The following is a 115,343-nucleotide window of genomic DNA, read 5'->3' as shown; positions in this document are numbered from 1 at the left end:
GATGCGCTCGATGACCTGCTCTACGGCGGCTACGGCGCACTGGCAGGGCACCCGTCCGCCACCGTGCACTGGACGCACATCGCACACAGCCGCGCCGCGCTCGGGGTGGCGGCCACCCGCGCCTGGCTGCAGGAAAAGCAGATGCGGCCCGGCATGTTCAATGCCGCGAGAATCGAGGCCCAGCTGGACGCGCTGGTGCGCGGCGCCGGCCAGACCTATTTTGACATCCTCATGGACGTGTTCGCGGCCCACCCCACCCTGCACCTGCGCACGGACTGAGCGGCTGCGCATCGCGCCGGTGCCGCTTGCGCCGGACGCCCTTCGCCCTGCCCGCCCCCTCCCCTACAATGGCCGACCAGGCGGCCTTCCGGGCTGCCCCCGACTGTGATGGACCCCGCGTGACAGAGAAGCAGCCCGAACACACCCCGCTGATGAAGCAAAACGGGTGCAGCGGGATCTTATGCAAGCAAACCCTTGTGCAGCAAGACCTGCCTGCTTGCGTTGGTCGCAACAGAATCTAAATCGCAACATCGCCGCAACGCGCAACCCAAGGCCAGGGCGCGACATTTTGGTGATTGAAATCGATTCCAATCTCCGAGTCCAAGGAGATGAGACAGGAGCAGTAGTAGGATTGGGTTGCCCCATTCACTTGGCCACTAAACAGCTGCCTGATGACGAAATCCATCCAGGTTATTTCTGCATCTAAGTTCGCAACCACTTTCAGCCTCCGACCCGAGCTCCATGCGTGGCTTCTGGGCGCCGGCGCTTCTGCGGCCTCGGGCATACCGACCGGCTACGACATGATCCTGGACTTCAAAGCCAGGCTCTACTGCCAAGAGACCCGGTTCCCTCGCCGCAACGTCGACCCTAGTGATCCACTATGGGTTCAGCGCATTGACGAGTTCTTCTCTCGCACCCCTCTCCTTCCGCCTCCGAACGATCCTACCGAGTATGCGGCGGCGTTCGAGGCTATTTATCCGCAAGAAACCCATCGACGGCAATACATCGATGACGCCATCAGCAAGGGCACGCCCTGTTTTGGGCACCGCATGCTGGCCGGGCTAGTAACGGCGGCAAAGACCCCATGCGTCTTTACGACGAACTTCGACCCGCTTATTGAAGAATCCAGCCTACTGGCAGCATCGCTGATGCCTCCTGGCATCGCAGCCAAGCCGACGGTTGCGACCTTAGACTCTGCCAACCTGGCTACGCGCTGCCTGGATGAGTCTGACTGGCCCCTCATCGCCAAGCTTCATGGTGACTACCGTTCGACGTCCCTTAAGAACACCACGAGCGAACTTGCCTCCCAAGACAATGACCTGCGCCGGGCCATGGTTGAAGCCTGCAAGCGATTCGCTCTTGTCGTCGTCGGCTATAGCGGCCGCGATTCCTCCGTGATGGAGGCGCTTGAGTCCGTCCTCACCTACGAGAACCCATTCCCTAGTGGCCTCTATTGGTGCGCGTCTTCCCGCTCCAAGCTCCTGCCGGCTGTGAATGATCTCTTGGAAAAGGCTGCCTCTGCGGGCGTCAATGTCTTCATCATCGAATCCGCGACGTTCGACGAGTTGGCCGGCGACCTGCTCAATCAAATCAGCCTTCCAGCGCCACTGCTGGACCATGTCCTGTCGTTCCAGCCTGCCCAGCTTGCAGCTCCCATCCCCGTGCGCACGGCGGAAGCTCGGAAGTTCCCCGTGCTGCGCCTCTCCGCATTGCTGGTGGAGAGCCTCCCCACCATGGCCAGAAAAATAACCCTGGGACATCCATCCTCCATCTTTGAAGTGCGGGAAATGCTCAAGACCAGCAAGTGCCGGGCGGCGGTGGCAATGATTGGAAATGAGCTCGCAGCCTTCGGTAAAGACGCAGAAATACTGGCGTCACTGGACACACTGAATCCGACACTCAACGGGCATTGGACGCTGGACCCCATCCGAGACAGCTGGGCGTTAGGACTCACCTATGACGCCCTCCTGCGAGCTTTGGCTCGGCGGCGACCGCTGATTCCCAGACTCAAGCGTTCTGGGCACTCCCTTATGGTTGCCAGCGCGAGAGAGGGCGAAAGGGACGAGCAGCGACATCGCCGCGAAAGCCAACTGTCCAAGCTCAGAGCGGCCTACGGAAGCGAGCTCACGGGGACCAAGTCTGGGCGCAACTACAACGAAGCCATTTCGGTTCGGCTGGAAGAGATTGAGGGACGCTGGTGGTGCGGATTTGACCCCTACACCGCCGTGGAAGTGCCGCGTGATGAGCGGGCTGCTCCTTCAGACGCAGCCGAGAGCGACCCACTGGCTTGGTCGTCGCAGCGCCGGCCAGATCCGACCGCTGACTGGAGAAGAGAGCGGTGGGCCACCAAATACAACAGCGCTTGGGCCAGCATCATCGACGCGTGGGCGAACTTGCTAACCTCTCCACGGGGCATCACCTTTCAAGCGTTCGGAATCGAAGCTCAAGAGGGAGTCGATGCGGCTTTCCGCATTTCACCACTCACCGGCTTCAGTCGTCCTGGACATCACGACAAATACTTTGACCGGAGACAGTGATGGTAGATGTTTCTCGCTCGCAGCTACCGCCGCTGTCCCTGCTCTCGGAACCGGAGCTGGCCTTTTCTCCTGAACAGTCTGGGGGGCGAGATGTCCACCCCCTTCGCGGGCTGGCGCACTACGGCCCCTTCTCGTCCCAGACATTCAGCCAGTTCACGCCCACCGTTCGCATTGCCACAGTGGGCCCAGACAGAGCGTTCAAGACTCGTGGCGCGCTCATGGCATCGCTGAAGCAGCAACATTCGGCCAGCGACAGAAGCGGCTACGCACCAGATTTTCCCGGCTTCGCCAGCGTCTTCGGCGTGGACTTGGCTTCCTCCGACAAGGCGAACCACATCCGTTGGCCGGATTCCATCGACGATCTTCCAGGCTCCGGCACCCTTCAACATCGCCTAGTGGCCGCCTTCGAGGCAGCCCTCTCGCAACTAAGCACAAGGCACGAGCAGTTTGATGTGGTCCTAGTCCATCTGCCAGAGGCGTGGCTTCCTTATACGTCCGGAGACGGATTCGACGCGCACGATGTCCTCAAGGCATTGGGAGCAAAGCACGGCATTCCGACTCAGGTGGTCAACGACCGAACCTTCAGCTTCTCAAACAAGGCGCAGTTGGCATGGAGGCTGTCGATCGCGCTCTATGTCAAAGCCGGCGGCATTCCTTGGAAGCTCGCCCCTCTGGCGGGAGTGCCCGCGGATACCGCCTACATAGGTTTGGCATACGCGCTGAAAAGGGTCAACGACGAAACCCACTTTGTCACCTGCTGCTCGCAGGTGTTCGACATGGATGGCGGCGGCATGCAGTTTGTGGCATTCGAGGCCAAGGATCCGGTCAAGGACGTGCGCGAAGCACGACGGAATCCGTTCTTGTCACGAGAAGACATGCGAGCGGTCATTGCCCGCAGTCTGTCGATCTACCAACAGCGCAATGGAGGCATTCTTCCTCGGCGAATGGTCATCCATAAGAGCAATGCGTTCAAGGAGGACGAAGTTCTAGGTGCTCGCGATGCGTTGACCGCCGTCCCCGAGGTGGAATGCATTGAGATCAGCTCCAGACCGACTTGGCGGGGAGTATGGCTGGTCAAATCCTCCGGCGGCACCGCGCCCACCCAGCCCGCGAGATATCCGGTTCCTCGAGGCACCTTTGTCCCCCGGTCGGGCACGTCCGCTCTTCTTTGGGCCGCTGGCAATGTTCCAGACGTTTCAAGCAAGTCCGACTACTACCAAGGTGGGAAGAGCATTCCCCGACCGCTCCTGCTAACACGTCATTCGGGAAGCGGGCCACTGGAAACGATTGCCCATGAAACGCTGGCGCTGACCAAAATGGACTGGAACAACGACGCGCTCTACGACCCGGTGCCCGTCAGCATTCGCTACTCCCAGAAGCTCGCCAGGACTATCTCCAACGTCCAAGATCTTCCTGGAAACAGCTACCCGTATAGATTGTTCATGTAATCCCATCTAGCGACGCAGGAAAGGAGATCAATGTCATGATCGGCAAGAAGCAGGAAGCCTTCATCGAGAAGCAGTCCGGAGACATCAAAGGCCCCTATCAGGCCAAGTTTGCAGGAACTACCGTAATCCTGGACGACCCGAACGCAGACGTAGACCCCGGTGACTATGTGACGCGGACTCTTCCCGGCGGGAAAACTGAGCGCTCCTACATCTTGAGCGCTCCGTTTTACGACGTAGGGATCGGTGGCTTTGGACCACATTTTCAACTTACGCTTGGAACTCCGCCCGCACACCCAAAGCGAGCGCACACCATCAACATACAAGGTTCCCACTCGATCCAGATCGGGGACCACAACACCCAGAACGTTGTCGGTGCGGTCCAAACGCTCGCGCATGCCATCGAGTCTTCAAGCGGGACGGAAGACCAAAAGGCAGAGGCAAAATCCAGACTGGCCAAGCTACTAGAGCACCCCATCCTTGCAAGCGTGCTGGGCGGCCTCACTGGAGCGGCGATTGGGTAGTCGTCAAGCCCATTTCCCAGACACAAACGGCAACTGAAGAATCCAGCGGGCTACCGGATTTCATTATTGTGAATCCGCGCACATCGCCGGCCCTTGCCGATACGGAAATAGCTGCTTGGATGGAGATCTCTTCCACTACGCCAAGGAGCTTTATGCCATCCCCTCAACTTCGAATCGCGTCCAAGCTTCTCGGCCACCTGCTGTGGCAAGGGCCTACGCGAGAGCTGACGGAGCGCATGGAGGACGTTCAGCACGCCTGGGATGTCGCCGGCGCACTCTTGCAGCTCTCGCGGGATGTAGAGCCATCCGTCGATGACGGGGCAAGCGGCCCTGCCGCTCCCGCCCTCCGGCCTAGCCTAGCTGATCGTCCTAGTATCGCGGTCAGGCGATCTATCGTCGATCGCAGCGCGCTGCCCGTCATGCCAAGCTCTGTGGAGCTATGGCGTGCCAGCCGAATGAACAAGAAGCCGACGCCACCAGAAGCAGGTCAACGCAAGGGTCCTACCTTCCACTGACTTAGCCGGTCCGCTCTCTGGTCAAGGATAGCCCCGCATCTGCGGGGCTTCTTGCGTTTCTCAGCGGCCCAAACGGGGCCGCCGGCCTGGAGCGACTCCCTCAGCAACTGGCTGCGAGGCCCCTTCACCGGATGGCAGCAATCCATCTTCCATGGACCAGTCAACCAACAGTTCCGAACAGCGATGCTCCAGAGCATCTGTCCGCCGCAGCACCTCCGCCTCACATCGCGCCCTGACTTCCTCCGTTGCGCCCGCCCTGAACTGCTTGAGCTCCGTCGCTCGTTTGTCCAATGTCGCCAGCCGACGGCCCCGGCGCGCCTCCCAGTCATGTGCCGACCAATCCCCGGCAGGGCGCGGACAATCGGCATTGAACTGCTCCCATGCCTGCTCGGCCATGTGGAACAAACGCTCCGCCCGCGTCACCGCCGCCACGCGCTTTGCGAAAGCAGTCAAGCCTCGGCGCAGCTGCTGCAGGCGGTCAATCACCGCACGCAGGTGGCCTCTGATCTCCGGCCCATCCACCAGCGACGAGAGCCCGGACACCCAGTGATTGACTACTCGCTCAGTCTTGGGGAGACGCAGGACAGGGCTCAAGGCGAGCACATCGCGCAGCTCCAAGACAGCTTCATCGACCAGCTCCTCCACAGACGCCACAGGCGGCTCGCCGTCCAGCGAGGGACGTGCCCCCAGCCCCAACGCGCTCGCCCGAACACCGGAGACGCCCTCAATCTTTAGGCCCGTCCCCACGCGGTAGGAGGCAGTGGAGCGGCGACGCTCTGAGCTGGCTTGCTCCGCGCTGTGGCCGGACGGCGTGGCAACCGCACGCCCTTCCCGCCTTGCCTGTTTGATGGTGGCCTCAAACTGGGCTTCGCTGTCTTCAGCAATCTGCTCATTGGCCGCCGCGCGGTCGGTGTTCACACCCCTGCGCTCGAGAGCACTGGCATTCTTTCCCACGTGCTGAGTGGGGGGCCGCGTCAGCGCGATGGCCTCGACCAGGTCGCCCCTAAGCATCGCATCTTCTGCTTGCACCTCCAGACGCCGGTGATCAACGCGAGCGTCTATGGCTGCCATGGCCAGATGCGCATTGGTGAGCTCGGCCACGGTCGCCCTCACCCACTCAATCTCTCCGCGCCCGCTTGACCCACCGTCGAGCTCCCGCGTTTTCTCTCCGAGGCCTTCGGGTGTCATGCGCCGGGTTGTGGCCAGGATGTGGGCGTGGTGGTTCAACCCGTCCCGTGTGCCAGGCGAATGGATACTCGCCTGCAGCGCGAATCCATAGCGGCCCACGAGGGCCTCTGCGATCGCAGCGGTCAACTCAGACCGCTGTGACTCGTCAAGCTCGTGTGGCAATGCCAGCTCGAACTCCCGGGCCACGGTGGAGTTCTTACGATTCTCAGCGACCTCGGCCGCTGGCCAGAGCTCGCTGGGCACGAAAGCCCAGTCGGGCGAGCCGTCAGGGGCCAAGCAGATGGTTTCCACCACGCCTCCACGATGACGGTAGTCGTGGCGGCGGCCGGTGAGGTGGTCGACCAGCAGCAAGCCAGCGCGATACGCGGCGGCTGCGACCGATGAGTCGCCGCGTGCGCGGCTGAAGGTTTTGACACGGGAGTGGTAAATGGCCATACAGGCTCCGTTTGGGATTCCCACTCTTTATGCCTCGGCTTTCTGCTTTCGCAAGCGCGCGCGCTTGGGGTCCAAGGGGCGAAGCCCTTTGCGCACGCAATGTCGAAGACATTGCCTAAGTGCGCTCTTGCTTCCCTCTTCTAAGCCCCTTTTTTTCGATCCTTTCGATTTCGAGAGGCTTCAAATCTTAAAGCCGGTGCAAACTTGACGAGCACCGTTTCTTTGGTTGAATCGTAAGCACACAGAGGAGAAAAGCATGGCCGAACCGAATCACTATCACCAAAGAATTCAGCGAGCCACCGAACGGCTGGCTCAGCTCCAAGCCCGCGAACTTTTAGCGAACCAGCGCCAAGCGGTGAGAGCGAAGGAAACGCAGCGCCGCGAAGAAGCCAAGCGACGCTTGCGGGCCGCAGAGATTGTTTTCTTGGCCGGCGCCGGAGCGCTTGAGGATGCTGAGTTGGTCGGCGCGCTGTTGAGCCATATGGAAAGTCGCAATGACCATGATGTCCGCAACCAGGCCCGTTCGCGCGGGACCTTGCGGCTGACGATGGCAGATGCAGAACACCGGAAACTCAGGCACTGACCTGACTCTTCAGCGCTCGCACTTGCTGGCGGTCTCCGAGTTGCAGTCGTCTGAAATTTGAGCTAAAACATGTTTGCCGGTCGCTGAGCGTCGGTGTTGTGCCCGCATGCCATAAGGCTCCGGGTGCCCGAGGTCCACCCAATGGGGGCACGGGAATCTTCTTTGATTCCGGAGCCAACCCATGAGCAACAAACGCCTCAAGACCCTTCGCACCCATGCATTCCACGCCCAACAGGGCCGCTGCTTCTATTGCGGCTTTGTGATGTGGCTCTCTTCCCCTGACGAACTCATTCTACGCTCCCGGGCTTCGCGTGCTTACCAATGCACAGCAGAACATCTGCTTGCCCGACAGGACGGCGGCAAGGATGTGGCTAGCAACGTTGTGGCAGCTTGTCACTTGTGCAATCTACGACGTCATAGGCGTCCCAACCCTGCCCCATCGGCCGAGGTTTACCGGGCTCACGTCAGACGAAGAGTAGCCAAAGGAAAGTGGCATCCTCCAGATCTACGCGTCGCCATGGTAGCGGCGTCGCAGGAACTATTCATCGAGAAGCCCGCATTCCGCCACCAATGACGGCAGCGAGGATCATCCAGAACGCGATTGGCGAACGCAATGGCACGATCTCCTGCCACTTCGCAGAGCAGGAACACTACTTCAAACGACAACCACTGACACTTGGGCTGGATTGACACTGTGAACGTAGCCCAAGATGCCCTCAGCGACCTGCGACGAGCTCGCTCCCGCATAAGCCAGACGGAAACGGTCGATCCTTTCCTTTGAGATGACCAATGAACCATGTGAGAGGTCTACATTGAAAGCAGTGACGGTCGGAGACGGCCCTTCAGTTTTTCCAATGCCCAGTGGCAGACCAGCATCATTTGAGAGCTGCGTGAGCTTCGCTGCTGCATCGGCAAGCAGGGCAGCATCGTTGGACGACAGAACAATGTCATCCATGTAGACACTGACCTTGAGATGCTTGGCGGACGCGCATTGACGGAGAAATCTCCCAACGCGACTTTGGTCCAGAGCCAGGGATGCCAAGATAGGAGACTGGACGTAGCCATACGGCAGCATCGTTTGGACGGTGCCTGGCCTAAAGACCACGCTGTTGCTGGCCATTTGCCGGGCGTCCGCGTAAGAGAAATAGCGCTTCAGGCAGCGTGTAACTCTCGTCTGATTGATCCTTCCGAAGAAGTCATCAAGATCGCACCGAAAGAAGTATTGATTTCCGACGTGCCGCCGAAGAGCAGCCACGTGCCCACCTTGGCGAAGATGGAAGTAGAACGGAGGGCGGGACCAAGCCTTTGCCACGGACGATCGAATCTTCTCGCCGGCAGCCTTTCCTATAGGCGGGGGGACAAACACCCAACGTCCGGGCTTTACCTCAAAGCGATGGTCCCACCTCTTCACGGGTAAACCTCTGATAGTTAGATGCCATGTTCAGGAGCGCTGCCAGGAAGCGGAGAAGTCCACCCCCGAACGACAGCAACCCATGAACTAGGCGGGTCTTACGAAATAGTTTCTTCATAAGATCTCTCCTCTATTCATAGCTCCGGCTTGCCTAGCGCAGGGCGCATGGACACTTAACCAACAGCGACACCGCATAGCGAACAGCGGCACACAGCAAGTCACATCGTGACGAATAGAGGGATAGGCGCATGTGTCCTATCGCCAGAGCGTCGCCAGTATAGTCGTGCACGATCATCCATTGGAAGCCTAGTGAGTAGGACTTTCACCGGCGGCGCTTCGTTTGACGAAGCTCAATATGGACGAAGTTTTAAACTTGCTGCGGCGCCGCATGCGCGCCCTATTCTTTCCGTGCTATAAGCGAAAGCGTGACGGCCGTCACAATGCGAGCCATTCAAATCAGGATGAGGACTATGACGAACAAGGTTGTTTTTGTCGCATTCGCAATCGAAGACGTCGCCATTCGGGACATGCTCAAGGGCCAGTCACTCAACACAAAGACACCCTTTGAATACATCGACATGTCGGTGAAGGAAGCCTACGACGAGGAATGGAAGAAAAAGGTTCGGACCCGAATCCGCCGCTCGGATGGCGTCTTGGTAGTGGTCTCCAAGAACTCCCTAAAATCCAGTGGCCAGAAATGGGAGATTGCCTGTGCCAAGGAAGAAGGCGTCCCCCTGAAGGGCATCTGGGCATACAAGGATGACCGGACAGAGCTGGAAGGGGTCAGCATCATGACCTGGACGTGGGCGAACATCGAGAACTGGATTGATTCGCTGTGACCCGCCGTGCACTCGTGGTGGGCGTGGATTTCTATCAGCACGTCTCCTTGCTGCATGGATGCGTCAACGACTCCTTCGCAGTTAAGGCAATGTTGGATCGCCACACAGACGGCTCACCTAACTTCGGCGTCAAGCACCTGACCGGCACCGGAGCTCATGATCCAGTGCTGCGGGAAGAACTGCGCAGCGCCGTTGAGGAGCTCTTCGCGGGAGAAGGTGAAGTCGCGTTGCTTTACTTCGCTGGACACGGCCACATTGAAGAAACCGGCGGCTACCTCTGCTCTTCGGAGGTTCGGAACGGCCACGACGGCGTTCCCCTGTCTGAGATCATGACCATGGCCAACAACTCCAGGATGGCAAATCGGGTCATCATTCTGGATAGTTGCCACAGCGGGGTGGCGGGTGGCAGTGCGATCAACCAAAAAGTTGCGGAAATCAACGACGGCGTGACGATTCTCACGGCGTCCACTGCGGAGCAATACGCATCTGAAGAAGATGGAGCAGGCGTGTTCACATCGCTTCTCGTTGACGCACTCGGCGGGGCGGCGTCAAACCTGGTCGGGGATGTTACGCCTGGCGGCGTGTATGCCCATGTTGATCAGTCATTAGGCCCTTGGGCGCAGCGCCCGGTCTTTAAGACAAACGTCAAGACCTTCGTATCTCTTCGCAAGGTCCAACCACCACTAGAACTTTCAGACCTCCGTAGGATTTCCGAACTTTTTGGTGCCAAAGGAGCTACCCTCCAGCTCGATCCATCATATGAGCCTGAGCGATCAACGGACTGGAACCGCGATCCTGATGGAATTCCCGCGCCCAATCCAGACAACACGGCGGTGTTTGCGATACTTCAGAAATACAATCGCGTCGGACTGCTGGTTCCAGAGGGAGCGCCGCACATGTGGCATGCCGCCATGGAGTCAAAATCCGTGCGTTTGACTGCGCTGGGCGAACACTACCGCGCACTGGCAGAAAAGGGGCGCATATGAGTTCTGTTGCCCCTGACGAGGTCGAAGGGCTTCTGAACAAGCTCGTGGATGAGCTCGCCTCCATCGAGCATGCCCGGTGGGCCCATTGGCAGGCTTATGTGCATGACCAAGGTGTGAGGCGGGAGGACGGTAGCCTCGTCCTTCCGGCCGAACTGGTGTCACGCTGGGACCGACAGATTGCCACGCCCTACGAGGACCTCTCATCGGACGAACAAGCCGCTGACCGCGACCAAGTGATGAAATATCTTCCGACGATAAAGCGGCGGCTTGCTGGAGGTTGATTAGCATGTGAGGGGCACTACATGCAGAGCCGATGCTTGCTATCTTCATTAGACTTGCGAGAGTGTTACTACCGCCATGGCCCGTATCCGTCCCGTCCGAGTCCTGATGCTTGCCTCGCTTGCAGCCATCTCCCTTGCAGGCTGCGCGGCAAGCAACCGGGTCGCGAGCCCTCCCATTGAAGGCCCTGTGCGTCTGGGAGAAATTGCGGCGGTTGATGGCCCCAGAGTGCGTCCCGACCGCGTCATCGAAGACAGCCGTTGCCCTGCCGACGTTCAATGCATCCAGGCGGGCCGGCTAGTCGTCAGGGCGACAGTGCTCGGTGGCGGCTGGTCCAAGGAGATTGACTTCACGCTGGGCGTCCCGGCCCCTGTAGCTGATGGGACGTTGACTCTTGTCGATGCTAAGCCCGTGCCCATCCGTGGGGAGACAGCCGCGTCCGCGGCCCGCTTCACCTTCGAGTTTCAAGGCGGCCGTTAGGTCTTCCGTCGAATGTGCCAAGGAGTCGGCCCACCAAGGCAGAGCCTAATTTCCATACGGGGGCCGTTGTCAGCGCTGGCGCACAGCCGATCGGCTTGAGCCTATAAGGCGAAGGATCAGAGGTGAGATCGTCCAGTCGAGCGGCGCGCCGCTATGGCGGGCCAGGGCAGCGCCAACTTTAGGGTGGTGCTCGTCCCAAGCCTTCAATACAACCTGGCCCCACTTCAGCGCGCATCCCCCGTATGCACCACTTCCGGATACCCTGACCTCTCCAATACGACGAACGTGGCGACAAGCCATCCGTAGTGGTCGCTCAAGACTCCGGCGATCCCCTCTTCGCTCTCACACTCGACCGTGCACTCGCGCGGCAGCTCTGGACTTTTCCCGTCCGTCTCCCACTCAATACGTCCTACGCGATAGATGCCCACTTGCTTCCGCCCCTCAGGTCCAGGTTGCTTACGTAGACAACAGGCCACAGCGGCAGAGGCCAGCACCGCTGGGGCGCCGGCCTCTGCCGCTGTTCTACTTCTTCGTCTTCTTGCCCCCGAGAATTGCCCCACCTTCAATCACTTGCCGGTCTTATGCTTGTGAGGCTTCAAACCAGGCGTATTTCCGGGGGTGTCCTTGTTGTCCCGTCGGCGCTTATCCGGCTCCCCAGTGGACGGAGCGATCGGCTTCGGGCCAGGTTTAATCGACATAGCTTGACTCCTTCAATGAGAGGGAACAGCCAGACAAAGCTGCTGCGTCACGCCGCCAATGTCAATACAAGCTAACAACCAAAAAATGTCGTTTATGCTGCGTTCATATTATTGTTAGGGAATATCATGCTTATTACCACATCGAATTTTTAAACAGTATGGTTATGACTATGGAACGGCATAACCTTTAAGCAGTGAAACCCTTGCTACAGCTAGGTTTGGCCGGAACAAATAGATCGGATCTCAATACCAAGGAGTGACACTGCGCGACAGGCCCTTGGGTTTGCCTAAGGGAATAAAAAACCGCTCAATTTCGATTGACGTTTTTCCAGCCCGTCGTATCTGTACTTCCATTGTAAACAATGGAAGCAAAGCAGTGACTCAGCCCCCCACCGACCTCCTCAGCAACTTCATCAATTCACCTAGCGGAAGCCTGGTTCTTGACGGCCTCCAGATAGGCAGGGTCAAGTTTGGAAAGATAACCATCTCCGACAGGGAAGGAGCATTCAATGCTCAGGACCTTATCAACACGGTCTTGAACAAGACCGCCCGCATTCGGAGCGGGAAGCACGGCACACGCTACTCCGAGGCGCTGCCACCCGGTAGCCCTGCTCGCCTTTTGGCGGTCGAGATTGGAGATTTCTCGAAGCATCAGCAGCGGCGCAAATTGAAGTCCAACACCATCAAGGACTACGCCCGCACCCTGAACTTGCTGCTGCTGACGTGCGGCGATATACCCGTTTCGCGCATTGACCATACACACGTCGAGCGCTTGTGGGATCTCCTGCGCTGGGCTCCCTCTGCTTTGCTCCAGGATGAAAAGCTTCGCGCGATGACCGTAGACGAGGTGATCGCCCTGGGGCAAGCCAACGGAGTGCAAGGGGTATCAGAGGCCACGCTCAGTAAACACAACCTTTGCCTGAACAACTTCTTCCTGCGCCTGGTGGCCACCCGCGCCATTCCCGGCAATCCTATGGTGGCCATGGGGAAGATCAAAAAGAACTTGGTGATCGACCCTAAACGTGGCAAGAAAGCCGAGCGCTTCTTGGAGGAGTCCGAGCTTCAGAAGATCTTCGAGCCAGAGACGTTCCTCACTTGGGCAAAGAAATGGCCCCACCGCTGGTGGATCCCCATCTTGGCTCTCTACAGCGGCGCGCGTGTCAACGAGCTCGCACAACTCAAGGTCCACGACATCGTCAACGAAGACGGCGTGTGGTGTATCGCCATCCAACTCACGGTGGACGACGACTTGGCGGATAACGAGCACTTCAAAACACGCCAGACGGTCAAAGGTGCTTCGGCCCTACGACGCATCCCAATACACCAAGCGGTCCTGGAAGCTGGATTTATCGACTTCGTCGAAGATATCAAAGCCTGCGGTCACCCTAGGCTGTTCCCAAACTTGTCTGCCGGGACGTGTGACGCCTCGGGTGAGACGAGCGCTAGATACAGCCAAGGCTTGGTGATCCAGTTCAGTGCCTACCTAAAGAAGCTTGGCTTCGGAAAGGGGCTCGGGTTCCACGCCTTTCGTCACACTCTTGCGTCCAAGCTCAAGCATGCTCTCGTCCCCCAAGAAGACATCGCCGCAATCACTGGTCACTCGGAGAACAAGCGCTTCCCTGTCTTGAATCTCTACCAAACAACTGAGAACCCCGAGGTAAGGACGCGCCAAGTGGCCGCGCTGCAGCGATACAGCCCGCCGGTGGTGCTGCCAAAATACGAGCGGGGCCAGTTCAAGAAGCAGCTGGGCAAGGAAGCGAAGTTCTATCCTTGACGGGTGCTAAGCGGGGGACTCGTAGGTATTCTAAGCCGGACGCTGCTGCCACTTTGCTCATATGCGCCAACGGATCGAAGGATGGAAGTCAATCTACGATACAAATGAAAATGCGATTACCAAGGCGCTTTCCAAGCTGGCATGGGAACTTACTGCCTTCACCTGCATCGTCGAGATGGTCCGTCAGGCGCCGTATGAGGGCCAAGGCGAACGTCTCAACGGGATGGTCTGGAAATATTGGTGATGGCTGCGCGTTACCCAAACGCCCCCGTGCGGCCCGATCCCCTCTTCGCCGCGCCAGGGATCAGCACGGGCCCGTCAATGAGGGGAGGCCGTAGACGAACGCTGACCGTCGGCAGACGGCTAGGAAACCTCGTCTGCATGGTCATGACACTCGCGGACCTACGTGAATAGCCGCCTGCCCGCGGCGCATTGACTAATGAGAAAATAGAGCTAGTGTCCGCCATCCCAGCCAGATGGCCGCATCGTGAATATCCCTCGCCTCGATGAAACCAAAGCATATTTCTTGCAATACAACTTAAGAATTCTCCACGAGACACGTGGCTCAAGGCATGGCTGGCTTGTTTCCGGAGCAGATCTCCCACTGGACGGTCGTTGGTTCTCCTCACTGGGTGAACTTTGGCTTGAATGGATGGACTATGCCGCAGAACGACTGCAGATTGAGAAAAAGGTCGAACGCTTCATGGCGGCCTACACGGCCGGTGACGCTGCACGCCGAGCCGAGCTGACCTTGGCCCTGGACAGATCCTCGAAAAGCAGTAGCGAATTGATCGCAGAGATGTTTGCGGGCCTTCCAGCCCCTTCCACTGATCAACTAGGCTCAGACTGGCAACTAGCCTTTGATCAAGTCTGGGAAAGTCGAGACGCAGGGTTCTGTTTCGCGGCTCGAGTTGAGACGGCCTTGAAGAAACTACACGACGGCTTCCGAACCTAGGCATACTTGTGGCTCTCTGCACTGGAGATCCACACGTGTCCCGCCTATCACTCCTCGAAGCCTCCCTTGAGGCCGCACTTGAAACGCTGACCACGCTGTGCAGGGCAAACACCGAGTATGAGGAGACTTTCACGGGAGCCTTCATGGGTGCAATCGCTGCATCGGGCAACTTGCTGCAACAGTTTGGATTTGAGAGCAGATGCAGCCCGATCTGGTGGGGATCTTACAGCAAGCACCGAGGTCCAGATACGAAGCTAACCGAGTCTGGAAGCGGCGCGGATTTTGCCCTGTGCCTTCTGCCGGCAGAAGGCCCTGCGCGCCTGATAATTTTTCAAGCGAAGCGAGCAACCATACCGAAGAAGGATGCCGGGGGCCCAGCGAACTTGTATGCAGATCTCCACCGCTTACCGGAGAATCTAGAGGATGGAACAGAGCGTGATCCACAGATCTTCATGTTGGCGGAGACCGGGAGAAGGCTTTCCGCTCTAAGCAAGCTTGAGCCCTATGTCGCGAGAGAATCAAAAGACGTTCTTAAGGCACTTGAGGAGTCCGGCGCAGACCTCGAGGCTGTCAGCGGGCTGAGTGATCTCAGTTGGATTCACTACCTTATTTACACCAAAGACGAGCCTGTCTGCGTTCCACTTAGCAAGCTGGCTGAATATTACAAAAAGGAACTTGGTCGCTCTCGCTCCATCACAAGGTATAACCTTCCAGGCGATTCAACTAAAACCCTTCCTCTTCTTAAAGGGGGGCTTGACCCTAGCCATGCAGGGTGGTTGACCATCGATGCCGACACTGTCGTCAACGAGCTGCCCAAGCTTGCGCCGCTAATGCCTGTGGTGGTGGGTGATTCAAACGGGACGCATGGACTTCTTCTTCAAGAGAAATATTGCTTCTCCCAGGTGGGGATGCCGTCGTCCATACGGACGCTGGCGTTGCGTGCAGAGATCAGGCAGCTCCGGAAGGCAGCCGCCGCAAATAGTCCCTCGGCTAAGCCAAAGCCTAAGGGCACAGAAACGACTCCAAAATAGCTATTGCTGATGGGCGAGGCACGGCATCTCACGAAGTAGCTCAGCTGCTCGCCGACATAGCTCGACCGTCGACCTCACAATCGGTTCGCGTATTGGTTGGAAGAGTCTTGGCCTTCGCTCCTACTCAGTGGGAATGCCCGTGCGCTCCCACGCCCGCTTCGCCCATCCAAGGACGATTGCGGACACGACGATGACCGGCAGGCCCCACAGGAAGGCAAGGTAGAAGGCTGCAGTAGCGACCTCTCCGTAGACCTTGTGCTCCGCGAACCTCATCCCGAGACCGGCACAGGCAACGACGATCGCCAGCCCCACCCCTGCACCCAAAAGTGCGCCTTTGAAGAACCCTGCCTTGCGGGGGGACGGGATTCGCCCGGTCCTGACGTGCCACGCCCACAGTCGCTGGGCTCGAAGGTGCAGCATCAGGCAGAAGACCAAGAAGCCAAAGATGGCCGCTCCGCCGCCGCAGTAGACCAAGCCCATCAGATGACCGGTCTGAAGGGCGTCGAGCCCTGCTCCCAACAGCAGCAGGCCGATGGGGCCCAAGATGGTGGACGGCAGAATCAAGTTGGCTGGCCCTGTCGGAGCATAGAGCCGAGGATGCGTCGGGTGATGACTCATATCTCTTCCTGTGTTGATTGCAAGGAAACCACGGCCGCTCAGCGGCCGTGTGTGGCGGTGTAGAGCGGCGGCCCTAGCCTGCTGCAGTTCCTTCATCTGTCACTTCGAAGACATCCCAGCTCTCACCAGATGGCCGAAAGCGCATTCGAAGGTTCAAGTGCATTTCCTTGGGCTCAGGCGTTGTGGCCTGGCCCCCGACCGAGCCTTGAGCATCGACAGCGCCCGTCACCCGGCACTCCTGGTCACCGTTCGGCCTCCCTTCGCAGTACAGCTTCAGTCCACTCGCCTCCTTTACCTCCAGACGCCACGACCGCTGCAAGGTCGCCTGTTGTCCTTGGTCGGTGTAGAACCGCTCGACCGCCTTAACCGCGTCTTCCTTGCCGGGACCATGCGCTCCACTGCATGCCGAAAGCAGCAACGGAACGAGGCAAACCGACATCCAGCCCATCTTCTGCGCGCACATCACGAGTCCCCTTCCTTGTTCTTGGTCAGATCGACACCGATCAGTTCATTGCGGTAGCCCACCTGCACCCGCTCCACTTCGACCTCGGCTCGGGGGCCAGCCTGGTCAACCCAAACGCGTCTCACGGAGAAGATGACCAAGTCGTCCTTGGCATCCCTTCCCTGTCGGAAGAGACCCTGGGCCTCGCTCTCGCTCATGCGAATCGGAAGGTGGTATCGCCCTGCGTGCTGCGGCGTCCAGCTTGTCCGCTCGCTTCGAGCGCTGCTCGGCCGGAACCCGTCGCCGGTGACCCCGCTGACCTGGAACCCGTTGATCCAAGGAATGGGGACATAAATGTCCAACGTTCCACGGGCACGGTCATACGTTGGATGCGGGTCAATGTTTGGACGAAGAGCGAACCGTTGAGTGCTGCGGAAGCGCTCTGCTCGAGCATCAAACGCCGGTCCGTATTTGCGCTCGATCGCCTCGGTCTGTTGGGGCGTAATCCCGTTAGGGCCATGCTGCTTCGTATCGATCAGCCATTCCGCATAGAGGCACTGTTCCCGCTCAGACCTGGACAAGCGGTAGCTAGACCGTGTCATCGCGATGAGCTGGGCATCGCACGTCCGTGCCCCACCCGCCCCCGTTGACGCCAGCCCAGCACGGACATGCTGCGCACCGGCCAGGGTGTCCTCGTCTTGATCCCAGTAGGTTCCTGCAGGATCCCGGTAAGGGCTCTTGCTCGCCTGGGCCGACGCCTGGGGCCCGTTTGTAATCGCTCGACCGATCTGCCGAAGGAGATTTCCCCCGTCCTGTGCCTGCACCGCCATGCTTGCGGCCAGAGCGAAAGCGCCCGTGACCGCCGCCCACTGCTTCTTCATGCCCCGCTCCTTTGGGTTGCGACAAACTTACGTGTCGCGTAGAGTCTACCCGTGGCGTAAGGGTTCAGTCATCCTGTCGGCATGCCTGCATTGCATCCGTTCAGTCTGTGAAGCCCGCCACTCCCGCCCCACGGGACGTCGTGGCTGCGCGCCTGCGCCAAGCCCGAGAGATCCGTGGCATGAGTCAGCGCGAGGTAGGAGTGCGGATGGGCCTGGACAAAATCACAGCGTCGGCCCGGATCTCTCGATACGAGTCGGCGTCGATGTCCATAAGTCTTGAAGCCCTGTTCGAGCTGGCTGAGGCCCTCGAAGTCCCGCCGGCCTTCCTGTTGGCCAGCACCCCTGGGATGGCGGACGCTATCTTGGCGCTGGGTGAGCAGTCTCAGAGTAAGCAAGATCAGTTAGCGAAGGTGCTGGTGTCGCTGTCCAAGATGGAGCCCAAGGCTCGGGCGGAGTGGGTCCACAGCCTCCTGCCCCCAAACTCCCAGGATTAGAGGCGCTCGTCGCCATCCTTGGGCTGATTTTTCTACTGAACCCCGTGCTATACAGGCAGCTGGCAAGGAGGCCTAGGGGGGCCTGAATATGGGACTTTATCTGCGCAAGAGCGTGACGGTTGGACCACTACGGTTCAACCTGTCCAAGGGTGGCGTCGGCGTATCGGCTGGCGTCAAGGGACTTCGGGTCGGAACCGGTCCCAGAGGCAACTACGTGCATATGGGAGCCGGCGGCATCTATTACAGGGCCACCATCCCTTCAGCATCCCCACATCTTCGCGCATCAACGCCTACCGGCGCCGGCCGCCCAGTGTTCGGCACCCCACCTGCCATTCCTCCACTGCATCAGCCGCCAAGCATCTCGCACACGCATGGTCCGATGGTGGACATCAATTCGGCAGATGCGACCACGATTGTCGACTCGTCATCCCAGGCATTGCTAGACGAGCTCAATGCAAAGAAACAGAAGTGGCGCCTCTGGCCTGGCATCGCGGCTCTCTCAGTGGTGGTCTTTCTGATAGCCGCAGCCAACCAAGCCCCAAACTGGGCGCTCGTCGTGCTGGCCATCTTGGGCGGTGGAGGCATCGTTGTGACGCATCTGAAGGACCAGCTACGGAAGACCGTGGTTCTCATGTATGAGCTAGACGAGCCGATGGAGCAGGCATTGGAGGCGCTCCATGCCGGGGCAAGCGCGCTTGCGTCCGCCAGCGCCGCTTGGCATGTGGCCTCCCATGCCAGGGTCTTTGATCAGAAATACCACGCCGGAGCCGGGACGGTGGTTGACCGGAAGCTGACGCGATTCATCAAGGCGCCGCCCCCGTTTGTTGAAACCAACATCCAGACGTTCGCGGTCAACGTCGGCGCGCAAACGCTTCACTTTTTCCCAGACCGAGTCTTGATCTACGACTCCAATGGGGTGGGAGCTGTCAGTTACCAAGGACTGCAGGTGTTGGTTTCTTCTAAGCAGTTCGTTGAGCAGGAAGCCGTGCCGAACGATGCGACGGTGATTGGCCGGACTTGGCGCTATGTCAACAAGAATGGCGGGCCTGACAGGCGTTTCAAAGACAACAGGGAGATTCCCGTCTGCCAATACGAGCAAGTCGCCCTGCGTAGCGATACCGGTCTGAATGAATTACTCCAGGTATCACGTCTGGGCGCCGCTGCGGACTTCGCGTCAGCCATAGCACGCCTGTCCCGCATCATGCCCAAAGAGTTGCTCTGAACGAGGCTAGGTCTGAAAAGACTACTTTCAAATCACACCAGCGGCCATTGCGTCCGCCGTTTGCTGAGAGAGATCGTCGACCGCGGCACGCATCGCTTCCTCCAACGATCTACGGCGAGCCATCGCCGCCTGTCGCATCTGCAGGATGGCCAGGCGGCCAGCCGCAAGGTCTGCCTCAATCTGAGCCCTTCGTGCTTGAATCGTCCGATCCAAGTCCGCGACCTGCCGAGGATCAATTGATGAGTTCGGGTTGAATTGGAAACGTGCTTCTTTTTCCTGTCGCCACTTCATCACCCGGTCGCTCAGCGCAGGGCCAAAGCCGGGAACATTCAAGACCGCATTGCGATTGATATCGGCAGCAGTCTCGATGCCAAACGACTCCAACATGGCCTTCTTCGCCGCGCCGACCCCGGGAATGGTCGCCTGCTCGATCTCGAACTGGTCTAAGAACTGCTTCAAAGCACTTTGCCTTCGGTTGTTGAAAAGCGCGTTGTAGCGTCTCTCGCGCTCGGCCTGCAACCCGGCATGCTCATCCTTCAGCGGTCGGAGCTGATTCTGCTTCGCCTGAAGCTGAGAGTCTCCTTGCTCCTGCTTCCATCGAGCTGAGAGGCCGTCGTATTGAGCCTTTGCCTTCTGGTAGCCCGCTGTAAGGGGTGCCAAATCCGAGCGGCCGCGGCTGTTGACCCAGGCGCCGAGCGCCCACCCTAGACCAGCCCACACGGGCGCTAGCACTGCAGACACCGCGATACCCAGCACAGCGATTAGCAGTCCCACCAGCACCCCAGTAGCGTTCCAGAAGGTGCGTCGACTACCCAGTGCCTTCATATGGGGAGCGGGCGGCACGGGCTTCACTTGCGGAATCGCCTGCATCGGCGGCAACGCCGCCATGGTGATCTCTCGCCATACCGCATCCAGGTTGAAAGGACCGGAGGCCAGTCTGGGGATGACCACCGCAGCCCCGCCAAAGAGCGCGATGCCCGCGCGCTCAATCGGACACCAGGGACACTCGGCCAGCCCATTGAAATAGAAGTGGGACGGTCTGGAAGAACACCGCTTGAAATGTTGCTCCAGCTTCGTCAAAGCTTGAACCCAATCTTCTGCCTTGGGCCGCCCTCCCGGCTTGGCCCCCTCAGTGCCGAAGGCCCTTTCCCACAGATCTGAAACCCAAGGCGACGCGGCAGCCGGCGATGCGCTCAGCGGCGGAGGACTCATACGGGTTCGAGCAGTGTCCCTCCCGTAGGCGTAGCGGAACTCGGGGATTGCCTTCTCGATTGGCATGTCCCCCGGCCCACTGTATCGGCCCGCAAAGGGATGCCGACCGTTCATGAGCATCTGAAAAATCAGGACAGCTAGGCCGAAGTTGTCGTGGTTGGCGGTCCGCGTGACTTGTTTGAAGGCCTTTCCGTGGAGCTCGGGCGGCGTAAAGTCTTGGACGCCGACCTCACATAGGAAGGTGCGCCCTTGGTGCGAAATCTGGAAACTGTCTGTATCGATCAGCTTCACCGTGGCATCCGGCGATACCCGAACGCCACCGTGATTGACGTCCCCGACCAAGTGCCCCGCCTGGTGGAGGACCGAGAACGCCCGCGCCGTGTTCAACGCAGCGCGAACGACCAGCCTCCAGTCGGCCTGCGGGAAGTCCGCAAGACGGCTCTTGGGGCTGTAGAGCTTATGAATGTCCTTCGACGTGCGAAGGTTGGCCATGACGAAGCCACAGACCTTGCCATCGGATTGCCGCAGCACGTCAGTGGGCCAGGCCGTGAGCTGATCCAGCGCTGCGGTCCGGACGGCAGCCATGGCCACCAGCTTGTCCGCTCTCTCAGTGCTGATCGCCGCCAAGTAGATCTTGGCCGCCGAGTCTGGCCGCCCCTCAACCTCGAAAACCGTTCCCTCGCCACCTTTGCCCAGCTGCTTTCCCAGCCGGACCGGACCGGATTTGCCAATCAGCACAGGCGATGCCACTTAGGCGTCCTCTGCAGGCGCGTGTGCGTCGGGCAGTTTCGCTAGGCGACTGGCGAGCAGCAGCGTCTTGTCGTCGTCCGTCCGCTCGCAGATCAAGGGCGAGGAAAGATAGGCCTCCAGCTTGGAGGACAACTCCTCGCTGTAGCCCGGCCCATCCAGCGCGCGAACGGGTGCAAATATTTTGTCGAAGAAAGGCGAATGAACGCTCTGTGTCGCTTGGTGAAGCACCAAGGCTTCGATGCCGTCAGTGAATACCGCGACCTCATCCACAGCGCCAGCATTGCAAGAGAACTCCGCATTCAGCACGGCAATTGGGTCAGTGACGAAAACCGTCGTGTTGATGTATTCCCCGTGCTGCGGCCAGAAGACATACGTCCAGTCGTCGCCACGAGGGCGAATGACGATGGCACCGTCGCCCACCTGGAAAAAGCATGCGTGCGTCGGAGAGACAATGGCCGCTACCAGCGTGCAGGCATACTCCCTGACCTCCAATCCGTCGCCTGCGGCCCTGTGGCCAATGCGGGCCGCAACGCCGGCGAGCCAGTTCAAGACCACGTCTCGCGTTAGCTCTCCGACGCCATGCCCGTCCTCAAGGTGATTGCGCACACAGTCTCGAATCTCTGCCGTCGCCAACTTCGCACCTGTTTCTGATTGCGAGGCGCTACCTGCACCATCGGACGCCACCAGGAGCACAGCGCCGTGCTCTGGGAAGAACTCCTGCTCATAGGCGTCCTGGCACTCCGTCCCAAACTTGATGTGGGACGTGCCAATGGAAGAAGCCGCGACGACGCGCCAGTCCTGCAGATCCATTACACGCTGGCCCAGCCGTCCGGGGCAGTGGGATTCACCAAAGGCACATTGTCGCCCGGAGTCGAACGGGACACTGCACCCATGGAGTTGGACAGCCACTTGAAGAGTTCCTTGAACTGGAGCCCCTTAAGGTTCAGCGGCGCACGCGTGGAAATCTGGCTGAGGATTTCCATGTCCGCCCCCTTCACGCCAACTGCGAAGAACTGGAAGTTCTTCGTTGCCTCACCTTCTCGGACCAAGGCTGCGGCGCGTTGCCAGGAGTCAGTCGGCGCTCCATCGGTAATGAGGAACACCCAAGGCCGGTAGTAGGAGACGCCATTGGCCTTGTAGATCTCCTTGCGCTGCCGAACCATCTCCAAACCTTGCTCGATCGCCGCGCCCATCGGGGTATCCCCAGTGCACGACAACACGGGGGGATAGAAGCTGTCTGCGGTGACGAAATCGGTGATGGTCTGGACTGGCCCAAACGTGACAATGGCCACCTCAACTCGCTTGGCAGCGAGCGAGTCCGAGTTAAGCTCTTCCTGGAACTGCAGCAGCCCTGCATTGAGCTCCTCGATCGGCTTACCACCCATCGATCCCGAGGTATCCAACAACAGCAAGCAGGCGCAACGATTCTCGGGGTTCTCGGCAAAATCGCTGGCACCAAAAGGCACCTGTTCAAAATCCTTCATTACGCTGGATCTCCCTGTCCACGGCTTGAAGGAACATCATAGCTCCGCCTTTCAACCCAATCTATGATGGGCCATGGTCACCCACTCTAATTCCTCTTCATTGCCAGCCTGGGCCCCGCAGGGAATCGCAGACTGGGCTCCCTTGGCCGTGTCTGCCGGCATAATCCTCATTATGACGACGGTGCTTATGACCCGTGTCGGTGGCGATGCAAAACCCGTGCCAGACGGGAACGCTAAAGATGGAAGCGTGGAGGGAGCCTCGGCACTGCCGCTGTTGAGTTCGGGAACGCCCGCCCTATCTACCGAGCGTGCAGGCAGCCTTCGTCTGGTGCCCACCGATCGACTGCCGCCGGCAAAGCAGTCGGTCCAGACCGATGCTCAATGCCCTCGCCCTACGCTCCCCAGCCTTTCGGCTCAGGCAAAAGTGGCCATCACGGCGGGCTGGCACGTCAGTGCGGACACCGTGGTCAACGGTTTTCAGTTCGTCCTGGTAGACGCAGGGGTGGAGAAGGGTTCCGCCGGCTGCGCGGCCATTGGAGCCAGCGCCCTGGTGTTCAACGCCCATGGCCTCATCGCCATCGCCTACGACCGAAACGCCAAGCAATCGTCGAGGCTCAGCTCACTTACCGTCCCTCAACCAGGCGTCGTCCGGCTTTTATCTCTGAAGGGGCCTCTAGCGGAGCTGAGTGTCACCGACCAGCAAATCGGCCTTAGGCCTTTGGCCACGAGCAAGCGAAACCGATCGTCGCGGTGATGGCTGGCTTCGCTCACTACTCGCCACAGCAGTGGGAAGCACTCCCTCATTTAGAAGACGGTGCGGGTGCTTTCCTCAGCCGGGGGAAGCCGTGCGTCTAAGTCCCTAGATCGCTGTGCAGAGCGCTCCTGAACCAAGCGCGCGGCAAGCTCGCTCAATGCTTGTTCCATTTGTTGAGCAAAGACATTCCGCTCATCGCTGGTGACCCACGGGAGGCGCAGCGCCTCGTTTAGCGTGGCATCAAAAATGTTTCCAGCTTCCAAGGCGGCGTTGAGCGTTCCCTCAGGGGCAGTCAGGACATGGCCGAGCACGCACCCATCTGCTACCGCCCATTGATGGACGTTCTCCAAGCATTCGTTCACTGTCTCGAGGGCAAGAACTCGGCCGGCCTTCTTCGTCATTCGAGCGACTTGCTCTCGTAAAGATTGAAGCTCGAGCTCCATTTCGAGCTCCCTAGCCCGCTGCCGCACGCGCTCCAGCTCATCCACGAGCCGCCGTTCTTTGACCGTCCTCCCCGTTCGGGCCGACTGCCAATCTTCCAGGTCGACGAATAAATAACGGACGTGCTGGTTGGCTCCGCCTTCGTTGTCCCCTGCCCCTTTTTGAAATGGGGGGCCCAATGGCGGCGTCCGCCTCCGCCACTGCCCGAGCGTGTCCACGTGGATGCCCAGGAATCTAGCCGCTGCCTTGCTGCTCACGGATGGGGTCACGCCGGCTTTCGCACGTTCAAGCTCCCTGTCCAAGGCAGCATCGGCCAGCACGCGGTATTCCTCCTCGCTGCGAACCACCTCAATCATCCAGTGCGGTCCTTCGGTTCCTGGTAGCAAAGATAGTAACGGGTTCGTCGTTCACCTCGTCCAAGCGCACCCGGTCCGTCCCTTTGAGGCGATTCCATACCCTTGGGCTCATGGCGATCATACTTTCCTCGACCCGCGCCATGGCCTCCCGGAGCTTGGACCACTCTTGCTCGGTGTAGCGTTCGGAGACCGCAGCCATGCGGTCCGCCCCGACCCCGGGCGTGTGGTGGTGGAGCAGTTGCGAGACGATCCGGCTTTCGCCAAACAGCAACGATGCGTAGCGGCCGAGGGTTCGCCGAAAGTCGTGCGTGGTCAAGCCAATGTCGACCTCCGCCCTCAAGTCCACGAGCCCGGCATCCCGCCGGACGTTGGCCACGATGCTCTTACTGTCCGAGTAATGGCCTGTCTTGCTGCGATGGGACCTGGCAGGGAACACGAAGACCGACCGTGCCAGCGTGCGCCGCGTCCGCTCGACCTCTTCCTCCAACCTCACCAGCAACTCGTTGCGGGCTCCTTTGGTCTTACCCGCCTTCAGCAGCGCCTCGGCCTCGGCCAGCTTCTTCTGCGCGCTAACTGCATCAACGCGTTCATCGAACCGACGCTGCAGCACCTTCTCGGCGAAGTAAGTGACCGGCAGGTAGCGCTCCTCCCCGCTTTTGGTGTCGAACAAGTAGACCTGCGACCCGGCCCGGCGGGTATAGGGATTGACTTCGTCGAGCCCGGCCAGCGAGACCCAAGAAACCTCAGATTGCCTCAGCTCGCCAGGCGAGCAGCGGTCGAACCACCGAAGCTGCGCTGCCTCGCTGCGGCGAGTCCCCCACAGGAGGGTCAACAGCAGGTAATCCGCTCCCGTAGCGTTCAGCCCGCCCTGCTCGTCCCGGCGCGCCAAGATCACCTTCAGCACCCGAGGAAGCGTCTCGTCGCCCAGCGGGTTCCGCACCTCGGCTCGCTCGTAGTGCCGGCGGAGCTCCTGGGCGTCCCGAAGCATGTCGTCGTCGTGAATGACCTGGAACGGGTTGTAGCGCAGCACGGGCTCGCGCTGCTCCCTTGCAGCTGCCTTCCGCTCCCGCTTGAGCACCAGGTCAATCGCCCGCTTGGCGTCGGTGAACGAATGCTCGGTGGAAGCCCGCCCGGCAGCTTTGACCCGCTGCAGGTATCGACCGCTGATGCCCGAGGCCTCGAGTTGCTGCGTGGAGAGCTCCGCCCAGTCGGGCTGGTCGGCCAAGGCGGTTCGCATCGCCGTCGGGATCCGGTTGGATCGGACCATGGACGACCTCCGCAGGTTCTCGAAGGCTTCATGGATGTCCCGGTCCGTCAGCCGGAGAATGGCTTTGTCGGCCAGCCCAACTTCAGCACGCGCAAACCGAGCCAAACTGTCCTGGACGGCGCGCACGCTGGCCGGTTTGGCCTTCTTGTTTCGGACCTTCTTTTCAAGATCTTCGATGTAGGCGGCGAAGCATTCGGCCAGGGTGACCCCTTTGAGCTCAAGCAGGTGCTCGCTGCGGGCCTCCTGCCGAGACGGGTGCTCCCCGGTTTCCCGAACCACGGCCAGCTTCTGCCGGGCCAGCTCGTAGGCCTGCTCGGGCCCCATGTTGGCCACATTCCCCAGCGAGAACCGCCGAACCCCTGACGGCCCTCGAACCACGACCTCATACGTCGTCCGGGTGGTGCCAACGTAGAAGCCGAAGCCGGTCGGCGCTCCCTGGTTGCCATCCAGGACCCGATAGGGCTTCCCTGCTTCCGCTGCCGGGCGTGGAGAAATGATCGTCCGGGCCTGCGGACCCTCAGCGGGGCCTTTGGCCACGCTCAGTTCGCAGATTTGCCGGTAGGTCAGCTTAAACTTAGTGCCTCGGCGACGCGGGGCAGCCGCCTCCGTCGCAACAACCGTATCCATGGTCGATCCGCTGTGTGTCCGTCGCAACATCAGTTTGATCCCGTTTGAGTGACCGCCGCAACTGCGGCGCAACAAAGAACACCGTTACTTGCCGCCAGTGACCCGGATTGACCACTACATGCCGTAAGGACGCTTCTTGCAAACCACTGATTCCAATCCGAAAACCTCATCTCCGAAGAGCACTGCCGAGCACACCCCCCTGATGAAGCAGTTCTTCGCCGCCAAGTCCGACTACCCGGACCTGCTGCTCTTCTTCCGGATGGGCGACTTCTACGAGCTGTTCTACGACGACGCCCGCAAGGCGGCGCGGCTGCTGGACATCACCCTGACCCAGCGCGGCAGCTCGGGCGGCGCGCCGATCCCGATGGCCGGCGTGCCGGTGCATGCCTACGAAGGCTACCTGGCGCGGCTGGTCGCGCTGGGCGAGTCGGTGGCAATCTGCGAACAGATCGGGGACCCGGCGCTGGCCAAGGGCCTGGTGGAACGCAAGGTGGTGCGCATTGTCACCCCCGGCACCGTCACCGATGAGGCGCTGCTGGACGAGCGCCGCGATACGCTGCTGATGGCGCTCTCGCGGGGGAAGAACGGCTATGGCCTGGCATGGGCCGACCTGGCCGGCGGCCGTTTCCTGGTCAACGAGGTCGATTCGGACGATGCGCTGGAGGCAGAGCTGGCCCGCCTGGAGCCGGCCGAGCTGCTGGTGCCCGATGAAGAGAACTGGCCCGCCTTCCTGCAGTACCGCAATGGCATCCGCCGTCGCGCGCCCTGGCTGTTCGATGCCGACAGCGGCCGCCGGCAGCTGCTGAGTTTCTTCAAGCTGCACGACCTGACCGGCTTCGGCATCGACGACAAGCCACGCGCCACCGCGGCCGCCGGCGCCCTGCTCGGCTATGTCGAAGAAACCCAGAAACAGCGCCTGCCGCACCTGACCGCGATCGCCACCGAAACCGCCAGCGAAGCCATCGCCATGAACGCGGCCACGCGCCGGCATCTGGAACTGGATACGCGCGTCGATGGCGATACCCGCAACACCCTGCTCGGCGTGCTTGATACCACGGTGACGCCGATGGGCGGGCGCCTGCTGCGGCGCTGGCTGCACCGCCCGCTGCGCCTGCGCGAGGTGCTGGTGCATCGCCACGATGCGGTCGCCACGCTGATCGATCGCGGCGCCGAGGGCGATGTGCGCGACGCCTTCCGCGCCCTGGGCGATCTGGAACGCATCCTCACCCGCGTGGCCCTGCGTTCGGCGCGGCCGCGCGATTTCTCCACGCTGCGCGATGGCCTGGGCCTGTTGCCCGAGGTGCGCGCGGTGCTCGCGCCGCTGGATTCGCCGCGTCTGGTCGCGCTGCACGATGCACTGGGCTCGCATGACGAATGCGCCCACCTGCTGGCCAGCGCGATCGCGCCGACGCCGCCGCTGAAGCTCAGCGATGGCGGTGTGATCGCCGAAGGCTACGATGCGGAACTCGACGAGCTGCGTCGTCTCTCCACGCATGCGGACCAGTTCCTGATCGACCTGGAACAACGCGAGCGCATCAGCAGCGGCATCGCCACGCTGAAGGTCGGCTACAACCGCGTGCACGGCTATTACATCGAGATCAGCAAGGGCCAGTCCGAAAAGGCGCCGGTGCATTACACGCGCCGCCAGACGCTGACCAATGCCGAGCGCTACATCACCGAAGAACTGAAGTCGTTCGAAGACAAGGTGCTGTCCGCGCGCGAACGCTCGCTGACCCGCGAGAAATTCCTGTACGAGCAGCTGCTGGACATCCTCGCCAGCGGGCTGGAGCCGCTCAAGCAGTGCGCCGCCGCCCTGAGCGAACTGGACGTGCTGGCCGGCTTCGCCGAACGCGCACAGGCGCTGGACTGGGCGCGCCCGGAACTGGAAACCGCCCCCTGCCTGAAGATCGAACGCGGTCGTCATCCGGTGGTCGAAGCGGTGCGCGAGCAGCCCTTCGAACCGAACGACCTGGACCTGCATCCGGACCGACGCATGCTGGTGATCACCGGCCCGAACATGGGCGGTAAATCCACCTACATGCGCCAGAACGCGCTGATCGTGCTGCTGGCGCACATCGGCAGCTTCGTGCCGGCCCGCCGCGCGGTGATCGGCCCGATCGACCGCATCCTGACCCGCATCGGCGCCGGCGACGATCTGGCCCGCGGGCAGTCGACCTTCATGGTCGAAATGGCCGAGACCAGCTACATCCTGCACCACGCCAGCGCGCAGTCGCTGGTGCTGATGGACGAGATCGGCCGCGGCACCTCGACCTACGACGGCCTGGCCCTGGCCGACGCCGTCGCGCGGCATCTGGCCTACCAGAACCGCTGCTACACGCTGTTCGCCACGCACTACTTCGAGCTGACCGCACTGGCCGACGAACAACACGAAGGCGGCGCCAGCGGCATCGCCAACGTGCACCTGGATGCGGTGGAGCATGGCGACGCCCTGGTGTTCATGCACGCGGTGAAGGACGGTCCGGCCAACCGCAGCTTCGGCCTGCAGGTGGCCGCGCTGGCCGGCCTGCCGAAGTCGACCGTGGCCCAGGCGCGGCGTCGCCTCGCCGAGCTGGAACAGCGCAGCCACGAGACCCAGTCTGCGGTGGTCGCCGCGCAGGCGCTGGATGCACCGCAGCAGTTCGGGCTGTTCAACGCGCCGAACACGGCCGCGCAGGACGCGCTGGCCGCGATCGATCCGGACGAGCTGACCCCGAAGCAGGCACTGGAAGCGCTGTACCGGTTGAAGACGCTGCTCTGACGGAGCCTCCGGGATGGCCACGACCAACGGTCGTGGCCTACCACGGCGGTGTGGTAGTGCCGGCCGCTGGCCGGCTCCACACAAAACCGGTAGCACCCGACCGTTGGTCGGGTGTCCACATACGCCCCACGTGAATTCTTCGCATTCCCGTAGTGAACGCAGCGCTATGCTCGGCCGGTTCCCATCCCTGCCCTGGAGTCCGCCGTGAATACCGAATCGCTTGCCGCGTCCCTCTTCCAGCAGCTGCAGCAGGGCCAAGGCCTGCAGCAGGTGTCCCAGCAGCTCGGCATCGACCAGAACCAGGCCAGCGGCGCGATCGGCGCGGCCCTGCCGCTGCTGCTCGGCGCGATGGGCCGCAATGCGCAGGAACCGCAGGGTGCACAGGCCCTGCTCGGTGCCCTGCAGCGTGACCACGCCCCCGCCAGCAGCGGCGGCTTCGATCTGGGCGGTCTGCTCGGCAGCGTGCTCGGCGGAGGCGGCGGCAATGCCACCAATGGCGCCGGCATCCTCGGCCACGTGTTCGGCGGCAACACCGACCGCGCGACGCAGGGCCTGAGCCAGGCGACGGGATTGGACAGCAGCAAGACCAGCCAGCTGCTCGCGATTCTGGCGCCGATCGTCATGTCCTATCTGGCCCAGCGCTTCGCAAGCGGCGGCAACCCGAGCCAGCTCAGCCAGGCCCTGGGCCAGGAAGCGCAGAGCGCCAACAGCGGCGGCCTGCTGACCTCGGTGCTGGACCAGGACGGCGATGGGCAGCTCGGCGTAGGCGACCTGCTCAAGCTCGGTGGCGGTCTGTTCGGCAAGCGCTGAGGACAGGCGCTGGAAATAGCCTGCGCCTATCGCATTGGTTGATTCATTCGAATGTACTGAATGAACGACAGTGCTTAACGTGTGGGTACGCCTTCACATCGCGGCGCCCCACGGCCGCATGGCCAGGCACCACGTTTCCGACGTCGCCATCGCCTCCCCCGCGCCGGTGGTTTCCACGTTCGCCAGTCCACAGGTAGATACCCATGAAAAGCGAAGCCAAGTGCCCGTTCAACCACGCCCTCGTCGGCGATGCCACCACCAACCGCGACTGGTGGCCCAAACAGCTGCGGGTGGACCTGCTCAACCAGCACTCGACCCGCTCGCATCCGCTGGATGAGACGTTCGACTACGCCCAGGCCTTCAAGGGGCTGGACTACGCCGGCCTCAAAGCCGACCTCAAGGCCTTGATGACCGACTCGCAGGACTGGTGGCCGGCCGACTTCGGCCATTACGGCGGCCTGTTCGTGCGCATGGCCTGGCACAGTGCCGGCACCTATCGCATCGGCGATGGACGTGGTGGCGCCGGCCGCGGCCAGCAGCGCTTCGCTCCGCTCAACAGCTGGCCGGACAACGTCAGCCTGGACAAGGCACGCCGCCTGCTGTGGCCGATCAAGCAGAAGTACGGCCAGGCGATCTCCTGGGCCGACCTGCTGGTGCTGACCGGCAACGTCGCGCTGGAATCGATGGGCTTCAAGACGCTGGGCTTCGCCGGTGGCCGCCCGGATACCTGGGAACCGGACCAGGATGTGTACTGGGGCCGCGAAACCACCTGGCTCGGCGGCGATGTGCGGTACGCGCACGGTTCCGAAGGCGTGGAGGAGGATCACGGCGTACTGGTCTCCGATGATGACGCCGACGGCGACATCCACTCGCGCGACCTCGAGAATCCGCTGGCGGCCGTGCAGATGGGCCTGATCTACGTCAATCCGGAAGGCCCGGACGGCAATCCCGATCCGCTCAAGGCGGCGTTCGACATCCGCGACACCTTCGGCCGCATGGCCATGGATGATGAGGAAACCGTCGCCCTGATCGCCGGTGGGCACAGCTTCGGCAAGACCCACGGGGCCGGCCCGGCCGACAATGTCGATGTCGAACCGGAAGCGGCCGGGCTGGAAAGCCAGGGCCTGGGCTGGGCCAACAGGTTCGGCACCGGCAAGGGCGGCGACACCATCACCAGCGGCCTGGAAGTGACTTGGACGCGCACCCCGGCGCAGTGGAGCCATGACTTCTTCGAGATCCTGTTCGGCCACGAGTGGGAGCTGACCAAGAGCCCGGCCGGTGCGCACCAGTGGGTCGCCAAGGACAGCGAGGCGATCATTCCCGATGCGCACGATCCGTCGAAGAAGCACCGACCGACCATGCTGACCACCGATCTGTCGCTGCGCGTCGATCCGGCGTACGAAAAGATTTCGCGTCGCTTCCTGGCCGACCCGCAGGCCTTCGCCGATGCCTTCGCCCGCGCATGGTTCAAGCTGACCCACCGCGACATGGGCCCGCGTGCACGCTATCTCGGTCCTGAGATCCCTGCCGAAGAATTCGTCTGGCAGGACCCGGTGCCGGCGGCACCGCAGACCACGCTGAGCGCGCAGGACATCGCCACGCTGAAGCAGCAGATCGCCGCGGCCGGCCTGAGCGCGGGCGAGCTGGTCTCCACGGCCTGGGCGTCGGCCTCCACCTTCCGCGGCTCGGACAAGCGTGGCGGCGCCAACGGTGCACGTGTGCGCCTGGCCCCGCAGAAGGACTGGGCGGTCAACCAGCCGCAGCAGCTCGGCAAGGTGCTGGCCGCCCTGGAGAAGATCCAGGCCGGCTTCAAGGGCGACGGCGGCGCGCAGGTCTCGCTGGCCGACCTGATCGTGCTGGCCGGCAATGTGGGTGTCGAACAGGCGGCCAAGGCCGGTGGCCATGAGGTCAGCGTGCCGTTCAACCCCGGCCGCACCGATGCCAGCCAGGCGCAGACCGATGTGGAGTCGTTCGCGGTGCTGGAGCCGTATGCCGACGGGTTCCGCAACTACGTCAAGGGCCGCTACAACGTGCCTGCCGAAGCGCTGCTGATCGACCGTGCGCAGCTGCTCACGCTGACCGCGCCGGAGATGACCGCACTGGTCGGGGGCCTGCGGGTGATCGGTACCAACGTCGGCGGGAGCACGGACGGCGTGTTCACCGATCGCGTCGGCACCTTGAGCAACGACTTCTTCGTCAACCTGCTCGACATGCGCACGCAATGGGTAGCCCAGGGCGATGGCTACAGCGGCCGCGACCGCAGCACGGGCGCGCCGCGCTGGAGCGGCAGCCGGGTGGACCTGGTGTTCGGCTCGAACTCGGTGCTGCGTGCACTGGCCGAGGTGTATGCCAGCGCGGACGGTGAGAAGAAGTTCGTCCGTGACTTCGTGGCCGCCTGGGCGCGGGTGATGGAGCTGGACCGCTACGACCTGCGTTGATTCACCACCGTAGGCACACACAGAGACCGGGCCGCATGGCCCGGTTTTTTCATGCGTGCAGCATGCAGATCACAGCGCGTCCAGATCCCCCAGCGCACGGATCAGCCGACGCGCACGCCTGTCCGGCTTGTGCTCCGGCGGCTGGTACCCGTTTTTCGCCGCGGCGCGCTGCAGGCGCAGTTCCGCCCGGCGTGCCAGTGAGGCCTCGCTCTCGGCATACAACTGCTGCGCCACGGGTGCCGGACCGCGCATTTCGCTGAGCCCAAGCACCTGGATATCGAACACTTCATCGCCACGGCTGATCTGCAGCGCTTCACCCACGCGCACCGCGCGCGAGGATTTCGGGCGTTGCCCGGCCACATCGACCTTGCCCGTTTCCACCGCCTGCTTGGCCAGGCTGCGGGTCCGAAAGAACCGTGCGGCCCACAGCCACACGTCCAGCCGCACGGCGGCCACCGGTGTTGCGTCAGTCATGCTTCCTACCCAGCTCCACGGCATTGGCCGGTTGTCGGTTGAGGGGTTGCGGAGCGTCCGGCGTTCCACGACAACCGGTACCGCCGATCAGCGCCGGCACCCCGGCATCCAGATCGCGGCGCTGGCTGCCGACCTGGCATTCCGGTCGGTCCATCGGGCGCACCTGGGTATCGCCCAGGCGCTCCGAGGTGGAACATGCGGCCAAGGCCCCGACAATCAAGAGCAGCGTCAGGATCGTCCGACCCGGGTTCACGGATGCAGTCATCATCATGCCTCCACAGGCGTCGCGCCCCGCCACGGGGAGATTCCATCTTCCGCGTGCACTCGGCTGCGTGCAATTCCATTCGATGGGTTCCGTCGATGGCACCCGCATATTCAGTTCGGGTTGACTCTTGCGCCCCGGCTGGTCACCATAGACGGGCTATTTTCCCTAACGGAGTAGGAGACCCCTCATGTTTAAGAAGACGATCGCAGTGCTGGCCTTGGTAGGCCTGTCCGCCTCTCCGGTGATGGCTGCCCCGCAGGACGCCCCCGCTGCTGAGCCGGAAACCGCCACCGACGTGGCAGGCGCCGAAGCCTCCGCATACTCGACCACCGCGGTCGTAGCTACCGTGGGCGCCTCCATCGCAGCCGCAGCCGTGCTGTACAGCATCGGCGGCGACAGCTCGAGCGGTGAAAAAGATCCGGGCGGCACCGACGGCGGCCCCGGCGGCCCCGGTGGTCCGGGCGGCACCGGTGGTACCGGCGGCACGGGCGGCACGGGTGGTACCGGCGGCACGGGCGGTTAATCGCTCTTAGTTCCGCACTCAAGCCCTCGCCGGGCCAAGCTTGGCGAGGGTTTTTTATGCCTGCCGTAAAACCTTGATGAAGATGATGATGAAGCCCCTGTGCCTGCCGGCCGCCATCGCGGCGACCCTGCTCCTGTCCGGCTGTATGCTGGCCCCTGGCCAACACCTGCGCCACAGCGACGTTTCGGCGACCCGTTCCAGCGAGGATGGTCGTCTTGAGATGATCCCGATCACGCCGAAGCTCATCGCCATGAACGATGCGTCGCAGGCGGAACAGGTCCTGCCGGCTGCACTGCTGGATTATCAGGCCGAGCCTTATCGCGTCGGCCCCGGCGACATGCTGTACATCACCGTGTGGGACCACCCGGAGCTGACCGTGCCTGCGGGTTCCCAGCAGCAGGGCAACCTTGCCGGGCGACTGGTGCAGGGCGACGGCACCCTCTTCTACCCGTACATCGGCAAAGTCCAGGCGGCCGGCAAGACGCCGGTCGAGCTTCGTGCGGAAATCACCCAGCGCTTGGCCAAGTACATCGAGGCACCGCAGGTGGATACCTCGGTGCTGACCTACGCCAGCCAGCGCGTCTGGATCACCGGCGCTGCCGAGCGTTCGACCTCGGTCCCGCTGACGACGACCCCGCTCACGCTGTCCGATGCGATCAGCCAGGCCGGCCTCAATGCGAGCCAGGCCGATCTCTCCGGCATCCAGCTCAGCCGCGACGGCGTCACCTACTCGATCGACATCGAAACCGTCGCCCGCCAGCATGGTGGCCGACCGATCTACCTGAAGAACGGCGACTCGATCTACGTGCCGTATCTGGATCGAAAAGAGATTTTCGTCGTGGGTGAAGTCACCCAGCCGGGTGCCTTCAGCTTCCGCACCTCCGACATCTCGCTGAACCAGGCGATCGGCCGCGCCCGTGGCCTCACCCAGGCCACCTCCAACGGCAACGCGGTGTATGTCATCCGGGGCTCGAAGGATCTGCAGAAGGCGCCGTCGGTGATCTATCACCTGGAAGCCCGCTCGCCGACCGCCTTCGCCGTGGGCAGCCAGTTCATGCTGCAGCCCGGCGACGTGGTGTTCGTGGGCGCCGCCGGCGTGACGCGCTGGAACCGCTTCGTGAACCAGCTGCTGCCGTTCACCAACATCCTCTACACCGCCGCTCGTACCGAGAGCGAAGTCGGGAACTAACATGGGTCCTATGCAGCATGACGCCACGCGCTCCAGCGCGCGTGGCGGGTTGGGCCGCGCCATGGGCATCGCTGCGCTGGTGGCCCTCGCCGCCATGACCAGCAGCTGCACCACGGTGAGCCGCTCCAGCGCCGACGCGCTGCGGCTGATCTTCGTTCCCAAGCCAAGCGCGACCCCGGCCCAGGTCGCGGCCGTGCGCTTCCCACAGCTGCAGTTGCGCGCACCGGACGTCAATGGCGTCCTCGTGCTCGGCTTCGTCGATGGGGGGCGCCAGGCGTGGATCGCGGGCGGCGACGCGGTCTTCTATCTGCAGCCCAACGGCCTGGTCACCGCGACGTCGGGGATTGGCCGCAGCTATGCCGCGCGCATCACCGGACCGTCGCCGTTCGATGATCTCGGCGCACTGCAGGGCACGGCCCGGGTGCAGCGCCAGTACGACTGGATCCCGTCGTATCAAATGAGCGTACCGGTGACCGGCACGCTCACGAAGGTCGGCACCGAGAAGGTGGTGATCCTGGAGCGACCACTCAGCCTGGCGCGCTACGAAGAAAAGCTCTCCGGACCAGGCTTCCGCGAGACCAACATCTATTGGGTGGATGAGCGCTCCGGGTTCATCTGGAAGAGCCGCCAGTACCTCGCCCCCGGCTATGCCGTGGACATCGAGCAGCTCAAACCCTACCGCCCTGGCCAATGACCATGCTGCGCTACTGCCTGATCCTGTGCTCCACCCTCCCCTTCTTCGTCGCACATGAGGCTGCGGCGCAGCCCGTGACCGACACGGTAGAGGTTACCGTCGAGGGTGCGGTCAATGCGCCGGGGATCAAATCGCTCGCCACAGGCGCGAGGCTCGCGGAAGCGGCCATCGCAGCCACCCCGTCTGATGACGCTTATGTTCTGGGCGCCGCGCTTACGCGCGCCAGCGCCCGAGCCGAGCAGATTCGCCTGAAGGCGGGGCTTCTGTTCGATCTCAACATGATGCAGCGAGACGCAGATCAGCACCTGAGCCTGCGCGCGGCTGCATTGGCAGAGAATCTCACCGACATGCCGGTGACTGGGCGCGTCTGGCAAGCCCTCGAGCCCCGTCTGATGCAGATTCGTCCGTCCGAGAATCCTGTGGCAGCGGCCGGCGACAGCCTGTGGTATCCGTCTCGTCCCTCATCCGTACGCGTTGTTGGCGCCGTGGTGCAGTCCTGTGAGCTCGCGCACGATGCGACCGCGGACGTCACCCGCTATGTCCGCGACTGCACGAGCGACGACACCGCGGACAAGAATGTCGTCTACATCATTCAGCCGGACGGACAGATCCAGATCGCAGGAATCGCCTTGTGGAACCGCTCGGACCTCATGGCAGTGGCCCCTGGAGGGACGGTGTACGTCCCGGTGGCCGAGCGCTCCGTTTCCAGAATCAGTCCCGAATTCAACGCGCAGTTCGCCGAGTTCCTGGCAACGCAGTTGCTGCCCCACGCACGAGTAGCACCCTGATGCACTTCCGCAGCACCCGACCCGCATCCATCGCCATGACGTTGCTGGCGCTCAGCCTCTCGGCCGCGCTTCACGCGCAGGAAGCACCACCACCAACGGCAAGCGATTGGGGCGTAATCGGCCTGCTGCAGACGCCGACTGCACGCATGGCTGAGCAGGGGGACATCGCGTTTACGGCGTCCCACACGTCTCCGTACAGTCGCTACAACGTAACGATGCAGCCGTTTCCCTGGCTTGAGGGCGCCTTCCGCTATATGTCCGTCGCGAATCGACGCTACGGCTCGGAGTGGTTGAGCGGCGACCAGAATTACAAAGACAAGTCGATCGACTTCAAGCTGAGACTGTGGGAGGAAACCCGCTGGACTCCTCAGCTGGCTTTCGGCATGCGGGATGTCGGCGGCACAGGGTTGTTCTCGAGCGAGTACCTGGTCGCCAGCAAGAACGTAGGTCCCATCGACGCAAGCCTCGGCATCGCGACGGGCTACATCGGCAACCGAGGCGATTTCGCCAATCCCCTTCGCCACGTGGACGATCGTTTCGAATCACGAGGTGGAACGGGGAGCTGGGGCAGCTTCAGCACCAGTGCGATGTTCCGGGGACCGGTCGGAATCTTTGGTGGCATCAGCTATCAGACTCCTTGGGAGCCTTTGCTGCTGAAGGTTGAGTACGATGGCAACGACTACAAGCGTGAGCCGCAGCGGAACAACCAGCGACAGGATTCCCCCATCAACGTGGCCGCGGTCTACACCGCGACCAAGAACATCCAGCTTGCCTTGGGGCTCGAAAGAGGCAATACCGCGCTTTTCGCGATCACCTTCCGCGGAAACCCGGCCCATACGCCGCCGATGCCGAAGATCTTCGACCCTGCACCTGAACCACTGACGGGCCCACGCGCGACCACGCCTGCTCCAGACGCGCTGCAGCCCTCGGCTCAAGAGGAGGCCGCAGTCGACTGGGACGACGTCGCGCGCAGACTGCGCGTGAATGCCGGCTTCCGTGTCAATGACATTTCGAGGGCAGGCAAGGAGCTCATTGTCACCGGTCAGCAGGCGCGCTACTACTACCAGGCGCAGGGGATCGGCCGGTCCGCGCGCATACTTCACAATTCGACGCCCGAGACGATCGAGTGGTTCACATTCGTGGATGAACGTCTGGGGATGAAGGTCGCACAGGCGTCTGTCGAGCGTGACACCTTCGTCGACCGAATTCAGAACCGCGCGTCGACCGAAGACTTGCGCTTGGCGACAGAGCTGAGCGCCCCCGTCGACCGCAACAGCGAACTGCTCTACAAGGCCCCGTTCCAGCGTTTTGGCGGCGGGTTCAATATCGGATACGGCCAGAATCTTGGTGGCCCGGATGGATTCATCCTCTACCAGGTTTCGGCGAACTACTCCGCCAGCTACTTCCTGGCCAGGAACTTCTGGGCTACCGGAACCGTCCGCGCGAACGTCATCAACAACTATGACAAGTTCAAGTACGACGCTCCCAGCCGCCTGCAGCGGGTACGCACTGATCTTCGCCAGTACATGACCGAATCAGATGTGACCATGCCGAATCTCCAGCTCACCGCCAGTGCGAAGCTTGGGAATGATCTGTATGGCATGGCGTACGCTGGCTATCTCGAATGGATGTACGCCGGCGTCGGCGGAGAGGTCCTCTACCGGCCGATGGGCGAACGCTGGGCAATCGGCACCAACATCAACTGGGTGCGCCAACGTGACTATGACCAGGGCTTTGGCCTGCGCGACTACAGCGTCGCGACCGGCCACACCACGCTCTACTATGCGTTTGGCCGAGACGAACGGGTACTTGCCTCGGTGAGCGCCGGTCGTTACCTTGCCGGCGACTGGGGCGCCACGTTCGACGTAGCCCGCATCTTCGACAACGGCGTGACCATGGGCGCCTACTTCACCAAAACGAATGTTTCATCTCGCGAATTCGGCGAAGGCAGCTTCGACAAGGGCATCTACTTCTCCATCCCGTTCGACTCCGTTCTGCCGCGATCCACGCGGGGCAGCGCCAATATTCTGTGGCAGCCCCTGACTCGTGATGGTGGGGCGATGCTCGGCCGGAAGTACGCCCTTTATCCCGCGACCAGCGAACGAAACAGCTGGTTCCTCCAGCGAAACTTCGACAAGATCGCGGACTGACGACACCGTCCGATTGATCCGGCGTGGCCTGCATGCAGGCCATCGCCCTTCATCAACGCAAAGCCATCGTCAGGCCCGGCAGCGTGTCCCACCGGGACGCATCAGAATGCCGGATCTGAATGCCAACGCCAGGCGCTCTCGATGATGGTGGGGAGGCTCCTCCATTCGGGTCGCCACCCAAGCACCGTGGAAGCGGCGACGCTCGATGCAACCAGAATTGCAGGGTCACCCTCTCGGCGAGGCATCACGTTGAAGGGGATTTTCCTTCCCGCGACGTCCCCGGCGGCCGCGATGACCTCCAGAACCGAGAATCCGTTGCCGTTTCCAAGGTTGAATCGGTGCGCGCCGGCATTGGATTCAAGGAAAGAGTAGGCAAGCAGATGCGCGGACGCCAGGTCTTCAACATGCACATAGTCCCTGATGCAGGTTCCATCCGGCGTTTCGTAATCGGTCCCGAACACGCTCAGCGCTTCACCACCGGCCAGTACTGACTTCAGAATATTCGGGATCAAATGGGTTTCACATCGATGGGCCTCGCCAATCGAGCCATCAGATGAGGCGCCCGCGGCATTGAAGTACCGCAGCGACACGGATCGCACCCCATAGGCATGCGCTGCGTCGGACAGTACCTGCTCGACCATCATCTTGGTGTGCCCGTAGGGATTGATCGGCATCAGCGGATGCGATTCGTCTACCAGCGATGTCACGGGTCGTCCGAAAACAGCGGCCGTCGACGAAAAGACGATCTTGTCGACACCGTGCCGCTGCATTGCGGACAGCAGCGAAAGGGTTACAGCGACATTGTTGTAGTAGTAGTCGTACGGGTTTGCCACAGATTCCGCAACCAACGATCTCGCGCAGAAGTGGAACACCGCATCGAATCGGGCTTCCGAAAACACGGCATCCAACGCAGCGCTGTCCGAAAGATTTGCCTCTACCAGCCGGCCCCACTTCACGGCCTCACGGTGCCCGGTGGACAGGTCGTCCAGCACCACCACTTCGTGACCCTCCTGGCGCAGGAGCCGAGCCATGTGGCTGCCGATGTACCCAGCGCCACCACAAACAAGCATACGAGCCATCAATTCACCCCCAAAGACTGAACGTGCTGCTCATTGGAGGGAGCGGACGGGTTGCCGACGCCGCGCTGCACAGCACGAAATGCAGAAATGATGATGAAGGGATAGAAGGGACTCAGATGCCTGAGGTAACTCCCATAATCGGGCTCGAAAATGCACTGGATCGAGACGAAGGCGACGACTGCAACCAGGCTGAACTCATACAACACGTCCCGCCCAGCCGACCGCGTTGCTGTATACGACCTGGCACGCTTGCCGACGACACGCGCTATCCACGAAAGCATGATGAAGACGAACCCGTGATAGATCGTGAACATAAGAGCCAGCGGAACGGGGATGATCAGCGTCACCAGCGTGATCACCAGATTGAAATACGTATTGACCGGACTTCCCTGACCGAGCCATGGCTGAATCATGGTCTTGGCGTCTTCCACACCTTGATCCAGTCGGCGCTCGTTGACGTCGTTCCTGAGCGAATCGACATCAATGCCCAAGCCATAGCTGAGGATCATGGTGATGCAGAAGAGCGACGCCATGGTCGCTATCAAGAGCACCTTGATACTGCGGGTCTTCGCGAAAATGAAGTACAGAAGAAGGAACTGGATGGCAAACAGAACCCAGTAGGTTCGGAAGACCAGCCCGTACAGGACGACCAGGACGAACCATGACGCGATCGCGCTCCTTACGCCGAAGCGCAGGGCAAGGAAGAACGCGATGGTGGGCAGGAACGCAATGAACTCCTTGCTGAGGAACGGCACATACGTAATGGCCAGGAAGGACAGAAAGACTACGATGACTGCGTCCGCGATGTCGATCGTGGACCTGCCGAGCCGATTGAGACAGGCCGCCATGGTCATGACCACGAGAAAGCTGGAGACAACGATGAACCACTGCGTAGTTACGTCCACACCAAGCAGAGAATAGAAATAAGCGGTGCTGGCGTAGGATGCGCCGGGAACGAAGAAGGGTACGCTTCCGATCATGGAATCAATGGTCAGCGCATCGTAGAAGAACTTCGCCGGCATCAATTCCTGCTTGAAGATGGAAAGAACCAGGAGAAACGCAGCAACCGATGCCCAGAAGTACAAGGAAACCGCGTTCCGGACGGGTCCGGGCTGGCCAAACCTAAGTCGGACCATGTCAGATCACTCCTCTTTCCGACGCGCGTGGGGCGGCCCGCGTCAATGACCGGTACACGTCCAACGTCGCAGTTGACATGATCATCGCGGTGAACTCAGCTGACACCAGGCGTTTTGCGGCCCCACCCATGCCTGCCCAGTCCCTGGCGTGCGTCTCAAGAAGAGCGCGTGCCAGCTGCGCGGCGTCGTCCATCGGGAACAACCGACCATTGACGTGGTCATCGACAATCTCTGTCAAGGCAGGAATGTTGCTCGCCAGAACAGGGACACCGCGGCTCATGGCTTCCAGCGGAACCATGGCAAAGCCTTCCCAACGACTGGGCATGACCAGCACATCCGCCTTGGCATAGAAGTCGTCCAGCCGCGAGGGACTGACCCATCCGACGTAGGTGATGTTATCGCGGCTCTGCTTTTCGAATCCGCCGTACACGCTGTCACCGACCGCCGTAAGGTGGACAGAGGAACCCTCGATCCGCCTCATCGCGTCCAGGAGGACGTCAAAGCCCTTCTGGCGGTCGAACCTGCCCACGAAGAGGACATTCAACTTCGGCGCAGATGAGGGGCGGCGGTCGAGTTCAGTCAACGCAGGCGCAACGACCCCGTTACGGACGACGCGAAGCTTGGCGGGCGGGAATCCTGTGGCCAGCGCTGCATCACGCTCATGAAAACTCACGCAAATGATGGCATCGCAGAAGTGTGACAGCGCACGCTCCACGCTTGCATAGATTGCGGCCTTCTTCGCAGAAACACCCATAAGGAATGAGAAGGCGTGCGGGCAGTAGACGACCTTGAAGCGAATGAAGGGGCGCAGTGGCAGCAGCACCAGACGGCCGATAGCCCCGGCAAAACTGCTGTGCAGATGAACGATGTCCGGGCGCAGGCTGAGGACGCTCCGGAACAATGCCAATGCAAAGCTGAGGCAGCCGAGCACGCCGCGGCCGCGGGAAGTGAAGGTCTCTATCGCCGAGCCCGGAACATCCGAGAGCTCCCCGCGCTGCCCACTGGGGACCAGGATAGTCAGCTGGACGGCCGCATCCTGCGCCTGGATGCCTGCGTACAACAACCGGATGACAGTCGCGACACCGCCCTTGACTGTTTCTGCCGCATGAAGGACTTTCATTCCGAACCCACCTTTCTTGTCCTTCTATAAACTGAAATAGACCAGCGCGCCAATCTTCCGAGCACCTGGAAGTTCATCCCTGCCTTGCCTGCCAGCGCGAGCATTCCCCCTACCGGACCGAGAGGAAACTCAACGCCACCGTGGCGCTCAAGCAGGATCGTACGCGCCTTCGATGCCTCCCCGGCATGCCCCCCCAGGATCAGCTTTATGTAGCGCGTCGAAAGGTCGCGCCGGATTTCGTGCCGGAGGGCCGGCGGCAAGGCCCCGCTCTTCTCGTGCTGAACCGCTAGCAGGAACTCATCACGACCAACCTGTCCCGCGCGATGCAGATGCAGGGCTGCATGTTTGTAGAGCAGCTGCTCCTCGGCCTTGCGCGCATTGAAGCTGGCACCATCGGCCAGCACGCGCCGATCATAGAGAAAGCGGTTCAGGAAGTAGCCTCGGCCAACTGAGAGCATCCGCAACCAAAGGTCCCAATCCTGGCTGAACTTGAATCGAGCGTCATAGCCGCCGACGGCGCGGAATGCGTCCATACGGAACATCACCGAGCCGTGCGTGAACGGGGGCGAGTCCATGAAATCCAGATCCCGGAGCTCGCCTTCGGTAAACACCTGAGTGTCGATCACGCGGCCTGTCCTGGCGTCAAGGTTGCGGCTCGCGGTACCGCAGAACACAAGTCCCGGGTCAGAAACAAGCTGCTCCAGCTGCGCTTTCAAACGCTCTGGATGGCAGATGTCCCCGCTCCCGCAGATGGCGACGAACTCAGAGTCCGCCGCCTGCAGCAGATCAACGACCGATTGAGTAAAGCCCTTGTTCTTCTGGACCATGATCTCAACAGAACCAGCGTACTTCGACAGCCTCTCGGCTGTGTCATCGGTCGAACCGTCATCAACGACCACAATCCGAGTACCTGGAACGCTCGCAGCGATCATCGACTGAACTGTGACATCCAGCTCGGCCGCGCGGTTGTAGAAGAAGGTTGCGAAGGTAATCGTGTGTTTCGGCACGGGGCAGGAATCCGGATTGGGCGCGATCATATCTCTTGGATGAGTCCGTCGTTCGTCACGTAGCGCGCCTCTACCGCCATGGAATAGCCTGTCTCGGACGCGACCGCGCTTTTGATCATTCTGATCAGGCTGAGCACGTCCTCGGACGTTGCATCCCCGCGATTGATGATGAAGTTCGCATGGTCAGGGGACACGTAGGCGCCGCCAACGCTTGTTCCCTTGAAGCCCGCACGCTCGATGACCTTTCCAGGTGGCCCGTACTGCTCGTACATGGAGGGATCGCTGACAAAGACCGAGCCACAGTTCGGCAGCTTCTGGGGGAACTTCCTGCGCCTGTCGCGGAGTATCCGCAGCATCTCCCGACGAATCGTAGCCCTGTCCAGCGTGGCATCGAGTTGAAGCTTCACGTTGCTGACAATCAGTCCGTTGGTCTGGAACGCAGAGCGGCGGTAGGCGAAGTGGCATTCGTCCTTGGTCATGGAGACGATCGAACCGTCGGGAGCAACGGCCTGCACGCGGGTGATGACCTCGCCGATGCCTCGACGCATGCTCCCGCCGTTCATGCAGACGAGGCCTCCGATGGTTCCCGGGATTCCGCAGGTGTGTTCAAGACCGGAAAGCCCATGTGCCATGGAAAGCCTTGCCACACCTGGGACCCAGGCTCCCGCCTCAGCGTCGATGCTCGTCTCGTCCACACGGACCGAGGAGAAGGAAGACCCCAGCTGGATGACCGGCGCCCGTATCCCGCTATCCGAGAAGAGCAGGTTCGACGTACCGGCAATCACAACGGAGCGCTGCCCACTCTCGTGAAGCCAGCAGCGCACGGCGGCCAGCTCATCGACGTTCCTGGGCCTGACCACAACGTCCGCGCTGCCACCGATGCGCCAACGGCTGATCCGCTGCAGGGAAACATCAGTCTCGACGCCCCCTGGAACGAGCCGCTCGAGATCGAGAGCAACGCTGCTCATGATCAACCCTCAACTACCGTTGCACCCAGAGACCTGAGCTTGTCTGCGAAGTCGACATAACCCCGAGAAATCTGCCAGGCGTCGGTGATCACCGTCTCGCCCTCTGCAGCAAGACCGCAGAGTGCAAGCGCGGCACCGGCGCGAAGGTCAAGTGCACGAACCTCAGCACCGCGAAGACCGCCGCCTTTACCGTCGATGCGCAGCATGTCGCCGTCGACGGAGAAATTCAGGCCCATTTTCCCCATCTCCTCCGCGTAGGCATAGCGGCCCGGGAAGCGAAGGTCGACGATCTTGGATTCACCGCGCGCCTTGGCAGCCCAGGCGGCGAGAATCGGCTGGACGTCCGAGTTGATACCCGGATGCGGACCAGTGCTGATCTCAATGGGATAGCAGGCTCCACCACGAACGATCAGTGAATCCTCGCCCTGATAGAGCTTTGCGCCGGCTGCACGAAGATGGGCAAGCACCACCTCGAGATCGGCGTAAGGGAATTTGGCGATCTCGATATCACCGCCCGTGATCACTGCAGCCGCCAGCCAGGTAACGGCCTCCATGTTGTCCGCGATGACGCTGTGCTCGCACCCACCAAGGGCGTCGACGCCCTTGATCTCAATATGCTCCTGTCCGAAGACGGTGATCTGCGCGCCCATCTTTCGAAGCATGGCGATCAGGTCAAGGATTTCCGGACGGATATGCGGGTTCCAGACGCGGGTAGTGCCCCGAGCCAGAGTGCCCGCGATGATCGCGTTCTCGGTTGCACCGGTCGAGCGCATGGGCAGGTGGATATCGGCACCCACCAGGCCGCCAGGGGCTTCGGCACGCAGATAGGCGCCATCGTCCCATACCCGCGCCCCCAGGCGCTCCAGCAGCATGACGTGGAGGTCATACTTCCGCTCGCCCAATTGGCAGCCACCAGGCAGGGGAACGCTACCGACGCCGAGGCGCGCGGTCAGCGCACCAAGGATCAGGAGCGTATTGCGGATCGAACGGCCCTCCCATTCCAGCTGACTACGTACACTCGAGGACTCAGTGATACGGACTGACGTGGCGGACGCATTCTCGACGTTCTTGCCGAGTACGCGGAGCATCTCTACGTGGACCTGGGTGTCCAGAAGACCGGCCGGATAACCATTGAGCACGATCTCCTCGGAGCTCAGCAGCGAAGCCGCAAGCAGGCGGAGAGCGGAGTTCTTGGCGCCCGCCAACGAAACGCGGCCTTCCAGCTTGGCCCGCGAAACAGTGAGAGTGGATCCTTCAGACATGTGTAGAAAACTCCATGATTGCGATTCAAAAGTAATTTATTCAGATAATCCGTGCGGGCACACCGACAGCGGTGGCTCCATCTGGTACGTCGCGGGTTACCACCGCGTTTGCACCGATCACGCATCTCTTACCGATCTTGATCTTTCCGACGACCACCGCACCGGCGAAGATGACGCTGTCATCCCCGACCTCGGGATAGTTGTCACTTGTCCAGTCTCCAACGCGCGCGCCGCCGAGGGTGACGTTTTGATAGATGACCACCCTTTCCCCGAGCCTCACGCCGTCGCCAATGACGATACCCACAGGGTGCTTCAGCTCAACGGACGCCGGAACGACAGCTTTGCTTGAGACGAACACGCCGTGCTTTCGCTGCAGGCGCGCCGCGACAAGGCGCCCCAGCCGTTTCATTCCGCGACGACGAAGTGCGCCCATCACGCGCAGATGCAATTGCACCCTCGGGGATGCGCCACCCAAGAGAAGCGACAACAGTTTCATAGATTCTCCAGTCATCGATCGTCTTCGGATCGGCCGATCATCCGCCCCGCCTGAGTATGTGCTCCCTTCCTGACGATCAGGAGAACCAGGGCACTGGCCAGGGAATAGAACACGAACAAGAATGCGGATACGACGCCAACAAACATCTCAGCGGCAGGCTCAATGTGTTTGGCTGCAACGTAAATACCGACCAGCCCCAGTGTCCGCGCAAGGTTTATGAAAAGAAACAGGCGCTGCGAGCGAAGCAGATTCAGAACCTGCATCAACGGAGCGGAGGTGAGCTGCATCAACACAAACGGCGCGAGCAGCTCGGCAAACCTTCCAGCCGTTGCCCAGTTCGGGCCGAAGGCAATGGTGAACAGCCACTCACCCGCGAAGAAGAGAACTGCGGAAAATGGAATGCCGACGAGGAACAGCCTCTTCTGAACCGACATCGTCAACTGATGTATGCGCCGCCCCGAACCCGGGGCGAGACGTGCGATCTCACCGTAGAAGGCCTGACCCACTGCCTGACCGATGAGACTGACCGGAAGGGTCAACGCCATCAGTGCCAAGCCGAGCTGACCAGTCAGAGTCGGCCCATACAGGGCCGCCATGAAGACCAGCGGAGCCTGCATTGAAAAAGCCAGCAGCAGCTGTGAGACAAGCCGGTAGCCCGGAAAGCCGACGTAGTATTTCGCGACCCACCACATGGTCCGGATCCGGACGAATCTCGCATTTCGTGCGAAATCGGCCCGGAATGATCGTACGAAAGTACCGACCCCTGCTCCCTGGGACACCAGATGGCCGAGGATCAAGCCAAACGGCTTGATACCAAGCAAGCCGAAGCCGATCTTCACCAGTTCGCCGAACAGGGACTGAGTGAACTTGGTTACCGCAATGACGTGATAGTTTCGCCGGCGCGTTGCCCACATGCTCAGGAGCTCGTACGCGGACATGGCGAATGCACCTGCCACGATCATCCACCACCAGGGCGTCAACGTTTCCATCGACATCCACTTGAACAGTCTTTCGCCTGCAAAATAGAGCACGCACGCCAATGCACTCGTGGTGACGATCTTCAGCACGAACGAAAGGACGAGCAGGTTCAGCGCAGTACCGTCCCGCCGCGGGAGCGGGACTGCCAGCGCATAGCGCAATGACAGAATCGGGGCGAGGATGGTCACCATCGAGACGTATACCGCCAGGACGCCATGGTCGGTCGGCGAGTAGATCCGCGCCAGAATCGGCATCGCCAGGATACCGATGACGCGCGCCAAGACGGTGCCCACCAGGAGCTTGACGACACCCTGCCATAGCGCGCCCTCTGTCAGTCCAGACAAGCGCTTGCGGATTCTAGAAAGGACCATTTTCACGCTACTGCTCTCTCGATGGCCCGGAAACTAGGAGGATGTTGCAGACCCGAAGCCATGCACTGGCTCGGCCTTGCGCCCGCGTACGGGGCCGCGCGCGAGGCCACCCGATTCAACCCGCCGCGATTGCAGAAATGACACGTTCAGTCGGACCCGAAGATATCGCGGCTGTAGACCTTATCCAGACAGTCGGAGATTTCTTCAGTAACGCGATTGGCGACGATCACGTCACAGAGACGCTTGAACTCTTCCAGATCAGCGACCACCCGCGAGCTGAAGAACTCGGAACAGGTGAGGACGGGCTCGTAAACCAGTACTTCGACACCCTTTGCCTTGATCCGCTTCATGACGCCCTGAACGGACGAAGCGCGGAAGTTGTCCGACCCTGCCTTCATGATCAGTCGGTAGATCCCGACGACATTCGGCTTGCGCGCCAGGACTTCATTCGCCACGAAATCCTTTCGCGTCGAGTTCGAGGCGACAATCGCGTGGATCAGGTTCTGCGGAACATCCTGATAGTTCGCAAGCAGCTGCTTGGTGTCCTTGGGCAGGCAATAGCCTCCATACCCAAAGGAAGGATTGTTGTAGTGCGAGCCAATGCGTGGATCCAGCGAAACACCCGCAATGATCTGCCTGGAGTCCAACCCGCGGCATACCGAGTAGGTATCCAGCTCATTGAAGAATGAAACCCGCATGGCCAGATACGTGTTGGCAAAAAGCTTGATGGCTTCAGCTTCTGTCGAGCCGGTGAACAGCGTCGGGACATCGGTGCTGATGGCGCCGGCCTTCAACATGTCGGCGAAGTGTTCAGCGCGCTCAGAAACCTCGCCGACAATGATCCGGCTTGGATGAAGATTGTCGTAGAGCGCCCTGCCCTCCCTGAGGAACTCAGGGGAGAACAGGATGGTGTCGACACCGTACTTCTCCCGGATCCGCTCGGTGTAGCCGACCGGGACCGTGGATTTGATGACCATGACTGCCGTCGGATTGATCGACAGCACGAGCTCGATCACAGATTCAACCGTCGAGGTATTGAAGCAGTTGGTCTGCGGGTCGTAATCCGTCGGCGTGGCAATGATCACATAGTCGGCGCCAGTGTAAGCCTCGACCGGATCAAGAGTAGCGGACAGGTCAAGCTGACGATTCGACAGGTAATCCTGTATCTCGACATCATCGATCGGAGACCGCCTGCGGTTGATCATCTCAACCTTGGCCGAATCAATATCAATGGCCACGACGCGATTGTTCTGCGCGAGCAGAACCGCATTCGACAGCCCGACGTAACCTGTTCCGGCAACGGCGATTTTCATACGAATTCCATGCATCCTGTGAAGTGGAGCTTTGTACTGGACAAGAACCAGTTACTGGGTCGACTTGTATTCGTAGTAGCCGTAGCTGTAATAGCCAACGGCACGTCGCTCGACTGCGTTGAAGATGGCGCCCTTGAGGCGCACGTTGTTCTGCTCGAACCGTTTTTTGGCGAGCGTGAGCTCACGCTGCTGGTTGAGACCGAATCGTGCGACAAGCAGACACGTACCCGCATGGTGCGCAATCACTGCTGCGTCGGTAACCGCAAGAATCGGCGGGGTGTCGATGATAATGATGTCGTACAGTCCCTCGACCTTCTTTATGAGGTTCGTGAAGTTCTCATGCATCAGCAGTTCGGACGGATTGGGCGGCACTTCACCACGCGGGATGAAGTGCAGACCGGGAAGCCCGTCCAGCGTACGGGTCGCATCTTCGACGGAGAGATTACCCACCAGCACATCAGACAAGCCTGGCGTCTGCGTGACCCCGAGGGCCTTGTGCAGGGTGCCCTTGCGCATGTCGGCGTCGATGATGAGCACCTTCTGCCCCGCCTGGGCAATCACTGCGGCGAGATTCGACGAGACGAAGGTCTTGCCGGCATTCGGGCTCGAGCCGGAGATCAGCACCACGTTGTTCTTTGCCTCCAGTCGCGCAAAGTGCAGACTGGTTCTGAGGCTTCGAACCGCCTCGATCGCGAGATCCGCAGGATCGTTGACTGCCAGAAGGTGGACCTTCCCGTCGCCCTTGAAGCTTCCGCGCACCGAATCGTTCTTCTGCGTCACGCTTGTGGGAATGGACGCGTAGACCGGCAGGCCCAGCTCTTCGATCTGAGCCGGGTCTTCAATGCCGCGATTGATCATCTGACGCAGGAGGATCAGGCCAATGGACAGGAAGCCGCCGACGAGCGTGCCAATCAGCACGATCATCAACTTCTTCGGCTTGACCGGACTGGTGTCGTCCACCGCGGCGGAATCCACGATGCGCACGTTACCCACGGTGCCGGCTCGAGCCACGTCCAACTGCTGGGCCTGACCCAGCAGAGACGTGTACATCTCATTGCTCACCTGCAGATCCCGGGTGAGTTTGAGCAGCTCCTGCTGCGCATCCGGCAAACGCTTTACTTCGTTCTGGAATCCAGATTTGCGGCCTTCCAACTCGCCAATCTGGCGCATCAGGGCCTGGTAGGCAGGATGGTCACGCGTGAATTTCCTGTCCATCTCCGCCTGCTGAAGGCGCAACTGCTGGATGCTGGTTTCGACAGCGACCTCCTGGTCCAGCAGCCCCTTGGTCTGAAGCGTGAGGTCTACGGAGTTTGCCTTGGTCTGATACTGGCTGAGCGAGGTCTGTGCCTGATCCACCTGGCGCCTGACATTGGGCAGCTGCTCCTTCACAAAGGCCAGCTGCGCCGTCGCTTCCGCAGAGTTTCGCTCTACGTTCTGGCGGACATAGGCATTGGCAACCTGCTGCAGGAAGCTCTGAGCCAGCAGCGGGTCGGCGTTCTCGTAGCCGAGGCGCAGGATGCCTGCATCCTTGCCCGACTCCGATGCGGTCACTTCTTTCTGAAGACCGCTGACCACGCTCAGATGACGCAGCTTGGTCACTGCAAATCTCGCCCCCTCATTGGCGCGCAGCGTGGCGACCTGCATCTGGATGCCAGCGCCCTCCGCAACTGCGCCGACTTTCCCCTCCAGCAGCTTGTTTCCGTCCTCATCCAACAGCTGGTAGGTCTCCGACGGACCCGCGATGAGGGTCATCTCTGAACTGATCAACCGCTCCGGGACTTTGAGCTGGAACACATCCAGGCGCTCACCACCCCAGCCGAAGCGATTCATGCCAAGCCAAGGTGCGGCGACAGCATCCAACCCCTTCGCGTCAAAACGTCGCGCAATCGAAGCACCGATGAGCGGGAAGCGATTCGGCTCAACCTGTACATCCAGGTGCAGATTATCCACGGCAGCCCCGATGACGGAGCGCGAGGTAATCAATGCGATTTCGGTTGTGGCCTCTGCGGAACGCCCCGACATACCAAGCGACTGGGTGAAATTGGCGAGGCCAGGCAGCGACGGCATCTTCGATTCCACCTGGACGACGGCATCGGCGCGATAGATCGGCGTTGCCAGCAAGGCATAGGCGACGGACGCGGCAAAGAACGCACCGGTAATGCCGGCGATCCACCACTTGTGATCAAGCAGCGTGCCCAGGAGCTGCCGCAGGTCGATTTCATCGGCGGCCTCTTGGCCTGGGTTGGAGCGGGAATCGATGCTTGTCATGTGCCTTGATTCAATATCAAAAAGGGAATGCGGCGCCGCGGTACGGCACGAGGCAGATCAGAGGTAACGCGTCCAGCTCTCCACGCCTTCAGCCATCAGCTTGTAGACGTGTTCGAAGGCCGGTCGCTGCTGGCGGTAGGGATCGGGGATGTCTCGGTCGTCCTGCCATTTGCCCAGCAGGAAGGTCTTTCCAGAAGCTTCCGGCGCCTGCTCGGTGATGCGCTTGACGTGCTTGCGCTCCATGGTCAGCACCAGGTCGGCAGCGGACAGAATGGCAGGGCTGATCTGTCGCGCACGATGGGCCGTGCCGTCCAGGCCATGCTCGACGAGCAGCGCCTGGGCAGTGGCATCGATGCCATGATTTACCAGCGCCCCCAGTCCGGCCGAGGAAACCTGGATGCCCCGGTCGCCAAGGGCGTCCCGCAGCATGACTTCAGCGGAAGGACTACGGCAGATGTTGCCGACACACACAAAGAGAATATGCTTGAACACAACTTCCAATCCTGATGCATTCCCGTAGGGGAATGTCGTGCACGGCCGGAGTTTCGCCCGCGCGCCCAAACCAACAGGATACCCCAAGGCCCGGACCCGGAGGTCGAGGATCGCCCGCAAGGGCAGGATTTCCCAAGAATTTCTGGATGGCAGCGCGTTCTGAGCGCCTGCGATCGCAGGGAAACGTGACCTAGTACGCGCTTTTCTGTCCGAGCACCTTGGCGACGGTCATGACAATGATGGCCATGTCCAGGCCCGGGCTCCAGCGCCGGATGTAATCGATGTCGTACTGCACGCGCTTCTTCATCGACCGCAGCTCCGGGGTCTCGCCCCGCAACCCGTGCACCTGGGCCCACCCGGTGATGCCGGGTTTGACGTAATGGCGATGCATGTAACGCTCGATCAGGCGCTCGTAGTGGTTGTTGTGCTGCACCGCATGCGGACGCGGCCCCACGACGGACATGCTGCCGCCCAGGACATTGAAGAACTGGGGCAGTTCATCGAGGCTGGTGCGCCGCAGGAAGGCGCCGAAGCGGGTCACCCGCGGATCGCCACGGGTCGCCTGGACGATCGTGCCGGCCGACTCCTGGTGCACCTTCATGGAGCGGAACTTGAGCATCCAGAATTCCTTGCCGCCCTGCCCGTGCCGGCGCTGGCGGAACAGCACGGGACCCGGGGAGCTGAGCTTGACCCCGATGGCCAGCACCAGGAACAGCGGCATCAGTGCCAGCACGGCGATACCGGCCACCACGAGGTCTTCCACCCGCTTGGCCACCATGTAGTTGCCCTTGGCCAGCCCCTGCCGGAGATTGATGACCGGAACCGGGCCGATCTGCTCGACGGTGGGGTTGAGCATGCTGAAGCCATGGATGTCGGGCACCAGCTTGACCGGCACCGGGTAGCGCTCGAGCAGCTTGAGCAGCTTCTTGACTTCGCCGGTATCGGACAGCGGCAGCGACACCCACACCTGCTCGATGTTGTGGTGATTCGCGCTCAGGTAGGTGTCCAGCGCGTCCAGGGCACCCAGCTTGCGCGGCTTGTCGCTGTGCCGGGGCGTGGGAATATCCTCGTGCGAAGCGAAGTAGCCGATGATCTCGATGCCACTGCCGTTGTGGGCCTTGAGATGCCGGTGCAGCTTCAGCACAGGGGCCCGAAGGCCGACCACGACCACCCGCTGCCGGTCGATGCCCTTGGCCCGCAGCACATGCATGCGTGCGCGCACCACGATCCGCCACCCGACCAGTCCCGTATAGCCTAGGACGAACCAGGTCAGCAGCCAGGGAACCGGGACGCTGTCGCTCGAACCGACCACCAGCGCATGGGTGGCGAACAGGGAGAAGACACCCGTCCACACCAGCAGCAGCAGTCCCACGCAGCGCAGGAAGGGCCGGCTGCGCCATTGGCGATACAGCGGCGAGAGCGAGAAGCACAGCAGACCGTAGAGCAGCAGCAGCCCGATGATCGAGCGCTCATGCGGGCTGATCGCCACCATGCCGAAATGGATGACATAGGCCACCGCGGCTGCCAGCATCGCGATGACCAGATCACCTGCCTTGAAGAGCGCATCCAGCGCAGCCTTCGCTTCCAGCGTACGGTGCAGGAACGTCTTTCCGTCCTGCACGCCGCCCAACGATCCATGTAACAAAAGCACTCTCCTGAGACGGTATTACGGCGCGAGGCGGGCAAGAACCCTGGATAGGTGGATGAATGTGCGTCAATTTTATACCACACAGCTGTCGCTATCGGAACTTTTTTCACGCGCAACCCACTGAATAAGCTGGAACTCCTGCGCATTCACTCGGATAACATCGACTGGGCTACCGTGCGTGGCACATCCATTGCATCCTGCTCCCTGCTCACGGACATCCCATGGCCAAAGCGCCGCTTGACCTGACCACCGGCCCCATCGGCCGCAATCTGATCCTGTTCGCCCTGCCGATCCTGGCCGGCAACATCGCCCAGTCGATGAACGGCTCGGTGAACGCGATCTGGGTCGGCCGCTTCCTGGGCGAGGCAGCGCTGACCGCCACGGCGAACGCCAACAACATCATGTTCTTCCTGATCGGCTCGGTATTCGGGATCGGCATGGCCGCCTCGATCCTGATCGGGCAGTCGATGGGCGCACGCGACCTTCCCCAGGCCCGGCGCGTGATGGGGACCAGTGCGACCTTCTTCATCGGGCTGTCGGTCGTGATCGCGATTGCCGGCTGGTGGCTGTCGCACCCGCTGCTGGCGGCGATGGGCACACCGGCGGAGTCGCTGCCGCTGGCCGAGGCCTACCTGCGCATCATCTTCCTGGCGATGCCGACGCTGTACGCCTTCGCCTTCCTGAGCTCGGCGCTGCGCGGCGTCGGCGACTCACGCACCCCGTTCCGTTTCCTGCTGCTCTCGGTGGTGCTGGATATCGGCTTCAACCCGCTGCTGATCTTCGGCATCGGCCCCTTCCCGCAGCTTGGCATCGCCGGCGCGGCCTGGGCCACGCTGATCGCGCAGACCCTCTCGCTGCTCGGCCTGCTCTGGTACATGCGCAACAAGCGCCATGTGCTGTGGCTGGGGCGCAAGGACATGGCACTGTTCAAGATCGATGGCGAGATCCTGCGCGCACTGGTGGTCAAGGGCGTGCCGATGGGCCTGCAGATGGTGCTGATCTCGCTGTCGATGATCCTGATGATGACCATGGTCAACAGCTACGGCACCGACACCGCCGCCGCGTATGGCGCCTCACTGCAGCTGTGGACGTACGTGCAGATGCCGGCGATGGCGATCGGCGCGGCGTGTTCGACCATGGCCGCACAGAACGTGGGTGCGCAGCGCTGGGACCGCGTGCGCGGCACCGCGCGCAGCGGCGTGCTCTACAACTTCCTGCTGACCGGCGTGCTGATCCTGCCGCTGATCCTGCTCGACCGCTACACGCTGGCGCTGTTCCTGCCTGAGGGCAGCCAGGCGCTGGAAGTGGCCCGCCACCTCAACCACATCGCGGTGTGGTCGTTCCTGTTCTTCGGCGTGAACTTCGTCATTTCCGGCGTGGTGCGCTCGACCGGCGCGGTGATTCCGCCGCTGCTGATCCTGGCCGCCTCGCTGTGGGGCATCCGCGTGCCGTTCGCCGAACTGCTGCAGGACCGCTGGGGCGCCGATGCGGTGTGGTGGAGTTTCCCGGTCAGCTCGTTCTGCGCGATGCTGATGTCGCTGGCGTATTACCGCTGGGGCGGCTGGCGCAAGGCGCGCATGCTGCCCAGCCATCACGAGGAACTGGCCGCGCCGGCCGAGGTCCCCGCTTCACCCCCCTCGCCCGTGGCGGACCCGAATCCGACCACGCCGCTCCAGCCCGCCGCGGCAGGCAGCGGACGGCGGGATTAGGCCGCGGGGCCCCGCAGCAGGGTCTTCCAGTCGGGCAGTGGGTAGCGGCGCCGCTGGTGCTGCATGAGCAGCGCCATGAGCAGGCCGAACAACAGACCGGCGGCGACGGCACTGCCGACGGTGATGCTCAGCGTGAGCGGGCCGAGGTCGAGCACCAGCCCCATCAGCGCGCGCCACAGCACACCCCACAGCAGCCCGAACAGCCCGCCCATCACGAACAGGTTGGCACTGAAGCTGGCAAGCAGCGGCGGCGGCACGCGCAGCCCCATGCGCCACAGCAGCCGGTGCATCGGCGGCCCGCGCAGCGCGGGTGGCACGTTGGCGTCGGCCATGGCCTTCAGGGCGTTGCGAACATCAGCGGGATAACGGTCCATGTGCTTCTCCATCACGAGGCCACAAACGCAAACGGCCACCCGAAGGTGGCCGTTTGAGGCGACAACCGGAGTTGTCGGCCGGGAATTACTGGGCAGCCTTGGCAGCCAGGCGCGCGGCCTTGGCCTGCGCAGCAGCAGCCAGATCTTCCTTGATGCGGGCAGCCTTGCCTTCCAGGCCACGCAGGTAGTACAGCTTGCCGGCGCGGACCTTACCACGACGCTTCACTTCGACCGAGTCGATGATGGCGCTGTGGGTCTGGAAAACGCGCTCGACGCCGTAGCCGTGCGAGATCTTGCGGACGGTGAACGCGGAGTTCAGGCCGGCGTTCTTGGTGCCGATGACGACGCCTTCGTAAGCCTGGACGCGCTCACGGTTGCCTTCCTTCACCTTCACGTTGACGACGACGGTGTCACCCTGGCTGAACTTCGGCAGCTCGCGGGTGATCTGGGCGGATTCGAAGTCCGAGAGGATGGATTTGTTCAGCTTGCTCATGGGTGCACCGATAGTGTTCGGGTGATCGTGTCGTTCGACAACGTGGGCTCATGCAGTCACCGGACTGTGCTGCACGTTTTTTGTAGGGTTCCTGCCAACGGGCCCAAAAGGCCGATGACAATCCCGAATTGTAAACAAGATTCCGCCCCCGCGCTAGGGGGTCGGATCCTTGGCATCCGCCTGCCGCGCCTGCTCCAGCAGGAGCCGGTCGGCCTTGGACAACTGGCCCTCGTCGAGCAGGTCCGGCCGCCGCAGCGCCGTGCGCAGCAGCGACTGCTGCCGGCGCCAGCGGGCGATGGCGGCATGATTGCCCGAGCGCAGCACATCGGGGACGGCGCCCCATTCATGCTGCGCCGGATGGCTGTAATGCGGGCAGTCCAGCAGACCCTGCGGGCCTTCAAAACTGTCCTGGGCGGCCGATTCGGCATCGCCGAGGGCCCCCTCCTGCAGCCGGGTCACTGCATCGACGATCACCGCCGCGCCCAGCTCACCGCCGGACAGGACATAATCGCCGAGCGAGATTTCCTCGGTGACCTCGGCCTCGAGGAAGCGCTCATCGATGCCTTCATAGCGGCCACAGAGCAGGATCATCCGCGGCAGCGCCGCCAGCTCGCGGACCTTGGCCTGGGTCAGCGGCCTGCCCTGCGGGCTGAGGTAGATCACCGGTGCGGGCGCCGGATCGGCCGCTTTCGCGGCCGCCAGGCAGGCCCGCAGCGGTTCGATCAGCATGACCATGCCCGGGCCACCCCCGAATGGACGGTCGTCCACCCGGCGGTAGTTGCCTGCGGCATAGTCACGCGGATTCCAGCCATGCAGTTCGAGCAGGCCGCGCTCAGCGGCACGGCCGACCACGCCCAGCGCGGCCGACTGCGCCATGAACTCGGGGAACAACGTGACGACGTCGATACGCATCCGGGTTAGAACTCCGGATCCCAGTCGACCACGATCAGGTTGGCCTCGAAATCCACCGAGACGACGAACTCGGGCTGCACGAACGGAATCATCCGCTCACGGTCGCCCTGTACCACGAGCACGTCGTTGGAGCCGGTCGAGAACAGGTGCGAAGCCCGCCCCAGTTCAACGCCATCGACGGTGCGCACCTGCAGACCTTCCAGATCGACCCAGTAATACTCGTCGGGCTTCGGGGGCGGCAATGCACTGCGTGCGACATAGACTTCGGTCCCGTACATCGCCTCGACCACATCGCGGTCGGTGATGTCGGGAAACACGGCCACGAGATGCTTGCCGGACTGACGTCCGCGCGCACCGGTGAGCGTGCTCTCCTGGCCGGCGGGGGTCCGCAGGATCCAGGGCTGGTAGTGGAAAATGGCGGTACGCGGCTCGGTCCAGGACTCGAGCTTGATCTCGCCTCGCACACCAAAAGCGCCGACAATCCTGCCCAGCAGGATCCGGCGCTCGGTATCTTTCATCTGTATGGACCGAATGGGCCGCGGCAGGCGCGGCCCGTCAGGATCAGGCCGCGGAGGCCTGGGCCTTGGTCGCTTCCTTGTACAGGTTGCGAACCTTGTCGGTCATCTGGGCGCCGTTGGCGACCCACTTGTCGACCAGCGGCAGGTCCAGCACGATGCGGGACTCGGCACCCTGGGCAACCGGGTTGTAGTAACCGACGCGCTCGATGTTGCGGCCATCACGGGCGCTGCGCGAGTCGGTCACGATGATGTGGTAGAAGGGACGCTTCTTGGCGCCGCCGCGGGTCAGTCGAATCTTGACCATGGTGTTGTTTCCTCAATTGCCCAGTCGCCAGGATGGCGCGGTAAGCCGGCGATTATAGCGGCGGCCTCCGGTCATTCCAAGCCTGTGAAGACCGGGAAAGCTGAACAGGGCCTGCAGATCCGGCGGCTCAGGCCACCAGCGGCTGCCAGGGCGCTGCCACCAGCGGCTGCCAAGGCGCTGCCCCCAGCACCTGCCGGGCCTTGGCGCACAGCGCTTCAGAGTTCGCCAGCACGACCCCATCGATCGCCGCGATCGGCCAGAGGCCGGCCGCGTTGCAGGCGATGGAGGCATCGAATCCGGGCAGGTCCGCCAGTACGACCGGCCGTACCTGCTGATCACCGCCCCACCCCGCCTGCAGCAGACGCTCGTGGGTGCCGCGCAGGGCCGGCGCCTGCGGCCAGACCAGCGTGCTGCCCGAGGCGAACGCGATGTTCCAGGTGCTGCCTTCGCTGACAAGGCCGTCGTCGCCGACGAACAGCGCGTCATCCACGCCTGCCTGCAACGCCTCCCGGCGATGCTGGAACAGCGCGAACGTGCCGACATGCTTCACATGCGGCAGCTCGCGCTGATAGCGGACCGTCCGCAGTCGCCGCGCTATCGCCGGCAGATCGACCGGCGGCGCGACAGCCACCAGCACATCCACGGCGACGGGCTGCAGCGGCCGCCGGAAATCGAACTGCCGCGAAAACACGGTCACCCGCAGCGAGGCATCGACCGCACCTTCGGCCTGCAGCGCGTCGTGCATCCAGGCCCGCACCTGCCGCGGATCCAGCGCGCTGCCGAACAGTTCACGCGTGCCCGCCTGCAGGCGCTGCAGATGCAGATCCAGGCCCTGCACCGCGCCTTCGCGCACCTGCAGCGAAGTGAAATGGCCGTAGTTGGTGAGTGCACCGGCAAGATCATCGGCGCTGGCGGCGCGGCCATTGCAGTAGAGCGTCATCCGAGCAGCGCCTTCGCATCGGACCACATCTGCCGCAGCACCTCTGCCGCCGGGCGTGCCGGGGCCATCCACGCGGACTGCCCGGCCCAGGCCTGCATTGCATCGACGTTGTTGTCCCGGCCCGCCTGCGCGCGCATCGGCGCGGTAAGCCCACGCTGCACCGGATAAGGTCGCGGCGTCGGCGCCTCGACTGCGGCGGCCGCGCGGACATACGCCGTCGCCAGACCACGCCCGAGGCGGCCACTGAAGGCGCGCGTCGGCCAGGTGTCTTCCGGCTCGGCCTCGGCCAGCGCCTGCGACCACGCCGGATTCAAGCCGCACTCCGGGGTGCGCAGGAAGGCCGTGCCGACCTGCACCGCACTCGCGCCCAGCGTCAGTGCCGCCGCGATGCCACGACCGTCGGCGATGCCACCGGCAGCGATGACCGGGATCTCCAGGTGGTCGGCCAGCCGCGGCAGCAGCGCGAACAGCCCGACCAGCTGGCGCTCGGCCGCCTCCGGATCGAACGCGCCACGGTGGCCGCCGGCTTCGAAGCCCTGTGCGACCACCGCATCGGCGCCGGCGGATTGCGCGGCCAGCGCTTCAGACAACGTGGTGGCGCAGGCGATCCAGGCGATGCCCACGTCTTTCAGGCGCTGGACCTGTGCCGCGGTGAACACCCCCATGATGGACGAGGCCACCGCCGGGCGCGCCTGGATCAGGGCATCGAACTGCGCATCGAAATCGGCCGGTCCGGCATCGGCGGCACTGGCCGGCACCTCCGGACCCCACTGCGCCAGGAAGCGGCGTGTCGCGGCTTCGGCATCGGCATCGCGCGACGGCAGCGGATCCGGAATCCAGACATTGACCTGCGCCGGGCCGGTGGACTGCGCGCGGAAATCGGTCATCCACGCCACGATGTCCTGCGGCTGCGACAACACCGCACCCATCGCGCCCATGCTGCCGGCGTTGGCCAGCGCGGCCGACAGCGGCACCGGGCAGGCGCCGGCCATCGGCGCCAGCAGGATCGGAGCCTGCAATGAAAAACGCCGACAGAAGCTGTCGGCGCGTTCGAGAAGCGGGGAACCATTCACGCGCGGCGCACCTGTGGAAGGAGACGGTGCCAGCATACGCCGCACCGTCCCTGCCCGGAATGCACGCGCGCAGGACTCAGCGGAACGGCATGCCGCCGCGGCCGCCCATGGCGCCCATCATCCCCTTCATGCTGCGCATCATGCCCTTCATGCCGCCGCCGGCCATCTTGCTCATCATCTTTTCCATCTGCTGGAACTGCTTCATGAGCTTGTTGACGTCGGCCGGGGTCAGGCCGGAACCACGCGCGATGCGGGCGCGGCGCGAGCCGTTGAGCAGGCCCGGGTTGCGGCGCTCTTTCTTGGTCATCGAGTTGATGATCGCGATCATGCGCGGCACTTCCTTGCCCTGGCTGACCTGCTGCTTGAGGTGCTCGGGGATCTGGCCCAGGCCCGGCAGCTTGTCCATCAGGCCGCCGATGCCGCCCATGTTCTGCATCTGCTCGAGCTGGTCGCGCATGTCGTTCAGATCGAACTTCTTGCCCTTGGCGACCTTCTCGGCCAGTTTCTGCGCCTTGTCCTTGTCGACCTGCTGCTCGACCTGCTCCACCAGCGACAGCACGTCGCCCATGTCCAGGATGCGGCTGGCGATACGGTCGGGGTGGAACACATCCAGACCGTCCGGCTTTTCGCTCACGCCGACGAACTTGATCGGCTTGCCGGTGATGTAGCGCACGCTCAGCGCGGCACCGCCACGGGCGTCACCGTCGGTCTTGGTCAGCACCACGCCGGTCAGCGGCAGAGCATCGCCGAAGGCCTTGGCGGTGTTGGCGGCATCCTGGCCGGTCATGGCATCGACCACGAACAGCGTTTCGGCCGGGTTGACCGCGGCGTGCAGCGCCTTGATCTCGGCCATCATCGCTTCGTCGATGGCCAGGCGACCGGCGGTATCGACGATCAGCACGTCGACGAACGACTTGCGGGCGTCATCGATCGCGGCGCGGACGATGGCTTCCGGCTTCTGGTCGGCGGTGGACGGGAAGAACAGCACGCCGACCTGGTCGGCCAGGGTCTTGAGCTGCTCGATCGCGGCCGGTCGGTAGACGTCGGCCGAGACCACCATCACCTTCTTCTTGCGCTTTTCCTTCAGGTGCTTGGCCAGCTTGCCCACCGTGGTGGTCTTGCCCGCACCCTGCAGGCCGGCCATCAGGATGATCGCCGGCGCCGGGACGTTGAGGTTCAGGTCCGACGCGGCCGAGCCCATGACCGCGGTCAGCTCGTCGCGCACGACCTTGATCAGCGCCTGGCCCGGGGTCAGCGACTTGAGCACTTCCTGGCCGACCGCGCGCACCTTAATGCGTTCGACCAGCGCCTGCACCACGGGCAGCGCGACGTCGGCTTCGAGCAGCGCGATGCGGACCTCTCGGGTGGCCTCGCGGATGTTTTCCTCGGTCAGGCGACCGCGGCCGCGCAGCCGCTCGATGGTGCCGGAGAGGCGCTGGGTCAGGGACTCGAACATGGAAGCGACCTGTTCAGAACAAAAGACAATGAGACCGCCAGTATAACGGTTCCGCCCGGACTCCCGGACCGGCCCTGCCTGCGGCCCGCCGGGCATCGCCAGCACCCCGGGGGTATGCGAAACTGACACGATGACAATCGTTCTCATCGCGACCCTGCTGTACCTGACCGCCACCGGCCTGCTGGTGCGCGCGGTCGTCCGCGATGATGCGGTGACCTCGCCGGCCTGGCTGTGGCCGGCGCTGCCGGCGATGCTGCTGCACGGCGGCTATCACGTGCTGGTGGCGATGCGCACCAGCGGCGGCCCGGACATGCACTTCTTCGCTGCCCTGTCGCTGGTCGGCCTGGGCATGGCGTGGCTGACCTCGCTGGTGGCCGCGCGCGGGCGCATGGCCGCGCTGGGGGTCCTGGTGTTCCCGATGGCCGCGGCCGTGCTGTGGATCTATCACGCCTACGGCCATGCACCGAGCCGGCCGCTGGGCTGGCAGCTGGCCACGCATGCGTGGATGGCCCTGCTTGCGTATGCCACGCTGAGCGTGGCCGCCTTGCTGGCGATCATGCTGTGGCTGCAGGAGCGCGCCCTGCGCCGCCGCGATTTCCGCCCGTGGCTGCGCGCCCTGCCCCCGCTGGCTGATCTGGAAGCGCTGCTGTTCCGGGTGATCGCGGTCGGTTTCGCGCTGCTGACGCTGACCCTGGTCACCGGCGTGCTGTTCGTCGATGACCTGCTGGCCCAGAAGCTGGTGCACAAGACGGTGCTGAGCATCCTGTCCTGGATCGTGTTCGGCACCCTGCTGATCGGCCGCCGTCGCTATGGCTGGCGCGGTGCGAAGGCCGTGCACTGGACCCTGACCGCGATGGCGCTGCTGCTGCTGGCGTTCTTCGGCAGCCAGTTCGTGATCGAGCTGGTGTTCGGGCGCACCCGATAGAAGCGTGCCGACCAGCGGTCGGCACCTACCCGTGCACCGCGTGCCGATCGTTGGTCGGCACGCGGCCCGTCGGGGCTTACAGACCGTAACGTTCGATGGCCTCCAGGTGGCGCTGCGCGTCCTGGTTGCAGGCTTCTGCCAGGCGCAGCCAGCACATCGGGTGCGTCCACGCGGCGGTGGCCTCCACCAGGAAGCGGTGCAGTGCCAGCGGTGGCTGGTCCTGCGGCTGCGCAAGGGTGAACAGGACGCCAGGCAGATGGCCGCCCTCGGTGTCCGGATCGGTCAGCTGATAATCATCGCGACTGTGCTTCCACAGCTTCCAGCCACGCGCCTCGACCGCCTCGGTGAAAGCGTTCCACGCCGCCTCGCCCGGGTCCACGCCATCGATCAGCCAGCTTGCCGCGTAGCCACCACCTTCCAGCGTATGCACCTCGGCATAGGTCGGCATGAAGTGCTCGCGCTCGGCCTCGTCTTCCGGCGCCGGGTGTACCAGTTCGGCGTCGAAGACCACCCAGTCGTCCACCCGCTGGGTGCGGTTGGCCGGGGCATTCTCGATGATGCGCGCGGTCACCGGTCCGGTACGGCGGGCGTAGTACTCGATCGGCTCGCCGCCATCCATGCAGCGGATGATGACCCAGCCGAAATTCTCCTCCACCGGCCCGTCCGTGCTCTCCAGTTCCATGCCGATGGCAGCGGCCGAGTGGCGCACCGCCGGCCAGTCGCGCGCGGCGCTGGCGGCGGTCATGTGGTCCCAATGCGCGCTGCGCGGCTCCTCCAGTACCTCGGTGAGGTGGCGGTAGTGCTGCGCGGCCTCCTCGAAGCGCTTGGAAACCAGGTACGAGGACGCAAGCATGCCACGTGCGCCGTGCGACCCTGGCGACAGCGCCAGCAGCGCAGTGACCGCCTGTTCCAGTGCCGCCCAGTCGGACAGGCGCCGGGCCAGCTGCGCCTGGCACCAGAGGGCGAATACCGGCACCGTCACCTCGTAGTGGCGGACCAGGCGTAGCAGCCCGGCTTCATCACCGCGCTGGGTCAACAGCCGCATCAGCGAATACGCGGGCTGGGCGTCTTCTTCCGGATGCCGCTCCACGAATGCCCAGAGCAGCGCGATGGCATCGTCCTCAGCGCCACAGGCGCTCAGTGCCGAGGCGGCGGTGTCCACCAGCGCGGCGTCATCGGGCCGCTCTGCCACGCCCTGCAGCAGCCACTCCGCTTCGCGCTCGGGATCGCGCGACTGGCTTGCCTCGCCCTGCGCGGCCAGCCAGTCGAGCAGTTCCGCGGCGGGCACAGGGAGTGCGGCCGCGGCCGGCGCGGCATCGATGCGCGCGGCCATGTCCGCCACCTGCTGGGCCGCGCCGCGGTCCTGGCGCAACTGGCCGAGATGGCGGCGGGCAAGTGCCAGATGCCGACGTGCTACCCACCCTGCCCCGCGCTGCAGCGCCATCTCCACGCACAGCCCGGCGATCTCGATCACGAAGCGGTGCGCGCCGACGTCGGAAAAGTGCGCCAGGGTGGCGTTGAGACGGCTGCCCAGATCCCAGCTGTTGCGTTCCGGCGACGCCCGCACCAGCAGCGCGACCACGTGCGCCCACATGCGCCGGTAGTTCGGCGACAACTGGCCGAACGGCACCAGCGAGGCCAGCGCCTCTTCATCGCGGCCCAGCTGTGCCAGCGCCCAGGCTTTGGACAGCCTGCGCGGAACAGTGCAGTTGGCGGGTTCGTAATTCCCTTCGGCAGCGACCTCCCCTTCGCGCTGCTCGATCAGTGCCAACGCCTCGGCGGCGCGGCCGCTGGCGAGCAGGATCTTGATGCGCGTTTCCGGGAAGCTGTCGTACACCGTGCCACCGTGCGCCAGGACGGTGCCGGCCTGCACGTCCAGGTACGTCAGCGCCTCGTCGGCGCGGCCATCGTCGAGCAGCGCGTCGGCCTTCTCGCAGCTCAGGCACTGGAAGCATGCCCAGCTCGGATCCACCCGCGACAGCGTCTCTTCGCACACCTCCACACGCTCGGGCACCCAGCCCGGACCGTCGATGTTGCCGTAGCAGGCGGCCAGGTCCTGGGTAACGCAGATCGACTGCGGGCATTCGGCCGTATCGGCGCGATGCGCGCGTTCGAACAGCGCCACCGCATCGCCCAGTGCCGATTCGCCTTCAACCCGGTTGCCGACCCGGTTGCGCATTTCCCAGTGGCCGACAAACACGTCCAGCCAAGGATTGCCCAGGGTCTTGCCCAGCGCACGCGCCTCGGGCAACAGCGCATCGACACGGTCCATGCGCAGTTCGCAGACGTCGTCGGTGAGCCGCGTCAGCAGCTGCGCGCTCTGCGGCTGCCCGGCTTCGCCCAGGTCGTCCTGCAGCTTTTCCACCCAATTCCAGATATCCATGCGGTCCCAACGTCCTCTTGTGTCGAAATGGAGAGTCAGCGCGGCGCCTGCAGCATCTGCTGCAGAGCCACGGCGATGTCGGCGAATGCGCGGTTGAGATCGCCGCTGCCGGTGCCGGCATCCTGTGCACGCCCCTGCGCACTGACGATGATCTTCAGCGAACGCAGCAGACGCGCAGCGGCCTCGGCCTGCGGGTTGCCGCTGCGCATCGCCGCCAGCAATGCCTGTACCGCGGGGTTGTCCAGGTTGATGTACAGGCGCGACACCTCGCGCGTGGCGATGCGCGCGGTGAACTGGCGCGCCAGCCGCAATGCCGCCATCGAGACGCGCTTGTCGTTGTCATCGTCTTCGAGGCGGCGCTTGAGTTCGGCTTCGCGGTCGGGCACCACCACCACCGGCAGCTCGATCGGGCTGAAATGCGCAGGCAGCAGCTGCTCGCCATCGCCCAGGTGCTGCTGAAGCCATGCGATGTCGGCCTCGGGCAGGCTGCCGGCCTTGAACAGCGCGCGATTGCCCTGCTCGGTGCCCAGCTCGACCAGGCGCATGCCCTTGGCCTGCGCCCAGCGCCGCAGGAACGGCACCACGGCGTAGCGATGGCCATGCGCGACGGGAACGCCCATCGCCCGGAACAACATTTCCTCGAAGCCGCCGCCGCTGTCCAGGATCACATGCAGCGCGCCACGTGAGGGCAGCTCGCTGGCTTTCATGTCGCCCTGCGAGGTCGGCACGCGCACATGCTCCATCAGAAGCTGGAACAGGCGCTCATCGCACAGTGCCGCGCCGAGCAGCGCTTCGTTGTGGCGGGCCAGGACCCGGCGCCATGCCTCCGGCTGCTGGCGCGCCACTTCGGCCAGGCCTTCGATCAGGGCTTCGCCCAGCGCGTGCTGGACCGAGCGGTAGGCCTCGTCGCGCTGCAGGTCTTCGCGGCTGGCAGTGGGGGTGAGGCGGTTGGACTCGATCACCCCGCCGATGAACCCGGCCCACGGCGGCAGCAGGTCGCGCGCGTCGTCGTCAAGCAGCATGCCGCGCACGAACACGGACAGGTTGCGGTTGTCGCTGGTGCCATAGGTGGCACCGTCCTGCACCCACAGCAGGCCCACGCCATCGCTGCCGGGCGCGGCACGCACGGGCACGGCGCAGATGGGTTCGAAGTTGCGCTCGAAGCGCGCGGCGAATTCCACCGCGCGGCGCTGCGCCTGCAGCGGGTGCAGCACCACGCCATCACGGGGGCGCCACGGCGGCGGCTCGGGGTTGATCGGCTGCGCGTCGTGGCCGATGTAGATCGGTTCGCCCAGCAGCGCACAGTAGCGGCCGAGGATGTCGCGCAGATGCGCTTCCTGGGCCAGGTGCTGGAAGTCCGCGTGCAGCTCCAGCAGCACTTCGGTGCCGACCGCACGCGCCGGCATAGGCGACACGGTGTACTGCTCGGCGTTGCTGGACACATAGCAATGCCCCAGCGTCGGGGTCTGGTAGGACGTGGTGCGCAGCGTCACCCGTCGTGCCAGCACGAAGGCGGACAGGAAGCCCAGGCCGAACATCCCGATCAGGCCTTCATCGTCCTCACCGGCCTGGCGCAGGCCGCGGGTATAGCCCACGCCCACGGTAGCCAGGTAGTCGTGGATCTCGCGCTGGGTCAGGCCCGCGCCGGTATCGATGATGCGCACGATGCCGTTGCCGGCATCGCCATGCACTTCGATACGCCCCGGCTCGACCCAGTCGGGTTGCTCAAGGCGGCGGCGAACCAGGGAATCGTGCGCGTTCTGGACCAGTTCGCGCAGGGCGACCACCGGGGTGGAATACAGATGCTTGCCCAGAACCGTCATCAACCCATTGAGATCGACACCGGCACGACGGATTTCAGTGGCGCCGGCGGCGTCGAGGGTCGTCTCTTCCATGTAATCGTTTTCTCCGGGGTGCGTGCCCCGGCGTCGAAATGAGCCGGGGCGAGGAAGCGCCGGGAAAACTAGCACAGCCCTGTGTGATTGCGGCTGCGTCCTGGCGCCGTCATCGAGGCCCTCAGCTGCGCGCCGGGAAGGCCCGCAGCCTTGGCAGTAAAAGCTCCGGGTGCCCTTGCTTCACTGGGTGGCGGATGAACTGCAGCTGTGCGCCCTGCCACTCACAGCGCGTCGATCGCCTCCGACAGCCGCTCCACCGCGATCACCTCCATGCCCTTCACGCTGCCGGTCTTCGGCGCATTCGCCTTGGGCACGATTGCGCGCTTGAAGCCGTGCGTGGCCGCTTCGCGCAGGCGGTCCTCACCGTTGGGCACCGGGCGGATCTCGCCGGACAGGCCGACCTCGCCGAACGCGATCGTCTTCTCGGCCAGCGGCCGGTCCTGCAGCGAAGACAACACCGCCAGCAGCACCGGCAGATCGGCCGCGGTCTCCTGCACGCGGATGCCACCGACCACGTTGACGAACACGTCCTGGTCGCCGACCAGCACCCCGCCGTGGCGGTGCAGCACCGCCAGCAGCATCGCCAGCCGGTTCTGCTCCAGGCCCACCGCGACCCGCCGCGGGTTGGACAGCGGCGAGGCATCCACCAGCGCCTGCACTTCCACCAGCAGCGGACGGGTGCCCTCGCGGGTGACCATCACGCAGCTGCCAGGCTGCTGGGTGCTGCCACCGGACAGGAAGATCGCGGAGGGATTGGAGACCTCCTTCAGCCCCTTCTCGCCCATCGCGAACACACCGAGCTCGTTGACCGCGCCGAAGCGGTTCTTGAACGCGCGCAGCAGGCGGAAGCGGCTGCCGCTCTCACCTTCGAAATAGAGCACCGCATCGACCATGTGCTCGAGCACGCGCGGGCCGGCGATGCCGCCCTCCTTGGTCACGTGGCCGACCAGGAACACGGCCGTGCCGGTCTCCTTGGCGAAGCGCACCAGCCGTGCCGCGCTCTCGCGCACCTGGCTGACCGAACCGGGGGCCGCGGTCAGCGATTCGGTCCACAGGGTCTGTACCGAATCGGCCACGATCAGCCGCGGCTTGGCCACGCTGGCATGTTGCAGGATCGCTTCGACCTGGGTTTCGGCCAGGGCATTGACGTTGTCCAGCGGGAGATCCAGCCGCACCGCGCGGCCGGCGACCTGCGAGAGCGACTCCTCGCCGGTGATGTACAGCACCGGCAGCGTCGCGGCCATCTTCGCCACCGCCTGCAGCAGCAGGGTGGACTTGCCGATGCCCGGATCGCCACCGACCAGCACCACCGCGCCTTCGACCAGGCCACCACCCAGCACGCGATCGAACTCGCCGATGCCGGTGCTCACCCGCAGGTGCTCGGTCTGCTGCACGTCCTTGAGCGCCATGATCTTCGGCGCGTCGACCTTGCCGGCCCAGCCGGAACGGCGCGACGCCGGCGAGGACTTGGCGGGCGTGGCGCTTTCCAGCGTGATCTCGCTGAGCGTGTTCCAGACCCCGCACTCGGTGCACTGGCCCTGCCACTTGCTGTATTCGGCGCCGCATTCACTGCAGACGTAAGCGGTGAGTCGCTTGGCCATGTCCACTTCCGCTTCAGAATCGATGGGGCAGGATAGCCGAGCCGCGTCGCAGCAACCGAGACGCCGGGCGTACGCGCTCAAGATTCCGGCCCCGGTGCCGATACTGCGGCGGGCCACTGCCCCTCCTTCAATCTCTCCAGGTTTCTCCATGACCGGCACCTACAGCCAGAGTCTTGTCGTGTTCTCGCTGCTGGTCGCCATCCTCGCCTCGTATACGGCCCTGGACATGGCCGGTCGCCTGGCCAGCACCCGTGGCCGGGTCGCCCGCTGGTGGCTGGCCGGTGGCGCGGGCGCGATGGGCCTGGGCATCTGGTCGATGCACTTCATCGGCATGCTCGCCTTCGATCTGCCGATCCCGATCGGCTATGACCTGGCGATCACCCTCTACTCGCTGGCGGTGTCGGTCGGCGCCTCGGCCTATGCCCTGTGGCTGGTCTCGCGCGCGGAGCTGCCGTGGTCGCGGTTGTGTGCCGGCGCGGTGCTGCTGGGGCTGGGGATCGCGGCGATGCATTACCTGGGCATGGCCGCACTGGAGATGCAGCCGGGCATCGACTACGACCCGCTGTGGTTCACCGCCTCGATCCTGATCGCCATCGGCGCAGCCGGTGCGGCGCTGTGGATCGCGTTCCGGCTGCGCCTGGAACAGCGCCGTCCGTTCCTGCTGCGCGGCGTGGCCTCGCTGGTGATGGGCCTGGCGATCGTCGGCATGCACTACACCGGCATGGCGGCGGCCACCTTCCCGGAAGGCGCGCTGTGCGGCGCGGCGTACGGCCAGGGGATCGATACCAAGTGGCTGGCGGTGCTGGTGATCGTCACCACGCTGGCCACGCTGGGGATCGCATTGATCGCCTCGGTGTTCGATCGCCAGATGCGTACCCGCACCGGCCTGCTCGCCGATTCGCTGGCCCAGGCCAACGAAAAGCTGATGCAGGCCGCCCTGCACGACCCACTGACCCAGCTGCCCAACCGCATGCTGCTGCAGGACCGGATCGAACAGGCCATCGAAAAGGCACAGCGCCGGCAGTTCAGCTTCGCGGTGATGTTCTGCGACCTCGATGGATTCAAGGCGATCAACGATGCCTACGGCCATCAGCTCGGCGACCAGCTGCTGATCCAGGTCAGCGAACGGATCACCGCGCTGCTGCGCGCGCAGGACACCTTCGCACGCCTGGGCGGGGACGAGTTCGTCATCGTGTTCCAGGTGGAGGATCCCGAAGACGCGGCCGTGGTCGCCGAACGCATCATCGCCAGCGTGGCCGAGCCCTTCGAGATCGACGCACTGGAACTGCAGGTCAGCGCCAGCCTCGGCATCGCGCTGTACCCCGCCGATGCCAGCACCGAGCGCGACCTGATGGCGCACGCCGATGCGGCGATGTACCACACCAAGGACTCGGGTCGGAACGGCTATACCTTCTTCACCCAGTCGCTCAACGTGAGCGCCAACCGCCAGCTGAAACTGCTGCAGGAGCTGCGCAAGGCAGTCAGCCGCAGCGAGCTGGTGCTGCACTACCAGCCCAAGTTCCAGGCCAACGGGAAGTCGCTGATCGGCGCCGAAGCACTGGTGCGCTGGCAGCACCCCGAGCTGGGCCTGCTCTCGCCGGATGCGTTCATCCCGATCGCCGAGCGCAGTGGATTGATCCTCTCCATCGGCGACTGGGTCCTCGACCAGGCCTGTGCGCAGCTGCGCCACTGGCACGATGCAGGGCACCCGGACTGGACCATGGCGGTGAATCTGTCGCCGCTGCAGTTCGGCTCCAGCACGCTGCTTGAGACCGTGCAGCGCACGCTGGACAAGCATGGGCTGGACCCGAAGCGGCTGACCCTGGAGGTCACCGAGACCACCGCGATGCGTGACGTGGAAGCCAGCCTGCTGATCCTGCACGGACTGACCGCGATGGGCGTGAACATCTCCATCGATGATTTCGGCACCGGCTACTCCAGCCTGCTCTACCTCAAGCGCATGCCGGCCACCGAGCTGAAGATCGACCGCGCCTTCGTGCACGACCTGGAAGACAACGCGGAAGACGCCGCGATCGTCTCCTCGATCATCGCGCTGGGCCGCTCGCTGCAGCTGCAGATCGTCGCCGAGGGCGTGGAAACCGCCGGTCAGCGCCAGTATCTGAGCGACATGGGCTGCGATCAGCTGCAGGGGTATCACCTCGGGCGGCCGGTCGATGCTGTGGAGTTCATGCGGCTGGCCAAGGCGGCATAGCACGCGGCACTTTCGCCAGCGCACCGCCCAACAGAAAGGCCGCCCGAGGGCGGCCTTTCTGCGTGTGGCAACGTCGGAGAGACGTCAGTGCATCATGTGCACGTTCATGTTGTGCATGACCCACAGCGAACCGGCGACGATGATGCCGATCACCACGACGGTGAAGGCCGCCGCGCTGACGTTCCAGCGCTGTTCCGAGGAGCGGTCCAGGTGCAGGAAGAACACCAGGTGCACCAGGATCTGCAGCACCGCGGCAACGACGATGATGACGCCGGTGGTGAAGCGCGGCAGGTCGCCATGCATGACCGCCCAGAACGGGATGATGGTCAGCACGGCGGCCAGGACGAAGCCGATCAGGTAGGACTTGACGCTGCCATGGCTTTCGCCGGCAGCGCTGTGGCCATGATCGTGTGCGTGATTGTCATGTGCGGCCATTACAGCGCTCCATTCAGATAGACGACGGAGAACACGCCGATCCAGATCAGATCCAGGAAGTGCCAGAACAGGCTCAGGCACGCCATGCGGGTCTTGTTGGTCTGGGTCAGGCCGTTCTGCTTGATCTGGATGAACATGATCAGCAGCCACAGCAGACCCGCGCTCACGTGCAGACCGTGGGTACCGACCAGCGCGAAGAACGCCGACAGGAACGCACTGTGGTCCGGACCGTAGCCCTGATGGATCAGGTGGTTGAACTCCCACACTTCCATGCACATGAAGCCGAAGCCCAGCAGCCAGGTCAGGGCGAGCCATGCGTACATCTGGCCCACCTTCTGCTTGTGCATGGCGATCATGCCCAGGCCGAAGGTCAGCGAGGAGACCAGCAGCAGCGTGGTTTCCCAGGCGACGAAGGACAGTTCGAACAGGTCCTTCGGGCCGGGGCCACCGTCGGTGCCGCCGGACAGCACGATGTAGGTCGCAAACAGCGTGGCGAAGATGAGGCAATCGCTCATCAGGTACACCCAGAAACCGAAGACGGTATTGCCGCCGGTGTCGTGGTGCTCGTGGTCGTCATGGCCGTGGGCCGCCGCGTGCGCGGCGTGCCCATGGTTCATGGTGTTGGGGATAGTGGTGCTCATGCCTTCAGCTCCGATTTCACCAGGCCCTGCGCCACCAGGTGGCGACGGTGCTCATTCTCGATCCGCTCCACTTCCGCGGCCGGCACGTAGTAATCCACGTCCTTGTCGAAGGTGCGCCAGATGAAGGTGCCGATCATGCCGACCAGGCCCACGATCGCCAGCCACCAGATGTGCCAGATCATCGCGAAGCCGAACACCAGGCTGAAGGCGCCGATCACCACACCGGTGCCGGTGTTGCGCGGCATGTGGATGTCGGTGTACTTGGCCGGGCGTTCCCACGCCTCACCACGCTGCTTGCGCTCCCAGAACTCGTCCAGTTCGTTGACGCGCGGCAGCGAGCCGAAGTTGTAGAACGACGGCGGCGAAGAGGTTTCCCACTCCAGCGTACGGGCATCCCACGGATCGCCGGTGAGGTCGGCGGTCTTCTTGCGGTCGCGGATCGACACGGCGATCTGGATGATCTGGCACAGGATGCCGGCGCCGATGATGAAGGCACCGCACATGGCGATGATCAGCAGCGGCTGGTATTCCAGGTTCGGGTAGCTCTGCATGCGGCGGGTCATGCCCATGAAGCCCAGGATGTAGAGCGGCATGAACGCGACATAGAAGCCGATGAACCAGCACCAGAACGCGCGCTTGCCCCAGGTTTCGTTGAGGCGGAAACCGAACATCTTCGGCCACCAGTAGGTGATGCCGGCGAACATGCCGAACACCACGCCGCCGATGATGACGTTGTGGAAGTGGGCGATCAGGAACAGGCTGTTGTGCAGCACGAAGTCGATGGCCGGGATCGCCAGCATCACGCCGGTCATGCCGCCGATGGTGAAGGTGACCATGAAGCCGATCGTCCACAGCACCGGGGTCGTGAACTGCACGCGACCGCGGAACATGGTGAACAGCCAGTTGAAGATCTTCACGCCGGTCGGGATCGAGATGATCATCGTCGTGATGCCGAAGAAGGCATTGACGTTGGCACCCGAGCCCATGGTGAAGAAGTGGTGCAGCCAGACCAGGAACGACAGCACGCCGATGCAGGCCGTCGCGTAGACCATGCCCTTGTAACCGAACAGCGCCTTGCGCGAGAACGTGGCGATGACCTCGGAGAACACGCCGAAGGCCGGCAGGACCAGGATATAGACTTCCGGGTGACCCCAGATCCAGATCAGGTTGATGTACAGCATGGCGTTGCCGCCACCGTCATTGGTGAAGAAGTGCGTGCCGAGGTAACGGTCCAGGGTCAGCAGCACCAGGGTGATCGTCAGCACCGGGAAGGCGGCGATGATCAGCACGTTGGTGACCAGCGCGGTCCAGGTGAAGATCGGCATCTGCATCAGCTTCATGCCGGGCGTGCGCATCTTCAGAATGGTGATGAAGAAGTTGATGCCGCTCAGCGTCGTACCCAGGCCTGCTACCTGCAGGCCCCAGATGTAGTAATCGACACCTACCCCTGGACTGTATTCCTTGCCTGACAACGGCGGGAAGGCCAGCCAGCCGGTCTGCGCGAACTCACCGACACCCAGCGAGATCATCACCAGGCCCGCGCCCGCCACGAACAGCCAGAAGCTGAGCGAGTTGACGAACGGGAAGGCGACGTCGCGTGCGCCGATCTGCAGCGGCACGACGACGTTCATCAGGCCGGTGATCAGCGGCATCGCCACGAAGAAGATCATGATCACGCCGTGGGCGGTGAAGATCTGGTCGTAGTGATGCGGGGGCAGCACGCCCTCGTTGCCGCCGGCGGCCATCGCCTGCTGGATGCGCATCATGATCGCGTCGGCGAAGCCGCGCAGCAGCATGACGAAGGCGACGATGAGGTACATCACGCCGATCTTCTTGTGATCCACCGAGGTGAACCACTCTTTCCAGAGATAGCCCCACAGCTTGAACTTGGTGATCAGGGCCAGCACGAGCAGGCCACCGATCCCCGCGCCGATCAGCGTGGTGATGATGATCGGATCGTGCGGGATGTCGGCAAAGGTCAGTTTACCCAACAGATTCATGGTCATTCTCCCGAGCCGTCGTGACCGGCGTGACCGGCTGCGGCGTGCTCGTCTGCAGTGTGTGCGGCGTCCGCGGCAGCGGGCTGGTCGGCATGGACCGGCAGCTTCGCAGCGTCGTCGTGGGCTCCGCTCATGGCCTGCATGTCGTGGCCTTCATGGCTTTCGCCCTCGGCGCCGTCATGCTTCATGGCCTTGTGGTCGTGCTTCATGCCGTAGTGCTGGTTGTCGCCCATGTGCTTGGCGATGACCCAGTCGAACAGGCCGGCCTCGGTGGTGCCGTAATAGGTCACCGGGTGCCAGTCGTGGTTCTTCTCGGCGACCAGCGCAGCGAAGGCGGTCTTGTCCAGGGTCGCGCTTTCGGCACGCACCTTGGTCAGCCACTGCTGGTACTCCGCCTCGGTCACCGAGTGCGCGGAGAAATGCATCTTGCTGAAGCCCGCGCCGCTGTAGTGCGAGGACATGCCCGGGAACTCACCGGTCTCGTTGGCGATCAGGTGGAGTTTGGTCTCCATGGCCGTCATCGAGTAGATCATGCTGCCCAGATGCGGGATGAAGAATGCATTCATCACCGAATCGGACGTGATCTTGAAGTTCAGCGGGGTATCGACCGGGAAGGTGATCTCGTTGACGGTGGCGATGTTCTCTTCCGGGTAGATGAAGAGCCACTTCCAGTCCAGCGAGATGGCTTCAATCACCACCGGCTTCTTGTCCGAGTCCAGCGGACGGTACGGATCCAGCGCGTGCGAGGAACGCCAGGTCAGCACGGCCAGCACCAGCACGATCATGCACGGGATCGACCAGACCACCACTTCGATGGCCGTGGAATGCGACCACTTCGGCTCGTAACGGGCCTTGGTGTTGGTCGCACGGTACTTCCACGCGAAGGTGAGGGTCATGATGATGACCGGCACGACAACCAGCAGCATGAGCACGGTGGCCGTGATCAGCAGGGTCTTCTCGTCGTGGCCGATCTGGCCCTTGGGGTTGAGGATGGCCGAGTTGCAGCCCGTCAGGAACACGGACAACGCAAACAGCAGGCCCGGACGCAGGAAGCGTCCAAGGGGTTTCAACGGAATCATCGGTCGATCCAATTGCGTAGGGAATGCCAGTTCAAGCCCGCCTCCGTCCCAGCCAAAGCCGGTGGTGCCGGTCCAAGGGGACAGGCACGAAGGACGATCATGTCAGCCTTCTAATTTTAGGCCGTCACGCATCATTTAAGAAAGGCATTGACAATGATCCAGCGCAGGAAAGGCCTGTTTTAGGCTGCGACACGTTGTCGCAGTGCCGGGCAATGACCCGATTCGGCAACATTCCGGCCCTTGTATAGACATGAACCGGTCAGGTCCGGGGCTCCGCGTCGCCACGGTACACGCCCCGGCGGTCGGCGTCATCGGCGGCGGTGCTCAGGGGGCCAGCACCCGGTTCGCGCAGTCCGCCCCACTGACGAAGTCGGCCAGGTTGCGCAGCGTGATCTCCGAGATCTCCTGCAGGGCCTCCACCGTGAAGAAGCCCTGGTGCCCGGTCACCAGCACATTGGGGAAGGTCATCAGGCGCTGGAACGCATCATCGTCGATGATCTCGCCGGACCGGTCCTGGAAGAACAGCCCGCTCTCCTGCTCGTAGACATCGATGGCCAGGTGCCCCAGGCGGCGGGACTTCAGCGCGCGGATCACCGCATGGGTATCCACCAGCCCACCCCGCGAGGTATTGACCAGCATCGCCCCGGGCTTCATCCGGGCGAGCGAGGCATCGTCGATCAGGTGCTGGGTTTCCGGCGTCAAAGGACAGTGCAGCGAGACCACGTCCGCGCGGGCGAGCAGCTCCTCCAGCGCGACCGACGCGCCGATGGCGGCGAACGCGGGCGACGGATACGGATCGTGGCCCAGTACGGTGCAGCCCATGCCCTTGAAGATGCGGGCGGTCGCCAGCCCGATCTTGCCGGTCCCCACGATGCCCACGGTCTTGCCGTGCAGGGTGCGGCCCAGCAGGCCATCGAGCATGAAATTGCCCTCGCGCACCCGGTTGTAGGCGCGGTGGGTGTGCCGGTTGAGCGTCATCACCAGTGCCAGCGCATGTTCGGCCACGGCCTCGGGCGAATAGGCGGGCACGCGCGCTACGAACAGGCCCAGCTGGCCGGCGGCGGCCAGGTCGACATTATTGAAGCCTGCACAACGCAGCAGCACCGCGCGCACGCCCAGTGCATGCAGTGCCTGCAGCACCGCGGCGTCCAGCCGATCATTCACGAATACACACACCGCCTCACAGTCCTGCGCCAGTGCCGCGGTATGTACCTCCAGCGCGGCATCGAAATAGAGAAACTCGAAGGACTGCCCTGCCCCGCGGCGTTGATTGGCTTCCTCGAGAAACCGCTGGTCATACGGGCGGGCGCTGAATACTGCGATCTTCATGAGGCGGATTCCCGGGAGTTCGAGCACGACGATACCGCAGTACACTCCGGCCAACTGCCTGGAGACCGCCGTGTCCCTGACTACCCGCCTGCTCCGCTGGACCGCCACGCCGATGGGCCGGCGCGCCCTGTTCGTGCTTACTGCCGCGATCGTGACCCTGATGGCCTGCAACCCACTGCTGGTGCCACTGCTGCCCGTGGTGGATGCGCTGGGGCTGGATGTCCTGCTCCTGCTGATCGGTGCGCAGGCGATCGCGCTATTGCCGTGGGTGCGGCTGCATGCCAGCCGTATCGCCCGCGTCGCCGCCCGTTTACTGCTTGGTGCGCTCGCAGGTTTCATCGGCGGCTATCTGCGGCAACTGGTCTTCGGCAATGGCGCGCGTTGGACCCGCGTGCGCGCGTGACCTAGTATTCGGCACTTGCCGGACGCCATGGGTGGATGTGCGTGGAGAGTTTTGAGCGGTTCAACGGGCGCCGTAGCGGTGCAGGCAAGGACGTCGCGATCCTGTCACACGGTTTTGGCACGGATCAGACCGCATGGAACGCACTGCGTCCCTGGTGTGAAGCGCGCTTTGATGTGATTTCCTTCGATCTTGCCGGCTGCGGTCCGCACGGTGCACAGACATACGATTTCGAACGACACGGCGCGCTGTTCGGGTATGCCGACGATCTGATCGACATCCTCGACGAGCTGGACGTGCGTGACTGCACTTACATCGGCCACTCGATGAGCGGCATGATCGGCGCTGCCGCCGCCGTGGCGCGGCCGGACCTGTTCGAGCGCCTGGTCATCATCGGCGCATCGCCGCGTTATCTCGACGATGACGGGTACACCGGCGGCTTCAGGCCGCAGGACCTGGACCAGTTGTTCGACAGCATGCGCGCCAACTACCAGGCCTGGATCGCCGGCTTCGCCCCGATGGTCGTCGGCGTGGAAGACAGCGCGGTCGTCGCCGATTTCTCCAATACCCTGTTCCAGATGCGCCCGGATATCGCGCTCAATACCTCGCGCACGATTTTCACCTCCGATCTGCGCAGCCTGGCCGCGCGGGTCTCAAGGCCGGTCCACCTCATCCAGACCGCACACGACGTGGCGGTACCGGTCGCGGTCGGCCACTGGCTGGCCAACGCGATCGAGGGCGCCACCCTGGATGTGATCGATGCCTCGGGTCATCTTCCGCACATGACCGCGCCCGATGACGTCATGCGCATTCTCGAACAGCGACTGGCAGGCACCGCGTTGTGACGACGTCCGACAGTGACGCCCTGGCCGCGCTGTGCCAGTTCGCCCGCCTCGCCTCCCACGCCGACCTGGTGATGGCAGTGGAAGTGGACGCCGACGGCAGGGCGACGTGGGCGGTCGCGGCCCCGGCGCTGCCCTCCTCGAGTTTCAACCTGGCGCGCAGCGGTCTATTCGAACACACCTGGAGCGGTGAAGCCGTCGACGCAACGGGGTTCCGGCTGCCGACGGCGATCATCCATGCACTGGAAGGCCTCCCCACCCACCTGCTCTACGTCCCGGCCCCGTCGCACGGGGCGCCGCTGAGCGGCCTGCTGCTGCTGTGGCGAAGCGCGCCTGCCCCTGCAGCGTTGACGGCGCAGGTGCCGCTGCTGGCGACGAGCGTGGCCCGCCTGCTGTCCGCACGGCGGGAGGCCGCACGCGGCGCGATCGTCCGCAATCAATTCCTCGATCTGTTTGAAAGCGTGCCGGCGGGCATCGTCCTGATCGATGGCGATGGCGTGGGCGCCGCCGTCAACGAGCACGCTGCGGAGCTGCTGGGGTGCGCCGCGGGCAATCACCGCGCGGCGGACGTGGCCGGCCCGATGCGCGCCCTGCGCCAGCGCTGCGACAACCATGCCGAGCTGGAGCTGGCCTACAGCGCCCAGATGAACAACGATCAGTTCGCCGCAAAGCAGAACTGGACGCTGGGCGAACGGACCTTCGAGGTGGATACCCATCCGGTACGCGGCAACGGCGCCCACGGGCGCATCTGGCTGTTCGCCGACGTCACCGCCGATCTGCTGATGGCCGCCGAACTGCGCCGCCTCGCCTCCTCCGATCCCTTGACCGGCGTGCCCAATCGCCGTCATTTCGAGGAATGCTCTGCGCAGATCATCGCCGCCCGTGAAGCGAATGGCCGTGCGGTCGCGGTGCTGATGGTGGACGTGGATCACTTCAAGAAGATCAACGACACCTACGGCCATCCGGTCGGCGATGAAGTCCTCAAAGTGGTCGCCAGGCGTTGCCGGGATGCACTGCGGGAACGCGATCTGTTCGCCCGCTTCGGTGGCGAGGAATTCATCGCGCTGCTGGCCGCCTCCGCCGTGGATGAGATTCCCGCCGCCGCCGAGCGACTGCGCAGCGCGGTCGCCGCCGAACCCATCCTCGTAGACGGCGAACGTATCGCTGTCTCCGTCAGCATCGGTGGCGCGATCGGCGAGGCGTTGCCGGGCGGCGACCAGAAACTGCTGGAAGAGCTGATCTCCCGCGCGGATGAGGCGCTGTATGAGGCCAAGACCAGCGGGCGGAATCGGGTCCGGATGGCCGACCTGCGGCCGGACCTGTTCGCCCCCTGAGGCACGCGGGCGGCACTTGTCCGCGTCAGCCTAACACTGTTAGATTCGCCGCCTAACATCGTTAGGCAGGGCCAGCAGTGCGTCAACCCATCGCGCGGGAAAACATCGTCGAGGCGGCCTTCCGGATCCTCGACGAGGCCGGCCTGGAGGGGATCACCCTGCGCAAAGTGGCCTGCTCGCTGGGCATCCGCGCGCCGTCGCTGTACTGGCACTTCAAGAGCAAGCAGGCGCTGATCGATGCCATGGCCGATGCCATGATCTGCGACGTCGCCCGGGACATTCCCGTCGGCCAGCCATGGCGGCAGACCCTGCTGCAGATCGGGCGCGAGTTCCGCCTGGCGTTCAAGGCACGCCGCGATGGTGCGCGGGTCTATGCCGGCACCTTCCTGGCCACCGAGAACGTGCTGCGGGTGGGTGAGGCGAGCATCGCCGCGCTGATCGGGGCGGGCGCCTCGGCACGCTTCGCCGCGACCACCTCGATGGACCTGGTGTATTACACGATGGGCTTCGTCATCGAGGAGCAGTCCTGGCCCGGCGACGGCAGCATGGAGGCGCTGGGCGAGGCGTTCATGGCCCTGGCCGAAGCGCGTTTCCCCCATTGCTGGCAGGCCCGTGATGTGTGGAGCGAAGTCGATTTCGACGCCCGCTTCGAGCAGGGGCTGGGCCTGATGCTGGATGGCATCGCACTGCGCCTGTCCCGCGAATCCTGATTCCCCCACTCCTTTTTCTCCCGCTGTTCCGACCCGGAAAGCCCCTCAATGCGTGCACCCTCCTTCCGCAGTATTTCCCTGATCCTGGTCGCCGCGCTGCTGTCCGCGTGTGGAGGCAAGGACGACAAGGCTTCGGCCGACGCCACGGCCGCCAGTTCGGCGCTGCCGGTCTCGCTGGCGCCCGCACAGCAGCAGACCATGGCGCGCACGGTGCTGGTCTCCGGGCCGGTGACCGCCTACGAGGAAATGCAGCTGGGCGTGGAGATCAGCGGCCAGCGGGTGACCGCGCTGCTGGTGGACGTGGGCCAGTGGGTCAAGCAGGGCCAGGTGCTGCTGCAGGTGGACCATCGCACCCTGGACAGCGAGCTGGCGCAGGCCGACGCTTCGCTGCGGCAGGCGCAGGCCTCGCAGGAACTGGCGCGGATGAACTACGAGCGCAGCGCCAAGCTGGCCACCCAGCAGCTGATCAGCGAAAGCAGCCTGGATGAACTGCGCGCCTCGCGCATCAATGCCGAAGCGCAGACCTCCACCGCACGCGCCGCGCGCGATGCGGCCAAGCTGCGCCGCGATTTCGCAGACCTGCGCGCACCGGCCGACGGCCTGATCTCCAAGCGCCTGGTGCAGCCGGGCCAGGTGGTCTCCGCCGGAACCGAGCTGCTGCGCCTGATCCGCGATGGTCGCCTGGAGTGGCGCGCGGAGCTGCCGGAGAACCAGCTGGCCGATGTGGCGGTAGGCAACACCGTAGAGCTGCCGTATGCCGGCCAGGTGGTCAGCGGCCGCATCCGGGCGGTCACCCCGGGTGTCGATGGGCAGACCCGCACCGGCACGATCTACGCCGACCTGCCCACGCCCGGCCCGCTCAAGCAGGGCATCTACGTGGATGGCCGCATCGTCACCGGCGACGGCCCGGTGCTGACCATCCCGACCGCGGCGATCGTGCAGCGCGACGGCCACAACTACGTGTTCACCGTGAACGACAAGCAGCAGGCGACCCGCCACCGGGTCAGCACCGGCCAGGCCGTGCAGGGCCGCACCGCGATCCTGGAAGGTCTGAAGGCCGGTGACCAGGTCGTGGTGGATGGTTCCGGCTTCCTCGGTGAGGGCGACCGCGTGCGCGTGGTGGCCGCGACCAAGGCCGCCGCACGATGAACATCTCTGCCTGGGCGATCAAACGCCCGTTGCCTGCGCTGCTGATCTTCTTCGTGCTGTGCGTGGCCGGCCTGTGGGGGTTCCATCAGCTGCCGGTGGCGCGCTTCCCGGACATCGCCTTCCCGATGACCACGGTCACCGTCACCCAGCCCGGCGCCTCGCCGAGCCAGCTGGAAGCCGAAGTGACCCGCAAGGTCGAGGACTCGGTGGCGACGGTCAACAACGTCAAGCGCGTGATGTCCTCGGTCAGCGAAGGCGTCAGCACCACCACCATCGAATTCCAGCTGGAGGCCGACCTGGCCACCGCGCTGGATGACACCCGCGATGCCGTTACGCGTATCCGCACCGACCTGCCACAGGACATCCAGGAGCCGGTGATCTCAAAGGTCGATATCGGCGGCTCGCTGATGACCTATGCACTGGTCGCACCGCACATGACCACCGATGAGGCCAGCTGGTTCGTCGACCGCGACATCTCGCGTGCGATGTACGGCGTGCCCGGTGTCGCGCGTGTCACCCGCGTGGGCGGCGTGCAGCGCCAGGTGCGGGTGGATCTGGATCCCAATGCCCTGATCGCGATGGGCATCACCGCCGGCGATGTATCGCAGCAGCTGGCCCGCATCCAGGTGGAGCGTGCCGGCGGCAAGACCGAGGTCGAGGGCGCGCAGCAGACCATCCGCACGCTGGGCACCGTCGGTGACGCACAGGCGCTGCGCGACTACTCCATCGCCCTGCCGGACGGGCGCGCGGTGCGGTTGTCCACGCTGGCCACGGTCACCGACGGCGCCGCCGACCCGACCGAAGCGGCCCTGCTGGACGGCAAGGGCGTGGTGGCCTTCTCGATGTCGCGTACCCGCGGCTCCAGCGAGGTCAAGGTCGAAGCCGGCGTGCATGACGCACTGGACAAGATCAAGGCCGAGCATCCGGGCATCGACTTCCGCCTGGTCACCACGGCGATCGATGAGACCCACCGCTCCTACGATTCCTCGATGACGATGCTCTGGGAAGGCGCGCTGCTGGCCCTGCTGGTGGTATGGCTGTTCCTGCGCGACTGGCGGGCGACGTGGGTGTCCGCGCTTGCGCTGCCGCTGTCGATCATCCCGACGTTCGCGGTGATGTACTTCTTCGGCTTCACCCTCAACATCATCACGCTGCTGGCGCTGTCCGTGGTGGTCGGCATCCTGGTGGACGATGCGATCGTGGAGATCGAGAACATCGTGCGCCACCTGCGCATGGGCAAGCCACCGCTGGAAGCCGCGCGCGAGGCGGCCGGCGAGATCGGCAACGCGGTGATCGCCACCTCGCTCACCCTGGCCGCCGTATTCGTGCCGGTGGCCTTCATGCCCGGCATCGCCGGCAAGTTCTTCCGCGAGTTCGGCTGGACCGCCGCCACCGCCGTGCTGTTCTCGCTGCTGGTGGCGCGCCTGCTCACGCCGATGATGGCCGCCTACCTGCTCAAGCCGCATGGCGAGGAGAAGCCGGAATCGAAGCTGATGACCTGGTACCTGGGCTGGGTGGACGCCGCGCTGCGCCATCGCGGCCGCACGCTGTGGCTCGCCACCGGGTTGTTCGTCGCGTCGCTGGCGCTGGTGCCGTTCATCCCGGCCACCTTCATCCCGCAGTCCGATCTGGGCCGCAGCAACCTCAACCTCGAACTGCCGCCGGGCACGCGCCTGCAGGAAACCGTGGCCGTCGCCGAGCACGCGCGTGCGCTGCTCAAGGACATGCCCGAACTCAAGCAGGTCTACACCGCGGTCGGCGCCGTGCTCGACCTGGGCGACCCCAGCGCAACCGGCGTCGGTGAGCCGCGCAAGGCCACCCTCGTGCTCGACTGGGGCACCACCGACACGCGTGAGCGCGACCAGCGCGTGCTGGAGCGCGAGGCCCGCCAGCGCCTCGCCGACCTGCCCGGCGTGCGCGTCAGCTACGTCAGCTCCGAGCCGGGCAACCTGCTGCAGCTGGTGCTCTCCGGTGACGACCCGCAGCGCCTGCAGGATGCCTCCACCGCGCTGGAGCGCGACCTGCGTGGCATCCAGGGCCTGGGCAGCGTGACCTCCACTGCCTCGCTGCTGCGCCCGGAACTGCAGATCGTGCCGAACCCCGCCCGCGCCGCGGACCTGGGCGTGGCCACCGCCGATATCGCCGAGGCCGCCCGCATCGCCACGGCGGGTGATTACGAGCAGCGCCTGGCCAAACTCAACCTGCCCGACCGGCAGGTGCCGATCCGGGTCGGCTTTGCCGAAGCCACGCTGGCCAATCCGGGCCTGATCAGCCAGCTGCGCGTGCCCGGCCGCAATGGCCCGGTACCGCTGGCGGCCGTCGCCGACATCCAGCAGGGCAGCGGCCCGTCGCAGATTTCGCGCTACCAGCGCCAGCGCAACGTGACCCTCACCGCCGAACTCAACGGCCGCCCGCTGGGCGATGTGATGACCGAGGTGCAGGCCCTGCCGAGCGTCAAGCAGCTGCCGCCGGGCGTGACCTTCCTCAATACCGGCGATGCGGAAGTGTTCGTCGAACTGTTCATCGGCTTCATGCTGGCGATGGCGGCAGGGTTGATCTGCATCTACATGGTGCTGTTGCTGCTGTTCAACCACGCCCTGATGCCGATCACCATCCTTGCCGCGGTGCCTCTGTGCGCCGGCGGTGCGTTCGGCGCGCTGCTGATCACTCAGAACATGCTCTCGCTGCCGGCGCTGATCGGCCTGCTGATGCTGATCGGCATCGCCACCAAGAACTCCATCCTGCTGGTGGATTACGCGGTGATGGCCGAAGACGAACACGGCATGAGCCAGCACGATGCGCTGATCGATGCCTGCCGCAAGCGCGCACAGCCGATCATCATGACCACCCTGGCGATGGGCGCGGGCATGATGCCGATCGCGCTGGGCTTTGCGGGTGACTCCAGCTTCCGTGCGCCGATGGCGATTGCCGTGATCGGCGGCCTGATCACCTCGACGCTGCTCAGCCTGATCGTGATTCCGGCTGCTTTCACCGTGGTGGATGACGCGGGCGACTGGCTGTCGCGGAAGTTCCGGCGGCGGTCGTCGCATCCGGCTGTCGGCGGTGCGGAGTGAGCTGACCCGCCACGCCGCCCCAAACAAAAAGCCCCGGCCAAGGCCGGGGCTTTTTGCTGTATCTGGTGCCGGAAATAGGAATCGAACCTACGACCTACGCATTACGAATGCGCCGCTCTACCAACTGAGCTATTCCGGCGAGGTCGTGAATTCTAGGGGGTCTGGGCCACTTTGGTCAATCAGGGAAGCGCTCACCGTGGAACGGCCCGCGCGCCCAATGGCCCGGCAAGACGTGCTCCTGCCGCACCAGCCCTTGACGCACCAGCCTCTACAGTGAATCCCCCACCTCCGGAGGCATCCCATGCGCCCCTGTCCCCGCTTGGCCGGCCTGCTGCTGTCATCCCTGCTGCTGAGTGCCACTGCGCTGGCACGCGACACGCCACCGACGCCGCAGACACCGGACCAGCAGTGGCAACCCCTGTTCCAGCAGGTCCAGGACGCGCACCTGTTCAAGGACCAGAAGACCTTCGCCGATGCGGTGCCCCGCCAGCCGGCGGCGACCGTCCTGACCCAGTGGCAGCGCGCCAGGACGCAGCCCGGGTTCGACCTCGCCGGGTTCGTCTCCGAGCACTTCACCGTGCCGGGCGACGCCCCGCCGTATGTGCCGCCTGCCGGAGAAACGCTGCGTGCCCATATCGAGGGTCTGTGGCCGGTGTTGACCCGCACCACCGGCACCGTGGATCCGCACGGCTCGCTGCTGCCGCTGCCCAGGCCCTACGTGGTGCCCGGCGGACGCTTCCGCGAGGTGTATTACTGGGACAGCTATTTCACTCTGCTCGGGCTGGCCTCCAGTGGCCGCTGGCAGCAGGTCCGCGACATGGTGGACAACTTCGCGTTCCAGCTCGACAGCTACGGCCACATTCCCAACGGCAACCGCAGCTACTACTTGAGCCGCTCGCAGCCGCCCTTCTTCAGCCTGATGGTGGATCTGCTCGCCACGCATGAGGGCGATGCGGCCTACCGTCGCTATCTTCCACAGCTGCGCATCGAGCATGCGTTCTGGATGCGCGGTGCGGAAACGCTGGCACCGGGCGAGGCACGCGAGCGGGTGGTTCGGCTGGCGGATGGCCAACTGCTCAACCGCTACTGGGACGACCGCGCGGTCCCACGCACCGAGTCCTGGATGGACGATCTGGCCACCGCCGCGCAGGCGCCACAGCGCGCGCCCTCGCAGGTGTATCGCGACCTGCGCGCCGGCGCGGAGTCCGGCTGGGATTTCAGCTCGCGCTGGCTCACCGAGCCGTCTGCATTGGCGAGCATCCACACCACGGCGATCGTGCCGGTCGATCTGAACAGCCTGCTGTTCCATCTGGAAACCACGCTCGCCCGCGCCAGCAAGGCCGCCGGTGATCGCACGGCGGCACGCGCCTTCACCGGTCAGGCGAAGGGACGCCGGCACGCCATCAACGCGCTGCTCTGGGATGACGGCCAGGGCTGGTACGTCGACCGCGATCTGGAGCGCGGCCAGACCCGCCCCGCCCTGACCGCGGCCGCCCTGTTCCCCTTGTGGCTGGACGTGGCCGATCGCGCGCAGGCGCGCCGTACCGCGCAGGCGGTGGAGACACAGTTGCTGCGCGACGGCGGCTTGCTGACCACCACCCTGACGACCGGCCAGCAATGGGATGCCCCCAACGGCTGGGCGCCGCTGCAGTGGGTCGCGGTGGACGGGCTGCAGCGGCATGGGCAGGACACCCTCGCCCGCCGGATCGGCGTGCGCTTCCTGCGCACCGTGCAGACGGTGTATGACCGCGAGGGCAAGCTGGTGGAGAAGTATGTGGTCGACGGCTCGGCCACGGGCGGCGGTGGCGGCGAATACCCGCTGCAGGATGGGTTCGGCTGGAGCAACGGGGTTACGTTGGCGCTGCTGGATCGGCTGTGTGCGCCGAAGCGGGTCTGCGACAGCGCGCAGGATGTGGAGGCCGCGGACTGATCCAGCGGCCGCCGCGGCGCGGGATCAGCGCGCCTTCCACAACTCCGCCAACCGATCCGGCTTGCCCGCGATCCGCTCCAGCGCCGGGTACTTCAGCCCGTCGTGGTAATGCAGCGTCACCGTATCGATGCGATCCACGTTCTTCACCAGCAGCGTCAGCGGTGCCTTGTCGGTCCTGGCCGCGGTGATCGCCTCCTTCAACTGCTCGGCCTTGAACACGCGGCCATTGAGTGCGACCACGCTCATGCCGGGGATCAGCCCGGCATTGAACGCCGGGCTGTCCCACAGCACGTCGCCGATGTAGCCGGACTCGCTGACGGACAGGCCGATGGAGTACAGCAGGTTGCTGTTCTTGCCGCGCGTCTCCTGCGCCTTGAACGCCTCGTTCGGCGTATCGGTATAGACCAGTTTCCAGCCGGCCGCTTCCAGGCCGCCGGTCAACGGGCCGTGCCCGTCCAGGCGTTCGCGCAGGAAGCTGGCCCAGTCGAACGGCGCCACGCCGTTGAGGGTGCCGACCACGTCCTCGAAGGTATACGAATGGACGTTCCAGTCGCCGTCGTTCATGCCGAAGAACGCCTTGGCGAAGTCGTCCAGGCCGCGCTTGTTGCCGGTCAGCGCCCGCAGCTTGCCGTCCACCTCCAGCCATACCATCTGGCCGCCGGAGTAGTAGTCCTCGCTCATCTGGTAGTTGCGGAACGCCAGCGCGCGGCGCTGGGCGATGGTCGGATCGTTGGTGGTGTCCTGCAGAGTGCGCCAGGCCAGGCCGGGGCGACCGCGATCATAGGTGCCCGCCACATTGGCCAGCACATCGCGGGTCTGCTGCGGGGTCCACAGTCCGGAGCGGGCGGCCAGCACCTGGCCCCAGAACTGGGTCTGCCCTTCATACAGCCACAGCAGGCTGTCGCCCATCGGCACGTTGAAGTTGGCGGTGGTCAGATCGGCGCCACGCCGGTACTTGCCGTTCCAGGAGTGGTTGAACTCGTGCGGCAGCAGGTCGCGGCCGAGCCAGGTCTTGTCCCACTCGGTGAAGTAGCCGGTGTCGCCGCTGTTCTCGCTGGAGCGCTGGTGCTCCAGGCCGATGCCGCCGAGCCTGTCGGTCAGCGCGAGCAGGAACTCGTAGCGGTCGAAGTGGCGTGCGCCGTAGAGTTTGTACATCTGCTGCACCAGCGCGCGATGCGCCTGGATCTGCTCGGGCTTGGCCGCCAGCGACGTGGCGTCATCGGCGAAGACATTCAGGTGCACCGGCACCTTCGCACCGGGGTCCAGATCGAAGCGCTGGAAGTGGCGGCCGGCGAACAGTGGCGAGTCGACCAGGTGGTCGTAGCTGATCGGCTTGAACACCACGGTGTCGCCGTCGCGGCGCTCCGTGTCCAGCGCGGTGGCATACGACCAGCCCGGCGGCAGGGTGACGGTGGCCTGCGCCTGGATGTTGCGGGTGATGACCCCGGCCGGATACAGCGAGTTGGCGTTCCACTGCAGGTTGAGCATGTCCGGCGTCATCACCACGCGGCCCTGCGCGCCCTGCGAGGACAGGAACTTGAACTCGGCCACGACTTCACTGGCGCCCTGCGGCACCTCCACGGTGAACGCGTAGACGTCGTACGGATCCCGCTTCCACTGCAGCGGCGTGCCGTTGGCGGTGACGACCAGGCCGGCGAGCTTGTCGATCGGCCCGCTCGGCGAATGCGCCCCGGGCAGCCACTGCGGGTACAGCAGGGTCAGCGGGCCGGGCTTGGCCGGGACCGTGGCCTTGACCTTGAAGATGCGTCGGCCGATATCGCGCGCGTCCACGTCGATGCGCAGCAGGCCCGGGAAGGCCACGTCCTGCGGTGGCGGTGTCTGCGCCTGCACGCCGGTGGCGGACACGGCCAGCAACACGGACAGGGCAATGGCACGCATCTTCATCAGGCAGGCTCCAACAGGGGAAGCCTCGATCCTAGCCCTGCGTTACCGCCCTGCCCCATGGCCAAAGGTCATGCGTCGCGTTGCGGCCATGATTGGCACAGCGCAGTGCGGCGACGTTCTGTCTGCCGGACGCGATCAGGATCCACCGAGGTGAGCTGCCGGCCAGCGGCCGGCACTACCGGGGAAGCGCCACGGCATGCGTGGCGTCACGATGTCGGGTCAGTCGACCAGGCGCAGCCGCAGTTCTTTCGGCAGCGCGAACACCATCGATTCCGGCTCGCCGTCCAGCTCGCCGACGCCGGTGGCGCCAAGTTCCTTCAGGCGCGCGATCACCCCATCCACCAGCACCTGCGGCGCGGAGGCGCCGGCGGTCAGGCCGATGTGCTTCTTGCCGGCCACCCATGCCGGGTCGATCTCGTCGGCCCCGTCGATCAGGTAGGACTCCACCCCATCACGACGCGCCAGTTCACTCAGGCGATTGGAGTTGGAGCTGTTCGGCGAACCGACCACCAGCACCAGGTCGCAGCGCTTGGCCAGGTCGCGCACGGCATCCTGGCGGTTCTGCGTGGCGTAGCAGATGTCATCGTTCTTCGGGCCCTGCATCGCCGGGAAGCGGGTGCGCAGCGCGTCGATGATGCCGCGGGTGTCATCCACCGACAGCGTGGTCTGGGTGGTGTAAGCGAAGTTCTCCGGCTGGTCGATGACCAGGGTGGCGACGTCGTCCACATCTTCGACCAGGTAGATCTGGCCGGTACCGCGCTCGCGGCTCCACTGGCCCATCGTGCCTTCCACTTCCGGGTGGCCGGCGTGGCCGATCAGCACCACGTCGCGGCCGGCGCGGCAGTGGCGGGCCACTTCCAGGTGCACCTTGGTGACCAGCGGGCAGGTGGCGTCGAACACCTTCAGGCCACGGCGGTCGGCTTCCTGGCGCACGGCCTGGGAGACGCCGTGGGCGCTGAAGATCACCGTGTTGTCGTCCGGTACTTCGTCCAGCTCTTCGACGAAGATCGCACCGCGGGCCTTCAGGTCATCGACCACGAACCGGTTGTGCACGACCTCGTGGCGCACATAGATCGGCGCACCCAGGGTCTCGATCGCGCGCTTGACGATCTCGATCGCACGATCGACACCGGCACAGAAACCACGCGGATTGGCGAGCAACACATCCATCGGTCAGATACTCCGGCCGGCGTGAGCCGGGTCGTTACGGATACAGGAGGGAATTATCCCGCTTTTTTGGCAGGCTTGCCGTCGAACAGGCCGAACAGGGCGATGCCCACCGCGCCGACCACGATCGCCGAATCGGCGATGTTGAACGACGGCCAGGCATGGTCACCGATATACCACTGGATGAAGTCGACCACATGGCCGTGCATCAGCCGGTCGATCACGTTGCCGATCGCCCCGCCGATCACCAGGGCGTACGGCACGGCGCTGCGCCAGGCACCGCGCGCGGTGCCCCACATCCAGTAGGCCATCAGGCCGCTGATGCCCACCGCCAGCGCGGTGAAGAACCACAGCTGCCAGCCACCGGCATCGCTCAGGAAACTGAACGCGGCGCCGGTGTTGTAGGTGCGGTACCAGTTCCAGAAGCCGTCGATGACCACCACCGGCTCGTACTCGGGCAGGCTGGACAGCACCCAGGCCTTGCTCCACTGGTCGGCGATGATGACCGCCGCCGACAGCAGCAGCCAGATCAGCGCGTTCGGACGCGGACGGGCGGCGGCCATCAGAACCACCGCCGGTCTTCGCCGGCACCGTCGATGTTGGTCACGCAGCGGCCGCACAGTTCCGGATGCGCAGCGACCGAGCCCACATCGGCGCGGTAATGCCAGCAGCGCACGCACTTCTGCTTCGTGGTCGGCTGGGCGCTGACAAACACCTCATCGGTGGTCGCCGGGCGCACCTGCACGTCACCGCTGATCAGCAAGAAGCGCAGCTCCTCGGCCAGCGGTTGCCAGCGCGCGGCGGTTTCGGCATCGGCCGCGACGGTGATCTCCGCTTCCAGCGCCGCACCGATCGCGCCATTGGCGCGCATCGGCTCGAGCACCTTGGCAACCTGCTCGCGCAGGGCCAGCAGCTGGTCGAAATCGGCCGCGTTGAGCGGTGCATCGGCCGGCAACGGCGCCAGGCCGTCGTACCAGGTGGCGAACAGCACGTTCTCCTTGCGCTCGCCCGGCAGGTAACCCCACAGCTCATCGGCGGTGAAGCTCAGGATCGGCGCGATCCAGCGCGTGAACGCTTCGGCGATGTGATACATCGCGGTCTGCGCCGAACGGCGGCCGCGCGAGTCCACCGGCATGGTGTACAGACGGTCCTTGGTGACGTCCAGGTACACCGAGCCCAGGTCGACGCTGCAGAAGTTCAGCAGCAGCTGCACGATCTCGGCCATGTTGTAGCCGGTGTACGCGGCCTTGATCTTCTCCTGCACCTCGAACGCGCGATGCACGATCCAGCGGTCCAGCGCGACCATGTCGGCCGGGGCCACCAGGTGCCGGGCCGGATCGAAGCCGTCCAGGTTGCCGAGCAGGAAGCGCGCGGTGTTGCGCAGGCGCCGGTAGGCATCCGCGTTGCGCTTGAGGATCTCCTGCGACAGCGACATTTCATTGCTGTAATCGGCCGAGGCGATCCACAGGCGCAGGATATCCGCGCCCAGGGTCTTCATGATGTCCTGCGGCTCGATCCCGTTGCCCAGCGACTTGGACATCTTGCGGCCCTTCTCATCCACGGTGAAGCCGTGGGTGAGGCACTGCTTGTACGGCGCCTGCCTGTCGATCGCCACGCCGGTCAGCAGCGAGGACTGGAACCAGCCGCGGTGCTGGTCCGAGCCTTCCAGGTACAGATCGGCCGGCTTGCCGAAGCCACGCGCCAGCAGCACGCCTTCGTGGGTCACGCCCGAGTCGAACCAGACATCGAGGATGTCGGTGACCTTCTCGTACTGCGACGCTTCTTCGCCCAGCAGCTCGGCGCTGTCCAGCGAATACCAGACGTCGATGCCTTCGGCCTGCACGCGGTCGGCGACCTGCTGCATCAGCTCGACGGTGCGCGGGTGCGGCTCACCGGTCTCGCGATGGGTGAACAGCGCGATCGGCACGCCCCAGGTGCGCTGGCGGCTGATGCACCAGTCCGGGCGGCCATCGACCATCGAGCCGATGCGCGCCTTGCCCCAGCTCGGGAACCAGCCGACGGTGTCGATCGCGGCCATCGCATCGCTGCGCAGGTTGGCCTTGTCCATCGAGATGAACCACTGCGGGGTGGCACGGAACACGACCGGGGTCTTGTGGCGCCAGCAGTGCGGGTAGCTGTGCACGATCTCGACATGGGCCAGCAGCGCACCGGAGGCGCGCAGCACATCGATGATGAGCGGCTGCGCCTTCCACAGGTGCACGCCTGCCAGCTCGACGTCGCCGGCCGGCGGGGTCGAGGACAGGTACACGCCACGGCCGTCGACGGGGTTGATCTGGCCGGCGTTGTACTTGTCCATCAGCCCGTACTGCTGGCTGACCACGAAGTCTTCCTGGCCATGGCCCGGGGCGGTATGCACCGCACCGGTACCGTCTTCGTCGGAGACGTGCGCGCCGTTGAGCAGCGGGATGTCGCGCTGCGGGTAGAACGGATGGGCCAGCAGCAGGTTTTCCAGCGCGGCGCCGGTGGCACGGCCGTGCACGACCAGGCCTTCCACGCCGTAGCGCTGCAGCGAACGTTCGGCCAGCGCGGCGGCCAGCACCAGCCAACGGCGCTTGCCGTTGTGGGCCGGACCTTCGGCCAGCACGTACTCGATCTCCGCACCGAGCGACACCGCCAGCGAGGCCGGCAGCGTCCACGGGGTGGTGGTCCAGATCGGCACCGCGACCTCGACATCGGCCGGCAGCGCCACGCCGAAGCGCTCGGCCAGCTGTTGCGAATCACGCGACACGTAGGCCACGTCGATCGCCGGCGAGGTCTTGTCCTGGTATTCGATCTCGGCCTCGGCCAGCGCCGAGCCACAGTCGAAGCACCAGTGCACCGGCTTGGCGCCGCGCACGATGTGACCGTTGGCGAAGACCTTGGACAGCGCGCGGATCTCGTTGGCCTCGAAATCGAAGCTCAGCGTCTTGTACGGGTTGTCCCAATCGCCGATCACGCCCAGGCGCTTGAAGTCGCGGCGCTGCAGTTCGATCTGTTCTTCGGCGAACTCGCGGCACTTCTGGCGGAACGCGACCGCATCGAGCTTGACGCCGACCTTGCCCCACTTCTTCTCGACCGCGATCTCGATCGGCAGGCCATGGCAATCCCAGCCCGGCACGTAGGGCGCATCGAAGCCGGCCAGGTAGCGCGACTTGACGATGATGTCCTTGAGGATCTTGTTGACCGCGTGGCCCAGGTGGATCTGGCCATTGGCGTAGGGCGGGCCGTCGTGCAGCACGAACAGCGGGCGGCCCTGCGCGTTGTCGCGCAGGCGTGCGTAAAGGCCCTCGTCCTCCCAGCGCGACAGAATGCCCGGCTCGCGCTTGGGCAGGTCGCCGCGCATCGGGAATTCGGTTGCCGGCAGATGAAGGGTGGCTTTGTAGTCCTGGCTCACGCAGTGGCTCGCAATCTGTGTTCGGAAAGGATGTGACGGGCCTGTTCGGCGTCACGGTGCATCTGGTCGGTCAACGCAGCCAGATCTTGGAACTTTTCTTCGTCACGCAGCTTGGCGACGAACTCGACATCGATGTGGCGACCGTACAGGTCACCCTGGAAATCAAACAGGTGCGCTTCCAGCAGCGGCTCCACGCCGTCCACGGTGGGGCGCGTGCCGAAGCTGGAGACCGAGGGCCACGGCTGGTCGAACACGCCGTGGACCCAGGTCGCGTAGATCCCCGACAGCGCCGGCGTCTTCGGGAAGCGCAGGTTGGCGGTCGGGAACCCCAGCGTACGGCCCAACTGGCGGCCGCGCACTACCCTGCCCCCAATCGTATACGGCCTGCCCAGCAGATCGCCGGCATGGCTGAAATCACCGGCACGCAGCAGCTGGCGGATGCGGGTGCTGGAGATGCGCTCGCCGTGCAGGTCGACCGGCTCGATCTCCCCCGCACTGAAACCCCGCTCGCGGCCCATCGCCTGCAGCAGGGCCAGATCGCCCTTGCGGCGGTTGCCGAAGCAGAACTCCGGCCCGATCCACACCTCGCGCGCGCTCAGCCGGTGCACCAGCAGCTGCTCGACGAACGCCTCGGCCTGCATCGCGGCCATGCGCGCATCGAAGCGCAGCAGGCCGATCGCATCCACGCCGAGTTCGCGCAGCATCGCGACCTTGTCGCGCGCCAGGGTCAAGCGCGGCGGCGGCTCGCCCTGGGCGAAGTACTCGCGCGGCAGCGGCTCGAAGGCCACCGCCACGGCGGCCACGCCCAGCGCGCGCGCGCGCGAAACGGCGTGGCGCACCAACGCACGATGACCCAGGTGCAGGCCGTCGAATGCGCCGATGCAGACCACGCTTCCGTGCGGGAACAACTGCCCGCCTTCGACGTTTCTAAACAGCCTGCTCATCTACGTGGAATGCGGCCCACCAGGGCCGATGCTTTGCAAGAGATAGCCATGAAGTATAGCCGGGCTGTCCACGTATCAATGCTCCCGCAGGTGGCGCGGGCGGAAGCCCATGGCGACCAGCGCCACCAGATAGGTCAGACCACCGCCGCCGACCAGCAGCGCGAGGTTCCCGATCCGGTGCCATTTGTCCATGCCGGTGAACGCCGGCATCCCGTACAGCAGGGCCAGCAGCACCGCGACCATGGCCAGACAGGCCAGCCCCAGCTTGGTCACATAGCCGCCCCAGCCGGGCTTGGGCTGATAGACATCGGTCTTGCCCAGCCAGTACCAGAGCAGGCCGAGGTTCAGGTAACTGGACAGTGCGCTGGCGATGCCCAGCGCCAGATGCAGGCCCGGCTGCTTGCCCAGCGCGACCCACACGCCCTGCGCCTTGAGCGCCTCCGGCACCATCACGTGGTACAGCACGGCCAGCAGAATGAAGTTGAACACCATGTTGGCCACCAGCGCGGCCACGCCGGCGCGGACCGGGGTGCGCGTGTCCTGGCGGGCGTAGAAGGCCGGCAGCACCACCTTGAGCAGCGCGAACGCCGGCAGGGCGAAGCTCAGCCCGTAGACCGACAGCGCGGTCATGCGGGTATCGAACGCGGTGAAACGCCCGTACTGGAACACCGTGGCGATCAGCGGCTCGGCCAGCAGCAGCAGGCCCAGCATGGCCGGGATCGCGATCAGCAGCGTCGTGCGCAGGCCCCAGTCCAGCGCGCTGGAGAAGCCGGCCTTATCGGTGCTCACGTGGTGGCGGGCCAGCGCCGGCAGGATCACGGTACCCAGCGCCACCCCGAACACGCCCAGCGGGAGCTCGAGGAAGCGGTCGGCCAGCGACAGCCAGGACTGCGAGCCATCGGTCAGCTTGGCGGCGATCACCGTATCCAGCAGCAGGTTGATCTGCGCGATCGAGGAACCGAACAGGGTCGGCACCATCAGGGTCAGCACCTTGCGCACCCCGGGATGCCGCCAGCCCCAGCGCGGCAGGGTCAGCAGGTTGATGCCCTTCAGCGAGGGCAGCTGGAACAGCAGCTGCAGCAGCCCGGCCGCCAGCACCGCCCAGCCCAGGGCCAGGATCTGCTTCTCCGGGGTGCCGCCCAGCCGTGGGGCCAGCCACAGCGCGCCGGCGATCATGCACAGGTTGAGGATCACCGGGGTCAGCGCCGGCATCGCGAACTTCTGGAAACTGTTGAGGGCCCCGCCAGCCAGCGCGGTCAGCGACACGAACAGCAGGAACGGGAAGGTCAACCGGAACAGCTCCACCAGCAGGCCATGCTTAGCCGGGTCGGTATCCACCCCGCTGGAGAACAGGGTCGCCAACTGCGGCGCGAAGATCAGCGCCAGCGCCGTGACCAGCAGCAGCACCCCGCCCAGCGTGCCGGCCACCCGCGACATCAGCTCGCGCAGTTCGGCATGCGAGCGGGTTTCCTTCACTTCCGTGAACACCGGGACGAACGCCGTGGCGAACGAGCCTTCGGCGAACAGCCGGCGCAGGAAATTGGGCACCCGGAAGGCGACCCAGAAGGCGTCGGTCACCGCATTGGTGCCGAACGTGGTGGTGATGACCAGGTCGCGAACCAGCCCCAACACCCGCGAAATCATGGTCATGCTGCTGAAAGACAGCAGGCCCCGCAACATCCTTGGTGAACTCACCCGTGTTCCCTCTTGACAATTGACTTGACGTACATTTTTCGAGCCATCATACTTTCCAGCTTGCTGTTCCCATTACACCGATTTTTCAGGAAACCACCACTGTGGCCAATATCAAGTCCGCCAAGAAGCGCGCCAAGCAGACCGTCGTGCGCAACGCGCGCAATACGGCTCAGCGTTCGATGCTGCGCACCGCTGTCAAGAAGGTGATCAAGGCTCTGGATGCCAATGACGCCGCCGGCGCCGAGGCAGCCTTCGCTGTTGCCCAGCCGATCCTCGACCGTTTCAGCTCGCGTGGTCTGATCCACAAGAACAAGGCTGCTCGCCACAAGAGCCGCCTGACCGCGCGCATCAAGGCCATCAAGGCCGCCTGATACGGCGCTGCGGGTGTCGTAGAGCCACGCCCTGCGTGGCTTCGATCCAGCCGCAGAGAAGAACCCGGCCCTGGCCGGGTTTTTTGTTGCCTGCGATCTGCGGCGACCCGCCCGGTCGGCGGCTACGCCGACACCACAGAAAAACCCGGCCGGAGCCGGGTTTCTCAGGGGCGCGTGGCTGCGCTCAGTACGCATCGCGCGCTTGCGCCTCGTCTTCCTTCTGGCGATCGAAGAAGGCCATGATGTTGTTCATGATCGGCCAGGTGCCTTCACGGCCCAGGGCCGAGACCAGGTACCACGGCTCGGACCAGCCCAGCTCGGCGACGATCTTCTCGGCGGCGGCCTTGGCCTCGTCCTCGAACATCAGGTCGGCCTTGTTCAGCACCAGCCAGCGCGGCTTGTTCAGCAGCTCCGGGTCGTGCTTCTCCAGCTCGCGCTCGATCGCCCGGACCTGCTCGATCGGCGACACACCTTCCACGCCACCTTCCATCGGGGAGATGTCCACGAGGTGCAGCAGCAGGCGGGTGCGCTGCAGGTGGCGCAGGAACTGCGCGCCCAGCCCGGCGCCATCGGCCGCCCCCTCGATCAGGCCGGGAATGTCGGCGATCACGAAGCTGCGGTAGTTCTCCACGCGCACGACGCCCAGATTGGGGTACAGCGTGGTGAACGGGTAATCGGCGACCTTCGGGGTCGCCGCGGACACGGCGCGGATCAGGGTGCTCTTGCCGGCATTCGGGAAGCCCAGCAGGCCCACGTCGGCCAGCAGCTTCAGCTCGAGCTTGATCAGGCGCTCTTCACCCTCTTCGCCCGGCAGCGCCTGGCGCGGCGAGCGGTTGGTGGAGCTCTTGAAATGCATGTTGCCGAGGCCGCCGCGGCCGCCCTTGGCCACCAGCAGGCGGTCGCCATGCGCGGTCAGATCGCCGATCACTTCGTCGGTGCTGACATTCATGATCACGGTGCCGATCGGCACGGTGATGACCAGGTCTTCGCCGCCCTTGCCATAGGCCTGGCGGCCCATGCCGTTCTCGCCGCGCTGCGCCTTGAAGATGCGGTCATGGCGGAAATCGACCAGGGTGTTGAGGTTCTCGTCGGCGCGGATCCACACGCTGCCGCCATTACCGCCGTCGCCACCGTCCGGCCCGCCCAGCGGAATGAACTTCTCGCGACGGAAACCGATGCAGCCGTTGCCGCCGTTGCCGGCGATCACCTGGATTTCTGCTTCGTCTACAAGTTTCATGATTCTGGATGCCAATCTGGAGGCGGCGGGCGCGAGGTGCACCCCACCGCAGAGTCTAACGGCCCCGGTACGATCCAGGGCCGGCGGCGGGAAATGTCCCGCCTGATGTAGTGGATACCAACGAAAAACCCCGCCGAAGCGGGGCTTTCGTCAGCGACCCCACGCCGTGGCGTGGGCGCCTGCGTACCGCTGAAGATCAGGCTTCGGCGACGACGCTGACGGTACGACGCTTCTTCGGGCCCTTGACCGAGAACTCCACCTTGCCGTCGACGAGCGCGAACAGGGTGTGGTCACGGCCGAGGCCAACGCCGGTACCCGGATGGAACTGGGTGCCGCGCTGACGCACGATGATGTTGCCGGCGTCGATGGCCTGGCCACCGAAGATCTTGACGCCGAGGTATTTCGGGTTGGAGTCGCGACCGTTGCGCGATGAGCCTACGCCCTTCTTATGTGCCATGACTGCTTCTCCTTATTACTTGCTGCCACCGGCAATGCCGGTGATCTCGATTTCGGTGTAGTACTGACGGTGACCCTGACGCTTCATGTGGTGCTTACGGCGACGGAACTTGATGATCCGGACCTTGTCGGCACGACCCTGGGACACGACCTTGGCAGTGACCGAAGCGCCGCTCAGCGCGTCGCCCAGCTTGATGCCATCGCTGTCGCCCAGCATCAGGATGTTGTCGAACTTGATCTCGTTGCCGACTTCGACTTCGAGCTTTTCAACGCGGAGCGTTTCGCCCTGCGCCACGCGGTATTGCTTACCGCCGGTTACCAGTACTGCGTACATGACCAGACTTCCTCTGTAGTTATTGTGGTCTATGGACTGCCGCCATCGAGGGCGGACAGAAGCGGAATTTTAATGACTTCAACCACTTCGGGTCAACCCACCCCCTGCTCGGACCCGGATTTGGCTGAATACGGTTCAGGAAACCGGCTGGCGGGGTCTCAGGGAATGAGACATGGGGGTGGCAAAGTCCGCGATTGCCCCCAAATCCCAAGCTCGGTAGGCTGACCGATTGCCGTTTCCGATTGCCCCACCCGCTTGCCGGCTCCCTGAGCCGAAGCCCCACAACGGATCCCCCATGGCGATGGATTTCATCCGCATCCGCGGCGCGCGGACGCACAATCTCAAGAACATCGATCTCGACCTGCCCCGCGACAAGCTGATTGTCATCACCGGCCTGTCCGGCTCGGGCAAGTCCTCGTTGGCGTTCGACACCATCTACGCGGAAGGCCAGCGTCGTTACGTGGAGTCGCTGTCGGCCTATGCCCGCCAGTTCCTCAGCGTGATGGAAAAGCCGGACCTGGACCACATCGAGGGCCTGTCCCCGGCGATCTCGATCGAGCAGAAGTCGACCTCGCACAACCCGCGCTCGACCGTCGGCACGATCACCGAGATCTACGACTACCTGCGCCTGCTTTACGCCCGCGTCGGCAGCCCGCGCTGCCCGGACCACGGCTACCCGCTGGAAGCGCAGACGGTCAGCCAGATGGTCGACCACGTGCTGACCCTGGATGCCGAACAGCGCTACATGCTGCTGGCCCCGGTGATCCGCGAGCGCAAGGGCGAACACGCCCAGGTCTTCGACCAGCTGCGCGCGCAGGGCTATGTGCGCGTGCGCGTGGACGGCCAGTTGCATGAAATCGATGCGGTACCGCCGCTGGCGCTGCGCCAGAAGCACACCATCGAGGCGGTGATCGACCGCTTCCGCCCGCGCGAGGACATCAAGCAGCGCCTGGCCGAGAGCTTTGAAACCGCGCTGAAGCTGGGCGACGGCATGGTCTCGGTGCAGTCGCTGGATGTGGAGGATGCGCCTGCGCACCTGTTCTCGTCCAAGTACAGCTGCCCGGTCTGCGATTACTCGCTGCCGGAGCTGGAACCGCGTCTGTTCTCGTTCAACTCGCCGGTCGGCGCCTGCCCGGGCTGCGATGGCCTCGGCATGGCCGAGTTCTTCGATCCCTCGCGCGTCGTGGTGCACCCGGAGCTGTCGCTCTCGGCTGGCGCCGTGCGCGGCTGGGACCGCCGTAACGCCTACTACTTCCAGCTGATCGCCTCGCTGGCCAAGCACTACAAGTTCGACACCGACGCCCCGTGGCAGAGCCTGCCCGAGGACGTGCGCCAGGCCGTGCTGTACGGCAGCGGCGACGAGACGATCACCTTCACCTACTTCACCGAAGCCGGTGGCCGCACCCAGCGCAAGCATCGCTTCGAGGGCATCATTCCCAACCTCGAGCGCCGCTACAAGGAGACCGAATCCTCGGCGGTGCGCGAAGAGCTGGCCAAGTACATCAGCGAGCGCAACTGCCCCGAGTGCAACGGCCAGCGCCTGAACAAGGCCGCGCGCAACGTGTTCGTGGCCGACCGTGCGCTGCCGGAACTGGTGGTGATGCCGATCGACGATGCGCTGAAGTTCTTCAGCAGCATGACGCTGCCCGGCTGGCGCGGCGAGATCGCCGGCAAGATCGTCAAGGAAATCGGCGAACGCCTGGGCTTCCTGGTCGATGTCGGCCTGGATTACCTGACCCTGGAGCGCAAGGCCGACACCCTGTCCGGTGGCGAAGCCCAGCGCATCCGGCTGGCCTCGCAGATCGGTGCCGGCCTGGTCGGCGTGATGTACGTGCTGGACGAGCCGTCGATCGGCCTGCACCAGCGCGACAACGAGCGCCTGCTCGGCACCCTGACCCGCCTGCGCGACCTCGGCAACACGGTGATCGTAGTCGAGCATGACGAAGACGCGATCCGCCTGGCCGACTACGTGCTGGACATCGGCCCGGGCGCGGGCGTGCACGGCGGCGAGATCGTCGGCCAGGGCACGCTGCAGGACATCCTGGATGCGCCGCGTTCGCTGACCGGCCAGTACCTGTCGGGCAAGCGCGCCATCGAGATCCCGGCACGCCGGCACAAGCCCAACCCGAAGATGACGCTGCACCTGCGCGGTGCCAGTGGCAACAACCTCAAGGGCGTGGACCTGGACATTCCGTCGGGCCTGCTGACCTGCATCACCGGCGTGTCCGGCTCGGGCAAGTCGACCCTGATCAACGACACCCTGTTCTCGCTGGCCGCCAACGAGATCAACGGCTCCTCGCACCCGATCGCGCCGTACAAGGAAGTGGACGGCCTGGATCTGTTCGACAAGGTGGTGGACATCGACCAGTCGCCGATCGGCCGCACCCCGCGCTCGAACCCGGCCACCTACACCGGTCTGTTCACGCCGCTGCGCGAGCTGTACGCGCAGGTGCCCGAAGCGCGTGCACGCGGCTATTCGCCGGGGCGTTTCAGCTTCAACGTGCGCGGTGGCCGCTGCGAGGCGTGCCAGGGCGATGGCCTGATCAAGGTGGAAATGCACTTCCTGCCGGACGTGTACGTGCCCTGCGATGTCTGCCACGGCAAGCGCTACAACCGCGAAACGCTGGAGATCCTGTACAAGGGCTACAACATCAACGACGTGCTGCAGATGACCGTCGAAGATGCGCTGAAGCTGTTCGAGCCGGTGCCGAGCATCGCGCGCAAGCTGGAAACGCTGGTCGACGTGGGCCTGAGCTACATCAAGCTGGGCCAGAGCGCGACCACGCTGTCCGGTGGTGAAGCGCAGCGCGTGAAACTGTCCAAGGAACTGTCGCGCCGCGATACCGGGCGCACGCTGTACATCCTGGATGAGCCGACCACCGGTCTGCACTTCCACGACATCGAGGCGCTGCTCGGCGTGCTGCACAAGCTGCGCGACGAAGGCAACACGGTGGTGGTGATCGAGCACAACCTGGACGTGATCAAGACCGCCGACTGGATCGTCGATCTGGGTCCGGAAGGCGGCCACCGCGGTGGCACCATCCTGGTCACCGGTACGCCGGAAGACGTGGCGGCCTGCCCGACCTCGTACACCGGCCAGTTCCTGGCCAAGATGCTGCCCTCCACCAGCGCGCGCCCGGAACAGCCGGCGGCCGTGGCCAACAAGCCCGACGCCCGCCCGCCGCGCAAGGCCAAGCCGGAAAAGCCGGCCAAGGTGGCCAAGAAGGCGGTGGCCGCCACGCGTGCGGCAACCCCCAGCAAAACCAGCCCTGCCAAGACCACGAAGGCGAAGAAGAAGTAATGAGCAGCGAACACAAGATCCTCGCCCGCGTACCGATCAGCGTCCGCTGGCGCGACATGGACAGCATGGGCCACGTCAACAACGCCAAGTACATCTCCTACCTGGAAGAAGCGCGCGTGCGCTGGATGCTGGGGGTGGAGGGCGTTTCGATGACCGACCGCATCGCACCGGTGGTGGCGGCGACCAACGTCAACTATCGCCTGCCGATCGTGTGGCCCAACGACATCGTGGTGGAGCTGTTCGTCGAACGTCTCGGCAACAGCAGCGTGACCATCGGCCACCGCATCGTGGACGAGAAGAACGACAGCACGCTGTATTCGGACGGCAACGTGGTGGTGGTGTGGATGGATACCCAGACCGGCAAGAGCGCACCGCTGCCCGAGGCGATCCGCACCGCGTCCACCTGAGCAGGTAGTGCCGGCCGCTGGCCGGCACCCTCATCCCCCCGGACGGATATGCATGATTGCCGGCCGCTGGCCGGCACCCCCATGACGCCGGAAGGATGTGCATGGATGCCGGCCAGCGGCCGGCATTACCGCCATTCGTTCAAAGGAATGCCATGTTCCACCAGACCGACATCCGCACACTTCTTCCCGGAATGACGCCGTTCCCCGCCGACGTTTTTTCCCAGGAACAACCGTGGCTGGCCCAACACCTGCTGCCGCTGATCGGCATCGACCTGGGCATCCTGCGTCCGGAACTGGCCGGCACCGTGGCCACGATGCTGTGCCCGATAGAGCCGTATGAAGGCTGCATCGGCGAAGACACCGAAGCGCACCACAACGCGTTCACCGGCACCAACTGGATCGCATTCGAACTGACCACCGACAACCGCATGCGCTTCCTTGGCAACGCGGGCTACTTCGTCGGCGATCAGGAGCAGGACAGCGACGCGGTCGAGCACATCGCCGAGATGCGCGACAGTCACGCCAAGGCACACGCCTATTTCCAGACCCACGGCTCGCTGGCCAGCTACATGCGCTATGGCGATGGCCAGCCGGGCGAACAGGCGTATCTGGACAGGCTCGGCGGGCAGATTTCCGGCGGCAACTGGACCGAGACCGCCGAGATCCCGCCGGCATTCGAGATCGCGCTGGATCCGGCGATGTATGACCGCGACCGACCGGACGATGCCGAGAACGTGCGCATCACCCGCGATGGCAAACCGCTTTTCGCGGTCGCCGAAGTAGCCGGTTACAACTGGTGCGCCGCGGGCGCCGATGCCATCGTGATGCTGTACGAACCGGACAGCCGCACCGTCCTGTTCTCCTACGACTGGAGCTGACCGCGCGCGTCCCGGCCAGTACGCACTCAACGCGCGCCGCGCACCTGCAGCTGTCCATCCACCTTGCGGCCGTCTTCCAGGCTCAGCCGCAACGGCAGCTGTGCCCCCTCCTTCAGCGCCACCTCCGGCTGCATCAGCATCAGGTGCAGGCCACCCGGTTTGAGCTCGACCGTCGCACCCGCCGCGATCGGCAGCCGCTCTACCGCGCGCATCCGGCTGATCCCGTCGACCAGCGTGGTTTCGTGCAGCGAGACATCACCGAACGCCTTGCTGCCAGCGGCGATCACCACGACCGTCTCGCGACAGTCATTGCGGATCCGCCCGTAACCGGCGGCCATCGGCATCGCGCCCGGCGGCAACCGCACCCAGCCGTCGCGCAGTGACACGCAGGCAGGCGCATCGGCCACCGCCGACGCCGATGCTGCGAACGCACACAGTCCCAACAATACGCACACGAATGGTTTGGTTATCATCGGCTTCGTTCCCTGTCCGCAACGAGACTGCAGCATGACGACGCTCATCGAGGTGATCAACCATGGCCCCATCCGCGAACTGCGGCTGGCGCGTCCCCCGGTCAATGCGTTGGACACCGAGCTGTGCCGGCACCTGATCCAGGCGATCAACCAGGCCATGTCCGAGGATGTACACGGCATCGTGCTGTCCGGGAGCGAGCGCATCTTCAGTGCCGGCATGGACGTGCCGCACCTGCTCGGCCATGGCGATGACAAGCACAGGCTGCTGGACAGCTGGCAGGCCTTCTTCGGCGCCGTGCGCACCCTGGCCGAATGCCGCGTGCCGGTGGTGGCGGCCATGACCGGGCACGCCCCGGCCGGCGGCTGCGTGCTGGCCCTGTGCTGCGACTACCGGATCATCGCGCGCAGCCCCGATGCCGCCCATCCCACGGTGATCGGCCTGAACGAAGTGCAGGTCGGGCTGGTCGCGCCGGAAGGCATCCAGCGCCTGATGCGCCGCGTGGTCGGCCACCATCGGGCCACCACCCTGCTGGTCGGCGGCGAGATGGTGCCGGCCGAGCGTGCACTGCAGATCGGGCTGGTCGATGAGGTAGTCGATGCGGACCTGGTTGTCGCCCGCGCCGTGGCCTGGCTGCAGAGCCTGCTGAAGCTGCCGCGCCAACCGATGCTGCTGACCCGTGCCATCGCCCGCGCCGACCTGCACGAGGCGCTGCACGCCGACCTCATCCAGCTCGACCGCTTCGTGGACGCCTGGTACGCCCCGGACGCCCAGCAGGCGCTGCACGGGCTGGTCGCAAGGCTGGGCAAGGGGTGATCCGCGAACGCGGACACCCCGCACACACCGGTAGTGGCGGGCGGGGGGCGGCGCCCCCCCCCCCCCCGCCCAACCAGCGGGTGGGGGGGGGGTGCGGGGGGGCCGGCCCCCCGCCCCCCCCCGCCCCCCCACGACCGGACCCCGTATAATCGGCGCCAGTCCAACCCAGGTTGCCGCCTTTGTCCGCCACGCACGAACCCGTCGTTTCCGAGTTGATCGACCTGCTCTCGCTCGAACGCCTGGAAGACAATCTGTTCCGCGGCCAGAGCCGCGATATCGGCACCAAGTACGTCTTTGGCGGCCAAGTGCTGGGCCAGGCGCTGTCCGCCGCCCAGAAGACGGTCGAGAACGGCCGTCACGTGCATTCGCTGCACGCCTACTTCCTGCGCGCCGGCAACATCGACCATCCCATCGTCTATGACGTGGACCGTACCCGCGACGGCGGCAGCTTCTCCGTGCGCCGGGTCACCGCGATCCAGCACGGCAAGGTGATCTTCTTCTGCGCGGCCTCGTTCCAGCAGGCCGAGACCGGCGCCGAGCACCAGCACAAAATGCCGGAAGTACCGCAGCCGGAAGACATCGAGCCGAACCAGCCGTTGCCGCAGGCCGTGCTCGATCGCCTGCCGATCAAGGTGCAGCGCTGGCTCTCGCGGGGCGGCCCGTTCGAGTTCCGCCATGTCTACCCGCGTGACGAACTCCATCCGCCCAAGCGCCCGCCGTACCACCAGGTGTGGCTGCGCCTGAACGAGACCGTGGGCGATGCCCCCGAGCTGCATCAGGCCCTGCTCGCCTATGCGTCGGATTTCCATCTGCTCGGCACCGCGACCTTCCCGCACGGCATCAGCTATTACCAGCCGCACGTGCAGATGGCCTCGCTGGACCATGCGATCTGGTTCCACCGTCCGTTCCGCGCCGACGACTGGCTGCTGTATTCGCTGGACAGCCCCAGCGCGCAGGATTCGCGCGGCCTGGCGCGTGGCCAGTTCTTCACCCGCAACGGCATCCTGGTCGCCAGCACGGCGCAGGAAGGCCTGATCCGCGTGGTCGACGACAGTGCCGCGGCCGCCGCCGTACCGGCCAAGGACTGACATGAGACAGATATTCAACAGCCAGCGCGTGGAGACCGTCGAAGGCGTGGCCCAGCTGCTGCGCGACGCCGGCATCGAAGTGCGCATCACCAACGGGCGCTCGTACCACAGCAAGCGCGGCAGCCAGTTCAGCTATCTGGACAAGGAAAAGGCGACCACCCATCCGACCCTGTGGGTGGTGCATGCCGACGACCAGCCGCGCGCCCGCGAGATCCTGCGTGATGCGCGCCTGCTGGAAACCACCCGCCGCGATCACCCGACCGCGCAGTTCGCGTTCCGCGACGAGGTCGCCCAGAACGACGCACCGCGCAACTGGGCCTGGCGCATCCGCATCGGCCTGTTGCTGGTGATCGCTGCCGTGGCGATGGTGGTGGTCATGCGCCACCGCGGCGCCCCGACCGTGGCACCAGCGTCGGCCCCGGCCCCGGCGGTACAGCCGGCCGCGGCGCCGACCGCACCGGCGGCCACCCCACCGGAAGAAGAGGAAGTGCGGGTCCGGATCCAGCCAACTGAATAACGGGTAGTGCCGGCCGCTGGCCGGCTCCTCGTACGGGTGGAATCCTGCAGAGCCGGCCAGCGGCCGGCACTACCCGGTCACATTCCGGTCGAGGCATCGTCATACTCGGATCACCGCCGGGGAACGTGCCATGACGCATCCGCTGACCACTACGCTCGAACGCGAACTGCCCGCCGCCGCGGGCGGCTGCCAGCAGTCCTACGGGCGCATCGTGCTGGCCTGCCAGAACACGGTCACCGCGATCGCGCTGGCGATCACCCGCGACGTGCACGCCAGCGAGGACATCGCGCAGGAAGCCTTCATCAAGGCCTGGCAGCAGCTCAACCAGCTGCACAGCCATGCCAGCTTCCTGCCGTGGCTGCGCCAGATCACCCGCAACCTCGCCCGTGACTGGCTGCGCGCCAACCGCGGCCGGCCGCTGTCCGGCGAGGCCGCCGAGATCGCCATCAACATGGCCGCCGACCCCAGCCCGAGCGCCCCGGAGCACCTGCAGCGGGTGGAAGAGGAACTGGCGGCGGAAGAGATCATCTCGGCGCTGCCCGAAGACAGCCGCGAGACGCTGCTGCTGTATTACCGCGAAGGCCAGAGCTCACAGCAGGTCGCCGACCTGCTCGGCCTCAGTGACGCCGCCGTGCGCAAGCGACTGTCACGCGCTCGCGCCACCGTACGCGAAGAGATGATGCGCCGGTTCAGCGAGTTCGCGCGCAGCAGCGCACCGAGCGCTGCGTTCGCCACGACGGTGGTCTCGATGGTGCTGGTCGCCGCGCCCGGCACCGCCAGTGCCGCGATCCTGCTCGGCACCGGGCTGGGTACCAGCAAGCTCGGGCTGGGCGGTGCCAGTGTTTCCGGCGGTGCCGCCCTGGGCTCGCTGAGCGCAGCGGCCAGCCAGAGTCATGTCCTGCCGCCGGATTTCGCGTGGGGCGCCATCGCTGGCGGCGTGGTCGGGGGCGTGCTGGGCAGCTATCTCGGGGGTCGTTACCTGCTCTCGTACGCCGAGAACGAGGGCGAGCGAACCGCCATCCGCGGGTTCGTGCACTACAGCACCTTCACCGCGTTGGTGACCTGCGTGGCCGTGTTCGCCTTGAGCTTCCTGCCGCTGGCCTGGTACTGGCCCGTGGTGGCGTTGGCGGTCGGCCTGTCCATGATCAACTATCAGTGTCTCGTTCCGCTGCAGCGGATCATGGCCCCGATGATCGCGCGCGATGCGGCGCGCCATGGACGCACCGGGCCGAACTGGAAATACGAGTCGCTGTACGGCCGCAAGGCGCTGTGGGTGATGAACCTGTTCGTGGTCGGCACCATCGTCTGGGCGATGTACAAGAACGGACGGCTCTGAAACAGAAAAGCGCCGGTCGATGACCGGCGCTTTTCTCGTGCAACACCTTCGTACCGCTTACTTCGCGGCCGGTGCCTTCGGCGGCATCGGCGGCTTGCCGTCGCGGTGCTTGCCATCGCGGTGATCGCCACGCGGGCCACCGAACGGGCCCTTGGCCGCGTCGAACTCGGCCTTGCTCAGCTGCCCGTCCTTGTTGGTGTCGGCCGCGGCGAACCAGGTATCACGATGCTGCTTCATGCGCAGCTCGCGATCGGCCTTGTCCAGGTAACCATCCTTGTTGACATCCATGGCATCGAAGCGCGCGGCCAGGCGCGGGTCGGCCTTGGCTTCCTCACGGCTGATGCGGCCATCCTTGTTGGTGTCGAGCTTGGCCATCCAGTCGCCATGACCCCCCGGGCCACGCCCGTGGCGCTTGCCGTGCCAGCGCGGCAGTTCCTCGCGGGAGAGCTTGCCGTCCTTGTTGGCATCCAGGGTGTCGAACTGCGCGGCCAGACGCGGCGCCTTCGCCGCTTCGGTGCGGTCGATGAAGCCATCGCCGTTGGTATCCAGCTTGGCGCGGGCGGGCTTGTCGCCGGCGGCGGGGGTATCGGCAGCGACCGCCAGGCCGGCAGCACCGGTGGACAGCAGCAGGGCCAGCAGCAGGAGGGATGTGCGGTTGCGCATGGGTAACTCCGGTTAGTGAGGGAAACTGCGTGCGGTGCGTGGCACCCACACCGGTAACAACGCGTGGGCGCCAGCACCGTTGACAGCCCGGCGGGCCGTGTTCATTTGGCAGACAGTCGCGGCGGCTGCGACGGCACGGGGCTATGCTGTGGGCATGGCAATACACGGCGACCGCGACGACGAGCTGCGACTGTTCCAGACCGGCGACCACCCCTGTGGCTACTGGCCGGAACGGGCCGCGCGCGATCTGGTGCTCGATCCCAACGATCCGCGCCTGGGCACGCTGTACCCGATGGCGCTCGGCTGGGGCTTCCGCCGCTCCGGCGATCTGGTCTACCGCCCGCACTGCGCCGACTGCCACGCCTGCGTGGCCGTGCGCATCCCCGTGGCCCGCTTTGCACCGGACCGCAGCCAGCGCCGCTGCCTGGGCCGCAATGCCGATCTGGAAGTGCGGATCGTCGCGGCCGAACAGACCGAAGAGCAGTTCGCGCTGTACCACCGCTACCTCATCCACCGCCACGCGCAGGGCGGCATGGACGAGCACGGCCCGCACGAGTTCGACCAGTTCCTGATCGGGCGCTGGTCGCAGGGCCGTTTCATCGAAATCCGCGGCCCGGCCGAGGATGGCCATCGCGGACCGCTGCTCGGGGTCGCCGTGACCGACGTAACCCCGCAGGGGCTCTCGGCGGTCTACACCTTCTTCGATCCGGACCAGGCCCATCGCGGCCTGGGCACCTTCGCGATCCTGCAGCAGATCGCCTGGGCCCAGCGCGAGCACCTGCCGCACCTGTACCTGGGCTACTGGATCCGCGGCCACCGCAAGATGGACTACAAGCGCCGGTTCCGCCCGCTGGAGGCCTATGACGGTCGCCGCTGGCACGCGTTCGACGACGAATCGGACGGCCGCTGACGCATCACTGACACCGCGACGGGTGCAGAATAGGCGGATGAAAGCCCATCCCCTGATCCTTGCCCTGGCCCTGCTCTGCGGCGGCTGCGCACAGACCCCTGCCAAGACCGCCGCAATGCCGGATCCCGCTTCCGCACCGCTGCGGATCGCCACCTACAACACCTCCCTGTACAGCGACGAGACCGGCGGCCTGATCGCCGAGCTCGAAGGCAACAGCGAGCACGCTCGCAAGATCGCCGCCGTCCTGCAGCAGGTCCGCCCGGATCTGGTGCTGCTCAACGAGTTCGACTACGACGATGCACACCGCGCCGCCGACCTGTTCCAGAAGCGCTACCTGGAATCCGCCCAGCCGGGCGGCGGCGAGCCGCTGCACTACGCCTACCGCTACCTCGCTCCGGTCAACACCGGCGTGCAGAGCGGCCTGGACCTGGACAACAACGGCGAGATCGGCGGCGAAGGCCGCGCCCGTGGCAACGATGCCTGGGGCTACGGCCTGCACCCGGGCCAGTACGGCATGCTGGTGCTGTCGCGCTACCCGATCGATGACGCCAAGGTCCGCAGCTTCCAGCTGCTGAAGTGGAGCACGATGCCCGGCGCACTGCGTCCGATCGACCCGCGCACCGGGAAATCCTTCTACAACGACCACGTCTGGTCCCAGCTGCGCCTGTCGTCCAAATCGCATTGGGATGTTCCGGTGAACACCCCGAACGGCACCGTGCACGCCCTGGTCTCGCACCCGACCCCGCCGGTCTTCGACGGTCCGGAAAAGCGCAACGCCGCCCGCAACCACGACGAACTGCGCCTCTGGCAGGACTACCTCAAGGACCGTGACACGTCGTGGCTGTGCGATGACCGCGGCCACTGCGGCGGCCTTCCGCAGGACGCACGCTTCGTCATCCTTGGCGACCTCAACAACGACCCGGTCGACGGCGACGGCCGCCATGACGCCATCGTCGAACTGATCGAAAACGCCCGCGTCCTGCGCTACCCCACCCCGCGCAGCGTCGGCGCCGAGCAGACCAGCCTGGCCTATGCCGAGAAGGGCATCGTCCGCAAAGGCGCCCCCTTCCACGCCACCGGCGACTTCGGCCCCAAGTCCGGCACCATGCGCCTGGACTACGTGCTGCCCTCGGTCGGCTTCAGCTACATCGGCAGCGGCGTGTTCTGGCCGTCCAATGACAGCCCGGAAGCGAAGATTGCCGACGGCAGCGACCACCATCTGGTGTGGGTGGACGTGAAGTAACGCCTGCTTCGTTCTGAACGGAAAAACGGCGAGCCAAGGCTCGCCGTTTTTCGTTTGCTCCGCTGTCCCAACCGCCCAACCGACCGTCCGCGAAGAGGTGATCGGGCAGCCCGATGAAGGACCGTGTGCGGCATGGATGCCGCACTACGAGCCCCCATGGATGGGTTTACGGCGGGTCCTGCATCGGGCTGCCCGATCGCCTCACACCGACAGCACCCAAGGCGCCCGGCTTCGGCTTCGGCTTCGGCTTCGAACTCGCCTCACGAGCGCAACTCGATCCCGATAGCCTCAGCCGCCTCACGCGCAATCTTCCGCGCCTCGTCGATATCCGCGCCACGCGCCAACGTCACGCCCACACGGCGATGCCCGTGCACGCTCGGCTTGCCGAACAGACGCAGCGCCGAATCCGGATGCACCAGCGCCGCGGCCACATTGCTGAAGAACGGCACGCCCTCGCCATGCGCCAGCATCGCGCACGACGCCGACGGACCGCTCTGGCGGATCACCGGAATCGGCAACCCCAGAATCGCCCGCGCATGCAGCGCGAACTCACTCAGCTCCTGCGATGCCAACGTCACCAGGCCGGTGTCGTGCGGACGCGGCGATACCTCGCTGAACCACACCTCGTCGCCCTTCACGAACAACTCGACCCCGAACAGGCCCCAGCCGCCGAGCTCATCGGTGATCGCCTGCGAAATCTCCTCCGCCCGCGCCAGCGCACGCGGCGACATCGGCTGCGGCTGCCAGCTCTCGCGGTAATCCCCGTCCTTCTGCCAATGCCCGATCGGCGCACAGAACGACGTCCCGCCCGCGTGGCGAACGGTCAGCAGGGTGATTTCGTACTCGAAATCGATGAAGCCCTCGACGATGCAGCGCCCGGCGCCCGCACGGCCACCGGTCTGCGCGTACTCCCACGCGGGCGCGATGTCCGCGTCCTGGCGCAACGTGCTCTGGCCTTTGCCCGAGGAGGACATCACCGGCTTGACCACGCACGGCAGCCCGATCGCCGCCACGGCTGCACGGTACTCGGCGTCGGTATCGACGAAGCGGTAGGGCGAGGTCGGCAGGCCCAGGGTCTCGGCGGCAAGCCGGCGGATGCCCTCGCGGTCCATGGTCAGGCGTGCCGCACGCGCGGTCGGCACCACCCGCAGGCCCTGCTCCTGTTCCAGCTGGACCAGCGTTTCGGTATGGATCGCCTCGATCTCCGGCACCACCAGGTGCGGCTTCTCCAGCGCGATCAACGCGCGCAGCGCCATCGCGTCGAGCATGTCGATCACGTGCGAACGGTGTGCCACCTGCATGGCCGGTGCATTGGCATAGCGATCGGCGGCGATCACCTCCACGCCCAGGCGCTGCAGCTCGATGGCGACTTCCTTGCCGAGTTCGCCGGATCCCAGCAGCAGCACACGGGTGGCGGAAGGAGACAGCGGCGTACCGAGCGTGGACATGGCGGTGTTCCGGGCAACAGGGCGGGAGGGCATTCTAGCCGCTGCGGCGGCCCGCGGCCGGCCCGACGGGCCGGATGGCCGACCGCAGCAAGGCGTTCTGCCTGATCACCGACAGCAGCCGGGTGCTGTACCTGCCGTTGCGCGATGGCAGCGCCCTGGTGATCAGGCCGGAGCGTCCACGCGCGCTGCTGGAGGCGCTGCAGGCGCTGGCCGGACCGCCGGGCGCGCACTAAGCTGGCGGCATGCGTAAATCCCCTGCCCTGCTGATCAACACCGCCGAGATCGAACTCTGGCCCGGCGGCCTGCTGCGTGCGCGCAGCTCCGCCGACGCGCGCGCCCTGGCCCGTGCGCAGTGGGTACTGCGGCGCAAGCGCGATGGCCGCTACCTCGCCGTCGCCACTTCCCACGGCGTCCTGCCCCTGGTGCCGCGCCTGATGCGCGAGCCGGGCATCGAGGAGGCGCTGGACACACTCGACCGCCAGCTGCTGGATCGCCGCCGCGGCAGCGCGCCTGACGCCGTGCTGCCCCTGAGTGGACTGCAGGATCGCCTGGAGACCCTGGGCATCGATGCCGATGCCTACGAAGCCGCTACCGGACTGGCACTGGAAGCCGAACCGACCCAGCTTCACCTGGCCGGTTTCGACCGCTACCGGCGCCCCCTGTGGCTGCACCGCGACGCTGCCCGAGGCTGGCAACGCCTGCGCCAGCAGGCGGCCAGCGATGGCATCGCGCTGGATGCGATCTCCGGCTACCGCAGCCACGATTACCAGCTCGGCATCTTCGCGCGCAAACGCGACCGTGGGCTGGGCGTGGAGGACATCCTGAAGGTCAATGCCGCGCCGGGCTACAGCGAGCACCACAGCGGTTACGCGCTGGATATCGGCACGCCGGGCGAACCGCCGGCCGAAGAATCGTTCGAATCCACGGCCGCCTTCGCGTGGCTGGGCGAGCATGCAGGGCGCTTCGGGTTCCAGCTGAGCTACCCGCGCGACAACCCGCACGGCATCGTCTACGAACCGTGGCACTGGTGCTGGCGGCGGCCTCGCGGGTGACTCCGTCCTGCCTCAGTCCTGCGAGCGGTTGGTCGTCGCCTTCGGATCCACGGTGAAATCGGCGATCCGCCACAGGTACAGGCTGGCGTAGGTCCGGAACGGCCCCCACTTCTCGCCGCGGGCAAGCAGCTCCTTCGGGCTCGGCATCCGCTCGGCCTTGTCCACGCGCTGCGCGCCCTTGCGGACTCCCAGGTCGTCGACCGGCAGGATGTCCGGGCGGCCGAGCCGGAACATCAACATCATTTCCACCGTCCAGCGGCCGATGCCGCGGATCGGCACCAGGGCGTCGATGATCGCGTCGTGGTCCATCACCGACATCCGGCGCAGGTCGGGAATCTCGCCGGCCACCTCGCGCCGCGCGAGGTCGCGCAGCGCCAGCGCCTTGTTGCCCGAGACCCCGCACACCCGCAGCCCCGGATCGTCGATGCGCGACAGCGTATCGGCATGCAGCCGGCTGCTCCCGATCGCGGTTTCCACCCGCCCCACGATGGTCGAGGCGGCCTTGCCGCTGAGCTGCTGGAACAGGATCGCCCGCGCCAGCGCATCGACCGGGTCGAAGCTCTTCGCCCAGCCCGGCTGTGCCTGGATCGGGCCGAGCCGCTTCATCCACGTGCCCAGCCGGCGGTCGCGCCGGCTCAGCCAGTCATGGGCTTCATCGACATCGAAGCCGCGGCGGTAACGGGGCATGTCAGCGCCTCAGGGCATTCAGGCCGTAGGCCAGCCAGCCCACCATCAGGGCGGTGCCCCCGACCGGCGCCAGCTGGGTGCTGAGCTTCCACAGCGCGCCAGCCACCAGGCTGCCGGAGAACAGCAGCGTGCCGATCAGCAGGACATACAGGGCCAGCCGGCCCAAGGTGTTCTGCTGGGTCGGGCCAAGCACCGCCAGCGCCACGCCATGCCCGAACGCGTACAGCGCCGCGGTGGTCACATGCGACTGCGCCTGTGGGTCGGCGATGCCATGCGAGGCATACGCGGACAGGCCGACCGCGGTGGCCGCCAGCAGGCCGCCCAGGCCGGCCAGCAGGGAGGGTTTGCGCGTGCGTCGTTCCAGGTTGAGCATGCTTGCGTCCTTCAGACAGTGCCCCGCTGCCGGAGCCCAAAAAAAAACGCGCCGCAGGAAGCGGCGCGTTTCAGGTCGTGCGTTACATCACGGCAACCGTCGGCTTACTTGACGGCCCAGTAGATGTCGTACGTGCCTTCCGGAGTGAACGACTTTTCCACGCCGTCCTTCCAGGACTCGTACGGACGGTCGATCACTTCGTTGCCGCCGGTCACCGACCACGCACGCAGGGCGTTGCGGGCGATGTCCAGGCCGGCCATGTGGCCGGTGTAGGCCGCGTGGGCCGAACGGTGCGGAGCAACATGCACGTACTTGACCGGTGCACCACCGTCGATCTTCACCGTCAGGGCTTCGGCAGTCGCGCCTTCAGCACCCTTCTTCTTGACCGGCTGGGCCACGTCGAAGGCGTACTTCTCGGCGCCGAAATCGGTGGTGATGATGCGGAACGGACCGGCGGCTTCGAGGTTGTTGGCCTCCATGACGCGCTTGATCCACTCCTGGTTGTCCTTGATGGACTTGGTGATGGTCTCCTGGCCGCGGTCCACGTTGCCGGCGGTGACGACCAGCAGGTCCTCGGCCGGGACGTCCACGATGGCCAGATCGGTCAGCGGGGCTTCGGCGGTGCGGTAGTCCACGTTCGGCACGGTGGCCAGCATGTTGGCCATGCGCGACAGACCCAGCTTCAGGTCGTCACCGGCGTGACGGCTGACGTACAGGCCCGCGTAACGACCGAACAGGTTGAAACCGTACTTGACGCTGTAGTCCTGCGTGATCTTGACGTTGCGGCCACCCTTGCCGGTCGGCTCCAGGGTGAAGTTGGTCACCTTGTCGTGACCCTTGCTCTCGTCTTCGATGGCGATCGCAACGTGCTTGTTCTGCTCGGACTCGGTGATCACCCAGCTACCCTGGCCCAAGGAACCTTCCTTGGAGGTGTAGTCCAGGCGTGCGCCGACGCCGGCAGCCGGGCCGGAGTGCTTCAGTTCAACGGCGGGATCGCGCAGCAAGAGCGGGTTCCAGTCCTTGAAGCGGCGCAGGCTGTTGACCGTGTCGAACACGATCGTCATCTTGCGGTTGGTCTCGATGCTTTCGGAAATATGGCGCTCGCCCGGCAGACATACGCCAATGATGACGAACAGGCCAGCCACGATCCCCAAGGCGATCAGGAACTCGATAATACGGGTCATTCAGGAGTCTCCGGGGCCGATCCCACGGCCGGGTTGATTGAAGCGAAGCGCCAATCCTAGCAGGCTTCGCCGGTGTTGTTGATCAGGGTTGGCACACCGGTTTCCATGTCGGCAGCGGTTTTGCATAGACAAGGAGCGGAAAGATAACGCATCGCGCGTGTCAGCACGTAGCGGATGGACAATATTTCTTTGCCGGATTCGGCCGCCGGGCTCGAAAACACCCCTGCATCGCTTGCGCTGCAAGGGTTTCACGGATTTCAGAAAATACCCGGCAGCGGCGGCCACCCGAAGGTCTCCGCCGGCCCGCCAGGCTCAGACCAGCTGCAGCTCGAAGGCCTTGAGCACCGCCCGGGTGCGGTCGCGCACGCCCAGCTTGGAGAGGATGTTGGACACGTGGTTCTTGATGGTGCCCTCCGCCACCCCGAGTGAATTGGCGATCTCCTTGTTCGAGAAGCCACTGGCCATCAGCCGCAGGATCTCGGTCTCCCGGTCGGTCAACGGGTCCGGCCGGTCCAGGCTCACGAACTCGTTGCGCATGTGCTCCAGGCCCGACAGCAGGCGCTGGGTGACCGCCGGCTGCACCAGCGAGCCGCCGTCGGCCACGGTCCGGATCGCGCCCACCAGCTGGTCCAGGGTCACATCCTTGAGGAGGTAGCCCTTGGCGCCGGCCTTGAGCCCGGCCAGCACCAGCTGGTCGTCATCGAAGGTGGTCAGGATGATGGTCGGCGGCAGCTGGTTCAGCCGCGACAGCATCTGCAGCGCTTCCAGGCCCGACATGACCGGCATGCGCATGTCCATCAGGACCACGTCCGGGCGGACCTGCGGAACCACTTCGACGGCCTGGCGGCCATCGGCGGCCTCGGCGACCACCTCGATGCCGTCATCGAGCGCCAGCAGCGAGCGGATTCCCTGCCGCACCAGGGTTTGGTCGTCGACCAGGCAGACGCGAATCATCAACGCACTCCTTCAATGACAGCGGTCAGCATCAGCACTGGCACGCCGGGTACCGAGGCACGAAGGCGGAAGCCCTGTCCCCGGCGGGTTTCGATCTGCAGCTCACCACCGCATTGTTGCAGGCGCTCGCGCATCCCGCGCAACCCGTTGCCGACCACGATCCCGTCGGCGCCCAACCCGTCATCATGCGCTTCCAGCACCACGACGCCCGGCGGCTCGCGCCGGACCTTGATCCACAGGTTGCGCGCGCCGGCATGGCGCACCGCATTGGTGATGATTTCCTGGGTGCAGCGCAGCAGCACGTGGGCGCGCTCGGGGTCTTCCACGCTCAGCGGCTCGTCGATGTCCAGGTGGATCTCCAGCGAGGGCACCTGCTCGGTCAGCGGCCGCAGGGCGGCGGCCAGGTCGATCGCCCCGCTGTCGCGCAGCTGGCTGACCGCCTCGCGCACATCGGTCAGCAGCAGCTTGGCCAGGGTGTGGGCCTGATGTACGTGTTCCTGGGCCTGGCCCTCGGTGATGTGGCCGGCCACTTCCAGGTTCAGGCTGAGGGCGGTCAGGTGGTGGCCCAGCAGGTCGTGCAGCTCGCGCGAGATGCGCGTGCGTTCGTTGACCCGCGCGCTCTCGGCCAGCAGCACGCGGGTGGCGCGCAGCTCCGTGTTGAGCCGCCGCTGCTCTTCCCGGGCATCGGTCTGCTGGCGCGCGACCAGGCTGGTCACGAAGATGAACATGGAGAAGCCGCCATACAGCAGCGACTGCATCACCGCCTCGAACAGCGAGAAGTTCAGGATCAGGTAGTAGACCGGCAGCACCGCCAGCTGGCTGAGCAGCAGCCAGATCACGCCGCCGCGTACCGGCAGCATCCACGGGATGACGCCGGCGGCGACCATCATCAGGATGCTGCCCAGGCCCGAGCCGCTCAGATAGCTCACGCCCAGCGCCGAGGTGGTGAGCAGCACCAGCATCACCCGGTCGTACCAGCGCGAGTGGCCGCCGTTGCGCAGCCCGCGGGTCAGCCAGAAGTAGCCGGCGCCGAAAGCCAGGTAGGCCGCGAACAGCCACAGCGCCCAGGCATCGACGCCACCGCCGCGGCGCAGCAGTGCTTCGTACTGTGAGTAAACCAGAGGGAGTCCGACCATGACCCAGGTGAACAGGCCGGCCAGTCGCAGTACTCGGGTGTGGCTGAGGTATCCCAACATGGACGCATAGTAGGCTGAACCTGTTCCCCTGCACTCCCACAGAAGTCATGCCTGTCGGCTCGCGGGGGGAAGCCACCCATGCAATAATCGGACCGAGGGCCCCTCGATGGGCCAACCGCGTTACCCCACGGAGTCACAATGTCGATTGTCATCCGCGACGTGCGCGAGCACGAGCTCGATTCCGTCCTGGCCCTGAACAACAATGCCGGCCTGGCCATCCTGCCGTTGGATGCCGCCCGCCTGCGCCTGTTCTATGAAAGCGCTGAGTATTTCCGCGTCGCCGAGCGCGACGGCAACCTGGCCGGTTTCCTGATCGGCTTCGGCAGCGACAGCCAGCACGACAGCAGCAACTTTGCCTGGTTCAAGCAGCAGCTGGGCAGCAAATTCTTCTATATCGACCGCATCGTGGTCGCCAGCCGCCGTCGCGGCGGTGGCGTCGGCCGTGCGTTCTATGCCGATGCACAGAGCTACGCCGAGCTGCGCTACCCGCAGCTGACCTGCGAGGTCTTCCTCGACCACGGTGCCGATGCCGCCCTGCTCTTCCACGGCAGCTTCGGCTTCCGCGAGGTCGGCCAGAACAACATGGCCCACGTCGATGTGCGTGCCAGCATGCTGCTCAAGGACCTGTGCAGTTACCAGTGGGTGCACGACACCTACGGCGACCAGTTGCCGGATGTGCCCTGGGTGGGCCATCGCCGCGAGCCGCTGCGCGTCCAGCAGCAGACGGGGACCTGATCGGTGGCGGCGAACATGGATTTTGAACAGGCCGGTGAACTGAAGATCGGCCAGGTCGGCATCGCCAACCTGCGTATCCGCACCCTCGACGTCGAACGCCTCACCCGTGAAATGCAGGAACGCGTCGCGCGTGCTCCGAAGCTGTTCGGGCGTGCTGCGGTCATCCTCGATTTCGGCGGGCTCAGCAGGATGCCGGACGTGGCCACCGCCAAGGCGCTGCTGGATGGCCTGCGCAAGGCCGGCGTGCTGCCGGTCGCGCTCGCCTACGGCACCACCGAAACCGACCTGCTCTCCCAGCAGCTCGGCCTGCCGCTGCTGGCCAAGTTCCGCGCCCAGTACGAACGCGCCGAGGCCGAGCCGGCCGCCGCGCCTGCCCGGGCGCCTGCGCCGGTGGCCGAGCCGCCGCGC

104 protein-coding genes, 1 tRNA gene and 1 pseudogene (1 of these 106 running past the window's edge) are annotated in these 115,343 nt (G+C 64.5%); 48 read left to right on the top strand and 58 right to left on the bottom strand.

What is annotated here, in order from left to right:
* From ABE424_RS17335 to ABE424_RS17320, 4 genes are all read left to right on the top strand, one after another.
* Positions 1-279, top strand: partial view of a ribonuclease inhibitor gene (locus ABE424_RS17335; protein ID WP_346492093.1) — the 3' portion only. Its footprint begins 117 nt before the window's first position; 279 of the gene's 396 nt are visible here — the last part of the coding sequence; the start codon falls outside the window, past its left edge; its stop codon occupies positions 277-279.
* Between the two features lie 392 nt (positions 280-671).
* The gene (locus ABE424_RS17330) at positions 672-2,537 is read left to right on the top strand and encodes an SIR2 family protein (RefSeq protein ID WP_346492092.1); all 1,866 of its coding nucleotides are present in this window, start codon (positions 672-674) and stop codon (positions 2,535-2,537) included.
* Positions 2,537-3,985: a nuclease PIN gene (locus ABE424_RS17325; protein ID WP_346492091.1), complete on the top strand. Its 1,449-nt coding sequence runs from the start codon at positions 2,537-2,539 to the stop codon at positions 3,983-3,985. The genes ABE424_RS17330 and ABE424_RS17325 overlap by 1 nt, the downstream gene beginning before the upstream one ends.
* A gap of 35 nt (positions 3,986-4,020) precedes the next feature.
* Positions 4,021-4,506, top strand: coding sequence for a hypothetical protein (locus ABE424_RS17320; RefSeq protein WP_346492090.1), 486 nt, complete (start codon positions 4,021-4,023; stop codon positions 4,504-4,506).
* Between the two features lie 575 nt (positions 4,507-5,081).
* On the opposite strand, the gene ABE424_RS17315 is transcribed toward ABE424_RS17320, so the two are convergent.
* Positions 5,082-6,644, bottom strand: coding sequence for a MobA/MobL family protein (locus ABE424_RS17315; RefSeq protein ID WP_346492089.1), 1,563 nt, complete (start codon positions 6,642-6,644; stop codon positions 5,082-5,084).
* A 256-nt stretch (positions 6,645-6,900) separates the two neighbouring features.
* Between ABE424_RS17315 and ABE424_RS17310 the strand changes: the two genes are divergently transcribed.
* Entirely contained in the window at positions 6,901-7,227 is a 327-nt protein-coding gene (locus ABE424_RS17310; protein ID WP_346492088.1) for a hypothetical protein, read from the top strand.
* Between the two features lie 181 nt (positions 7,228-7,408).
* A complete protein-coding gene (locus ABE424_RS17305; RefSeq protein WP_346492087.1) occupies positions 7,409-7,801 on the top strand; it encodes an HNH endonuclease in 393 nt (130 codons plus the stop codon).
* Positions 7,802-7,882: 81 nt separating this feature from the next.
* On the opposite strand, the gene ABE424_RS17300 is transcribed toward ABE424_RS17305, so the two are convergent.
* Entirely contained in the window at positions 7,883-8,539 is a 657-nt protein-coding gene (locus ABE424_RS17300) for a reverse transcriptase domain-containing protein (RefSeq protein WP_346492086.1), read from the bottom strand.
* Positions 8,540-9,108: 569 nt separating this feature from the next.
* On the opposite strand from ABE424_RS17300, the gene ABE424_RS17295 reads away from it, so the two are divergent.
* The 4 genes from ABE424_RS17295 (at position 9,109) to ABE424_RS17280 (ending at position 11,222) form a co-directional block, all read left to right on the top strand.
* Positions 9,109-9,477 carry a TIR domain-containing protein gene (locus ABE424_RS17295; RefSeq protein WP_314101016.1) on the top strand — a complete coding sequence of 123 codons (369 nt, stop codon included), beginning with the start codon at positions 9,109-9,111 and terminating at the stop codon, positions 9,475-9,477.
* Complete coding sequence (locus ABE424_RS17290) at positions 9,474-10,463, top strand: caspase family protein (protein ID WP_314101014.1); 990 nt, start codon at positions 9,474-9,476, stop codon at positions 10,461-10,463. The genes ABE424_RS17295 and ABE424_RS17290 overlap by 4 nt, the downstream gene beginning before the upstream one ends.
* Complete coding sequence (locus ABE424_RS17285) at positions 10,460-10,744, top strand: hypothetical protein (protein ID WP_346492085.1); 285 nt, start codon at positions 10,460-10,462, stop codon at positions 10,742-10,744. Before ABE424_RS17290 ends, ABE424_RS17285 begins: the two co-directional genes overlap by 4 nt.
* Positions 10,745-10,820: 76 nt before the next feature.
* Complete coding sequence (locus tag ABE424_RS17280) at positions 10,821-11,222, top strand: hypothetical protein (RefSeq protein ID WP_346492084.1); 402 nt, start codon at positions 10,821-10,823, stop codon at positions 11,220-11,222.
* Between the two features lie 224 nt (positions 11,223-11,446).
* Here ABE424_RS17280 and ABE424_RS17275 read toward each other — a convergent pair whose 3' ends face one another.
* Positions 11,447-11,650: a hypothetical protein gene (locus ABE424_RS17275; RefSeq protein ID WP_346492083.1), complete on the bottom strand. Its 204-nt coding sequence runs from the start codon at positions 11,648-11,650 to the stop codon at positions 11,447-11,449.
* A gap of 646 nt (positions 11,651-12,296) precedes the next feature.
* Between ABE424_RS17275 and ABE424_RS17270 the strand changes: the two genes are divergently transcribed.
* From ABE424_RS17270 to ABE424_RS17260, 3 genes are all read left to right on the top strand, one after another.
* On the top strand, positions 12,297-13,694 hold the full coding sequence (locus tag ABE424_RS17270) for a site-specific integrase (protein ID WP_346492082.1): 1,398 nt from the start codon (positions 12,297-12,299) through the stop codon (positions 13,692-13,694).
* Between the two features lie 487 nt (positions 13,695-14,181).
* On the top strand, positions 14,182-14,649 hold the full coding sequence (locus tag ABE424_RS17265) for a hypothetical protein (protein ID WP_346492081.1): 468 nt from the start codon (positions 14,182-14,184) through the stop codon (positions 14,647-14,649).
* A 35-nt stretch (positions 14,650-14,684) separates the two neighbouring features.
* Positions 14,685-15,680, top strand: coding sequence for a hypothetical protein (locus tag ABE424_RS17260; RefSeq protein ID WP_346492080.1), 996 nt, complete (start codon positions 14,685-14,687; stop codon positions 15,678-15,680).
* Between the two features lie 120 nt (positions 15,681-15,800).
* Here ABE424_RS17260 and ABE424_RS17255 read toward each other — a convergent pair whose 3' ends face one another.
* Both ABE424_RS17255 and ABE424_RS17250 read right to left on the bottom strand, forming a co-directional pair.
* Positions 15,801-16,298, bottom strand: a complete 498-nt coding sequence (locus ABE424_RS17255) for a hypothetical protein (protein WP_346501983.1) — start codon at positions 16,296-16,298, stop codon at positions 15,801-15,803.
* Positions 16,299-16,760: 462 nt separating this feature from the next.
* Positions 16,761-17,621, bottom strand: coding sequence for a hypothetical protein (locus tag ABE424_RS17250; protein WP_346492078.1), 861 nt, complete (start codon positions 17,619-17,621; stop codon positions 16,761-16,763).
* Between the two features lie 152 nt (positions 17,622-17,773).
* Between ABE424_RS17250 and ABE424_RS17245 the strand changes: the two genes are divergently transcribed.
* Complete coding sequence (locus tag ABE424_RS17245; RefSeq protein WP_346492110.1) at positions 17,774-18,115, top strand: helix-turn-helix transcriptional regulator; 342 nt, start codon at positions 17,774-17,776, stop codon at positions 18,113-18,115.
* An 88-nt stretch (positions 18,116-18,203) separates the two neighbouring features.
* The gene (locus ABE424_RS17240; RefSeq protein WP_346492077.1) at positions 18,204-19,337 is read left to right on the top strand and encodes a DUF4236 domain-containing protein; all 1,134 of its coding nucleotides are present in this window, start codon (positions 18,204-18,206) and stop codon (positions 19,335-19,337) included.
* 27 nt (positions 19,338-19,364) lie between these two features.
* Here ABE424_RS17240 and ABE424_RS17235 read toward each other — a convergent pair whose 3' ends face one another.
* From ABE424_RS17235 to ABE424_RS17225, 3 genes are read right to left on the bottom strand one after another with little or no spacing between them, the layout of a single operon-like run.
* A complete protein-coding gene (locus ABE424_RS17235; RefSeq protein WP_346492076.1) occupies positions 19,365-21,299 on the bottom strand; it encodes a hypothetical protein in 1,935 nt (644 codons plus the stop codon).
* Complete coding sequence (locus ABE424_RS17230; RefSeq protein ID WP_346492075.1) at positions 21,300-22,109, bottom strand: PP2C family serine/threonine-protein phosphatase; 810 nt, start codon at positions 22,107-22,109, stop codon at positions 21,300-21,302. It abuts the gene before it with no gap.
* Positions 22,109-22,783 (bottom strand): VWA domain-containing protein, encoded by a 675-nt coding sequence (locus tag ABE424_RS17225; protein ID WP_346492074.1) that lies wholly within the window; start codon positions 22,781-22,783, stop codon positions 22,109-22,111. The genes ABE424_RS17230 and ABE424_RS17225 overlap by 1 nt, the downstream gene beginning before the upstream one ends.
* 172 nt (positions 22,784-22,955) lie before the next feature.
* Here ABE424_RS17225 and ABE424_RS17220 point away from each other — a divergent pair, with 172 nt between their 5' ends.
* Complete coding sequence (locus ABE424_RS17220; RefSeq protein ID WP_346492073.1) at positions 22,956-23,537, top strand: hypothetical protein; 582 nt, start codon at positions 22,956-22,958, stop codon at positions 23,535-23,537.
* 50 nt (positions 23,538-23,587) lie between these two features.
* Here the strand turns inward: ABE424_RS17220 and ABE424_RS17215 are convergent, their stop codons facing one another.
* Positions 23,588-24,334 (bottom strand): nucleotide-binding protein, encoded by a 747-nt coding sequence (locus ABE424_RS17215; protein ID WP_346492072.1) that lies wholly within the window; start codon positions 24,332-24,334, stop codon positions 23,588-23,590.
* Positions 24,327-26,228 carry an integrase gene (locus ABE424_RS17210; protein ID WP_346492071.1) on the bottom strand — a complete coding sequence of 634 codons (1,902 nt, stop codon included), beginning with the start codon at positions 26,226-26,228 and terminating at the stop codon, positions 24,327-24,329. Before ABE424_RS17210 ends, ABE424_RS17215 begins: the two co-directional genes overlap by 8 nt.
* 202 nt (positions 26,229-26,430) lie before the next feature.
* On the opposite strand from ABE424_RS17210, the gene mutS reads away from it, so the two are divergent.
* From mutS to katG, 3 genes are all read left to right on the top strand, one after another.
* A complete protein-coding gene (mutS, locus tag ABE424_RS17205; protein ID WP_346492070.1) occupies positions 26,431-28,986 on the top strand; it encodes a DNA mismatch repair protein MutS in 2,556 nt (851 codons plus the stop codon).
* Positions 28,987-29,190: 204 nt separating this feature from the next.
* Complete coding sequence (locus ABE424_RS17200; RefSeq protein WP_346492069.1) at positions 29,191-29,796, top strand: DUF937 domain-containing protein; 606 nt, start codon at positions 29,191-29,193, stop codon at positions 29,794-29,796.
* Positions 29,797-29,999: 203 nt separating this feature from the next.
* A complete protein-coding gene (katG, locus tag ABE424_RS17195; RefSeq protein ID WP_346492068.1) occupies positions 30,000-32,234 on the top strand; it encodes a catalase/peroxidase HPI in 2,235 nt (744 codons plus the stop codon).
* Between the two features lie 69 nt (positions 32,235-32,303).
* Here the strand turns inward: katG and ABE424_RS17190 are convergent, their stop codons facing one another.
* The gene (locus ABE424_RS17190) at positions 32,304-32,708 is read right to left on the bottom strand and encodes an RNA-binding S4 domain-containing protein (RefSeq protein ID WP_346492067.1); all 405 of its coding nucleotides are present in this window, start codon (positions 32,706-32,708) and stop codon (positions 32,304-32,306) included.
* Positions 32,701-32,973: a hypothetical protein gene (locus ABE424_RS17185; protein WP_346479550.1), complete on the bottom strand. Its 273-nt coding sequence runs from the start codon at positions 32,971-32,973 to the stop codon at positions 32,701-32,703. The genes ABE424_RS17190 and ABE424_RS17185 overlap by 8 nt, the downstream gene beginning before the upstream one ends.
* Positions 32,974-33,160: 187 nt before the next feature.
* On the opposite strand from ABE424_RS17185, the gene ABE424_RS17180 reads away from it, so the two are divergent.
* From ABE424_RS17180 to ABE424_RS17160, 5 genes are all read left to right on the top strand, one after another.
* Positions 33,161-33,496, top strand: a complete 336-nt coding sequence (locus ABE424_RS17180) for a hypothetical protein (RefSeq protein ID WP_346492066.1) — start codon at positions 33,161-33,163, stop codon at positions 33,494-33,496.
* Positions 33,497-33,581: 85 nt separating this feature from the next.
* Positions 33,582-34,685 (top strand): polysaccharide biosynthesis/export family protein, encoded by a 1,104-nt coding sequence (locus ABE424_RS17175; RefSeq protein WP_319210124.1) that lies wholly within the window; start codon positions 33,582-33,584, stop codon positions 34,683-34,685.
* Position 34,686: 1 nt separating this feature from the next.
* The gene (locus tag ABE424_RS17170; protein ID WP_346492064.1) at positions 34,687-35,379 is read left to right on the top strand and encodes a YjbF family lipoprotein; all 693 of its coding nucleotides are present in this window, start codon (positions 34,687-34,689) and stop codon (positions 35,377-35,379) included.
* Positions 35,376-36,167, top strand: a complete 792-nt coding sequence (locus ABE424_RS17165; protein WP_346492063.1) for a capsule biosynthesis GfcC family protein — start codon at positions 35,376-35,378, stop codon at positions 36,165-36,167. Before ABE424_RS17170 ends, ABE424_RS17165 begins: the two co-directional genes overlap by 4 nt.
* Positions 36,167-38,317: a YjbH domain-containing protein gene (locus ABE424_RS17160; protein WP_346492061.1), complete on the top strand. Its 2,151-nt coding sequence runs from the start codon at positions 36,167-36,169 to the stop codon at positions 38,315-38,317. The genes ABE424_RS17165 and ABE424_RS17160 overlap by 1 nt, the downstream gene beginning before the upstream one ends.
* 101 nt (positions 38,318-38,418) lie before the next feature.
* Here ABE424_RS17160 and galE read toward each other — a convergent pair whose 3' ends face one another.
* The 12 genes from galE to ABE424_RS17100 form a co-directional block, all read right to left on the bottom strand.
* Positions 38,419-39,396: a UDP-glucose 4-epimerase GalE gene (galE, locus tag ABE424_RS17155; protein WP_346492060.1), complete on the bottom strand. Its 978-nt coding sequence runs from the start codon at positions 39,394-39,396 to the stop codon at positions 38,419-38,421.
* Positions 39,396-40,481 (bottom strand): hypothetical protein, encoded by a 1,086-nt coding sequence (locus ABE424_RS17150; protein ID WP_346492059.1) that lies wholly within the window; start codon positions 40,479-40,481, stop codon positions 39,396-39,398. Before ABE424_RS17150 ends, galE begins: the two co-directional genes overlap by 1 nt.
* A 52-nt stretch (positions 40,482-40,533) precedes the next feature.
* A complete protein-coding gene (locus ABE424_RS17145) occupies positions 40,534-41,652 on the bottom strand; it encodes a glycosyltransferase (protein WP_346492058.1) in 1,119 nt (372 codons plus the stop codon).
* Positions 41,649-42,689, bottom strand: a complete 1,041-nt coding sequence (locus ABE424_RS17140) for a glycosyltransferase (RefSeq protein WP_346492057.1) — start codon at positions 42,687-42,689, stop codon at positions 41,649-41,651. The genes ABE424_RS17145 and ABE424_RS17140 overlap by 4 nt, the downstream gene beginning before the upstream one ends.
* Entirely contained in the window at positions 42,686-43,627 is a 942-nt protein-coding gene (gene murB / locus ABE424_RS17135; RefSeq protein WP_346492056.1) for a UDP-N-acetylmuramate dehydrogenase, read from the bottom strand. Before murB ends, ABE424_RS17140 begins: the two co-directional genes overlap by 4 nt.
* Before the next feature lie 2 nt (positions 43,628-43,629).
* Positions 43,630-44,889, bottom strand: a complete 1,260-nt coding sequence (locus ABE424_RS17130; RefSeq protein WP_346492054.1) for a UDP-N-acetylglucosamine 1-carboxyvinyltransferase — start codon at positions 44,887-44,889, stop codon at positions 43,630-43,632.
* Positions 44,890-44,929: 40 nt separating this feature from the next.
* Positions 44,930-45,385 carry a DapH/DapD/GlmU-related protein gene (locus ABE424_RS17125; RefSeq protein WP_346492053.1) on the bottom strand — a complete coding sequence of 152 codons (456 nt, stop codon included), beginning with the start codon at positions 45,383-45,385 and terminating at the stop codon, positions 44,930-44,932.
* Positions 45,386-45,396: 11 nt separating this feature from the next.
* Positions 45,397-46,734, bottom strand: a complete 1,338-nt coding sequence (locus tag ABE424_RS17120) for a lipopolysaccharide biosynthesis protein (RefSeq protein WP_346492109.1) — start codon at positions 46,732-46,734, stop codon at positions 45,397-45,399.
* A gap of 146 nt (positions 46,735-46,880) precedes the next feature.
* Positions 46,881-48,047, bottom strand: coding sequence for a nucleotide sugar dehydrogenase (locus ABE424_RS17115; protein ID WP_346492052.1), 1,167 nt, complete (start codon positions 48,045-48,047; stop codon positions 46,881-46,883).
* 51 nt (positions 48,048-48,098) lie between these two features.
* Complete coding sequence (locus tag ABE424_RS17110; protein ID WP_346492051.1) at positions 48,099-50,315, bottom strand: polysaccharide biosynthesis tyrosine autokinase; 2,217 nt, start codon at positions 50,313-50,315, stop codon at positions 48,099-48,101.
* Between the two features lie 57 nt (positions 50,316-50,372).
* Entirely contained in the window at positions 50,373-50,807 is a 435-nt protein-coding gene (locus ABE424_RS17105; RefSeq protein ID WP_346479592.1) for a low molecular weight protein-tyrosine-phosphatase, read from the bottom strand.
* Positions 50,808-50,997: 190 nt separating this feature from the next.
* Positions 50,998-52,428 (bottom strand): undecaprenyl-phosphate glucose phosphotransferase, encoded by a 1,431-nt coding sequence (locus tag ABE424_RS17100; protein ID WP_346492050.1) that lies wholly within the window; start codon positions 52,426-52,428, stop codon positions 50,998-51,000.
* A gap of 248 nt (positions 52,429-52,676) precedes the next feature.
* Between ABE424_RS17100 and ABE424_RS17095 the strand changes: the two genes are divergently transcribed.
* Positions 52,677-54,164, top strand: coding sequence for an MATE family efflux transporter (locus ABE424_RS17095; protein WP_346492049.1), 1,488 nt, complete (start codon positions 52,677-52,679; stop codon positions 54,162-54,164).
* On the opposite strand, the gene ABE424_RS17090 is transcribed toward ABE424_RS17095, so the two are convergent.
* The 8 genes from ABE424_RS17090 to ffh all read right to left on the bottom strand — a co-directional run bounded on the left by ABE424_RS17090 (position 54,161) and on the right by ffh (position 60,234).
* Entirely contained in the window at positions 54,161-54,538 is a 378-nt protein-coding gene (locus ABE424_RS17090) for a DUF6404 family protein (protein ID WP_346492048.1), read from the bottom strand. The genes ABE424_RS17095 and ABE424_RS17090 overlap by 4 nt on opposite strands.
* Positions 54,539-54,623: 85 nt before the next feature.
* A complete protein-coding gene (rplS, locus tag ABE424_RS17085) occupies positions 54,624-55,031 on the bottom strand; it encodes a 50S ribosomal protein L19 (protein WP_019184486.1) in 408 nt (135 codons plus the stop codon).
* A 153-nt stretch (positions 55,032-55,184) separates the two neighbouring features.
* A complete protein-coding gene (gene trmD / locus ABE424_RS17080) occupies positions 55,185-55,943 on the bottom strand; it encodes a tRNA (guanosine(37)-N1)-methyltransferase TrmD (protein ID WP_346492047.1) in 759 nt (252 codons plus the stop codon).
* A gap of 5 nt (positions 55,944-55,948) precedes the next feature.
* Positions 55,949-56,461 (bottom strand): ribosome maturation factor RimM, encoded by a 513-nt coding sequence (rimM, locus tag ABE424_RS17075; protein ID WP_176990034.1) that lies wholly within the window; start codon positions 56,459-56,461, stop codon positions 55,949-55,951.
* A gap of 43 nt (positions 56,462-56,504) precedes the next feature.
* On the bottom strand, positions 56,505-56,765 hold the full coding sequence (gene rpsP / locus ABE424_RS17070; protein WP_017356068.1) for a 30S ribosomal protein S16: 261 nt from the start codon (positions 56,763-56,765) through the stop codon (positions 56,505-56,507).
* A 127-nt stretch (positions 56,766-56,892) separates the two neighbouring features.
* The gene (locus tag ABE424_RS17065) at positions 56,893-57,705 is read right to left on the bottom strand and encodes an aminotransferase class IV family protein (RefSeq protein ID WP_346492046.1); all 813 of its coding nucleotides are present in this window, start codon (positions 57,703-57,705) and stop codon (positions 56,893-56,895) included.
* The gene (locus ABE424_RS17060) at positions 57,702-58,778 is read right to left on the bottom strand and encodes a nitronate monooxygenase (protein ID WP_346492045.1); all 1,077 of its coding nucleotides are present in this window, start codon (positions 58,776-58,778) and stop codon (positions 57,702-57,704) included. Before ABE424_RS17060 ends, ABE424_RS17065 begins: the two co-directional genes overlap by 4 nt.
* A 76-nt stretch (positions 58,779-58,854) precedes the next feature.
* Positions 58,855-60,234, bottom strand: a complete 1,380-nt coding sequence (ffh, locus tag ABE424_RS17055; RefSeq protein ID WP_019184491.1) for a signal recognition particle protein — start codon at positions 60,232-60,234, stop codon at positions 58,855-58,857.
* A gap of 130 nt (positions 60,235-60,364) precedes the next feature.
* On the opposite strand from ffh, the gene ccsA reads away from it, so the two are divergent.
* A complete protein-coding gene (ccsA, locus tag ABE424_RS17050; RefSeq protein ID WP_346479572.1) occupies positions 60,365-61,159 on the top strand; it encodes a cytochrome c biogenesis protein CcsA in 795 nt (264 codons plus the stop codon).
* Between the two features lie 76 nt (positions 61,160-61,235).
* On the opposite strand, the gene ABE424_RS17045 is transcribed toward ccsA, so the two are convergent.
* The 3 genes from ABE424_RS17045 to radA all read right to left on the bottom strand — a co-directional run bounded on the left by ABE424_RS17045 (position 61,236) and on the right by radA (position 67,038).
* Entirely contained in the window at positions 61,236-63,542 is a 2,307-nt protein-coding gene (locus ABE424_RS17045; protein ID WP_346492044.1) for a hypothetical protein, read from the bottom strand.
* Positions 63,543-63,577: 35 nt separating this feature from the next.
* The gene (locus tag ABE424_RS17040; protein ID WP_346490174.1) at positions 63,578-65,437 is read right to left on the bottom strand and encodes an ATP-binding protein; all 1,860 of its coding nucleotides are present in this window, start codon (positions 65,435-65,437) and stop codon (positions 63,578-63,580) included.
* Positions 65,438-65,658: 221 nt separating this feature from the next.
* Complete coding sequence (gene radA / locus ABE424_RS17035) at positions 65,659-67,038, bottom strand: DNA repair protein RadA (protein WP_346490173.1); 1,380 nt, start codon at positions 67,036-67,038, stop codon at positions 65,659-65,661.
* A gap of 148 nt (positions 67,039-67,186) precedes the next feature.
* Between radA and ABE424_RS17030 the strand changes: the two genes are divergently transcribed.
* On the top strand, positions 67,187-69,250 hold the full coding sequence (locus tag ABE424_RS17030) for an EAL domain-containing protein (protein ID WP_346492043.1): 2,064 nt from the start codon (positions 67,187-67,189) through the stop codon (positions 69,248-69,250).
* A gap of 84 nt (positions 69,251-69,334) precedes the next feature.
* Here the strand turns inward: ABE424_RS17030 and cyoD are convergent, their stop codons facing one another.
* From cyoD to ABE424_RS17005, 5 genes are all read right to left on the bottom strand, one after another.
* Positions 69,335-69,685, bottom strand: coding sequence for a cytochrome o ubiquinol oxidase subunit IV (gene cyoD / locus ABE424_RS17025; protein ID WP_121043457.1), 351 nt, complete (start codon positions 69,683-69,685; stop codon positions 69,335-69,337).
* Complete coding sequence (cyoC, locus tag ABE424_RS17020) at positions 69,685-70,326, bottom strand: cytochrome o ubiquinol oxidase subunit III (RefSeq protein WP_046272182.1); 642 nt, start codon at positions 70,324-70,326, stop codon at positions 69,685-69,687. Before cyoC ends, cyoD begins: the two co-directional genes overlap by 1 nt.
* Complete coding sequence (gene cyoB / locus ABE424_RS17015; RefSeq protein WP_176990137.1) at positions 70,323-72,320, bottom strand: cytochrome o ubiquinol oxidase subunit I; 1,998 nt, start codon at positions 72,318-72,320, stop codon at positions 70,323-70,325. Before cyoB ends, cyoC begins: the two co-directional genes overlap by 4 nt.
* A gap of 8 nt (positions 72,321-72,328) precedes the next feature.
* A complete protein-coding gene (gene cyoA / locus ABE424_RS17010; RefSeq protein WP_176990043.1) occupies positions 72,329-73,405 on the bottom strand; it encodes a ubiquinol oxidase subunit II in 1,077 nt (358 codons plus the stop codon).
* Positions 73,406-73,729: 324 nt separating this feature from the next.
* Positions 73,730-74,734, bottom strand: coding sequence for a 2-hydroxyacid dehydrogenase (locus tag ABE424_RS17005; protein WP_346492042.1), 1,005 nt, complete (start codon positions 74,732-74,734; stop codon positions 73,730-73,732).
* A 70-nt stretch (positions 74,735-74,804) separates the two neighbouring features.
* Between ABE424_RS17005 and ABE424_RS17000 the strand changes: the two genes are divergently transcribed.
* The 6 genes from ABE424_RS17000 to ABE424_RS16975 all read left to right on the top strand — a co-directional run bounded on the left by ABE424_RS17000 (position 74,805) and on the right by ABE424_RS16975 (position 82,243).
* Complete coding sequence (locus tag ABE424_RS17000) at positions 74,805-75,137, top strand: hypothetical protein (protein ID WP_346492041.1); 333 nt, start codon at positions 74,805-74,807, stop codon at positions 75,135-75,137.
* Between the two features lie 35 nt (positions 75,138-75,172).
* Positions 75,173-75,979, top strand: coding sequence for an alpha/beta hydrolase (locus ABE424_RS16995; protein ID WP_179459479.1), 807 nt, complete (start codon positions 75,173-75,175; stop codon positions 75,977-75,979).
* Positions 75,976-77,310: a sensor domain-containing diguanylate cyclase gene (locus ABE424_RS16990; protein WP_346492040.1), complete on the top strand. Its 1,335-nt coding sequence runs from the start codon at positions 75,976-75,978 to the stop codon at positions 77,308-77,310. The genes ABE424_RS16995 and ABE424_RS16990 overlap by 4 nt, the downstream gene beginning before the upstream one ends.
* Before the next feature lie 77 nt (positions 77,311-77,387).
* Positions 77,388-78,020 (top strand): TetR/AcrR family transcriptional regulator C-terminal domain-containing protein, encoded by a 633-nt coding sequence (locus ABE424_RS16985; RefSeq protein ID WP_176990047.1) that lies wholly within the window; start codon positions 77,388-77,390, stop codon positions 78,018-78,020.
* 48 nt (positions 78,021-78,068) lie between these two features.
* Positions 78,069-79,169 carry an efflux RND transporter periplasmic adaptor subunit gene (locus ABE424_RS16980; RefSeq protein ID WP_346492039.1) on the top strand — a complete coding sequence of 367 codons (1,101 nt, stop codon included), beginning with the start codon at positions 78,069-78,071 and terminating at the stop codon, positions 79,167-79,169.
* Complete coding sequence (locus tag ABE424_RS16975; protein ID WP_346492038.1) at positions 79,166-82,243, top strand: efflux RND transporter permease subunit; 3,078 nt, start codon at positions 79,166-79,168, stop codon at positions 82,241-82,243. Before ABE424_RS16980 ends, ABE424_RS16975 begins: the two co-directional genes overlap by 4 nt.
* A gap of 63 nt (positions 82,244-82,306) precedes the next feature.
* On the opposite strand, the gene ABE424_RS16970 is transcribed toward ABE424_RS16975, so the two are convergent.
* Positions 82,307-82,382: transfer RNA gene (locus ABE424_RS16970), tRNA-Thr, on the bottom strand.
* Between the two features lie 162 nt (positions 82,383-82,544).
* Between ABE424_RS16970 and treA the strand changes: the two genes are divergently transcribed.
* Positions 82,545-84,173: an alpha,alpha-trehalase TreA gene (gene treA, locus ABE424_RS16965; protein WP_346492037.1), complete on the top strand. Its 1,629-nt coding sequence runs from the start codon at positions 82,545-82,547 to the stop codon at positions 84,171-84,173.
* A 24-nt stretch (positions 84,174-84,197) separates the two neighbouring features.
* Here the strand turns inward: treA and ABE424_RS16960 are convergent, their stop codons facing one another.
* The 6 genes from ABE424_RS16960 to murJ form a co-directional block, all read right to left on the bottom strand.
* On the bottom strand, positions 84,198-86,078 hold the full coding sequence (locus ABE424_RS16960) for a peptidase M61 (RefSeq protein WP_346492036.1): 1,881 nt from the start codon (positions 86,076-86,078) through the stop codon (positions 84,198-84,200).
* Between the two features lie 219 nt (positions 86,079-86,297).
* Positions 86,298-87,248: a 4-hydroxy-3-methylbut-2-enyl diphosphate reductase gene (ispH, locus tag ABE424_RS16955; protein WP_319212469.1), complete on the bottom strand. Its 951-nt coding sequence runs from the start codon at positions 87,246-87,248 to the stop codon at positions 86,298-86,300.
* Between the two features lie 53 nt (positions 87,249-87,301).
* Complete coding sequence (gene lspA, locus ABE424_RS16950) at positions 87,302-87,808, bottom strand: signal peptidase II (RefSeq protein ID WP_346492035.1); 507 nt, start codon at positions 87,806-87,808, stop codon at positions 87,302-87,304.
* Positions 87,808-90,639, bottom strand: a complete 2,832-nt coding sequence (ileS, locus tag ABE424_RS16945; RefSeq protein WP_346492034.1) for an isoleucine--tRNA ligase — start codon at positions 90,637-90,639, stop codon at positions 87,808-87,810. Before ileS ends, lspA begins: the two co-directional genes overlap by 1 nt.
* Positions 90,636-91,583, bottom strand: a complete 948-nt coding sequence (locus ABE424_RS16940; protein ID WP_176990056.1) for a bifunctional riboflavin kinase/FAD synthetase — start codon at positions 91,581-91,583, stop codon at positions 90,636-90,638. Before ABE424_RS16940 ends, ileS begins: the two co-directional genes overlap by 4 nt.
* Before the next feature lie 75 nt (positions 91,584-91,658).
* Complete coding sequence (murJ, locus tag ABE424_RS16935; RefSeq protein WP_346492108.1) at positions 91,659-93,263, bottom strand: murein biosynthesis integral membrane protein MurJ; 1,605 nt, start codon at positions 93,261-93,263, stop codon at positions 91,659-91,661.
* Between the two features lie 116 nt (positions 93,264-93,379).
* On the opposite strand from murJ, the gene rpsT reads away from it, so the two are divergent.
* Positions 93,380-93,649, top strand: a complete 270-nt coding sequence (gene rpsT, locus ABE424_RS16930; RefSeq protein ID WP_019184515.1) for a 30S ribosomal protein S20 — start codon at positions 93,380-93,382, stop codon at positions 93,647-93,649.
* A 184-nt stretch (positions 93,650-93,833) separates the two neighbouring features.
* Here rpsT and obgE read toward each other — a convergent pair whose 3' ends face one another.
* The 3 genes from obgE to rplU all read right to left on the bottom strand — a co-directional run bounded on the left by obgE (position 93,834) and on the right by rplU (position 95,676).
* Positions 93,834-94,886 carry a GTPase ObgE gene (gene obgE, locus ABE424_RS16925; RefSeq protein ID WP_346479587.1) on the bottom strand — a complete coding sequence of 351 codons (1,053 nt, stop codon included), beginning with the start codon at positions 94,884-94,886 and terminating at the stop codon, positions 93,834-93,836.
* 196 nt (positions 94,887-95,082) lie between these two features.
* Entirely contained in the window at positions 95,083-95,343 is a 261-nt protein-coding gene (gene rpmA / locus ABE424_RS16920) for a 50S ribosomal protein L27 (protein WP_019184517.1), read from the bottom strand.
* 15 nt (positions 95,344-95,358) lie between these two features.
* Positions 95,359-95,676, bottom strand: coding sequence for a 50S ribosomal protein L21 (gene rplU, locus ABE424_RS16915; protein ID WP_019184518.1), 318 nt, complete (start codon positions 95,674-95,676; stop codon positions 95,359-95,361).
* A gap of 295 nt (positions 95,677-95,971) precedes the next feature.
* Between rplU and uvrA the strand changes: the two genes are divergently transcribed.
* The 3 genes from uvrA to ABE424_RS16900 all read left to right on the top strand — a co-directional run bounded on the left by uvrA (position 95,972) and on the right by ABE424_RS16900 (position 100,262).
* The gene (gene uvrA, locus ABE424_RS16910; RefSeq protein ID WP_346479588.1) at positions 95,972-98,977 is read left to right on the top strand and encodes an excinuclease ABC subunit UvrA; all 3,006 of its coding nucleotides are present in this window, start codon (positions 95,972-95,974) and stop codon (positions 98,975-98,977) included.
* The gene (locus tag ABE424_RS16905; RefSeq protein WP_176990059.1) at positions 98,977-99,384 is read left to right on the top strand and encodes a thioesterase family protein; all 408 of its coding nucleotides are present in this window, start codon (positions 98,977-98,979) and stop codon (positions 99,382-99,384) included. Before uvrA ends, ABE424_RS16905 begins: the two co-directional genes overlap by 1 nt.
* Positions 99,385-99,536: 152 nt before the next feature.
* Positions 99,537-100,262, top strand: coding sequence for an enolase (locus ABE424_RS16900; protein ID WP_346492033.1), 726 nt, complete (start codon positions 99,537-99,539; stop codon positions 100,260-100,262).
* A gap of 26 nt (positions 100,263-100,288) precedes the next feature.
* Here the strand turns inward: ABE424_RS16900 and ABE424_RS16895 are convergent, their stop codons facing one another.
* Positions 100,289-100,735 (bottom strand): copper chaperone PCu(A)C, encoded by a 447-nt coding sequence (locus tag ABE424_RS16895; protein WP_346492107.1) that lies wholly within the window; start codon positions 100,733-100,735, stop codon positions 100,289-100,291.
* 34 nt (positions 100,736-100,769) lie between these two features.
* Between ABE424_RS16895 and ABE424_RS16890 the strand changes: the two genes are divergently transcribed.
* From ABE424_RS16890 to ABE424_RS16875, 4 genes are all read left to right on the top strand, one after another.
* On the top strand, positions 100,770-101,549 hold the full coding sequence (locus ABE424_RS16890; RefSeq protein ID WP_346492032.1) for an enoyl-CoA hydratase/isomerase family protein: 780 nt from the start codon (positions 100,770-100,772) through the stop codon (positions 101,547-101,549).
* 179 nt (positions 101,550-101,728) lie between these two features.
* Positions 101,729-102,637 (top strand): acyl-CoA thioesterase II, encoded by a 909-nt coding sequence (tesB, locus tag ABE424_RS16885; RefSeq protein WP_176990062.1) that lies wholly within the window; start codon positions 101,729-101,731, stop codon positions 102,635-102,637.
* Position 102,638: 1 nt separating this feature from the next.
* A complete protein-coding gene (locus ABE424_RS16880) occupies positions 102,639-103,154 on the top strand; it encodes a DUF2007 domain-containing protein (RefSeq protein WP_346492838.1) in 516 nt (171 codons plus the stop codon).
* A gap of 130 nt (positions 103,155-103,284) precedes the next feature.
* Positions 103,285-104,490: an RNA polymerase sigma factor gene (locus ABE424_RS16875; protein WP_346492837.1), complete on the top strand. Its 1,206-nt coding sequence runs from the start codon at positions 103,285-103,287 to the stop codon at positions 104,488-104,490.
* A 57-nt stretch (positions 104,491-104,547) separates the two neighbouring features.
* On the opposite strand, the gene ABE424_RS16870 is transcribed toward ABE424_RS16875, so the two are convergent.
* Positions 104,548-105,153: an EF-hand domain-containing protein gene (locus tag ABE424_RS16870; protein WP_346492836.1), complete on the bottom strand. Its 606-nt coding sequence runs from the start codon at positions 105,151-105,153 to the stop codon at positions 104,548-104,550.
* 154 nt (positions 105,154-105,307) lie between these two features.
* Between ABE424_RS16870 and ABE424_RS16865 the strand changes: the two genes are divergently transcribed.
* Entirely contained in the window at positions 105,308-106,063 is a 756-nt protein-coding gene (locus ABE424_RS16865; RefSeq protein ID WP_346492835.1) for an arginyltransferase, read from the top strand.
* A 37-nt stretch (positions 106,064-106,100) separates the two neighbouring features.
* Positions 106,101-107,306, top strand: coding sequence for an endonuclease/exonuclease/phosphatase family protein (locus tag ABE424_RS16860; RefSeq protein ID WP_346492834.1), 1,206 nt, complete (start codon positions 106,101-106,103; stop codon positions 107,304-107,306).
* Between the two features lie 260 nt (positions 107,307-107,566).
* Here ABE424_RS16860 and purT read toward each other — a convergent pair whose 3' ends face one another.
* Positions 107,567-108,754, bottom strand: coding sequence for a formate-dependent phosphoribosylglycinamide formyltransferase (gene purT / locus ABE424_RS16855; protein WP_346492833.1), 1,188 nt, complete (start codon positions 108,752-108,754; stop codon positions 107,567-107,569).
* Positions 108,755-108,828: 74 nt separating this feature from the next.
* On the opposite strand from purT, the gene ABE424_RS16850 reads away from it, so the two are divergent.
* A complete protein-coding gene (locus ABE424_RS16850; protein WP_346492832.1) occupies positions 108,829-108,987 on the top strand; it encodes a hypothetical protein in 159 nt (52 codons plus the stop codon).
* A gap of 9 nt (positions 108,988-108,996) precedes the next feature.
* A complete protein-coding gene (locus tag ABE424_RS16845; protein ID WP_346492831.1) occupies positions 108,997-109,806 on the top strand; it encodes a M15 family metallopeptidase in 810 nt (269 codons plus the stop codon).
* Between the two features lie 12 nt (positions 109,807-109,818).
* Here the strand turns inward: ABE424_RS16845 and ABE424_RS16840 are convergent, their stop codons facing one another.
* The 5 genes from ABE424_RS16840 to ABE424_RS16820 all read right to left on the bottom strand — a co-directional run bounded on the left by ABE424_RS16840 (position 109,819) and on the right by ABE424_RS16820 (position 114,200).
* Complete coding sequence (locus tag ABE424_RS16840; protein ID WP_346492830.1) at positions 109,819-110,493, bottom strand: DNA-3-methyladenine glycosylase; 675 nt, start codon at positions 110,491-110,493, stop codon at positions 109,819-109,821.
* A gap of 1 nt (position 110,494) precedes the next feature.
* Positions 110,495-110,866 (bottom strand): DUF423 domain-containing protein, encoded by a 372-nt coding sequence (locus ABE424_RS16835; protein ID WP_088432118.1) that lies wholly within the window; start codon positions 110,864-110,866, stop codon positions 110,495-110,497.
* Positions 110,867-110,970: 104 nt separating this feature from the next.
* Positions 110,971-112,050, bottom strand: coding sequence for an SRPBCC family protein (locus ABE424_RS16830; protein ID WP_346479856.1), 1,080 nt, complete (start codon positions 112,048-112,050; stop codon positions 110,971-110,973).
* Between the two features lie 312 nt (positions 112,051-112,362).
* Positions 112,363-113,004 carry a response regulator transcription factor gene (locus ABE424_RS16825; protein ID WP_019184539.1) on the bottom strand — a complete coding sequence of 214 codons (642 nt, stop codon included), beginning with the start codon at positions 113,002-113,004 and terminating at the stop codon, positions 112,363-112,365.
* Positions 113,004-114,200, bottom strand: a complete 1,197-nt coding sequence (locus tag ABE424_RS16820; protein WP_346492829.1) for a histidine kinase — start codon at positions 114,198-114,200, stop codon at positions 113,004-113,006. Before ABE424_RS16820 ends, ABE424_RS16825 begins: the two co-directional genes overlap by 1 nt.
* 138 nt (positions 114,201-114,338) lie before the next feature.
* Here ABE424_RS16820 and ABE424_RS16815 point away from each other — a divergent pair, with 138 nt between their 5' ends.
* Positions 114,339-114,935, top strand: coding sequence for a GNAT family N-acetyltransferase (locus ABE424_RS16815; RefSeq protein ID WP_179459506.1), 597 nt, complete (start codon positions 114,339-114,341; stop codon positions 114,933-114,935).
* Positions 114,936-114,950: 15 nt separating this feature from the next.
* Positions 114,951-115,343, top strand: a pseudogene (minC, locus tag ABE424_RS16810) (septum site-determining protein MinC); the annotation flags it as partial.

The sequence above is a fragment of the Stenotrophomonas sp. TWI1149 genome (assembly GCF_039673155.1).
Lineage (GTDB): Bacteria > Pseudomonadota > Gammaproteobacteria > Xanthomonadales > Xanthomonadaceae > Stenotrophomonas > Stenotrophomonas maltophilia_AA.
This window is presented reverse-complemented; position numbering and strand designations above follow the sequence as displayed.

Bases quoted from the DNA above. Each gene is read 5' to 3' on its own strand.
- ABE424_RS17190 (WP_346492067.1), bottom strand. From the start codon at position 32,708: ATGACTGACGCAACACCGGTGGCCGCCGTGCGGCTGGACGTGTGGCTG.
- ABE424_RS17065 (WP_346492046.1), bottom strand. From the start codon at position 57,705: ATGACGCTCTACTGCAATGGCCGCGCCGCCAGCGCCGATGATCTTGCC.
- ABE424_RS17315 (WP_346492089.1), bottom strand. From the start codon at position 6,644: ATGGCCATTTACCACTCCCGTGTCAAAACCTTCAGCCGCGCACGCGGC.
- rplS (WP_019184486.1), bottom strand. From the start codon at position 55,031: ATGAGCAAGCTGAACAAATCCATCCTCTCGGACTTCGAATCCGCCCAG.
- ABE424_RS17285 (WP_346492085.1), top strand. From the start codon at position 10,460: ATGAGTTCTGTTGCCCCTGACGAGGTCGAAGGGCTTCTGAACAAGCTC.
- cyoD (WP_121043457.1), bottom strand. From the start codon at position 69,685: ATGGCCGCACATGACAATCACGCACACGATCATGGCCACAGCGCTGCC.
- cyoC (WP_046272182.1), bottom strand. From the start codon at position 70,326: ATGAGCACCACTATCCCCAACACCATGAACCATGGGCACGCCGCGCAC.
- ABE424_RS17145 (WP_346492058.1), bottom strand. From the start codon at position 41,652: ATGAAAGTCCTTCATGCGGCAGAAACAGTCAAGGGCGGTGTCGCGACT.
- ABE424_RS17180 (WP_346492066.1), top strand. From the start codon at position 33,161: ATGTTTAAGAAGACGATCGCAGTGCTGGCCTTGGTAGGCCTGTCCGCC.
- ABE424_RS17230 (WP_346492075.1), bottom strand. From the start codon at position 22,109: ATGGATCTGCAGGACTGGCGCGTCGTCGCGGCTTCTTCCATTGGCACG.
- ABE424_RS17305 (WP_346492087.1), top strand. From the start codon at position 7,409: ATGAGCAACAAACGCCTCAAGACCCTTCGCACCCATGCATTCCACGCC.
- ABE424_RS17325 (WP_346492091.1), top strand. From the start codon at position 2,537: ATGGTAGATGTTTCTCGCTCGCAGCTACCGCCGCTGTCCCTGCTCTCG.
- ABE424_RS17090 (WP_346492048.1), bottom strand. From the start codon at position 54,538: ATGGACCGTTATCCCGCTGATGTTCGCAACGCCCTGAAGGCCATGGCC.
- ABE424_RS16850 (WP_346492832.1), top strand. From the start codon at position 108,829: ATGGCCGACCGCAGCAAGGCGTTCTGCCTGATCACCGACAGCAGCCGG.
- ABE424_RS17175 (WP_319210124.1), top strand. From the start codon at position 33,582: ATGATGAAGCCCCTGTGCCTGCCGGCCGCCATCGCGGCGACCCTGCTC.
- ABE424_RS17140 (WP_346492057.1), bottom strand. From the start codon at position 42,689: ATGATCGCGCCCAATCCGGATTCCTGCCCCGTGCCGAAACACACGATT.
- ABE424_RS16905 (WP_176990059.1), top strand. From the start codon at position 98,977: ATGAGCAGCGAACACAAGATCCTCGCCCGCGTACCGATCAGCGTCCGC.
- rimM (WP_176990034.1), bottom strand. From the start codon at position 56,461: ATGAAAGATACCGAGCGCCGGATCCTGCTGGGCAGGATTGTCGGCGCT.
- ABE424_RS16875 (WP_346492837.1), top strand. From the start codon at position 103,285: ATGACGCATCCGCTGACCACTACGCTCGAACGCGAACTGCCCGCCGCC.
- obgE (WP_346479587.1), bottom strand. From the start codon at position 94,886: ATGAAACTTGTAGACGAAGCAGAAATCCAGGTGATCGCCGGCAACGGC.
- ffh (WP_019184491.1), bottom strand. From the start codon at position 60,234: ATGTTCGAGTCCCTGACCCAGCGCCTCTCCGGCACCATCGAGCGGCTG.
- ABE424_RS17160 (WP_346492061.1), top strand. From the start codon at position 36,167: ATGCACTTCCGCAGCACCCGACCCGCATCCATCGCCATGACGTTGCTG.
- ABE424_RS17030 (WP_346492043.1), top strand. From the start codon at position 67,187: ATGACCGGCACCTACAGCCAGAGTCTTGTCGTGTTCTCGCTGCTGGTC.
- ABE424_RS17225 (WP_346492074.1), bottom strand. From the start codon at position 22,783: ATGAAGGATTTTGAACAGGTGCCTTTTGGTGCCAGCGATTTTGCCGAG.
- ccsA (WP_346479572.1), top strand. From the start codon at position 60,365: ATGACAATCGTTCTCATCGCGACCCTGCTGTACCTGACCGCCACCGGC.
- ABE424_RS16830 (WP_346479856.1), bottom strand. From the start codon at position 112,050: ATGACCCGTATTATCGAGTTCCTGATCGCCTTGGGGATCGTGGCTGGC.
- ABE424_RS17045 (WP_346492044.1), bottom strand. From the start codon at position 63,542: ATGGATATCTGGAATTGGGTGGAAAAGCTGCAGGACGACCTGGGCGAA.
- rplU (WP_019184518.1), bottom strand. From the start codon at position 95,676: ATGTACGCAGTACTGGTAACCGGCGGTAAGCAATACCGCGTGGCGCAG.
- ABE424_RS16995 (WP_179459479.1), top strand. From the start codon at position 75,173: ATGTGCGTGGAGAGTTTTGAGCGGTTCAACGGGCGCCGTAGCGGTGCA.
- rpsP (WP_017356068.1), bottom strand. From the start codon at position 56,765: ATGGTCAAGATTCGACTGACCCGCGGCGGCGCCAAGAAGCGTCCCTTC.
- ABE424_RS16840 (WP_346492830.1), bottom strand. From the start codon at position 110,493: ATGCCCCGTTACCGCCGCGGCTTCGATGTCGATGAAGCCCATGACTGG.
- galE (WP_346492060.1), bottom strand. From the start codon at position 39,396: ATGGCTCGTATGCTTGTTTGTGGTGGCGCTGGGTACATCGGCAGCCAC.
- ABE424_RS17040 (WP_346490174.1), bottom strand. From the start codon at position 65,437: ATGGAAGAGACGACCCTCGACGCCGCCGGCGCCACTGAAATCCGTCGT.
- ABE424_RS17170 (WP_346492064.1), top strand. From the start codon at position 34,687: ATGGGTCCTATGCAGCATGACGCCACGCGCTCCAGCGCGCGTGGCGGG.
- uvrA (WP_346479588.1), top strand. From the start codon at position 95,972: ATGGCGATGGATTTCATCCGCATCCGCGGCGCGCGGACGCACAATCTC.
- ABE424_RS17220 (WP_346492073.1), top strand. From the start codon at position 22,956: ATGACGACGGTGCTTATGACCCGTGTCGGTGGCGATGCAAAACCCGTG.
- ABE424_RS17115 (WP_346492052.1), bottom strand. From the start codon at position 48,047: ATGAAAATCGCCGTTGCCGGAACAGGTTACGTCGGGCTGTCGAATGCG.
- mutS (WP_346492070.1), top strand. From the start codon at position 26,431: ATGAAGCAGTTCTTCGCCGCCAAGTCCGACTACCCGGACCTGCTGCTC.
- ABE424_RS16825 (WP_019184539.1), bottom strand. From the start codon at position 113,004: ATGATTCGCGTCTGCCTGGTCGACGACCAAACCCTGGTGCGGCAGGGA.
- ABE424_RS17005 (WP_346492042.1), bottom strand. From the start codon at position 74,734: ATGAAGATCGCAGTATTCAGCGCCCGCCCGTATGACCAGCGGTTTCTC.
- ABE424_RS16890 (WP_346492032.1), top strand. From the start codon at position 100,770: ATGACGACGCTCATCGAGGTGATCAACCATGGCCCCATCCGCGAACTG.
- ABE424_RS16980 (WP_346492039.1), top strand. From the start codon at position 78,069: ATGCGTGCACCCTCCTTCCGCAGTATTTCCCTGATCCTGGTCGCCGCG.
- ABE424_RS17310 (WP_346492088.1), top strand. From the start codon at position 6,901: ATGGCCGAACCGAATCACTATCACCAAAGAATTCAGCGAGCCACCGAA.
- ABE424_RS17120 (WP_346492109.1), bottom strand. From the start codon at position 46,734: ATGGTCCTTTCTAGAATCCGCAAGCGCTTGTCTGGACTGACAGAGGGC.
- treA (WP_346492037.1), top strand. From the start codon at position 82,545: ATGCGCCCCTGTCCCCGCTTGGCCGGCCTGCTGCTGTCATCCCTGCTG.
- ABE424_RS17280 (WP_346492084.1), top strand. From the start codon at position 10,821: ATGGCCCGTATCCGTCCCGTCCGAGTCCTGATGCTTGCCTCGCTTGCA.
- ispH (WP_319212469.1), bottom strand. From the start codon at position 87,248: ATGGATGTGTTGCTCGCCAATCCGCGTGGTTTCTGTGCCGGTGTCGAT.
- ABE424_RS16895 (WP_346492107.1), bottom strand. From the start codon at position 100,735: ATGATAACCAAACCATTCGTGTGCGTATTGTTGGGACTGTGTGCGTTC.
- ABE424_RS17330 (WP_346492092.1), top strand. From the start codon at position 672: ATGACGAAATCCATCCAGGTTATTTCTGCATCTAAGTTCGCAACCACT.
- ABE424_RS17215 (WP_346492072.1), bottom strand. From the start codon at position 24,334: ATGATTGAGGTGGTTCGCAGCGAGGAGGAATACCGCGTGCTGGCCGAT.
- ABE424_RS17320 (WP_346492090.1), top strand. From the start codon at position 4,021: ATGATCGGCAAGAAGCAGGAAGCCTTCATCGAGAAGCAGTCCGGAGAC.
- ABE424_RS17095 (WP_346492049.1), top strand. From the start codon at position 52,677: ATGGCCAAAGCGCCGCTTGACCTGACCACCGGCCCCATCGGCCGCAAT.
- ABE424_RS17165 (WP_346492063.1), top strand. From the start codon at position 35,376: ATGACCATGCTGCGCTACTGCCTGATCCTGTGCTCCACCCTCCCCTTC.
- ABE424_RS17125 (WP_346492053.1), bottom strand. From the start codon at position 45,385: ATGAAACTGTTGTCGCTTCTCTTGGGTGGCGCATCCCCGAGGGTGCAA.
- trmD (WP_346492047.1), bottom strand. From the start codon at position 55,943: ATGCGTATCGACGTCGTCACGTTGTTCCCCGAGTTCATGGCGCAGTCG.
- ABE424_RS17130 (WP_346492054.1), bottom strand. From the start codon at position 44,889: ATGTCTGAAGGATCCACTCTCACTGTTTCGCGGGCCAAGCTGGAAGGC.
- ABE424_RS16845 (WP_346492831.1), top strand. From the start codon at position 108,997: ATGCGTAAATCCCCTGCCCTGCTGATCAACACCGCCGAGATCGAACTC.
- ABE424_RS16960 (WP_346492036.1), bottom strand. From the start codon at position 86,078: ATGAAGATGCGTGCCATTGCCCTGTCCGTGTTGCTGGCCGTGTCCGCC.
- ABE424_RS17250 (WP_346492078.1), bottom strand. From the start codon at position 17,621: ATGAAGAAGCAGTGGGCGGCGGTCACGGGCGCTTTCGCTCTGGCCGCA.
- ABE424_RS16865 (WP_346492835.1), top strand. From the start codon at position 105,308: ATGGCAATACACGGCGACCGCGACGACGAGCTGCGACTGTTCCAGACC.
- ABE424_RS16975 (WP_346492038.1), top strand. From the start codon at position 79,166: ATGAACATCTCTGCCTGGGCGATCAAACGCCCGTTGCCTGCGCTGCTG.
- ABE424_RS17110 (WP_346492051.1), bottom strand. From the start codon at position 50,315: ATGACAAGCATCGATTCCCGCTCCAACCCAGGCCAAGAGGCCGCCGAT.
- ABE424_RS16870 (WP_346492836.1), bottom strand. From the start codon at position 105,153: ATGCGCAACCGCACATCCCTCCTGCTGCTGGCCCTGCTGCTGTCCACC.
- purT (WP_346492833.1), bottom strand. From the start codon at position 108,754: ATGTCCACGCTCGGTACGCCGCTGTCTCCTTCCGCCACCCGTGTGCTG.
- ABE424_RS16860 (WP_346492834.1), top strand. From the start codon at position 106,101: ATGAAAGCCCATCCCCTGATCCTTGCCCTGGCCCTGCTCTGCGGCGGC.
- ABE424_RS17210 (WP_346492071.1), bottom strand. From the start codon at position 26,228: ATGGATACGGTTGTTGCGACGGAGGCGGCTGCCCCGCGTCGCCGAGGC.
- murB (WP_346492056.1), bottom strand. From the start codon at position 43,627: ATGAGCAGCGTTGCTCTCGATCTCGAGCGGCTCGTTCCAGGGGGCGTC.
- ABE424_RS16940 (WP_176990056.1), bottom strand. From the start codon at position 91,583: ATGAGCAGGCTGTTTAGAAACGTCGAAGGCGGGCAGTTGTTCCCGCAC.
- ABE424_RS16815 (WP_179459506.1), top strand. From the start codon at position 114,339: ATGTCGATTGTCATCCGCGACGTGCGCGAGCACGAGCTCGATTCCGTC.
- ABE424_RS17295 (WP_314101016.1), top strand. From the start codon at position 9,109: ATGACGAACAAGGTTGTTTTTGTCGCATTCGCAATCGAAGACGTCGCC.
- ABE424_RS16820 (WP_346492829.1), bottom strand. From the start codon at position 114,200: ATGTTGGGATACCTCAGCCACACCCGAGTACTGCGACTGGCCGGCCTG.
- ABE424_RS16900 (WP_346492033.1), top strand. From the start codon at position 99,537: ATGTTCCACCAGACCGACATCCGCACACTTCTTCCCGGAATGACGCCG.
- katG (WP_346492068.1), top strand. From the start codon at position 30,000: ATGAAAAGCGAAGCCAAGTGCCCGTTCAACCACGCCCTCGTCGGCGAT.
- murJ (WP_346492108.1), bottom strand. From the start codon at position 93,263: ATGTTGCGGGGCCTGCTGTCTTTCAGCAGCATGACCATGATTTCGCGG.
- rpmA (WP_019184517.1), bottom strand. From the start codon at position 95,343: ATGGCACATAAGAAGGGCGTAGGCTCATCGCGCAACGGTCGCGACTCC.
- ABE424_RS16880 (WP_346492838.1), top strand. From the start codon at position 102,639: ATGAGACAGATATTCAACAGCCAGCGCGTGGAGACCGTCGAAGGCGTG.
- radA (WP_346490173.1), bottom strand. From the start codon at position 67,038: ATGGCCAAGCGACTCACCGCTTACGTCTGCAGTGAATGCGGCGCCGAA.
- ABE424_RS17240 (WP_346492077.1), top strand. From the start codon at position 18,204: ATGGGACTTTATCTGCGCAAGAGCGTGACGGTTGGACCACTACGGTTC.
- cyoA (WP_176990043.1), bottom strand. From the start codon at position 73,405: ATGATTCCGTTGAAACCCCTTGGACGCTTCCTGCGTCCGGGCCTGCTG.
- lspA (WP_346492035.1), bottom strand. From the start codon at position 87,808: ATGGCCGCCGCCCGTCCGCGTCCGAACGCGCTGATCTGGCTGCTGCTG.
- ABE424_RS17185 (WP_346479550.1), bottom strand. From the start codon at position 32,973: ATGACTGCATCCGTGAACCCGGGTCGGACGATCCTGACGCTGCTCTTG.
- ABE424_RS17255 (WP_346501983.1), bottom strand. From the start codon at position 16,298: ATGAGTCATCACCCGACGCATCCTCGGCTCTATGCTCCGACAGGGCCA.
- ABE424_RS16835 (WP_088432118.1), bottom strand. From the start codon at position 110,866: ATGCTCAACCTGGAACGACGCACGCGCAAACCCTCCCTGCTGGCCGGC.